The organism is Haloglomus salinum (assembly GCF_024298825.1).
In the GTDB taxonomy this organism is placed as follows: domain Archaea; phylum Halobacteriota; class Halobacteria; order Halobacteriales; family Haloarculaceae; genus Haloglomus; species Haloglomus salinum.
Genome location: NZ_CP101153.1, coordinates 3,036,798 through 3,144,663 on the forward strand (window position 1 = coordinate 3,036,798; position 107,866 = coordinate 3,144,663).

The window sequence follows — 107,866 nt, forward strand, 5'->3', positions numbered from 1 at the left end:
AGGTTCGCCATCGGCTTGCCGACGATGTCCGAGCGGCCGACCACGACCGCCTCGGCACCCTCCGTCTCCACGTCGTAGGCCTCGAGGAGCTTCTGGATACCGTGGGGTGTGCAGGGCTTGAACCGGGCGTTGCCCGCGACCATCCGGCCCACGTTCTCGGGGTGGAAGCCGTCCACATCCTTCGCGGGGTCGATGGCGCGGAGGACGCGGCGCTTGTCCACGTGGTCGGGGACGGGCATCTGGACGAGTATGCCGTTCACGCCGTCGTCGGCGTTGAGGTCAGCGATGGTGTCGAACAGCTCCTCGGCGGGTGCCTCGGGTTCGATTTCGACGTGGTGGCTGGTGATACCCACCTCCTCGCAGTCGCGCTGTTTCATGGAGACGTACGTCTCGCTGGCGGGGTCGTCGCTCATCAGGACCGTCGCGAGCCCAGGGCGCGCCTCCGCGTCCGCGAGCCGTTCGATGGCGCCCGTGAGCCCGTCCCGGATGTCGGCGGCGACGGCGTTCCCGTCGATGACCTCTGTCATGTCTCAACCGCAGCGGCGCCCGGTATTCAAAGTCGCGATGCACGAGTCACCGGGAGCGCGTCCGCCCTACGGACAGTCCTCGTCGGCCTGCGACATACGGTCGGGTCCCTGGTTGACGAATCGCACCTCGCCTGTCGACACCCGGACGAGCGCGGCCTGTCCGCCGTACTCGTGGACCTCGTCGTGACCCCGGACGACCACGCAGTCGTGGCTCTCGGGTACCTCGATGGTCTCGGACCGGGTGAACTCGCGGGTCCCGTGCGCGTGGAGGAGTTCACGCTGTCCGAGCCGCTCGCCGTCACGGGTCTCGATCTGCCACCAGTTCGCGTAGCCGTCCTCACCATCGTCATCGTGGTACAGCGTCACGTCGAAGCGGAACGCGCGGCCGGACTGCTGCTCGACGGTGACACCCGTGACGTTCGCCTCGCGGAGGTCGAGGCCGCCGTCGGTCGCCGACTGCGTCGGGGAGTCTCCCTGCGTGGGCGTCGGGTCGGCGCTGTCGGGCATCCCCTCGTCCTCGTCGCCACCACCACCGGGGCCATCCTCGCCCTCACCGTCATCCGTTCCGCCCGCGTCGCTTCCGTCCCCGCCACTTCCGCCGTCGGTCGAGCAGCCGGCCAGCGTGACCAGCCCGCCGGCCGTGCCGACCAGTAGTGCCCGCGAGAGGGCTTCACGTCGGTTCATGCTGGCCCCCACGATTGCGCCCGGCGAAAAGCCGTCGCCGTCCGTGCGAAGGGGACACACGGCCCGTCGACCGCGACCCGCAACCGTTTCAAGTCCCCCGCCGAACCGTGGCCCGATGACCGAGGCGGACCTCACCGACGAGGAGCGCGAACGACTGGGCGACGTGGTCGCGCTCCAGCCCACGAAGAACTCCGAACTCGCCGACCGCTGGGGACTGGAGGGTGGCAGCGAGGTGCACTCCTACCTCGAGGAGCACCTGAAAGAGTACTACTTCCGCGACGAGAACAGTCTCATCCGGGCGACCGAGGAGGCTGCCGAGGTTTCCGGAGTCGCCCCCGGCGTCGAGGAGGCCGAGGACGGCAGTCGCGTCGTCCGCGTCCCGGACCTCCAGTATCACGTCCTCCGGGTTCTGTCCGACCAGGACGAGGACCCGCAGAGCGTCGTCGGCGTCCTGCAGGCCGTCCGCGGCCTCGACGGGGGACTCGACCCCGACAACGACGCTATCCGCGAATCCCTCCGCTCGCTCGCCAACAAGGGCGTCGTCGAGAAGGTCCAGTTGACCGTGCCGACCTATCGACTCGCGATGTCCCGGGCGGACCTGCAGGTCGAGCGGCTGGACGACTGACTGTCTTCGGGCCGTCACTGCACCGGCCCGCGTTCCCGGTTGGCGAGAACCAGCCATACATCCACTACCTCCGGGGCCCTCTCTCCGGTATGGGACTCGAATCAGTGATGACGACGGACGTGGTGACGGTCGCCCTCGACGACACCGTGCTGGACGTGGCTGCGGTGTTCCGCGAGCGTGATGTGGGGAGCGCCGTGGTCCTGAACGCCGACGACGAAATCGCCGGCATCGTCACCGACCGCGACCTCGTCGTCTTCGGTCAGGAGTTCGTGGAGACGCTGGAGCAGACGCTCGTGAACCAGGTGCTCTCGCCCGTCGTGTTCACCGTCTCTCCGGACACGGACACGCACGAACTCGCCCGGATGATGCGCGAGGAAGGGGTCAGACGGGTCCCCGTCGTCGAGGACGGAGACCTGCGCGGCATCGTGACGCTCGACGACCTCGTCGTCGTGCTGGCGGAGGACCTGGAGAACCTCGCGGCCCTCATCAGAGCCGAATCGCCGTCACGGATGGTCGTGGACTGACGCTGCTCCCCGCCGTCGCGGAGGCGGTGTGCGCTCGCGACAATAGTCTTATCTGAATTTTAGAACGACTATATGTCCGATAATTGTTGAGTTCCTGTATCTGGGTGTGTATACTTCTGCTATCTCCGGAACCGCTCGCGCTGCCGCTCCAGCAGCCGCTTCGCACCATTCCCGGGACCACCGTCGATAGGCCAGCCATTCGCCCGCCACACCGGTGGCTCCGGCTCGAACTGGGGGCACGACCCCGAGCACTCGCGGGCGGTGACGCAGCGGCCCTTCGCGGCGCAGGCCGGGAGCGGTGCCTCGGCATCGGCCAGCCGGAAGTGCCGACAGTCCGTCCGGACCTGCCCCATGTAGCCCCGCCAGCCGCGCTCGTAGGCGCGCTCGGCGATCTCACGGCGCTTGCCGGCCTTCCACTCGGCGTCGGCATACTCGAACCGGGCGGCCGACTGGTCGTGTGCGCCCCCGTCGGGCCGTTCGAGGATTTGCGTGCCTGGCGCATCGACCGCGAGCGACCGCGGGTACCAGACCGGCTCCACGTCCAGCCCCGCGGGGCCGCCCCCCTCGCGCACGGCGAGGATGCCGGCCTCGACGGGGAGTCGCTCCAGCAGGGCCGGTTCGACGCCTCGGCCGTCCGTGTCCCTGTCGGCGGTCGCGCGCGTGGCGACCCACACCTCGTCGGCGAGGCCCAGCGCCACGTCGCGCTCGAGCTGGTCGCCGAGGGCTCGTGCCGCGCTGGCGTCGAGGTCCGGCTTGTTCTCGATGGCGACAACCCGCTCGACCCACTCCGGGTAGCGCCACCGCCGTCGGAGCTCGATGCGGTTGCCGCGCTTGCGACGCTCCACGAGGTCCCGGTCGGCGGCGGTGTGGACCGCCTCGCGGACGTACTGCCAGGGGTAGCCCGGATCGGGGAGCGCATCCCGGTACCACGCCCAGTCTGCCGGCGCGTTGCGGACGACGTGCAACAGGTCCGAGTCGAGCGCGCGCTCGCCGAATACCGCGCGCGCGCCGAGTTGCTCCCGGTCGCACTCCAGTACCAGCGTGTCCCACCGGCGGTTCCGGACCCCGAGCTGACGGGCGACCATGGCGACGCGATTCTCCGGCAGCTCACCGCCAGGAGGCCAGGACGCCTCGGTCCACCGACAGACCCGCAGCTCGAAGGGGAACTCGCGGTCCGGGAGCGGCCAGCCGCTGACGGCGCCGTCGGTCACGCCTGGCCCGAAGCGGGCGGACGGCTAAACGGTTCCGTCGGCCCGCGACGTGTCGGGGGGACCCGATGGCGACAGGCCTTTCGCCTCCCCGGGCACGAGCGCTGGCATGGACTGGGACGGTGACCGTCGTCGCTTCCTCCAGGCGGCCGGCGCGACGGGCCTCGCGGCCGGGCTCGCGGGCTGTGCCTCCCTCTCGGACTCCCCGGGTTCCGGGACGCTCACGGGTCGGCCACCGGCGGTGACGTACGATGTCGGAGCGTACCGGGTGCTGTGGGCGCCCCCGGACGAGACCGGGAACGACGTGTCCGCCCTTCGGGTCCGCCACCCCGAGAGCGGAGCGACCGTCCTCCGGTCGGTTCCGGGCGAGAACGTCCTCGCGGCGGCGCGTGCGACGCTGGACGTGACCGAGCGGCGTGGCACGTTCGACCTCGAGGAGACCACCGACACGGCGTTCGTCGACCAGCGCGTGCGGTCCGTGACGCCCGGCACGGCGACCCATGGCGACCCGTTCCCGTCCGGCGTCGAGACGGTGACGCTATCGGGACTGCTCGAGGCCGAGGACGGCGAACCTGTCGAGTACGACCTCGCGTTCGCCGCGCTCCCGGACGGCCACTGCGGCGTTCACGCGAGCGTCGGTGGCGAGGCCGAGCGCCTGCGCCTGCGCTACCGGACGCCCGCCGACGAGTGCGTCTACGGCTTCGGCGAGCAGTACAGCCACGTCGACCTGACTGGCCACGAGGTTCCCATCGTGACCCAGGAGCAGGGCATCGGCCGGGGGCGCCCGCTCGTCACGCAGGTCGTGAACGCCGCCGCACCTGGGGCCGGCGGTGGCCCCTTCTCGACGTACGCACCGATGCCGTACGCGCTCTCGGATGCCGGCTACGGCGTCTGCCTGGAGAACACCTCCTACAGCGTGTTCGACCTCCGCCGGCGCCGCGAGACATCCGTCCGGTGCTACACCGACGCCCTCGAAGCGCGCCTGTTCCCCGCCCCGACGCTCGCGGATGGCGTCGAACGGTTCACCGAGTACGCGGGTCGGATGCCCCCGCTCCCGTCGTGGCTGAACCGCGGTGCCGTCGTCGGGCTGCAGGGCGGCACCGAGAAGGTCCGAGAGGTGTGGGCCGAACTCCGGAAACGGGACACGCCGCTCGCCGGTGTCTGGCTCCAGGACTGGGTCGGCGCCCGCGAGACGAGTTTCGGCTCCCAGCTCTGGTGGAACTGGGAGCTCGACGAGGCCACCTACCCCGGCTGGGATGAGCTCGTCTCCGACCTCCACGACGCGGGCGTGGGCGTCCTCGGCTACGTCAATCCGTATCTCGCCGACGTGAGCGAGAAAGCGGGCGTGGACCGCAACCTGTTCCGCGAGGCACGTGAGGCCGGCTACCTCGTCACCGAGTCCGAGAGCGACGAGCCGTACATGCTCACCATCACCGACTTCGATGTCGGTATCGTCGACCTCTCGAACGACGCTGCGCGCGACTGGTTCCGCGTGGTCATGCGCGAGAACGTCCTCGGTAACGGGTTCGACGGCTGGATGGCCGACTTCGGCGAGGGACTCCCCTTCGAGGCCGACCTCGCGGACGCCGACGCCGCCAGCTACCACAACCAGTACCCCGTCGAGTGGGCCGCACTCAACCGGGAGGTCGTCGAGAACGCGAGCGAGGACGGCCCCGGCGGCGACCACCGGCTCGGCCGCCCGACGTTCTTCACCCGCGCCGGCTTCACCGGCTCGCCCGGCGAGAGCACACTGTTCTGGACCGGCGACCAGCTCGTCTCCTGGGACGACGACGATGGGCTCGGGACCGTCGTGCCGGCGCTGCTCTCCTCGGGACTGTCGGGCATCTCGCTCAACCACCCCGACGCCGGCGGATACACCAGCGTCGTCCGTTCGGGCGTCGGTATCAGTCGCTCGCGCGAGGAGTTGCTCCGGTGGCTGGAGCTGTCGGCGTTCACGCCCGTCTACCGCACCCACGAGGGGAACCAGCCCGGTGAGAACGCACAGATATACGACGACGCGGGCACGTACGACGCGTTCGCCCGGTTCGCGAAGGTGTACGCCGCGCTCGCGCCGTACCGGGAGCGGCTGATGCGGGTCGCGGCGGGCCGGGGCCTGCCGCTGGTGCGGCCGCTCGCGATGCACTACCCCGACGACGACATCGCGGCGGGCCGTGACGACCAGTTCCTGCTCGGCCGGGACGTGCTGGTCGCCCCCGTCACCGCGCGGAACGTGCGCGACCCGTTCGTCTACCTCCCCGAGGGCGAGTGGCGCCACCTCTGGTCGGGCGAGATACGGCGAGGCCCCGGCTGGCGGCGGGAGCTAGCGCGACTCGGCGAGCCGCCGGTCTTCCTGCGCGTCGGGAGCGACGTGGCCGCGTCGCTCCCCGACCGCCTGCGGTCGCTGGGCCTGCTCGACTGAAGGTCAGGCGCCGTCGCCACGCTCGCCGCCGTCGGCCTCTGCCGTCTCCTCCTCGGTTCCGGCGCTCGCGTCCGCTTCCTCCTCGTCCTCCTCCAGTACCTCGTCGAGGAAGTCGTGGGCCTCCCGGAGGATGTCGCGGGGGCCGTCCTGGGTGATGGTGTTGATGGCCTGCTCGTAGTCGCGCCACTGCAGGTCGCGGTGCTCCTTCGATAGTTCGGCGGACGCTTCGAACGACTTCGCGATGAACAGGTGGACCGTCTTGTGGATGGTGTTCCCGTTCGCCTCGAACACGTAGTCGTAGTCCTCGCGGAAGCCATCGATGAGCCGGAAATCCTCGATTCCGGCCTCCTCTTTCACCTCTCGGATTGCCGTCTGCTGTAACTCCTCCTCGCCCTCGACCCCACCCTTGGGGAACTCCCAGTCCCCCGGACGGGACTTGAGCAGGAGGTACTCACGACGGCCACGGGTATCACGGAAGAGGATGGCTCCCGAACTCGTGGCCTCTATCATTGTTGGCGAGTAGACGACCATCCGTTAAATCGGTGTCGGACATCAGACCTGTCCGATTCCGGATGGTGCTTCCCGCCGGATGCGCGGGCCGTCTCCGCGTGGTCCCTGGTCGTCCCCCAAGAACCGACGTGTTTAGTATCGATAGTCGACAAGCCCGTCCGTCATGGAGTTCTGTGACGAGTGTGGGTCGATGATGCACACGGAGGGTGAAACCTGGGTGTGCCGGTCCTGTGGCCACGAGCAGTCGCGTGACGAGTCGAGCGACGCGGCGGCGACGACCAGCGAGGCCCAGCAGGAGGACGGGGGGCCGGACGTGGTCGACGCGACCGGCGGGACCGGGGAGGCCGTGCGGGAACCCTGCCCGGCAGACGGATGCGACAGCGAGCGGGCCCGCTACGAGATGCTGCCGAAACCCGGCGGGTCCTACGAAGTCCGGCTGTTCACCTGCGCCGAGTGTGGTCACAAGTGGCGCGAATCCTGACCTCGCCCGAGGCTGTGCTCCCGGGACCGGTGCGTTTAGTACCGGGAGTCAACAAGGGCGCCCATCATGGAGTTCTGCGACGAGTGCGGTTCGATGATGCACACGGAGGGCGGCGAGTGGGTCTGCAAGTCCTGCGGCGCCACGAAGCCCCGCGACAGTGCCAGGGACGCGGCGATGACCACGACCGAGGGACAGGACACCGACAGTGGCCCCGTCGACATGTCGGAGGTCGACGACGAGGAGATCGGGCCGACGACGAAGGTGGTCTGTCCGGAGTGTGGCCACGACCGCGCTCGCTACGAGATGAAGCAGATCCGGGCCGCCGACGAGTCCGAGACGCGCTTCTTCACCTGCACCGAATGCGGGAAGAAGTGGCGCGAGGACGACCACTGACTCCCGGAACGCCCGATACCGACAACTGGGGGCGCCCTACCGCAGGGTGCGTTCGGGGGCGACACGTTTTAGCCGCTGGGCGGACCACAGTCGGCTAGCCATGGGCAGCACGCGCCTCCCGCGTCGACCCCGCAACGTCCGCCAGCCCGCGGTCCGCGCGGCGCCGTGCTGTTGTTGTTGTTGACTCTTCTGTCCGCCTCTCCCCGGTGCCGCCGCGTCGTACCACCCGCCGATTACGCCACTCCCACACTCACCACATGCTCGACCACGTTCGCGAGGACATCCGTACCGCCCGCGAGACCGACCCTGCAGCCACCAGCACCGTCGAGGTCCTGCTCTATCCCGGCCTGCATGCCGTCTGGTGTCACCGACTGGCCCACGCGCTCCATGCCCGGGGACACCCGTTCGCCGCTCGCCTGCTCTCACAGCTCGTCCGACTGTTCACCGGCGTCGAGATCCACCCTGCGGCCGACATCGGCCGTCGGTTCTTCATCGACCACGGCATGGGCGTCGTCGTCGGTGAGACGGCCGCTATCGGCGACGACGTGACCTGTTACCACGGCGTCACGCTGGGCGGTGACTCGCCGCGGCGCGAGAAGCGCCACCCCACCGTCGAGGACGGCGTCACGCTGGGCGCGAACGCGACGCTCATCGGCGATATCGCCATCGGACAGGGAGCCACCGTGGGTGCCGGCGCGGTCGTCTCGAAGGACGTGCCTGCCGGTGCAACCGTCGCAGGGAACCCCGCTCGCCGGATCGACGCTGGAGACAGCGTCGACGCCGACGAGTCCGCCGAGAGCGACGAACTGACGGTCTGTGGCCCCGACTGTCCCGCGGAGCCGGCCGACTGAGCGGGCGGCGCCGGGAAGCTGTCAGCAACAGAACATGAACGGGAACATCAGCGCGACGCGGTCCCCGTCGTCGAGTTCGGTATCGAACCCGTCCAGATGCTCGTTGAACGCCCCGTTGACGACGACACGGACGTAGGGACGGGTCTGCTCGCCCTCGGGGTTCTTCGCCCAGTCGCCCGGGAGGTCATCGACATCGACCCAGCCCTCCGTACTGGCCTCGGCCTCGGTTTCCGCGACGAGCATCTCCTGCAGTTCGGGATGCTCGGCGAACAGCGCGTCGAGGAACTCGCGGAGCGTCTCTCCCTCGAAGGTGTAGTCGAAGCGGTGCTCGCCGAGTTCACGCCGGACGTGGCCGGTCGCCTTCACGTCGACCGTGGTCGTCACCGCCTGTTCGCTCGATGCGTCGGTGGTCGTGCTCATGACGGACCGTTCCGGCGGCATCCGCCTGTAGATACCCCCGAATATGTTCGGGTGGTGGCGCTGGTAGCGATTCGCGGTGCTGGCGGCCGAGAACGGGCGCGAGAAACAGCGGAAGCAGCACGCCAGCGGCGTGCCTCAGTAGGTCAGCGGTTCGACCAGCTCGATGCGGTCGCCGTCGGACAGTTCGGCCTCGGCGCCGCCGCGGTACTCGTTGAACGTGCCGTTGACCATCACGCGGACGAACGGTCGTTTGCCCGCCCCGAGGTCGTCCCGGATGTCGGTCCAGCCGGCGTCGTCCTCATGGCGCGTCTCGCCGATGAGGAGGTCGGCCAGCTCCGGCCGTTCGCCGAGGAGCGCCCCGACGAACTCGCGGAGCGTGTCCCCCTCGAAGGTGAACTCGAAGCGGTTCTCATCGAACTGTCGCCGGAACCGGCCACACGCGCGGACATCGACGGTCGTCGTCTGCGCCGTGGTCGTCCCTTCGGCCGGTGCCTCCGCACCGGGCGGTGTGTCGGTGAGGCCTGTGGCGTTGGGGGTCATACATTATCGTTGTGAGGCCCGCATCATGAAGCTGCTCCCGGTTCTCGACGCCCGGGAATAAGTGGGTACAGCGGCGCTCGCGCCTCGATAGCGTTTCCCACACGGCGGCGACGGTCCCGGTCGGGAAGCGGACTCGACCGGGGGTCGCCGGTGTCGGGTCGGAGACGCGCTGTGCCGCGGCAGGTGGCTGGGCGTCCCCGCCCGCCGCCTTCGCATGGGTTTTCAACCGGGGCTCCGAGTAGTTGATATGGCGCGGAACCCGCGCTCGGAGTCGGACCCCCCTCTTGGCGATGTCCTCACGGCGCTCGATGACGCGGACTGTCGAGCGATCATCCGAGCGCTCGACGAACCGCTATCCGCTGGAGAGGTGTCCGACCGGTGCGACATCCCCTCCTCGACGGCCTACCGGAAGCTCGACCTCCTGACGGAGGCCGACCTGCTCCGGGAAGCGACCGAGGTGCGGCCGGACGGCCACCACACGACGCTGTACGAGGTCGATTTCGAGCGTGTGGTCATCGCACTCGACGAGGAACGCTCGCTCGAGGTCGGTATCGACCGGCCGACACGGTCGGCGGACGAACAGCTGGCGGCGATGTGGAAGGAGGTACGGAGGGAAACCTGACCATGGTACATCCGATAGGAATCACAGTAGCGAAGACGGTGACCCTGCTCCTGGGCGGGCTCATCACCTACATGACGGCGAAGGCGTATCGACGGACCGGTGCCCCGTCGCTCCGAGCGCTCGCGATCGGCTTCGGCATCATCACCATGGGCGGCGTCATCGCTGGGGTCGGCGACCTCGCGGGAATCGTCGACCTCCGCACCAGCGTGCTGGTCCAGAGCGTCATCACGGCAATCGGGTTCGGCGTCATCACGTACTCGCTGTACCAGGAGTGATCGCCGCGGCCCCGGCGCCCGTTCCCAGCGGCTGGGAGCCGGCAGCCCGTGCTATTATCTCACGTGGCATCTACTCTGATATGTTCCCTAGCGAACCCCTGCTGGTGGCCACCAAACTGGCGACGCTCGCGCTCGGCAGCGTCATCGCGGTGGTCGCCCATCGGGCATACCGTCGCACCGGCAACCAGTCGCTCCGTGCGCTCGCTCTCGGCTTCGGCCTGCTGGCTACCGGGGCGGTCGCCGCCGGACTCCTCCACATGTCCGGCGCCCTGTCGCTGGCCGAGAGTCAGACCATCCAGAGTCTCTGCACCGCTGCCGGCCTGGCCGTCATCGTCCACTCGCTCCTCATCGACGACGCCCCCCGGCCGGGCGTGGGACAGGACCAGTGCTCGACCGGCGGCCACAACTGACACGCGTCAGCCGTCGGTCGGCACGTTCGGGCTCCCGTCCTCGTGGTGGTGCCACAGGTAGAGCGCGGCGTACGACCGGAACGGCCGCCATGGCTCGGCGCGCTCGACCATCTCCGCGCGAGTGAGGTCCCCGTGCAGTGACTCCATCGCGCGCCGGATGCCGAGGTCCTCGACGGGGAACACGTCCTCACGGCCGAGGGCGAACATCGCGAACATCTTGCCGGTCCAGTCGCCGACGCCGCGGATGTCGGTCAGGTCGTCGACGACGGCCGTGTCGTCCATCGCGGCGAAGCGGTTGCGGTCGAGGCGACCCTCCCGTGCGGCCTCGGCGGCGCTCTGCACGTAGTCGACCTTCTGCCGGGAGAGTCCCACATCCCGGAGCGCGTCCTCGTCGGCCGCGAGCAGGCCCTCGGATGTCACCTCGAAGCGGTCGAACAGTCGCTCGCGGATCGCCGCCGCGGAGGCCGAGGAGAGCTGCTGATTGACCAGCGAGACGACGAGCCGCTCGAACGGGTCGCCGGTCGGGTCGAGTTCGAGGGGGCCGTACGACTCGACCAGCGGTGCCAGCGTCTCGTCGCCGGCGAGGTGAGCGTGCGGGTCCTGCGGCTCATCGGAGGTTCCGTGGGAGACCGCGTCGTCATCGTCGGCGTCGGGGGCCATCGACGCCGACTCGGTGGCCGGGGCGGATATGCCTCTCGCTCGTGGCGAACAGGCGGCACGACAGCGTCCCGAACCGTGTGCTGCGCTGGCGGAACCGAGCGGGGAGTGGCGTCCTTCCCGCTCGGGTCGGCGGTCCGGGAGCGACTCGTCAGGGCATGGGGGCGCTGGTCCCGGAATCTGCCTTCAAATATCGGACGGTGTGGGGCCGCGCCGGCGTGGCTGGTGGAGAATAATTCTGATAATCGTCGAACAATCGAGGTCAGGGCCAAATTTCTGCCGTAGGTCGGAATCTGGAACGCTGACTTCTACTCTTCTGAGAGCTCCTCTTCTTCGGCGTTCTCCCCGGGGCCGAGGTCGCTGTCCGCGCGCCGCCGGACGTCGACCCGGTAGTGTTCGAGGATGTCCCGGCCCAGCAGCATCGGGTAGTCCATGTGCGAGCGGTCCTCGACGGACGCGGCGACGGTGTGCTGGGTGCCCCCGACGCCGACGACCACGTCGACGACGGGACGGGACTTGCCGGACTTGAGGCTGCCCGATTTGATCTTCACGATGTCCTTGATGGGGCCGGTCCCGACATCGGCCGCGAGGCGGGCGTCGATGCTGGTCCTGGTGGCGCCCGTGTCGGATTTGGCCATGATGGACTTGCGCCCGCTGGTGCCGATGACGTCGACCTCCTCGATGTAGCCGATGACGGCGGGTTCGCTCGCCTCCTCTGTCTCGATGCGCGGCGCACAGGAGGGCCGGGAGTCGTCGAGCGTGGTCTCCAGCCGTCGGACGGCCTCCTCGTCGACGGTCGCGCCGGCGCAGTCGAGTGCCAGCCGGGCGATGTGCGGTGCCGGCGAGCGCCCGGTCGCCTCGAACAGCCCCTTGAAGCCGGCTGTGGGGTTCACCTCCAGGATGTACCAGCCGGCGTCACCCTCCACGAGGTCGACGCCGGCGTAGTCCAGCCCCACCACGTCCGTCGCACGGGTCGCGATGTCGACCACCTCGTCGGTGAGCGCGTCGCCGGCGTTCTCGACGTCGCCGCCGAGCGCGACGTTCGTCCGCCAGTCGTCCTCCGGGGCGTGTCGCCGCATCGCCCCGACCACCTCGCCACCGACCACGTACACCCGGAGGTCGGTGTGGCTCTCGGGGTCGCGTTCGAGGAACTGCTGGATGAACGCCTGCCGGGTCCCGACCTTCGGGTTGATACTGTCCTCCTCGCCGAGCTTCCATGTTCCGCCGCCGTGCGTGCCGATGGCGGTCTTGTAGACGAACTCCGGTTCGAACCGGTCCCGGCCCTCCTCCATCCGGTCCTTCGAGAGCGCCATCAGCGCGTCCGGGACGGGGAGGCCCGCGTCCGACAGCGCCGCAGCACTGGCGAACTTGTGGAGCGCCGTCAGTGTCGCCGGCGGCCGGTTGAGCATCGGCGCCAGCCGCTCGACGGTCGCGGCGAGTCCCAGCAGCTCGGCCGGGTGCCCCTCCTTCGACAGCAGCAGCCGGTTCACGACCACGTCCACGTCCGGCTCGAGCCGTGGTTCGCCGTCCTCGATCTCGACCGCGAGGTTCTCGGCCCGGAGCCACTCTGTCCCGTGGCCCAGATCATCGACCGCGTTCAGAATCGCCTTCGTCTCCTTCGAGTTGTGGAGACTCAGGACACCGACCGTCGTCTCGCCGGCATCGCCACCGGGCGGGGTTCCCGTACTCATACCTCTAGCCGTTCGGGGGTCGGACCCTAATCCTGACGGTGCGTACGGCCGCACTGTCGTGGGACAGCGCCATTCGTCCGTCAGTTCTCAGTCAGCGGGACGCCGACCGAGAGGTCTTCGAGCACGACCGTCCCGGGGGTGCGGATGGAGCCGTGTATCGGGAACATGTCCGAGACCGCGGTGACCGTGAGATAGAGCTGTTCACGTGGGCCGATATCGGCAGCGACGCCGGGCAGTTCGACGGTCCGCTCGACACCCATCACCGGGTCGGCCTCGTGCAGTGGCATCACGTTGTTCTGGAGGACCTGTGCTGTGGCCGGGCTCTCGCCGACCGAGAGCCCGAAGAACAGCCGCTGATCGACGCCGAGGGCGGTGACCGTCGCCGACAGCTCCGGGACGCCGGCGACCGTCAGCGGGCCGTCGTCGAGGGGCAGGTGGATCGGTGCCCCGGCTCCCGTGGTGGTGGCGACCGTGTCCGTGTTCGCGACGCCGAGCCCACCAGCGCCGTCACCGTACACCGAGAGGTCGGCCTCCCCGTACGGCGTCCGGTCGTCGACCCGGTCGACGGCGACCCTGCGTTCCCCGGAGGCGGTCTGGAGCAGGTACGGCGAGCCGACGACCGAACGGGCGTCGCCGCTGTCGCTGCTGTCGCCGCGTATCGCCTCGAAGAACGTCAGCCGGGCGTCCTCGTAGAACGTCGGCCCCGAGACGACGCCGCCGAAGCTCCCGTCGCCGGGCGGGAACGTGTTCGGCAGCGCGTGGCCCCCGTTGTAGCCGACGACCGCACTCTGCCCGCGTGCGCTGTCCGTGAGCCCTCGCTCGAAGTTCTTCCACGCCTGGTTGAAATTGAACAGGTTGTCGGACAGTCCCTGACCGAAGAGGACGGGCACGTCGAGCCGGATGTCGCGCTCGACGAACCCGACCGGCCCGTTGTCGAAGAACCGCGATTCGAGGTCCGGTTCGCCCAGTGGCTCGCCGTCGGGCCACTGGCCGGTCGTCGCACCGTAGGCGAGTCCTTCGTGGACGTGTTGCGGGACCATTCCCGCCCCGAGGGTGTAGAGTGCCAGGACCCAGGTCGAGCGGACCACCTTCTCGGGTGCGAGCGACTCCGTGAGGTCGAACCAGGTGATCTGTGGCGCGAGCGCGTCGAAGCGTGTGTAGCCCTTCACCGCGGTCTCGGTGAACGCCCCGACGAGCTGGTAGCCGCCCCCGTAGCTCCTGCCCATCGCGAAGACGGCCGGGTTGTCCTTCTTCGGGATGGGGAGCCCCTTCGGCTCGCTCCGGGCGACCCACGGCAGGTCGGCGACGTGGTCCAGCACCGCGATGACGTCCTGGCCCTCGCGCTCCGGGCTCTGGACGTACGCCTGTCCGCCGGACTCGCCGTGGCCGCGCTGGTCGAAACTCAGCACGCCGAAGCCGGCGTCGAGCTCCGTCCGGAACGCGCCCTCGCTCGAGGTCCGCGAGCCGCCCCACCCGTGTGAGTGGAGAATCATCGGGACCGGGTCGTCGGCCGACGCACCTCCCGGTCGGTACACCGTCGCCGCGATGTCGACCGGGTGTGGGGAGTTGTCGCTCGTGATCGTGACGTTCTCCCTGGTGTGGTCTCGCGCTGCCGCGCCGGCCCCCACTCCGAGGCCGAGTGCGGCCCCGCTCGCCGCGGTGAGTGTCAGGTAGCGCCGTCGCGTTACGCCGTCGGTCGTCCACTGGGGGTCGTCGGTCATGGCTGGTGTGGTCGTGTGTCCGTGCCGGCCCCGGTCGGGACGGCCGGTCGTACACGGAGTGCGGGCAGGGCCGACGTGGCGGTTGCGCCGGGCAACAGGGGTTGCTTAAGACGCTCCGGGGTCCGGGCACGTTGCCCCGGCCGTGAGTTGGGGGCTTTTGTAGTTGCGCGTCCCCGGTGTGGGCATGACCGACGACGCCGCCGCGGACGACGAGGGGCAGTCGCTCCTCCCGGGGCCCGAGGACGAACCCGAACCGTTCACCTACGACGGCGGGCGCGTCGACCCCGGCGAGACCCAGAACGTCCGGTACGGCGTCAGCGAGACCTACCTGGGCGAACCGGTCCGGTTGCCGGTCACCATCGTCAACGGCGAGCGAGCCGGGCCCACGATGTTCCTCTCGGCGGCCGCGCACGGCGACGAGCTGAACGGTATCGAGGTGGTCCGCGAGGTGGCCCACGAGTGGGACCACACCGACCTCGCGGGGACGCTGGTCTGCCTGCCCGTGTTGAACGTCCCGGGGTTCATCGCCCAGCAGCGCTACCTCCCCATCTACGACCGCGACCTCAACCGCTCGTTCCCGGGCGACCCCGAGGGCACGTCGGCCAAGCGCATCGCCAACCGTATCCACCGCAACTTCCTCGAGCCCTGCGACCTCGGCCTCGACTTCCACACCTCGACTCGGGGGCGGACCAACACCCTGCACGTCCGCGCGGACATGGAGCACCAGCGGGTCGCCCGCGTCGCCAACGCGTTCGCCTCCAACGTCATCATCGCGGGCGAGGGGCCGTCGGGGGCGCTCCGGCGCGAGGCGACCGAGGCCGGCGTTCCGACCATCACCGTGGAGATGGGCGAGGCCCACCGCTTCCAGCGCGACCTCATCGACCGAGCGCTGGCGGGGACGCTCTCGGTCATGGCGGAGTTCGGTCTGCGCGACGAGGAGGCGGTCGCCTGGCCCGGCTGGCGGACCGTGGTCGACGGCTCGGCCGAGAAGACGTGGCTCCGCGCGGACGCCGGCGGCCTCGTCGAGATGCACCACGAGCGCGGCTCGCTCGTCTACGAGGGCGACACGGTCTGCACCATCACGAACCCGTTCAAGACGGACTCTGCGGTCGTGAAGGCGCCGTTCACCGGACTCCTCGTCGGCGTGCTGGAGAACCCGCTCGTCTACCCGGGTAACCCGCTCTGTCACCTCGTCGAACTCGACGGGCGGACCCGGCGCGCGCTCGAACGGGAGGGTGAGCGTACGTCGGGCGGGTCTGCCTGAGACGACGTCCTGCCTGCGACGACCCCTCGCCGATACGACCGCCCGGAGTGGTCAGTCGTAGTCGTCGAACTCGAACTCCTCCTCTTCCTCGTCCTCGTCGCTCAGGAACCGTGTCTTCACCAGGTAGGCGACGACCGCGAGGAACATCAGTCCGACGAGCGCGCCCACGACCGCCTTCTTCGAGCTGCCGCCGCTCCCCGGCGGGATGTCCTCTCCCGCGGCCTCGAACGAGACGTCCTCGGCGTCGCGCCCGTCCTCCCCCTTCGTGAAGGAGGCGTCCTGTACGTGGACCTCCAGGAACGTGATGTCGACCATGGTCGGGATTCAGTCGGCGAGGGTTTAGCGGTTGTGGGGAATCCTGGTCGGCGTCTCTGCACTCCTACGTCCGGCGGTACGCCGACACGCCGGGCGGGCCCACCGGAGACCGGGTGTCGGTGCGTTTATCCGGTCGGCCCGCGCGTTCTGTGGTATGCCGGGGCGACCGCTCGACGTGCTCGAAGAGACGCTCGGAGAGGAAGTGACGGTTCACCTGAAGGGCGGCGAGGTGTACGACGGCGTCCTCGAGGGGTACGACCAGCACATGAACCTCGTCGTGGCCGACGGGGAGAACACAACGATTATCCGCGGCGATAACGTCGTCTCGATTCAACCAGAACCATGACTGGAGCCGGCACGCCCTCTCAGGGGAAGAAGAACAAGACGACCCACGTGAAGTGCCGCCGCTGCGGCGAGAAGTCCTACCACAAGCAGAAGAAGCAGTGCGCGTCCTGTGGCTTCGGGAAGTCCGCGAAGCGACGGGACTACGAGTGGCAGGGCAAGACCGGCGACAACTGAACGCGGGCCACACGACGACCGAACCGCGATCCTTCTGTTCGCGGCTACCATCGACAGCCGCGGCTCATCCGGCATGTATGAACCCGCCGGTGGTGCCCGGTGACGGCTGTGTCACCGGGAACGACCCAGTTGCGAATCTTTTTGCCGGTCCGGTCGCTCCCTCCGCACAATGACAGGCCGGGACCACCGGGACCTGGGCGGCCCGACGGAGAAGTGCGGCGTCGTCGGGGTGTCCCTGGACGAGCGGGCCGCTGCACGGCCCCTCTACTACGCGCTGTACGCGCTCCAGCATCGGGGGCAGGAGTCCGCCGGAATCGTCACCCACGACGGCTTCCAGCAGCACTCGCACGTGGAGATGGGCCTCGTCGGCGACGCCTTCGACGAGGACGATATCGACCAGTTGAACGGGCCCGTCGGCATCGGGCACGTCCGCTACCCGACCGCCGGGAGCGTCAACGCGTCCTGTGCGCAGCCGTTCTCCGTCTCGTTCAAGTCCGGCTCGCTGGGGCTCAGCCACAACGGCAACCTCGTCAACGCGGGCGAGATTCGCGACGAACTCGCGAATCTGGGTCACGCCTTCACCTCCGACGGCGACACGGAGGTCATCGCCCACGACCTCGCGCGCAACCTGCTGGAGGAGGACCTGGTCCGCGCGGTCAAGCGCACGATGAGCCGCATCCACGGCTCCTACTCGCTCACCATCATGCACGACGACACGGTGATGGGGGTGCGCGACCCGCAGGGGAACCGGCCGCTCTGCATCGGTGAGATCGACGACGGCTACGTCCTGGCCTCCGAGTCCGCGGCCATCGACGTGCTGGACGGGGAACTCGTCCGCGACGTGAAGCCGGGCGAACTCATCATCCTCCAGCCCGACGGCGAGGGATTCGACGCCTACCAGCTGTTCGAGCAGGAGAACACCGCGCACTGCTTCTTCGAGCACGTCTACTTCGCGCGGCCGGACTCGGTCATCGACGACCACCTCGTCTACGACGTCCGGCGTGACCTCGGGCGCGCGCTCTGGGACGAGAGCGGTGTCGACACGGACGTCGTCATGCCCGTCCCCGACTCCGGGCGCGCGTTCGCCTCGGGCTACGCCGAGGCCGCCCAGGAGGAGGACGCCAGCGTCGAGTTCGCGGAGGGGCTGATGAAGAACCGCTACGTCGGGCGGACGTTCATCATGCCCACGCAGGACGCTCGCGAGCGCGCCGTCCGCCTCAAGCTCAATCCCATAAAGGATGTCGTCGAGGACCGCACCGTCACCATCATCGACGACTCCATCGTCCGGGGCACCACCTCGACGCAACTGGTACAGCTGATGCGCGACGTGGGGGCCGCCGAGGTCCACGTCCGTATCGGTGCGCCGCCCATCATCGCGCCGTGCTACATGGGCATCGACATGGCCTCGCGCGAGGAGCTCATCGCCGCCGACAGGACCGTGCCCGAGATCGGCGACGAGATCAGCGCCGACTCGCTGGAGTACCTCTCGATCGACGCGGTGGCCGACGCGCTGGACCAGTCGCGTGCGGACCTCTGTCTCGGCTGTGTCACCGGCGAGTATCCCTACGATATCGAGGGCGAGACGACCGACCGCGACGTGGAGCGGCCCGTCATCGGCAGCGAGCCGGCGGCGGCCGACGACTGACCTCCGGTCCCGTTCTCAGTCACTCCTCCCCGCCCGTCAGCGTCCGGTACTCGTGTCGCAGCGGGTCCACCAGCGTCGGCAGCAGGACGAACGCCGCCCCCAGCGCCACCAGCGCTATCCAGAACGGGCGGGTCCCGTCCGTGACTCCCTGCGGCAGGAGGGCGAACGTCCCGAGGAGCAACACCGCGACGGTGGTCAGTTCGCCGAGGCCGCGGACCACCACCCGGGGGTGCTCGCGGAACTGCTCGCGGAGTTCCGCGAGTTCGGCACCAAGGTTCATGCGCGAGGATGTGGCGGCACGCCTCTTAGCTCCCGGGGACCGCGGCGCGTTCCACTCCTCGTCCGGTTCAGTACACCAGATACAGCATCGCGTAGACGCCGATGCCCAGCGAGAACGAGACCAGCCACAGCGACGCCGCGACGCGGCCGACGCGCGGATGGAGCGAGCCGAACACCTCGCTCGTCGGCCGCGTCGCGGCCACGAGTAGCACGTAGTACAGCAGCGGCACGCAGACGATGGCGAGCAGGATGTGGATGCCCAGCATCGGGAGGTAGACGAACTGCTCGACGGCCGCTGGCCCGGGGAACGGGGTCGGACCCAGCAGCGCGACCCGGTAGAGGTACAGCACCAGGAAGGCCGCGAACAGGCCGAAGCTCGCCACCATCAGGCGCGCGTGGCGCTGGACGTTGCCACGGCGGATGGCCCGCCACCCGGTCACGATGGTACCGATGGCGACGAGGCTGATACCGGCGTTCACGGGTGGGATGGCCCCCAGTACGCTGTCGGGTGCTCGAGGGAGCAGGCCACGTGGGACGACCCCGAGCGCGGCCGCGAAGACGAGTGCCAGCGAGACAACCGTCAACAGTGCCGTGGCTTCCGGCACGCGGTCCCGGGGGAGGAGCGATCCCTGTCCCGGCTCTGAGGTGGTCATGCGTGGCCGTACGGGCGGGGGGATTATCGGTGCCGTGAGACGTGTGCCAACATTTATCATGGCTGGGCAGCAACGATACCATACGAGGAATGACGTACTCAGACCCGCACCACGCCGACGACCCCATCTACGAGTGCATGGACTGCGGTGACCGTCCGTCGGACGTGGATGGCCGCCTCTGCCCCAAGTGTGGTGGCTACCTCACGAACCTCGGCGTCGCGCGTGACCGGTGAGGCGTCGAGCCGCCGAGATAGCCGACATGGTGGCCGCGCCCGGGATGAATCGATGCAGTTCTCCAGCTACGGTTCCGACTCCGGTGGTCTGGCACCCATCGTCTCGTAATCGATGAGCGAAACGAGAGCACTCCGCCTCAAGACGGACGGAGATTTCCACCGACTCGGTGACGAGATCACGGTCGAGGTACGGGACGAGCGCGGCGTCCCCGTCGCCGGCGCCGTGGTACGATTCCCCGATGGAGGCACGGTGGTCACGGACGCCGATGGGACGGCCACGGTCGTGGCCGATACGACCGGAATCCTGCGGCTTCGGGCCACCAGGGAGAACGAGGACGGGGTGTCGTACGCGCCCGACGAGCACCTGGTTCGTGTCGAGGAGGCCTGACCCTGCGTCGTAGCCACCGCTGTCGGGGTAGCGTTCGGAGAGAGTCTGCGTGGGTGCCGCCCCAAAGGGACGGCACCTGCACTGCCTGGGGCGACGCCCCAGGTTATGGCAGTGCGTGGGACCGGATTTGAACTTCCGTCGTTCCGCTCGCTTCGCTCGCTCCACGACGACCCTCGGCCCACGGGCCTCGGCGGAGGAAGACGTTCCGGGCGTGCGGCGCGCGAAGCGCGCCGTTCCGGGCTGCGACTTCCAGGGCTCGCGCCCTGGCGGGCGCTCACCGGCGGACCCCTACGGGACAATGCCCTCACTGCGCGTCGCGGTTCGGCTTGGAGCCGAGCGACGCGGCCGTCGCTGTCGGAGTAGCGTTCGGTAGGATTTGCGTGGGTGCCGTCCCAAAGGGATGGCACCTGCACTGTCGTTGCACCACGAGGGTGCGATGCAGTGCGTGGGACCGGATTTGAACCGGCGGACCCCTACGGGACAGCGCCCTCAACGCTGCGCCGTTGGCCTGGCTTGGCTACCCACGCACGCGTTGCGTGCCGAAGCCAATCGAACCGACGAGAGATTTGCTGATATGGTTTTCGTTCCGCGGACGGGGCGAGGTAGTGTGACACGGTGCCGGCGTGGGCGTGGAATCGCCCGGAGAATCGGGCCGAACGCGAATTTGAAGTGGCTGGGTCGGCTCAGTGGCGCCATGGCGAAGTATTCGACCGGGGGCCGAAGCGGTGGCGCCAGCGACAGTTGTGAGCTGTGTGGCGCCGAGGACCGCGACCTCCGGACGGCGACCGTGGCGGGCGCGAAACTGGAGGTCTGTGGCGAGTGCGCCCGGCACGCCGAGGACGGCGACGACCGCGAGCAGGACGACGGCGAGCAGGAACGTCGGCGAGAGGCCGCGCGTAACACCGCGAAGCTCAACGACGCCCGCAAGGGCAACCCCGAACACTGGGAGCAGGGTGGCACGGACTACGACGACGACCCGCTCCCGTACCTCGTGCGCGACTACGGTGACCGACTGGAGGCGGCCCGACAGGAGGCCGGCCTCCAGACCGACGAACTCGCGGGCGAACTCGGTGTCGACGAGGCCGACGTGCTGGCCGTCGAGCAGGGTCGTGCGACCCGCGCGGGCGTCGGTGGCTCGCTCATCACGGCGCTCGAAGAACGGCTCAACGTCCAGCTCGCCGAGGACACCTGAGACGCCCGCCCGTGCCGTGGCCCGCCGGCTCGTGACCACTTCCAGCTCGGGGTCCGAACGTTGAAACGGCTCGCTCGCATCCCTCGGCACGATGGAAGGAGGGTCGGCCCGGTTGCTCGCACTCCCGCCGGCGGTCGTCGCAGACCGTTCGCCCGATGCCGTCGCGGACGCCTGTGACTACTTCGACCCCGACGGCGTCTGGGTGCTCGCGACCGAGCGCGCCCCCCGCGCGCATGCGACCGTGCGCTCGGCCACGGGCGGAGCCGAAGCAGTCCCCGTCGTCCACACGCCGCTCGCGCGTGACGACGCGCCCCGACACGACCGACTCGGCAGTGCCGACGGTGGCGTCGACGTGGTGAGTGTCCGCGACCCGTCCGCGCTCCTCGAGGTCGGGCGACAGCTCCGGGACGGCGTCATCGACGCCGCGCCCGAGACCACGACGTTCGTCGCCTGCCCCGTCGCGGTCGAGGTGGACGCAACGCAGCTGTCCGCGACACTCCCGGTCGCTGCCGACCTCGCCGCGCTCGTCGCGACCGCCCCCGGGAACGTGGTGGTCCTGAGCGACCTGCTGCCAGCCGACTACGACCACGAGTGGACACTCGACGCGCCCGACGGTGCGGACGAGACGGATGGACCGCTCACGGTCCGTCTCCACGGGCTCGGCGCGGCGGAGGGGTACGGCAGCCGTGACGTGGCCTGTCTCACGCTCTCACCCTCGGGCGCGGTCGGGACCGAGCGCGTGGGTGCGGACCGGTTCGGCCTGCGCGCGCTGGAGGGGGTCGGTCCGCGGACCGCCGACCGGCTCCGCGAGGCGGGCGTCCGCTCGCGCGCGGACGTTCGGCGGACACCGCTGCGACAGTTGACCGACGTGACCGGTGTCGGGCGCGACACCGCCGAGCGCGCGACACGGCACGCGGAGGTGCTGGATTCGGGTGACCCACTCCGCCTGAGCACGAGCGCGCTCCCCGGCGAGCCGGCCGCTCGGCCCCCACTCTGTCTCGACATCGAGACGGACGGGCTCTCCCCGACGATCATCTGGCAGGTCGGCGTCTACGACCCCTCTGCCGACGAGCACCACGCGTTCACCGAGCGCGAGGACCCGGACGACCCCGGCCGCGTCGTCGAGCGATTCGTGACGTGGCTGCTCGCCGACCACCCGGAGCGCGACCTGCTCACGTGGAACGGCAATCGATTCGACTACCGGCACCTGACGAGCTTCGTCGAGCGGTACTGCCCCGAGTACGCCGCGGCGTGGGACGGCTACTGGAAGCACGACCTGTACGACTGGGCCGTCCGGCAGGACAACGCGCTGCTCCCGGGGCGCACGAACAAGCTCGACCACGTCGCGCGCAAGCTGGGGTACGCGGGTGCCGACACTGGCCTCGACGGGGCCGCGACCGCCGCCGCGTACGGCCGGCTCATGCGCACCGGCGAACCCCTGGACTGGGCCCGCCACGAGGCGTACTGCGAGGACGACTGCCGCGCGCTGTGGCACGTCTACGAGGCGCTCAAGGCGGCCGACCGCCGGGACAGTGTCGCTGGCGCGGCCGAGCGAACGACCGAGTCCGAACAGACGGGGCTGGGTGACTTCTGAGATGACGGGCGACGACCCATCGGCGGCAGCCACCGACGCGCTGCCCCTGACGGGTCGGGAACTGGTCGAGACGTTCCCCCGCTACGCCGACCTCGACGAGCACGTCTCCGTCCGCGAACTCGAGCCACGGGCGGCCCGCACGGTCCCGGTCGATGAGGTCCTGCGCCCGGAACTCGCCGCGAACTACCCGTACGACCCCTTCGTCCACCAGGCACGGGCGCTGGCGGCGCTCGACCGGGGCGAGAACGTCTGCGTCGCTACCAGCACGTCCTCCGGGAAGACGGACGTGTACGCCCTGCAAATCGCCCGGAACGTCCTCGACGCGCGGGCCCGGGACGCCGAGTCGACGGCGTACGTCGTCTACCCGATGAAGGCACTCGCGCAGGACCAGCAACGGGAGCTGTCGTCCCTGTACGACCGCCTCGGGCTGGACATCGAGGTGGCCGTCTACGACGGCGATACGGAACTGGGCGAGACGCGCCGGCGCATCCGCGAGGAGGCCGACGTGGTCATCTCGAACTTCATGGGCGTCAACACGTACCTCCACAACCACGATGTCTGGTCGCGGTTCTTCAACGCGTGCGACCTCGTCGTGGTCGACGAGTCCCATACCTACACCGGCGTTCAGGGGATGCACGTCGCGTGGATACTCCGCCGGCTGAAGCGCGTCCTCGACTACTACGGGAGCGACCCGTCGTTCGTCTGCTCCTCGGCGACCATCGGCAACCCGGGCGAGCACAGCGAGGCGCTGCTGGGTGAACCCGTCACCGTCGTCGACGAGGACGGGAGCCCACGCGGGCGCCGGGACCTCGTGCTGTGGAACCCGCCGCCGACGGAGCGGCGAGCCGACGCTGGCGGGGAAGATACGGGGGGTGAACGCGACGACGGAGAATCCTTCGAGCGCCAGCCCGCCTCCGTCGAGGCGCCGCGCGTCTTCTCGCACCTGACGTACCACGACGTGCGCACGCTCATGTTCACGCCGTCGCGGAAACTCGCAGAGCTGTCCGTCGGCCGCGCCCGCGAGCACCGCCGGGAGCATCCGCGCTCATACACCGCCAGCGAGCCGAGCCCCATCGAGCCGTACCACGCGGGCCAGGGCAAGCGCAAGCGCCACACGACCGAGCAGTCGCTCAAGTCAGGCGCGCTCGACGGGGTCGCGGCCACGTCGGCGCTCGAACTCGGCATCAACGTCGGCGAGATCGACGCGACGCTCCTGATGGGCTACCCCGGCCAGCGCCAGTCCTTCTGGCAGCGCGTCGGCCGCGCCGGGCGCGATGCCGCGGACGCCCTCTCGGTGCTCGTCGCTGACTACGCCACGCTCGACCAGTACATCGTCGACAACCCGGTGTACCTGCTGGAGGGCGACGTGGAGGACGCCGTGGTCGACACCACCAACGACCGCGTGTTCGCCCAGCACCTCCTCTGTGCGGCCGACGAGGTGGCCATCGACGAGACCGACGCGGGCGAGGGCCCCGACGACGCCTTCGCCGACCGGGACCGCCTCGAACGCGCGGTCGAGATGTGGCGCCGAGCCGGGAAGCTGACGGGCCACCTCGAGACGGGCGTCTCCTACGTCGGCCCGCCGCGCCCGCAGACGGACGTGAACCTCTACGCGACCGACGACGAGCAGTACCAGGTTCGCGTGACCGAGGACACGCCGCCCGAGCAGGAGCCGGACCTCGAACCGCTCGCGCGAGAGCGGGCCTTCCGGGACTACCACGAGGGCGCGGTCCGGGTCCACGGTGACCAGCAGTACGAGGTCGTCGATATCGAGCACGGGCGCGATGGCGGCACCAGCCAGCCGTACGTCCGCCTCCAGCCCGTCGACGTGGACTACTACACCCGTACCCGGTCCGAGGTGACCGTGCTCGACGCCGAGAGCGAGGAATCGCGCGAGGTGAACGGCTTCCGACTCCACTTCGGCACCGGGAGCGTCCTCGTCCACCACGCCGAGTACGACCGCGTCCGCATCAGCGACAACGAGCGCATCGGCACGCCCATCCCCACCGAGTTGCCGCCGCTGACGATGGACACGCAGCTCTGCTGGGTCGAAGTTCCCGAGCAGGTCGAGCGCGGGCTCGTCGAGCGGTACGCCGACTACCGGGTGCCCGACCTCCCCGAGGAGCAACAGTCACCGCATCTGGGCTACATGGGCGGGCTCCACGCGGCCGAGCACGGGATGATCGGCGCCGCGCCGCTCGAGTTGATGCTCGACCCCGGCGACCTCGGGGGCCTCTCGACGCTCCTGCTCGACGGGCATCTCGCCGAGGCCGAGCGCGCGGGAAGCGTCGACGAAGGCGGAGCCACAAGCGCAGACAGTGACGGCGACGCCCCCGGCAGCGTCGAGGCAGTCCGCACCGCGCTCGAGGCCCGCCAGCGCGAGGGGTCCCTGGAGCGCTCGGCGTCGGGCTGGTTCGTCTACGACGGTGTCGAGGGTGGGCTCGGCTTCTCCCGGGCCGTCTACGAGTCGTTCGAGGCGCTCGCGCGGCGCACCCGCGAGCGCATCGCGGCCTGTACCTGCGCCCGGACGGAGGGCTGCCCGGCCTGCGTGATGGACGAGAACTGCGGCAACGACAACCGGCCGCTCCACCGCGAGGCCGCCGTCGACGTGCTCGACCACCTGCTCGGCGACGCGGACGAGCGGGCGCTCGCCCCCGAGGAGACCGACGAGCGCCGGCCGCCGCTGTTCTACTCGTAGCTGGCTCGCCCGATGGCTTATGACCACGCCGTCGCTCGTGTCCGCCATGAGCGAGAATCCGGCGGCGTCACCGCTGGAGGCGGCGGTGGGGGGCGACATGGAGCGTGCGACGGATGCGTTCGCCGTGCTCAGCAACGAGACGCGGCTGGCGATCCTGCTGGCGCTCTGGGACGCCCACGACTCCGTGAACCCCGAAGACGGCATCTCGTTCTCGGACCTCCGCGAGCGGGTCGGCACCACCGACTCCGGCCAGTTCAACTACCACCTCGAACAGCTGGTCGGGCAGTTCGTCCGCAAGGTCGACGATGGCTACCTCCTCCGGCGAGCCGGCCAGAAGCTCGTCCGCACCGTCATCGCGGGCGCGGGCATCGAGGAGCCGACGCTGGAGCGCACGCCCATCGACGTGCCCTGTCCGTACTGCGGGGGTCAGACCGCGGTGCTGTACGACGACGAGTGGCTCTACCACGTCTGTACCGAGTGCGAGGGTGGTTTCGCGGGGACCAACGAGCAGCCGGACGGCTACCTCACCGGCGCGGCGCTCGACCCGGCGGGGTTCGGCGACCGGTCGCCGGAGGAGCTGTGGGCGGCGGCCCTGAGCCGCGGCTACCAGGACATGAAGACGATGCTCGAGGGCGTCTGCAACGAGTGCTCCGGGCCGGTGAATCTACGGCTCAAGGTGTGCGAGGACCACGACGAGGACGGCGTCTGCGAGACGTGTGGCCGCACGCCGGCCGCGCTCGTCATCCTGGGGTGTACGGTCTGCAAGAACTACCACGCATCGTCGCCACGGAGTCTCGTGCTGCACCACCCCGCGGTCGTCGCGTTCTACTACGAGCGGGGTGTCGAGGTCGGCTACAGCCACGGTGCGTTCGAGCAGATACGCCGGCGTGACCGACTCGCCACCCGGAACGAGCAGCGCGTCGTCTCGGCAGACCCACACCGGGTCGAGGTGACTGTCCGACACGAGGGCGACGAACTGCAGCTGACGATGGACGAGGACGCCGAGGTGGTGGCCGTCGAGGAGCATTGAGGGTCGCGCCCGCCACCGACGGAGATTTGTCGTCCGGCCCCGACCCGTCGCCCGACCATGACCGACGCACGCGGCTCCCTCCGGCGCGCGTTCATCGAATCGGACGCCTCGCCCGACGGCAAGTGGTGGGTGGATGTGCCCGCTGGCCTCTCGCTGGGCGAGGAGGGCGACCACTACACGGTCGACGCGGTCTGCCTCACCGACCGCGAACAGGAACTCCCGGAGGTGTACACGGCCCACGCCGGCACGGAGTACGTCAACCCGGAGGCGGACGAGGCGTTCGGCGTGACGAAGGCCGACCTGTTCGAGACGCTCCGCGGGACGGAGAGGTTCGCCGAGGAGACGGTGACGCTGGTGGCGTTCGACCCCGGCGCCGCCCGCGTCGGCACCGTCGGCGACCTGCTGGCCGCTCGTGAGCTGATTCGGGCCGACTGGCCCGGCTGGACCGTCGACGAACTCGTCTACGTCAGCGACACCGACCGAGCGCACGTCACCCGAGCGGCGAAGGAACTGGACGTACGGGTCGTGCGAGTGGCGTAGCGCCGGCTGCCGGTGGCGCCGGCCGCCCCGCACAATCCACACCCGTTTTCACCCCCACCCGCGAAGTCCCGGACAACATGAACGACGACCTTCGCGAGCGGGTCGAACGTGAGGCCGAGACGGCCGCGCTGTTCAACGCGCTCAAGCACGGCAGCGACGCGCAGGTGGGGGCCATCATGGGCCCCATGATGGGCGAGAACCCGGAGTTCCGCGAGCACGGCGACGAGATTCCGGGCATCGTCGCGCCCGTCTGCGAGCGCGTCAACGGGCTCTCGGACGAGGAGAAACGCGAGCGACTCGCCGAACTCGACCCCGACGCCGTCGCGGAACTGGAGGCCGAGGACGAGGAAGACGACCAGGTCCTCCCGGACCTCCCGAACGTCGAGGAGTACGACGAGGTGCGGATGCGCCTCGCGCCGAACCCGAACGGGCCGTGGCACCTCGGCAGCGCCCGGATGCCGGCCGTCATCGGCTCCTACAAGGAGCTGTACGGCGGCTGGATGCTCTGTCGGTTCGACGACACGGACCCCGAGACGAAGCGGCCCGACCTCGACGCGTACGACGGTATCCTCGACGCCATCGACTACCTCGGCTTCGAGCCCGACGAGGTCGTCCGCGCCAGCGACCGGGTGGAGACCTACTACGAGCACGCCCGCGACCTCATCGACGCGGGCGGCGCGTACGCCTGCTCCTGCCCGCAGGCGGAGTTCTCGGACCTGAAGAACAGCGGCGAGGCGTGCCCACACCGCGACCAGGACCCCGAGACCACCCACGAGGAGTTCGACCGGATGGTCGCCGGCGAGTACGAGTCCGGCGAGAAGGTCCTCCGGGTGCGGACCGACATCGAACACAAGAACCCCGCGCTGCGCGACTGGGTGGCGTTCCGGATGGTCGACACGCCCCACCCCCGCGAGGAAGCCGCCGAGTACCGCTGCTGGCCGATGCTGGACTTCCAGTCGGCCATCGACGACCACCTGTTCGGCGTCACGCACATCATCCGCGGCATCGACCTGCAGGACTCCGCGAAGCGGCAGGGCTTCCTGTACGACTACTTCGGCTGGGAGTATCCCGAGGTCACCCACTGGGGCCGTATCGAGGTCGACGAGTACGACGTGCCGCTCTCGACGTCGAGCATCAAGCAACTCATCGCCGACGGCGAACTGGACGGCTGGGACGACCCCCGCGCACCGACGCTCGCGTCGCTGGAGCGCCGGGGTATCCGGGGCGACGCTGTCGTCGAGGCGATGACCGACCTCGGCGTCTCCACCACGAACGCGGACCTCGCGATGTCGTCGGTCTACTCGGCCAACCGCGACCGCGTCGACGACGAGACCGACCGCGCGTTCCTGGTCCGGGACGGCGAGCGCCTGCCCGTCGAGGGCGGGCCGGACGCGGGGCATCCGCCGGTGCATCCGGAACACGAGGACCGGGGCGACCGTGATGTCCCGCTGGGGGACGCGGTGTTGCTGGAGAGCGATGACGTGCCTGCCGACGGCGAGCGCGTCTGGCTGAAGGGCTGGGGTCCGGTCCGGAACGACGGGGGGACGCTCGAGTTCACCGACGAGGGCATCGACCTGGTGCGGGAGGAGGGCGTGGACGTGGTCCACTGGGTCGACGCCGACGAGAACGTGCCCGTGACGATGCGCACGATGGACGGCGACGTCGAGGGACACGCCGAGCCCGGTGTGGAGGGGTACGCCGCGGACGACCTACTCCAGTTCGAGCGCGTCGGTTTCTGCCGGCTCGATGCGTTCGAGGATGGGGAACTCACTGCCTACTTCACGCATAAGTAGGAGGGTACCGGGATATTCCAGATATCTGGGGTTTTGGGCTGTTGCCCGTGCTCGCCTACTCCCACAGCGCCCGGGGAACCACGGAGGGAATCAGTTTCGCCTGGATCCGCCGCAGGTGTTCGCCGATGGTCGCCGTGGACACATCCAGCGCCTCGGCGATTTCCTCCTGGTTCGTCTCGCGAGGTGTCTCGAAGTAGCCCAGTTCGAGTGCGGTCAGGAGGATCTCCTGCTGGCGCTCCGTGAGCGAGGCGAACGGGTCCGAGCGGTCGGGGTCGTAGGCACCCATCGACTCCAGCGACAGCGCCAGCGACTCGGGCATGTCGTCGACGGCCTGGCTGATGGCAGCGTCGTTGCCGATGACGGTGACGCGGACACCGCCGTCCGGCAGGCACTCGATAGGGAGGTCGAGTGCGATGGCCTGGCTCCGGCCGACCGCCAGCAGGTCGCGGACGGTGTCGTTGGGCTCGAAATGCACGAGGGTGACGCCGTTGGTCTCACCGACGTAGTCGACGTCGTAGATGTCGTCGCGACCCTCCAGCAGTTGCTTCCCGCGTTCGAGGTCGCCACGCGACGCGTAGAGGACGATACCGGTACCGTCGTCGAGGATATCGATCTGCCGGATGGAGAGCCGCTGTATGTTCGGCTCGGCGGCGATGGCGGCGTCCGCAGGATGGAGTCCTCCCCGTCCGGCACTGATGACGAACGTCGCCTGGCGCATACCCCCACCTCACGCTGGGGTATAAAGGGACTTTCGCCGCAGCGATGAGGGCTGTCCGGGCCGCCGCCTCACTCCACGAGGTCGTCCGGGTCGTCGTCGGCGAGGACGAACGGCCCGGCCGAGAGGGTGCTGATCGCGATGGTCGAGACGCGGACGACGTACGCCGTGAGGACGGCGAACGGCGCGAGCGCGAGGGTGTACGCGCCGCCGGCCAGCAGGAGGAGCCGCGAGACGCCGATTGTCGTGCCGCCGACCATCTCCGCGTCGATGGCGAGGATGGCGTACGAGACCAGCACCAGAGCGGGAAGCGAGACGAACAGCAGGTCACGCGAGAGCGTGGCGAACTCCCGCTCGAAGTAGAGCGACTTGAAGTACTCGCGGGCGGTGACGAAGAACTCCAGCGCGGCCACCACGTCCTCGAGTCGGGCGTCGACCTCCTCGGTCAGTTCGGTCCCGTGGCGGGAGCGAAAGCGCCGCAGCGCGTACAGCTGACCGGCGTAGTCGTACTCCAGCCCCGCCAGCAGGATGCCGAAGGTGCCCGCGCCGTCGGACAGCCGCCGGTTGACCGCCTCGACATCCGCGGCGACGCGTTCGCGGAACGCGTCGATCTCCGCGGCGGGGTCACCCTCGGTCCCCTCGTCGAGCCCCGGGTGGCCCGGCGCCATCGCGTCGACGGCGTCCTGCAGGTCCTGGGTCCGCTCGAGGATGCCCTGCGTGACCGCCCGCAGGAACGCCGACGGCCGGGCCGGGGACACCTCGCGGTCGAGGATGTCCTCGGTCGACTCGCGGAACTCGCGGGCCCGCTCGACGCGCTCGCGCTGGCGCCCCACCGGACTGAGTTCCTGCGAGACGAACAGCGACGTGACGGAGACGACGATGGAGACCAGAAGGATGACGCCCGAGAGCAGCGTGTTCAGTAGACCGGCGATGGTCCCACGCGCGGCCAGCAGTTGCTCGGAGCCCAGGAAGACGAGGGCCATCGGTACCAGCGCCACGTACACCACCCCGAGCAACAGCAGCGTGACAGCCCGGCGGTTGCCGGTCAGCAGGAACCAGCGACCAGGGGCGCCTGCAGGGCTCATTGCCCGGCCAGAGGGCCGTTTCCGGTTAAAAACCCGTGGAACGCCCCCCTGGACGACCACACCGTGGGCCGGGCACGTATCGGTCGACCGGACGCGAACCGGTCGGGCGCCGACCCGGAACCGTTTAAGTTGTACGGGGGTGAACGGGCACCCATGACGAACGACACCGAGGAGGCGGGGGGTATCGGCGGCAAGAAACTGGCCATCGGCGCGGTGCTCGTGGTCGGGGTCGTGCTCCTGGTCCGCGCACTCCGTGGCGGTGACGGCGACGAGGACGACACGACGGTCGATACGGCATCGACCGACACCGGCACCGTGGCCGGGGAGTCGGGCGGCGACGCGACCGACGCGCTCCCGGTCGACACGGATGTGGAGGGACGCTTCGACGAGATCGACATCGTGGATGCGGTCTACATCCTCGTCGCAGGCCTGAAGGCCGCCCGCGAGGAGTACCAGCAACGGACGGACGACGGCGGCGCCTGAACGGCCGGATTTTTCTCCCTGCAGTACCTCGAAGCGGGCAGCATGCGTACCACCAGTCCCCGGTGGCGGCGGCTCGTGGAGTGCCTCATCCTCCTCGTCACCGCGGCCTACGTGTCTTCAGGTCGGCGCGCCCTTGACACCGGCGTCGGGGGCGACGGCCCCACCGACGGAACCGACGCCCCCGAGATGGAGGTCGAACTCGAGCGGGTGACCGTCGGCGACGACCTCTCGGTGACAGGGGCTGGTCTCGACCCGACACTCATCGCGGACGTGCTGGAGTTGAACGAGGGCGCCGCGGAGCTCGTGGACGCGGCCGAGGACGAGTTCATCCGGGAGCCTATCGAGACCGCGACGGGCGGCGCCGTCGAGGTGCCCGACGTAGAGGACGAACTCGCGCGCCGAGTTCGCGAATCGAACGTCTCAGAGACGGCCATCGACGAACTCGACGCGCTCGGTGGTCTCTTCGGTTTCGGGAGCCGTCGCCGGCGTCGTGACCGGGAGACGGCTGACGAGGACGAGTCGACCGACGATACGACCGGCGACGAGTAGGTCGCCCCTTCCGGTAGACACTTCCTCCCACCGGCCGCCGACCCGTCCATGTCACTCCACAGTGCGGAGTTCGGCGTCGAAGGGAAGCGGGCCATCGTCACCGGCGCGAGTCAGGGTATCGGCCGCACCGTCGCGGAGACGCTCGCGGCCGGCGGGGCCGACGTGGCCATCTGCTCGCGCTCGCAGGACCGGGTCGACCCGGTCGCCGAGGGCATCAACGAGGACCCGGACGCGGGCGACTGCCTGGCCGTCGAATGCAACGTCCGCGAGCGCGAGGAGGTCGAGGCGTTCGTCGAGGCGACCGTCGAGGAACTCGGCGGGGTCGACATCCTCGTCAACAATGCGGGCGGCGAGTTCGTCGCCGCGTTCGACGACATCTCCCCGAACGGCTGGGAGGCCATCGTCGACCTCAACCTGCACGGTACGTTCCACTGCACGCAGGTCGCAGGCCAGGCGATGCGCGAAGACGACAACCCCGGCGGCGTCGTCATCAACATGTCCAGCGTGAACGGCCAGCACGCCGCCCCCAACGAGAGCCACTACTCCGCCTCGAAGGCGGCCATCATCCGGCTCACGGAGACGCTGTCGGTCGAGTGGGCCGACCACTCGATCCGTGTCAACTGCGTCGCGCCCGGCCTCATCCAGACGCCCGGCGTCGCGGAGACGCTCGGCATCGACGAGTCAGACATGCCGCCGCGCGACCAGGTGGACCGCCGCATCGGGCACACGGAGGATATCGCGGACGTGGTCCAGTTCCTCGCCTCGCCCGCGGCGGCGTTCGTCAACGGCGAGACGTACACGGTGAAGGGGGTCCCGCGTGCCGGCAACTCGATGAGCGCCGACCTCGGCCTGCAGTAGTCGAGCGTTGCGCGGGTATCCGTCGAGAACCCTCTTCTCCGGCCGCATAAGCCGTATCGTCGGGTCTTGTTCCGATCTGCTTCCCGGTGGCGCTCGTTCGGAGTAGCTACTGCGTCGTCGTATCGCGCGAAAGAAGCGGGGAATCGGTCGGTCGTGCGGTTCTGTGTGGTCAGCCGAGCAGGCCGCCGTCACCACCGCTGTCGCCACCGTCACCGCCGCCCCCACCGATCATGCCACCACCGATCGGCGTCTGGGTCGGAGTCGGCGTGGGCTCGGGCGTCGGGGTTGCCGTCGGCGTCGGGGTTGCCGTCGGCGTCGGGGTTGCCGTCGGCGTGGGCGTGGGCGTCGGTGTCGCCGTGGGTGTCGGCGTCGCGGTCGGCGTCGGCGTCGGCGACGCAGTTGGCGTCGGCGAGTCCGTCGCGGTCGGCGTCGGCGAGTCCGTCGCGGTCGGCGTCGGCGAGTCCGTCGCTGTTGCCGTCGCGGTCGGCGTCGCAGTCGCGTTCGCAGCACCGCCACCACCGGCCGAGCCGGGGTTCGCCTGGACGCCGCCCTGGCCGGGGGCGACGACGCCACCGGCGCTCAGGACGGTGAACGCGACCGCCACCGCGCTCGCCGCGAACAGGGCGAACGCGGCCAGCTTGATGGGCGGCATCTCGTCGCCCGTTCCGGCAGTCGGCGAGGGCTCGCCGAAGCCGGGGTCGGACGCGGTCGGACCACTCGCGGTGGCGCTCTGCGCAGCACCGGCCGTTGTGCCGGCCGCAGCGCCTGTCGCTGCCGCACCGGCGGGCTCGGCCTCCGCCGCTGGCGCCGGTTCGGGTTCGGGATCGGGAGCGGTGAAATCGGTGTCGCCGGCCGCGAGCCAGCCGTCGAAGTCGAAGCCACCGTTCTCGAACTCGAAGGTCCCGGCGGCCGCCGCGGCCCCGGTCGTCGCGGTCTCGGTGGCGGCTCCGGCCGCCGCGACCGACTCCGTCTCCGAGACATCGAGCGACTCGGCGCCGAGCCAGCCGTCGAAGTCGAAGCCACCGTTCTCGAACTCGAACGCCCCCGCGGCGTCGGCGTGCTGTGTGGTCGTCGTGGTCGTCGCGCTTCCCGAACTAGTAGAGATGCCGGGAACGGCGCCGATGACGCGGCTCAGCGCCTCGACGATGATGGCCCCGATGAACCCGATGACGAGCAGGGGGATGGCCTTCGGACCGGACGGAAGCTCCGCCCGGTCGCGCCCGAAGGTGACGACACGCGGTCCCTCGCCGCCGAGCCCGACGCTCGATGGGAGCTCCGAGGGCCGGTAGACTGGGTCTGGGGCACCGTCTTCGCCCTCGCCGGTGCCCGTGTTCTCTCGCGGGTCGACGTTCTGCATCCACTGGTTGAAGTCGAACCCGCCTGCGCTGGTCCCACCACTCGGACCAGCCCCGACCGGCTCACCACCGTCGCCGGCCAGGCCATCGTGGTCGGTCGTCCCGCCTGTGCCTGGTGGTGGGTTCGACTCCGGCGCGTTACCGAACTCGAACTCACCCCCGTCTCCGTCGTCCCCGTTGTCGTCCCCACCGGGCGTCCCCGACGGGCTGTCGTTGTGTCCTGTCATGCGCTACGGTCGTCTCTACTGGCATCCAGTACAGGAGTCGCTTAAAGACACTGGTGGTTACTATCGGTGATTTATAACCTCTCCGGCCGTCCGGGCCGTCTACCCGACCTCCGGACCGTTCCGTTCGGTTACCCGAAGTTCTCCACCTTGGCGTCGTCGGGCGTGGCGCCGACAGCAGCCATCGCGTCGGTGGCGGCGTCGAGGAACGTCTCGAAGCCGTAGACGAACAGCTGCTCGCCCGGCTCGCCTGTGACGACGGCGCTGACGGCATCGGCCAGCGGTTCGTCGGCGCCGAGTACGTACACCGCCGCGCCAGCGGCCGCGAGGGCAGCGAGGCGCTCCTCGTGAACCGGTGCGTCGTCACGGTAGACGACGGCGGCCTCGTTGCCCTCGGCCAGCGCGCGCTCGGCGATTCCCACTGCGGGGCCGATACCAGGGCCGCCGGCGAGTACGACCGCACGCGGCTCGCTCTCGTAGAAGTCGCTCCCGAACGGCCCGGCCATCCGCACGCGGTCGTCAGCCGCCAGCGCGAGCAGGTACTCGCTGAATGGGCCCCCTTCGTCGGGGTCGTAGCCGACCGTAATCTCGAATGTCCCCTCCACGTCGGGCGAGGAGATGGTGTAGAAGCGGGAGACCGAGTCCCCCTCGACCTCGGCGGTGAGTTTCACGAACTGTCCCGGCTGGGCGTCCAGTTCGGGCGGCGTCTCGAACTCGATGGCGACCGTGTCCGGGCCGCACTCGCGAACGGCGACGACGCGGAGGTCGGATTCGTCCATGGGTCGTCTCCGGGAGCGACTGGCAACCACTTTTCGTTTCGCTGTTCGACCGACGGTGGCCCCGTGGCTCGCTCCCGACGCCCGGCGTCGCGGGGCTCCGGCCCGCTCCCGGTTGGACCCCGCGGAATCCGGAGGTTACGGCAATATTCAGAAGGCTTAACGTGCGTCCACCGGAACCCGCTCCTAGTTATGCCAGACGACCTGAACTGGGCCATCGGCGGCGAAGCCGGCGATGGGATCGACTCCACCGGGAAGATCTTCGCACAGGCACTCTCCCGGGCGGGTCGACACGTCTTCACGTCGAAGGACTTCGCGTCCCGGATTCGGGGCGGGTACACCGCGTACAAGGTCCGGACCGCTGTCGACCGTGTCGAGAGCGTCGTGGACCGACTCGATATCCTCATCGCGCTGACCGAGCGGACGGTCGATGAGAACATGGACGAACTCCACGACGACTCGGTCATCATCTTCGACGGCGAGCGGACGATGATGTCCGACTTCGAAGCGCCGGGCGAGATGACCGGCCTCGACGTGCCCCTGAAACGACTCGCGGAGGAGGCCGGTGGGGCCATCGTCCGCAACATCGTCGCGCTGGGGGCGGCCTGCGAGGTCGCGGGCTTCCCCATCGAGAACCTCGACGAGGCCCTCGAGAAGCGCTTCGGGGACAAGGGCTCGGCCATCGTCGACACCAACAAACAGGCCGCCCGGCTCGGCCAGGAGTACGTCCAGGACGAGTACGACCTGACCACCGACTACGAACTGGAGACGACCGATAACGACTACGTCCTGCTGAACGGCGACGAGGCCATCGGGATGGGCGCCATCGCCGCCGGCTGCCGGTTCTACTCGGGCTATCCCATCACGCCCGCGACGGACGTGATGGAGTATCTCACCGGACGGGTCGACCGCTACGGCGGGAAGGTGGTACAGGCCGAGGACGAACTCTCGGCGATCAACATGGCGCTGGGTGCGGCCCGTGCCGGGGCGCGCTCGATGACCGCCACGTCCGGCCCGGGTATCGACCTGATGACCGAGACGTTCGGCCTCATCGCGCAGACCGAGACGCCGCTGGTCATCTGTGACGTGATGCGCTCGGGTCCCTCGACCGGGATGCCGACGAAGCAGGAGCAGGGCGACCTCAATATGACCCTGTACGGCGGACACGGCGAGATTCCGCGGTTCGTCCTCGCGCCGACGAGCGTCGCGGAGTGTTTCCACAAGACCATCGAGGCGTTCAACCTCGCCGAGAAGTACCAGACGCCGGTCTTCCTGGTGAGCGACCTCGCGATGGCGGTCACCGAGCAGACCTACGAGCCCGAGCAGTTCGACATGGACGCCGTCGAAATCGAGCGCGGGCGCGTCGTCGACGAGGACGACGTCGAGGAGTGGACCAACGAGAAGGACCAGTTCACGCCTCATGCCGCGACGGACGACGGCGTCTCGCCCCGGACGTTCCCGGGTGTGGAGGGTGGTGCCCACATGACGACCGGGCTGGAGCACGACGAGCTCGGGCGCCGGACCGAGGAGGAGGAGATACGCGTCGAGCAGGTCGACAAGCGCCAGCGGAAGGTCGAGACAGCCCTCGAGCGCGAGGACTGGTCGCCCCGCGAGTTCGGCGACTCCGACTCGGACAACCTCGTCATCTCCTGGGGCTCGAACGAGGGCGCGATGCTCGAGGCCATCGACTTCCTCGAGGAGGAGGGCGTCGACGTGCGTTTCCTCTCCTGTCCCTACATCTTCCCGCGCGAGGCCCTCGCCGAGGAGATCCGCGAGGCTGACGAAGTCATCGTCGTGGAGTGTAACGCGACCGGCCAGTGGGCGGACGTGCTCGAACACGACGCCCTCGAGCGGGTCAAGCGCATCAACAAGTACACCGGCGTGCGGTTCAAGGCCGACGAACTCGCAGAGCGGGTGAAACAGGAACTGGCGGGCGAGACCGCCGAGGTGGAAGCAGAATGAGCTCCGATATCCGATTCACCGACTTCAAGTCCGACGCACAGCCCACCTGGTGTCCCGGTTGCGGTGACTTCGGCACCATGAACGGGATGATGAAGGCCCTCGCGAACACGGGCAACGACCCGGACAACACGTTCGTGGTCGCCGGCATCGGCTGTTCCGGCAAGATCGGGACGTACATGCACTCGTACGCGCTCCACGGCGTGCACGGGCGCGCGCTCCCGGTCGGCATCGGCGTGAAGATGGCCAACCCCAACCTGGAAGTGATGGTCGCCGGCGGCGACGGCGACGGGTACTCCATCGGGGCCGGCCACTTCGTCCACGCCGTCCGCCGGAACGTCGACATGTCCTACGTCGTGATGGACAACCGCATCTACGGCCTCACGAAGGGCCAGTTCTCGCCGACCTCGCGCGAGGACTTCGAGACCTCCACGTCGCCGGAGGGCACGAAGCAGCAGCCGGTCAACCCGCTCGCGCTGGCGCTCTCGGCCGGTGGGACGTTCATCGCGCAGTCGTTCTCCTCGGACGCCCAGCGCCACGCCGAGATCGTCCAGCAGGCCATCGAGCACGACGGCTTCGGCTTCGTCAACGTCTACAGCCCGTGCGTGACGTTCAACGACGTCGACACGTACGACTACTTCCGCGACACCATCGTGGACCTCGAGGACACGGACCACGACTCGACGGACTACGACGACGCCAAGGAGAAGATCCTCGACGCGGACAAGGAGTACCAGGGCGTCATCTACCAGGACGAGAACTCCGTCGGCTTCGAGGAGCGCGAGGGCATCACCGAGTCGATGGCCGACATCCCGGACGGGGCTCCCGACGACGCGATGGACCTCGTCCGCGAGTTCTACTGACGGCGACCGCCGATCGTTTCGGGGTTTCTCTCCTGTTGTCTCAAGAAACGACCAGAGGCCACAGTTCGAATCGAACGTCTGGATTTCGTGTGATGTGTTGCCAGTCCCCTCCGCCGTTATCACGACCTGAAAACGCTCGAAACGGCATTACCCTATGCCATCAAAGGGGCAGATGGGGTCAGAGGCTGACCCAGTGCCGGTGTCATGGTGGTGCCAGCGGGGTCTCCACGTGAGAGGGGCGGGGTGCACCCGCGCGACGGATTGTGGGTCCGTCGTTCGCGCGAGCCGGTGGTGGCTGGTGGGCCTGCCGAACCCGCCTTCACGACAGTACGCTTTTGATGGCAGAGATGCTCCCCACTCGTATGTTCGGAGGAGGCGGCGGACTCAACCCCCGCAAGATGAAGCAGATGATGGAGCAGATGGGTATCGACCTCGAGGACCTCGACGCCGAGGAGGTCATCATCCGGACCCCCGACGAGGACCTCGTCTTCACCGACGCCCAGGTGCAGAAGATGGACGCGCAGGGGCAGGCAACGTATCAGGTCGTCGGCTCGCCGGAGTCCCGCCCGCGTGGAGAGGGCGGTACTGCGGCCGCCGTCGAGGGCGACACCGGCGCCGAGACCGAGTCTGACGCCGACGCTGGCGGGGCGATTCCGGATTCCGACGTGGAGATCGTCGCCGCGCGGACGGGTGCGAGCGAGGCCGACGCACGCGAGGCGCTCGAAGCGACGGACGGTGACCTCGCGGCCGCCGTCGAGATGCTGGAGTGAACGACACCGACCCGACGGCGGACCCGTCGCCGACCGGAGCGGACGGCACCGGGGCGGACAGCGCCGACGCCGAGGCCACTGATGCTGCCGAGGCCGACCGGTCCCCGGTCCTGCTCGTCCGTGAGAACCGTGAGTACCTGCTCCAGCCCGGTGAGCGGCTGGAGACCGACCTCGGTATCCTCCGGGTCCCCGACGATGTCCAGCCGGGCGACACCGTCGCGACCCACCTCGACACCGAGTTCGTCGTCCGGCGGCTGCGCGGCCCGGACCTGTTCCACCACTTCGAGCGGACGGGCGCGCCGATGGTGCCACGCGACATCGGCCTCGTCCTCGGTGAGACGGGGGTCGGCGCGGGCGACCGCGTCCTCGACGCCGGTACCGGGACCGGGGTCCTCGCGGCCTATCTCGCCCGTGCCGGTGCCGAGGTACTCACCTACGAGCAGGACCCCGAGTTCGCCGACGTCGCGCGCGAGAACATGGCCATGGCCGGCGTCGCCGACGCCGTCACGGTCCGCACCGGCGACGTGACCGACGACCTCGACGCGCTCGCCGACGGGAGCGACGACGCGGCGGCGGCCGGGTTCGACGTCGTCACGCTGGATACGGCCGACGCACCGACGGTCGCGGCGCGGGCCGACGAGTTGCTCGTGCCGGGCGGCTACCTCGCCATGTACGTGCCGTTCGTCGAGGGCTCGCGCGAGGCAGCACTCGCCGCCGAGGATGCCGGCCTGGTCGACGTGACGACCCACGAGACCATCCAGCGTGAGTTCACGTTCGGCGAGCGCGGCTCCCGCCCGGACACCGCGCCCGTCGGGCACACCGGGTTCCTGACGGTCGCGCGGGCGCCCGACGCGCCGACGCTCGTGGACGAGGGCTGACTCTGGACCGCCGTCCGAGCGCCTCGCCCCTGCCACCGGGTATAAGGTCGGGACGACCCTACTCGGAGGCATGAGCGAGGCCGTCCCCGAGACCGAGGAGACCACGACGTGGCCCGAGCTGGCGATCACCATCTACGACCGGCTGACCGGGCGCGGCGCGGAGATCACCTACGAGTTCGACGACATGGAGGTCGCCGTCCCGAACCGGACGGGTCCGGATGCGGAGCACGCCCACTGGCGTATCGACGGGACCCTGCGGGTCTCGACGCGGGAACGTGAGTGACGCTGGTGACGCGGCGTCGCTGGTGCAGGCCATCAGACGCGTCGCGGAGATGCCGCTCGGCCTCGACGTGAGTGCGGACCTCACGGTCCGGGTCGACGGCCACGAACTGGCGGTCGAGGCGTACACGGACCGCGTGTTCGTCGATTTCCCGTCGCTCCCGGTCGCCATCGACGTGCTCCGCTCGGCTCCCGGAAGCGCTGGCGGGTCCGGTTCGGGTGCGAGTGGGTCGCTCCCCGCGACGCTCGCGGCAGCGGACCTGACCGCCGTCGCGCGCATCGACTCGCGCGAGGTCGCAACGATGGGGGCCGAGGCCGACAGCCCGCTGAAGCATCTCGGCTACGAGCACGTCTCGGTCGCACCGCGAGAACTCCTCTTCGCCGGCCTCGGGCTCTGAGACGCGGCCGCCATCGCGCCGTCTCCGACCCCCCCCTCAGGTGCCGACCGACCGGATGAGGTCCAGTAGCTGCTCCCGGTAGGCGCCGGCGTCCGCCTCGACGCCATGGACCTCGTCGAGCACGGCATCGAGGTCCGCGGGGTAGGCGCCGCCCGCGATGACGAAGCCGTCGTCGAACCAGACCGCGAGGAACCCCTCCATGTCCAGCATCCGGCCCGTGGGGAGTTCGAAGCGGGCCTTCAACGGCGTGAACTCCGCTCGGGCGCCGCTCCGGACCCGGGCTCGTCTCCGCTCGCCCTTCGCGACCTTCTCGAAGCCACGGTCCAGCAGGTCGTCGGCGAACGCGGCCCGCGCCTCGCTGGCCACACGCGACTTGATGAGCGGCGCGATGCCGGGAGCGAGCGCCGGCGTGAACGACACCCGTGTCGCGAAGAAGAACCGCCACATGTGGTCGACGCCGGTCGCTTCCCGGACTGCAGCCCGGAGGGCAGCGTCCTCGAACACCTGCGTGTGGCCCTCCACCCGTGCCGCCGACAGGCTGAACAGGGTCTCGACCTCGTCCTCGACGAGCGACCAGCCGTCGTCATCCAGGCGGTCGCGCGGGAGCGACGGCGGTCCCACGCGCGACTGTGCACTCATACCAGTACGCAGGAGGAGCGGACGTATATGACTGCGGCAACCGGACGGCGTCGGGGACGGTCCCCCGGACCCTGGTTCGGAGCATCGGGCTCTCCGGTCCCGTTTGGCCGCGCCTGCCCGCCGTCGAAACCCTCTTGCCCGGTCCCGGTGTCGTCCTGGCCATGACAGGCGGCTGGGGGTTGTTGCAGGCTGGCAACCAGGCCATCAACGACGGGCTGGCACTCCTCCCGTCGTGGTTCCACGAGGGGCTGGCGCGCTTCCTCGCCGCCATGGGCGTGCTGGTGGTCTTCTACTACGCCTCGACGGTCGTCCAGCAGCTGCTCGGTCGGCGAATCGCCCGCCGGTTCCGCCGGCCGTCGCTCACCCGGACGGTGCTGCGGGGCATCCAGGGCGCGGTCATCCTGCTCGGCATCCTCATCGCGCTGCGTATCCTGCAGGTCCCCATCGGCGACCTCGCGCTCTCGGTGACCGTCTTCTCCGCGGTGGCCGGGTTCGTCCTCGCGCCCATCATCGGAAGCGTCGTCAACGGGCTGTTCGTCCTGAGCGAGCAGCCCTACGAGATCGGCGACATGATCCACCTCCCCGAGACGGACGTGTACGCCTTCGTCGAGGATGTCACGCTGCGGTACACGAAGGTGTTCACGCTGGACAACACCTTCCTCATCATCCCGAACGGCAACATCCGCGAGCGGGACGTGGTGAACTTCTCGGCGGAGGACTCCCGGACCCGGCTCTCGCTGGATATCCTGGTCACCTACGAGTCCGACATCCAGGCGGCCCGTGACCTCATCGAGGAGTCGGCCCGTCAGGTCGACAAGGTCGTCGAGGGGGGACCGGACATCCGTATCGGGAGCGCCCGGTATCCGGCGGGCCCGACCTGCTATATCGAGAACTTCGCGGACCACGGCATCAACCTGCGCCTGCGCTACTGGGCGACGGAGCCGTACAAGCTGCTGGCGCTGCGCTCGAACGTGCAGACGCAGGTCTGGGAGCGGCTGGCGGACGCCGACGTGGAGATCGCTTACCCGCACTCACATCTGGTTTTCGACGACACGAGCGGCGAGATGCGGGTCGCGACACGGTCGGCCGACGCCGGTGGGAACGGTGCGCCGGGCGACCCTCGGGGGGCTCCCGTCGAGCACGATGTCGGGCGTGAGCAGTCGCCAGGTCGCACGCGGTTGCGGCCGGAGGAGCCCGGTCCCGTCGATGGAGACGGCGACGCGAGCCCGGAGGAGTAGGTCAGTTCGTCGCGGTCGCGGTGACGACGGTGCAGTCGAGCTTCTCGCGGAGGTAGGTCTCGATATCGGGGTCGTCGACGAGGCTGCGGAGCATCCGCCGCCAGCGCCCCGCCTGTTTCTGCCCGATGACGACGAAGTCAGCGCGCTCGGCGGCCACCTCCTCGAGGATGGTCTCCTCGACGAGGAACCCGGACCGGACGACGAAGCGGACATCCGGGAGGTCGCCGAATTCGCGGCGGACCGCCCGCTTCAACTCCGTCCGGCTCACCCGGCCGCTGTCCTGGTAGAGGTTGACATGGAGGACCGTCAGCTCGGCGTCGTGCTCCTCGGCCACCTCGATGGCGCGGGCGAGCGTCGCCTTCGAGTGGTCCGTCAGCGGATAGCGCACCGGCACCACGACCAGGGTCATCGTGCTGGACTGCGGTGGGGTATCGCCTGAACCTTTCCGTTCGGGAGCGCCGTCACAGTCCACGCCGTTCGACCCGGCCCTCGATGGTCGGGACGATGCCGCACGCCCGGGCGTAGTCGACGAGGAGCTGGTACTGTGTGTCCAGCGTCGCGACGCGCTCCAGTCCGGTCAGGGTCGGGAACTCGTCGGCGGTGTGGAGCAGGTAGGCCGCCGTCACGAGCCGGTACGTCCGGTCGTCGTCGATGGGATCGCCGCCGACGCGCGCGTCGACGAGGTCGTGGCCGGCGTAATCGTAGACGAGTTCGGCGCCCGCGACGTGGCCGTGCCACCAGTCGGGGGCGCCGAATCCCACGTCGGAGCCGCCGGATTCGGCCAGCACCGCCCGGAGCGCGGCGCCGTCGAGTTCGAGCACGACCGCCGGCTCCTCGAACGGGACGACACTGATGAGGTCACCGACCGTCACGTCGCCCGTCAGTGGCGGGCCCGACCGCACGCCACCGCTGTTCTGGAGCGCGAGGTCGACGCCGTCCTCGACGGCGCGGTTCCCGGCCCAGCGGTACGCGTCGGCGACGAAGTTGCCGATACGCGACTCGCCGTGGAAGCAGGCGGCCTCCGTCCGCTCGACGGGTGTGGCGACGTGCGCGACGACCTCGTCGAGGCCGGCCGCGGCCATCCGGTCGCGGAGGTGGTCGGCGAGGTCGGCGTGGAGCGGTCCGTCGTCGACGGCGTGGCGCCGGACCTCGCCCGTCGCGGGGAGCACCTCGAAGCAGACCGCGCCGTTGACGCCCGGGCGCGTGAGGACGGTATCGTCGAACCGCTCGACGGTCTCGGCGTGGAGGTGGCCCCCCAGGACCACGTCGGCGTCTGTCTCGGCCGCAAGGCGTTCGTCAGCCCGGCCGAGATGCGACAGCGCGACCACGTAGTCGGGGTCGCGCTCGGCCCGGAGGTCGGCGATGGCCTCGCGGGCGGCGCGGACGGGCTCGGTGAAGCCCAGATCCTTCGCCTCGGGGTTGATGGAGGCCGTCAGGGCGCTCGTGACGCCGACGAAGCCCACGGTCGCGCCACCGGCCGCCCGGACGGTCCACGGGAGGGTGTGCTCGGCGGCGAAGCGCGAGCCGGCCTCCTCGACGTTGGCGGTCACCCACTGCTGTGGCGATTCGGCGACGAGTTCGCGCGTGCGCTCGGGGCCGAAGTCGAAGTCGTGGTTGCCGAACGTCTCCACGTCGGTTCCGACCGCCCCGAAGAAGTCCAGCGCCTGGCCCCCCTTCGTGGTCAGCGCCAGCACGCCCGGCGCGACGTTGTCGCCGGTCCCACAGACCAGCGCGCTCTCTGGGTCGGCGGCGCGGCGCTCGCGCAGGGTGCCCGCCAGCCGCCCGATGCGCTCGGGCGTGTCGTAGGCGTTCTCGATGTCGGAGTAGTGGAGCAGCCGGGGGCCTGTCATCGTCGTCTCGTCGGACGAAGCGAGGCGCCCGGCGCGTTTGACGGCTTCGGCTCGCAGGGCACACGGCCCACACGCTCCCCGCGTGGGAAGGCTTTAGCCGCCGAGTCCGCTACCGGGGCGTATGACCGATGCCGACGCCGATGCCGACGCCGACGGTGATGCGGCCCCGGACCTCGAACCGGCACCCGACGACCGACTGGAGGAACACGAGGGGCCGGACGGGACGCTGTACGTCGCGCTCGACGAGGCCGAGCGCGGCCAGAAGGGTCCGTTCCTGGTCGCGTACGCCTCTCCGGCGCGGGAGGAACGGTGGGGCTACTACTGCACCAACTGTGGGACGTTCGATAACGCGATGGACTCGATGGGCCGAGTGCGGTGTAACGTGTGCTCGAACTACAAGAAACCGGACGAGTGGGACGCTGCGCACGAATAGACGGATCATAATCGTTCGAAAAGCGCACTGACCCTACAACGTCCAATATATCTGGCATCTATCGCGATGTTTCGGGGGTGATGCTCCGAAGCCCTCGCGTTCTCTGCCGGTGACTGCGACGATGGAGACACCTCCGAAGCCCTCGCGCTCTCGCCCTTCGAGTCCGCCAGGACCGCAGATTCGTCAGTCGGGGAGCGTGAGCCTCACACCTCCCCAGCCGCCTGCGGTGGTCGCGGCCGTGCCGCGACCTCGGGAGAGCTTCGCTCTCCCGGCGCTCGCCGTGCTCGCATTGCTGCGCGCGGCTGCGCATCTCGGCCCTCGCGCGCTTAGAATCGGCAGCCCCGCCACGTGAGCGAGCGACACGAGGTCGCTCGCGGGTTCCGGGGCTGCCGCCAGCGCACGCCGGTACGATTGACGGCCGGCACGAAACAGACATCGAGAGCGGTGCCGGCCGTCTCGCGGTGTCGTCTACCCCTCGACGGCGGCGTCCTCGTCGACGGCCGCGTCGGTGCCGTCCTCGTCCAGTACGGCCTCCTGCAGCCGGAGGCGACCCACGCACAGCAGCCCCAGCAGGACCGGGATAGCGACCGTCATCGCGGACTCGGCGACCGCGGGGACGCCGGGGATGAAGTCCGCGTGCTCCAGCACCTGCGCGCCGAGGACCGAGGCGACGGTGGCGCCGATCTGTCCGAGCGAGAGGATGACGCCGGCCATCGTCCCGACGTGGGCGTTGTCGATGTCCGCGAGCGCGCCGGGGAGGAGGTAGAACATGGCGTTGAGGCCGCCGCCGAACAGCCCCGCGACGACCATCCCGAGGACGAAGACGGGGAGCGACGGCGCGAAGCCGGTGAGCAGGATGCCCGTCGCGAGGCCGACGACACCGACCCGGAGAATCGGGCCGCGGCCGAAGCGGTCCGACAGGACCGGGAGCGTGAGCGCACCTAGCGTCGCGAGGAACAGCGGCGTCCCGAGGATGAGTTCGGGCACGTCGAACGCCATCGCGTCGGCGAACTCCGGGAGGACCGAGAGCGAGCCGATGATGGCCCAGAACGAGAGGATGGAGAGGAGGACGACCCACGGCGTCGAGGGGGAGCGAGCCACGGCACTCAGCGACTCGCGCAGGGGGACGCCGCTGTCGGTCTGGAACGGCAGCCCCGTCTCGGGGTTCGTGGGGCGCTCGGTGTCGCGCGGCGAGCGCACCGTGAGCAACCAGAGGAGGCCGGCGACGACCGTGAGGCCGCCGTAGAGGACGAAGACGTACTGCCACGACCCGACCGCGCCGAGGATGACGCCGGCCGACAGCGAGAACGCGAGGCCGGAGGCGAGCGTGTTGCCCGACATGAGGAGACCCTGCCCGAGCCCGAGCTGCTCCGGCGGGAACCACTCGGTCACGATTTTGATGAGGTTCGGGTTGACCAGGCCCATCCCGATGGTGGCGACGAGGCTGAGCACGACCTGCCCCGTCAGTGTCGGGGCGAGCGCGCGGATGGCCGTGGCGACGCCAGCGAAGACGGCTCCGGCCCCGACCACGTACCGGAGCGGGTACTTGTCACCCAGCGTGCCGCCGGGCAACTGGGTCAGCATCATCCCGAAACTGAAGGCGGCGTACACGACGACGACGGCCCCCCACTCCGTTCCGAGCGTGGGCGCCATCGCCTGCTTCAGCGGCGGGACGGCCTGCCAGATGAGTGCGATACAGGTCGCGTGGACGAGGAAGGCGACCCCGAGGACACCCCACCGGTACGATTCGGGACCCAGGCTCGGCCGCGTGGAGAATGCCATAGTCTCACAGACTAGCATGGGGACGTAACTCTTTCCCCGGCCAATGCTATCGATTTAAGTGTCTTTACCGGCCGGACGCCGGCAACCGCCGCCCCGTTCATATCCTGGGCGCTCCCGACAGTGAGGCCGGGCCCCGAAAACCCGCCCCCACCAGTACCTATTTGCCGGCGCGCGGGGTAGCTGTTCACACGAATCGGTGCAACTTTGAACTCGCGTATAGTTGCCCGAAGTATCCACCCATGGAGATAACCATCGAGGACGAGACGGACGAGGAGATCGCACAGGCCATCGCGACGGCCGTCTCCGAGCATCTCGGGGTCCCCGTCGAACTGCGGGACCGCGGCGGGGGCGACCTGGCAGCCGCGGGCGAGAACTGGGACGAGGAGGCGGCCGTCGTCACGGAGCGCGAGGAACGCATCCGCGAGGAGATCGAGAACATCATGTCCGGCGGCCCGGACCGCGGCTTCGACAAGATCGACGAACTGGGCAAGGTGTTCGTCCGGGACCGCCTGAACATGATCTTCGACCGCATCGAGTACGAGGACGGCACCTTCGCGCGCCACACCGACGACGACGACCTGCCCGGCGACGGCCTCCTCACGGGCATCGGCACCATCGACGGCCGGAAGGTCGCGTTCACGGCCAACGACTACACCGTCAAGGCCGGCTCGCTCGGGCAGATGGGCGTCGAGAAGGTCATCCGCATCCAGGAGCGCGCGATGGACCTGGACATCCCGATGCTTCGGCTGGTCGACTCGACGGGTGCCCGGCTCAACGCTGACGAGCGCGAACCCGGTGACACCCACATGGACCGCTACCGGGGCGGGAAGATGTTCTACAACCAGTGTATCATGTCCGGGCAGATTCCGCAGATCGGCGTCCTCTACGGCCCGGACGTTGCGGGCTCGGCCTACACCCCGGTCTTCTGTGACTACCTCATCATGGTCGAGGACATCTCCGGGATGGCCATCGCCTCGCCGCGCATCGTCCGCGCGATGACCGGCGAGAACGTCTCCGGGATGCAGGAACTCGGCGGTCCCCACCTCCACGCCCAGCACTCCGGGTCCTGCGACATCGTCGTCCCCGACGAGGAGACGGCGGCGGAGAAAGTCAAGGACGTGCTGGGGCTCATCCCGCAGAACTACGCCGAGCAGCCCCCGCAGGTGCCCGGTCAGCCGCCGAAGAAGAACCCGAAGGGCCTCGACCAGGTCATCCCGGACGAACCGAACAAGGCCTACGACGTCCACGATGTCATCGACCGGGTCGTCGACCGCGACTCCTTCCTCGAACTGAAGCCCGACTTCCGGCCGGAACTCGTCACCGGTCTCGGCCGCATCGACGGCCGCACCGTCGGTATCGTCGCCAACCAGCCCAACCACGTCTCCGGCGCCATCTTTCCGGACTCGGCGGACAAGGGTGCGGGCTTCGTCTGGACCTGTGACGCCTACAACATCCCCCTGGTCTACCTCTGTGACACGCCGGGCTACATGATCGGCTCGGCCGTCGAGAAGGAGGGCGTCCTCCGCAAGGGCCGGAAGTTCATCTACGCCACCTCCAACGCACAGGTCCCGAAGTTCTGTGTCATCACGCGGAAGGCGTACGGTGCCGGTATCTACGCGATGGCTGGCCCCTCGTTCGGCCCGGACGCGACGCTGGCGCTCCCCTCGGCCGAAATCAGTGTCATGGGACCCGACGCGGCCGTCAACGCCCTGTTCGCCGACACCATCGAGGACATGGAGGGCGATGCGAAGGACGCCTTCATCGAATCGGCCAAAGAGGAGTTCGACAAGTACATCGACATCCGCGCGCAGGCCAGTCAGATGGAGGTCGACGAACTCCTCCCGGCCGGTGACCTCCGCAAGCAGCTCGAACGACGACTCGACACCTACTGTGGCAACAAGCGCCGCGAGGAACGGCCGCGACACCACGGGACCGTCTTCTTCTAACGCACCTTTTTTGCGCTCGGGTTCCGCGCCTCCGGCGCGGAACCGCTCCCGCAAAAAATCTGCATCAAAAACCCCGGCACGAGGGCGCGCAGCGCCCGAGTGCCGGAGAACCGCGCTCGCTGCGCTCGCGTGGGTGCAAACGAATATTCTATGAACGTGTGTTTATTGGTGCATTATGATTACTATTCGAGGTTAATTCGGGGTTTTGAATTATTCTGCAAGGAATATCGCTCACGTACATTCAAGTATGAATACGCGACCAGCGCCCCCGTGACCTGACGAGCCACCGCCGGACCGCCGACCCGAGCAGCCAGCACGCCACTGACTGGTCGGTTCCGCCAGCGCGGTACCACGGTCCAGCGTCCGGGAGCGGTACCGCCTGTTCGCCACCCCCCGATACATCGCCGCCGTCGCACGTCTTTTCGCCCGCCCGTTCGTAGCCTGCTGCATGACCGACGAGTTCGCCGTTCTCGGGGACTGCGTGGCCCGCGAGCGCCGGAGCGACAGGCCCGCGCTCCGGCACCCGGCGTCCGGCCGCGCCTACGACTGGCGGCGCTGCTGCACGACGGCGTGGAAGGTCGGCAACTACCTGCGCAACGAGGGCGTCCGGGAGGAGGCTGCCGTTGGCGTGGCGGCGGACCCGGTTCCGGAGTCCGTGCTGACGCTGCTCGGAGCGTCGATGCTCGGCGCGACCGTCCAGTTCGACCCGCCAGCGACGGGTGAGCAGGGTGTTCTGAAGGCGCTGGTCGTGCCAACAGCACGCGTCGACGACTACGACTACCCGCCCGGCACTCGCTACGTCGCGTACGGTGACGAACCGACCGACCCCTCGTACGCCTACTTCGAGCGCGAGGTCTGGAGCGAGAATCCGACCGCGCCGCCCGATATCGTCCGTCCCGAAACGGCTCTGCTGGCCGCCCAGGAGTGGACCGTGAGCCACGGCGCCGTCATGAACGCGGCCCGCGAAGTAGTCGAGGCGCTGGGTCTCGACGCGGACGACACGGTCGCCGTCCGGGGACCGCTCACGCACCCTGGTGTCGTCGCGGCCGGTATCGCGGCACCGCTGCTGGCCGGCGGCGAGATACTGCTCCCCGACGACGAGGTACGGGGCGACTGTGCCGTCCTCGGGCCCGACCGGACCGCGGACGGTGTGGCCGAGGGTCGGACCCTGCCGGCCGACCGCGTGCTGTAGCTCGGCTCAGTGCTCGACGAACTCCACCAGCACGCCGCCCGTGTCCCGGGGATGGAGGAAGGCGACCTCGTGGCCCCACGCACCCTCTCTGGGCTCCTCGTCGATGCACTCGATGTCCAGCCCGCGCGCGCGGTCCAGCGCTGCGGCGGCGTCGTCGGTGGCGAACGCGAGGTGCTGGATGCCCGGCCCGTTGTTCTCCAGGTAGCGCGCGATGGCACCCTCCTCCTCGACCGGTTCCAGCAGTTCGAGGTAGCCGTTCCCGCAGTCGAGGAAGTGGACATCCATCCCGTCGAACGTCTCGCTGTGGACCGGCTCGCATCCGAGCAGGGCGACGTACAGGTCGGCGAGCCCGACAGCGTCGTTGGTCGCGATACCGGCGTGGTCGATATGCATACCGACCGTTCCGGGGGTAGCCACTAATCGCTACCGTCGTCGGCACTGACGGTCCGGGAACCGTCAGACCGTTGCGCCGCGGTACTCTCCGAACACGTCGCGCATGGCATCGCAGATCTCGCCCGTCGTCGCGTACGCCTTCACCGCCGTCACGATGTACGGCATCACGTTCTCATCGCCCTCGCAGGCCGTGCGAAGGTCGTTCAGTGCGTCCTCGACGGCTGCGTCGTCGCGCTCTTCGCGGAGCTGCTGGACGTTCCGACGCTGGCGCTCCTGGTCCTCTTCCGAGACCTGCTCGATGTCCTCGGATTTCTCCTCGTCCTCGACCCGGTACTCGTTGACGCCGACGATGGTCCGCTCGCCGGCCTCGATCTCGCGCTGGCGCTCGAAGGCGGTGTCCTGAATCTGCCGCTGGACCCAGCCGGCCTCGACGGCCTGGCGCATGCCGCCGCGCTCGTCGACCTCGTCGAGCAGGTCGAACGCCTCCTGCTCGAGTTCGTCCGTCAGCGACTCCACGTAGTACGACCCGGCGAGCGGGTCGATGGTGTCCGCGGCGCCCGATTCGTGGGCGAGAATCTGCTGGGTCCGTAGCGCCGTCCGGACGGACTTTTCGGTCGGGAGCGAGAGCGCCTCGTCCTTCCCGTTGGTGTGGAGGCTCTGGGTCCCACCGAGGACGGCCGCGAGCGCCTGGTACGCCACGCGGACGACGTTGTTCTCGATCTGCTGAGCGGTGAGCGTCGACCCGGCGGTCTGGGTGTGGAACTTGAGTTGCTTCGAGGCCTCCGTGTCGGCGTCGAACCGTTCCTCCATGATCTTGTACCACATCCGGCGGGCGGCCCGGAACTTCGCGACCTCCTCGAGGATGTTGTTGTAGGAGGCGAAGAAGAAGGAGAGCTGCGGGGCGAACTCGTCGACATCCTGCCCGGCCTCCACCGCGGCCTCGACGTACTCGATACCGTCGCCGAGCGTGAAGGCGATCTCCTGGGCGGCCGTGGAGCCGGCCTCGCGGATGTGGTACCCCGAGATGGAGATGGTGTTGAAGTTGGGGACCTCCTCGGCGCAGAACTCGAAGATATCCGTGATGAGTCGCATCGACGGCTCCGGCGGGTAGATGAAGGTGTTGCGCGCGATGTACTCCTTGAGCACGTCGTTCTGGATGGTCCCGCGGAGCTCCTCGCGCGGCACGCCCTGCTTGTCCCCGACGGCGATGTACATCGCGAGCAGGACCGACGCGGGCGCGTTGATGGTCATGCTCGTGGAGACCTCGTCGAGCGGGATGCCGTCGAAGACGGTCTCGAAGTCGTCGAGCGAGTCGATGGCGACGCCCGACTTCCCGACCTCGCCCTCCGCCATCGCCGCGTCCGAATCGTATCCCATCTGGGTCGGCAGGTCGAACGCCATCGAGAGGCCGGTCTGCCCCTCGTCCATGAGGTAGTGGAACCGCTCGTTGGTCTCCCGGGCTGTCCCCATCCCGGCGTACTGGCGCATGGTCCACAGGCGCCCGCGGTACATCGTCGAGTAGACGCCACGAGTGTACGGCGCCTCGGCCGGGTTGCCCAGGTCCTCCTCGTAGTCGAGGTCGGCAACATCGGCGGGCGTGTACAGCGGGTCCACCTCGGTCCCGCCGGTATCGGTGGTGAACGTCTCCTTGCGCTCCCCGAAGCGGTCGACCGTCGAGCCGTACGTCTCCTCCTTCCACTCCTCGTGGCCCTTCTGAATCGCTTCGAGGTCCTCCTCGTCGAACATGCATCCGGCTACCACGGCGGGCCGCTTGAATGGTCGGGACCGCCGCCGACCCCCATCGGCCACGGGAGTCATCGCGTCGGCGCGCCTACGGGGCCGTGAACTCGCCCAGCACGGCACCGCTGTTCCCGTCGCTGCTCTGCCAGACGACCCGGAGCGTCGCGCCCGAGGCGATGGGTCGGCTCGTGGTGAACGAGTCACCCGCGGTGACCCTGCCGTCGTCGTCCTGCCATCGTTCGACCGCCCTGCTCCCGTCGCTCTCGTAGACCACCTGCAGTTCGTTCGCATCGACGCTGTCGCCGCCGTCGTGGGTGATGGTCACGCGCTGGGTGTCGGCGCTGTACTCGAACGAGAACGCGACCTGTGGGACCTCTCTCGCGCTACCACCCCCGCTGCTGCTGCCACTCGTACTGCTGCCCAGCCCCAGCACGAACGTCCCGACGACGGCCGCGAGGACGACCAGTAACAGCGCGAGGACGAACGGTTGCTCGTCGTCCCGGTCCGCGACGCCGGCGTACAGCGCGAGGTCGTCGCCGTCCCGGACGGCGAACGGGTCCAGCGCGGCGACCGGGAGTCCGGCCGCCGCGAGCGCGTCCAGCGCCTCCGCCCGGGCGGGTGCGCCCTCGGAGCCTGTCACCCGCGCCCGAACGACGGGTCCGCGAGCGGTGAAGTCGACGCCGACGGCGAGCGCGGCGACGCCGCCGATGGCTGGGGCGACTGTCTCCACGTGCAGGGGCGCGTCCGCGAGCGAACCGAGTGCGCCGTCACGCGCCGCGAGCGTGTCGGCGGTCGATGGAAGTCGCCCGGCGACGTTGTCGGCCACCGCTGGTGCCTCGGCCGCGACGCGGTCGGCGGCTGCACCGATTCGCGGGAGCGAACGGGGCGCGATGCGACCACTGACGGCACCGGAACCGAACGCGTTCAGGGCGGCGTCCACGTCGGCGGTCGGGCGACTGGGGCTGGCGGCGGCGGCGGTGCCTGGGAGGGTCGCCGCGCCGAGTGCTGCGCTACTCAGCAGGAACTGCCGTCGAGAGGGCATGTTCCCACACTCTGACCGGGGTAACTAAACCGTACCGACGAGTCCCCGGTCGCGCTACGAGCCGGTGTCGTACTTGTAGGTGGCCTCGTCCGGGTCGATGCCGAAGTCCTCGGCGGTCTCCTCCGGTTCCTCCGGTTCGTCGACGGCTTCGGCGGCCTGCTTGAACCGCTCGCGCAGTTCGTCGGGCATCCGGAACCGGTCGGGGTCGATGGCCATCGGGATGGCCTCGGGGTCGAGTTCCTCGCGCTTGGCCTCGAGTCGGTCCCGGAGCAGGTCGGGCAGGTCCTCGGTCTCGACGGGGCGGAAGCCGAACTGCGAGAGGTACTCGTGCTGGGAGGTCAGCGAGTACACCCGGTCGAACCCCTCCATCTCCGCGGTGTCGACGAGGCGCTCGATGACGTGGGCACCGACACCCTGGTTCCGCCAGCCGTCCATCACGCCGATACTGGTCAGTTCGGCTACCTCCGGGTCGCTCGGGGTCGGGTGGTAGCGCAGGCGCCCGAACCCGGCTCGCGTGTCGGACTCGTCGTCGACCGCGATGACGTAGTCCCGTGACCGGAACGCGGTCTCGTCGAGCCCCATAGCCTCGATTCCGTCCAGCAGCCACGCCTCGTCCCGGTTGCGCGCGTCCCGAACGTACATGCCCGACCCTTGACGCCTGCATGGTTAAAGTGTGCAGGCCGTGGGGCCCGTGTCGACACGGCCACCCACGGCACGGCGCTGCCGACGCCGGGTACACGCTAAACTCGTTGTCTATTGTACGATTCGGAAGGTTTCTTGTCGGGGCCGGTCCCACCACGGGACACGATGGCGCCCGACACCACACTGGAGGAAACCGACCGGGTGGTCTACGAACCACCCGAGGGGTACGTCGAGGAGACGAACGCCTACGAGTTCGCACAGCAACACGGCTACGATTCGCTCGACGACCTCATCGCGGCCTCGGCCGACGACGTGGAGTGGTTCTGGGACGCGCTCCCGGAGCATCTCGGCGTCGAGTGGTACGAGGAGTACGACACCGTGCGCGACGACAGCGACGGCCCACAGTTCACGGAGTGGTACCCCGGTGGGTCCATCAACGTCGCGCACAACACCGTGGACCGCTGGGCCGAACTCGACGCGCCCGAGCGCAACCGTGTCGCCATCACCTGGGAGGGCGAGGACGGCGAGGTCCGCGAGACGACCTACCACGAACTCGCGCGCCAGTCCAACCAGGTGGCCAACTGCCTCCGCGAGCGTGGCATCGAGAAAGGCGATACGGTGGGTCTGTACATGCCGATGGTGCCGGAGGTGGCCAGCATCATGTACGGCATCTTCATGGCCGGCGCCATCGCGGTGCCCATCTTCTCGGGCTTCGGCGTCGACGCCACCGCTACCCGTATCGAGGACCCCGAGGTCGACCTCCTGTTCACGGCTGACGGGTTCTACCGGCGCGGGAGCGAGGTCGGCCTGAAGGACCCGGCCGACGAGGCCATCGAGGCGGCCGACACCGACGTGGGCAGCGTCGTCGTCTACCGGCGCTTCGACGAGTCGGACCCACCGATGACCGACGGCCGCGACGAGTTCTGGAGCGACGCCGTCGAGAGCCAGGACGACCAGTTCGACACCGTCGAGACCGACGCCCAGGACGAGTGCATGCTCCTGTACTCGTCGGGAACCACGGGCAAGCCGAAGGGCATCGTCCACACGCACGCCGGCGCGCAGATGCAGGCGGCGAAGGAGATTTACTTCGGCTTCGACCACCAGGACTCGGACCGCTTCTTCTGGGTCAGCGACATCGGCTGGATGATGGGCCCGTGGACCCTCATCGGGAACCACACGTTCGCCGGGAACATCTTCATGTACGAGGGCGCGCCGGACCATCCCGAACCCGACCGCTTCTGGGAGATGATAGACCGGCACGACCTCACCGTCTTCGGCATCTCGCCGACGGCCATCCGCGCGCTCCGCAAGAAGGGCGACGAGTGGGTCGAGGACCACGACCTCTCCTCGCTCCGTCTGCTCGGCTCGACCGGCGAACCCTGGGACCCCGAGTCCTGGCTCTGGTTCCACGAGCACGTCGGCGGCGGGGAGTGCCCCATCATCAACATCTCCGGCGGCACGGAGATATTCGGCTGCTTCCTGATGCCGTTGCCCGGTCAGTCGCTCAAGCCCTGTACGCTGGGCTCGCCGGGGCTGGGGATGGATATCGACATCGTGAACGCGAAAGGCGAGTCCATCCGCGACAGCCACGAACGGGGCTACCTCGTCGCGCGCGATTCGTGCCCCTCGATGACCAAATCGCTCTGGTCGGGCGACGAGCGCTACCTCGAGGAGTACTGGAGTCGATTCGACGATATGTGGGACCACGGCGACTGGGCCCAGGAGGACGAGGACGGCTTCTGGTTCCTCCACGGCCGTGCGGACGACGCGCTCAACGTGGCCGGCCGGAAGGTCGGCCCCGCCGAGGTGGAGGGCGCGCTCATCGACCACGACGCCGTCAACGCCGCCGCCGCCATCGGCGTCCCCGACGACACGACCGGCACCGCGGTCGTGACGTTCGCCCAGCTCGAAGCCGGCTACGAGGAGTCCGACGACCTTCGCGAGGAGCTGCGCGACCACGTCGGCGAGGAGCTGGGCAAGCCGTTCCGCCCCCGCGAACTCCTGTTCGTCGACGACTTCCCGATGACCCAGTCCGGGAAGATCGTCCGTCGCGTCATCCAGGCCACCCACGTCGGTGAGGACCTCGGTGACCTCTCCTCCATCGAGAACCCCGGGGCTATCGAGGAGATAGAGGACGCGCGGTAGCGCGTCGGCTCCGGTACCGTCGCTGTATCTTGGCTGTGGGAGATATATGGCTGGTAACTAGCGAACTATTGTATTATGCGCGTGTTCTGAACTATCTCTGCCAGGTTACCGGCTGGGCTCGGACTCCGCCGACACCACCCACAGTCCCCACCCGAGCAGCGCGTAGCCAGTGCCCATCAGGGGTGCGACGACCGGGTAGGTGCAGCCGGTTCCACTCCGGAGGACGAGCGAGAGCCCCCGGAAGTCCACCTGCGGGAGCAGCGAGAGCAGACCGCTCCCGCCGCTCGCCACCTCACAGCCGCCACCGAACGGGATGGAGGCCGCGAGTACGACGGCCAGCCCGAAGGCGAGCGGGAGCGCCCGGGCGCCGTGGTAGTGGAACCCGGCGGCGGCGACCAGCCCCAGCGCCGCGAGGTAGCCCAGCAGCAGGACCCACGGGACGAAGCCGGGGACGATACCGGCGTTCGCGCCGTCGAACAGCCGCATGAAGGCTCCGAACACGACCAGCTGCGTCAGCACCGTCGCACCCATCGCTCCCCCGATGGCTGTCGCCCGGCGCGCACGCGTGGTCAAGGACACGGGTCGGTGTACGGCTGCGACCCCCGTCGCTCCACCGGGTTTGCACGTGTGCAACCGCAGCGTGGCACCGCGTGTCGTGAAACGAATATCACCGTGGAGATAAGACCGAGAGCGTCCAACCCCGGTCCATGAGTCAGCAGCCACACGTCGTCGGCATCGCCGGGAGCCTCCGGGACGCGAGTTACACCCGTCTGTCGGTCGAGCGCGCCCTCCGCGCGGCCGACCGGTCGGGCGCGACCACGGAACTCCTCGACCTCCGCGAGTTCGACCTGCCGGTGTACGACGGGGACGCGGACGAACCGGGCGACGCCGCGGTGTTCACCGCCGAGGTCCGGCGGGCCGACGCGGTCGTCCTCGGGACCCCCGCCTACCACGGGTCGTACTCCGGCGTCCTGAAGAACGCACTCGACTACTGCGGGTTCGACGAGTTCGAGGACACGACCGTCGGCCTGCTCTGTGTCGCGGGTGGCTCGTTCCCCACCTCGCCGCTGGAGCACCTCCGGTCGGTCTGCCGGGCGCTCAACGCGTGGGTCGTCCCCCACCAGGCGGCGCTCCCCCGCGTCTCCAGCAAGTACGAGGACGGTGAACTGGTCGACGAGGGACTCGCCGAGCGCGTGGACGTCCTCGGGAAGCGGGTGGTCCAGTACGCCACCATCGAGCCGGACCCACGGACGGTCGAGGCAGTCGAGAACGTCGGCGCGGGTGACTGACCAGCGTCAGTCGGCGCCGTTCGCGGCACGCTCCTCGCGGAACTCCTCGAAGGCGGCCTCGCGCTCGGCGCGGACACTGGCCATCTCGCCCGGATTGTCGTGGGCGTACGCGAGCGCCCGGTGGACCGTCGCCGGTTCGATGTCGAACTGCGCGGCCACAGCCGACGGCGACGCGCCCGACTCCTCGACCGCCGTGTACAGCGCCCGGACCGGGACCCGACGGCCGGCTACGTGTGGTTCGTCCAGCAGTTCACGCTCGATGACGCCGTCGGTCGTCTCGGCCATGGAGGAACGCACGGCCCTACCGCCGGTAGTTGTTGGCACGGCATAACACGCACACTTATCAGCCACGACGCTGCCCGCTGCCGGTTCTCGTGATGACGCCCCGCCCTCCGCCCCCGTCCCCCGCGTCCGCGCGCCGGACCCCGGAACCCTCAAACGGCGGTCGCGCCTACCCTCGGACGTGACAACCTGGGTCGAGAACCCGGAGGGTGGGCGCGCACGCGGGCCTGTCGGCCTCGCGCGGGCGTGGGGCGAGGTGCTGGTGCGGCCGCGCCGGTTCTTCGAGAACGGCGTCGCACCCGGTGACCAGGCTCCCGGCCTCGTCTTCGCCATCGTGGTCACGCTGGTCCACGTCGCGCTCCGAGGGGTGTTCACGCCCGGCTTCTTCCCCGTCTACGGTGGCCGGCCGGTTCTCTCGGCGGTGTTCACCTTCGTCGTCGCGGGACTGTTCGTCGCGCCGGTGCTGCTGCATCTCACCGCGGCCATCCAGACCGTCCTGCTCCGGCCGTTCGTCCCCGACCGCGCGGGCGTCTCCGAGACCGTGCAGGTGGTCGCCTACGCCGCAGCGCCGGGCGTGTTCGCTGCGGTCCCGGTCCCCGGCGTCCGACTCGTGGCCGCGCTGTACGGCGCGACGCTCCTCGTTATCGGGCTGGTCGTCGTCCACGACACCACCGTCGCGCGGGCCGCGGCCGCGGGTGCCGTCCCGGCGCTGCTGGTGTTCGGCTACGCCTTCGGTGGTCTCCCGGCGTTCGAGACGCTGGCCGGTGTCGACCTCGTGCCGGACCCGCGGGTGGGCGCCGGGAACACCGCCGACCTGTCCCGGCCCTGAGCGCGCGGGCAGTGGCGCTCCGCCCCAGACGGGCGCGGCCACGCCGGGCTACATTTTTGCCGTCGCCCCGAGTCCCCCCGCCATGGAGTACACCACCCTCGGCGATACCGGCGTGACCGTCTCGCGACTCTGTCTCGGTTGCATGAGTTTCGGCGACTCGGACTGGCGCGAGTGGGTCCGGGGTGAGGAGTTCGGCCACGAGCTCGTCGAGCGGGCCCGCGACCTCGGCATCAACTTCTTCGACACCGCCAACATGTACTCTCGGGGCGACTCCGAGCGTATCCTGGGTGACGCACTCGGCGAGGACGCCACCGAGCAGGTCATCGCGACGAAGGGCTTCTTCCAGATGGACGACGACGACCCGAATTCGGGCGGCCTCTCGCGGAAGGCCATCGAACAGGAACTCGACGCCTCCCGCGAGCGCCTCGGTGTCGACACCATCGACCTCTACCAGACGCATCGTTACGACTACAAGACGCCCGTCGAGGAGACGATGCGGGCTCTCTCGGATGCCGTCCGGCGCGAGAAGGTCCGCTACCTCGGCGGCTCCTCGATGTGGACCCACCAGTTCGCCGATATGCTCCACACGAGCGACCGGCTCGGGCTGGAGCGGTTCGCCACGATGCAGAACCACTACAACCTCGCGTACCGCGAGGAGGAGCGCGAGATGCTCCCGCTCTGCGAGCGCGAGGGCATCGGCGTCATGCCGTGGTCGCCGCTGGCCCGTGGGTTCCTCGCACGCCCCCACGAGGAGTATCTCACCACGACCCGCGCCGAGACGGACGACTACGCCCAGGCCCACCCCTACGCCGACAACGGGGGCAAAGAGGTCAACGAGCGCGTGCAGGAACTGGCCGACGAGAAGGACGCCTCCATGGCACAGATCGCGCTGGCGTGGCTGCTCCACAAGGACCGGGTCGACGCGCCCATCATCGGCACGTCGAGCATCGAACACCTCGAGGAGGCCGTCGCCGCACTGGACATCTCGCTCTCGGACTCCGACATCGAGCATCTCGAGGAACCGTACGAGCCGGTCCCCGTCTCCGGCCACGAGTGACCGCGGGGACGGCCGGTCACGGCCGCCGGGTAGCGGCCAGCAGTCCGCCCCAGAGAAGGGCCAGCACAGCACCGACCGCGCCGAAGCCGGGTCCCTGGGCCGTTGTCGGCGTCCGCTCGACCACGGATGACCAGCTGTCGGCCGCCGTCGGCGTCCGTACGGGGGTTGACGAGGCCGTCGACGCCGCTCGTGCCCGCTCGGAGCGCCCTGCGTTCGTCTGCGTGCTGGCCGCCTCCGGTGCGGTGGTACTCGGAGTCTCCCTCCCCATCGGCGAACTGGTGGTGACGGTCGCGGTCGGTGGCGACGGCGTCGTCGGTGTCGTCGGTGTCGTGTCCGTCGTGGCCGACCCGACCGTCATATCCGGTGCTGCGGTCGGCGTCGTGGTCGGTGCCGCGGTCGGCGTCGGACCTGTGGCCGTGCTCGGTGTCGTGGTCGGTTCCGGTGTGGCCGGCACTGGTGTAGCGGTGGTGGGCGATGCTTCGGAGGGCGGTGGACCGAGCTGCCGTCGGGCCTCGGCCTCGTCGGCGCAGTCACAGACCCAGAAGTAGTCCGACACTGCGCTGAACTCCGCATCCGACCCATCGACGGTCGAACGGAGCCGGTACCAGCCGGGCTGGTCCGGTGTATCGATGCAGTCGGTCACCTGAGCGACGAACTGGTCCCCCTCGTCGAGTCGGAGCGTGTCTCCGACGAAATCGTCCTCCCCGTAGAAGGTGGCTTCGAGGCGGTTGTCGGTGATATCGACCGACTTGATGCTGGTGAAGAGACTCTCGTCGACCGCGGTCCCGGCGTCGTCGCCTCCGCGGTCGACCCCGAACACCTTGGCGTTGGCGGGGCCACAGCCCGACGACCCACCGACCGGCCAGCTCACCGTGATGGAGTTGACGGTCCCGACAACCTTCGGGGACGCGCCGCGGACGACCACGGCGCCGCGCGTCAGTCCCGGCTCGTGGCTGGGGTCGAGCGTGAGGTTCTCGTCGGTGTCGTCGGGCCCTGTCGCGGCGGCGCTGGCTGAAGGTACCAGCGCGAGTACTGTCACCGCTAGCAGCAGTGTCATCACGCACAGTGCCTGCCGGCTCGTGCGTTCGCGTTCCGACTCCATCCTCTGGTCGTACGTTCGTGGCGGACTGCCGCGTATGAATCTGTCCCTCAGGGGAGTCCGGGAGGGGAATCGCCATGGCTCCGGGGCGGGCCTACTCCCGCCGGCGAGCGAGCAGCCCCGCGACGAGCGTGGCCGCGACAGCCATGCCGGCGCCGAAGCCGGGGCCCTCGGCAGCCGTCGGCGACCGCCTGACCACGTCCGACCAGTTCCCCCCCTCCGTCGCCGTCGGCGAGGGCGTTGCGACGCTCGCGGCCTCGTTCTCGTCGGCGTCGCTCCCCTCGTCGGCGGCCACGGTGGCTGTCGGGGCTGGCGTCGGCGTCGACTCGGGCGTTGCCCCGGGCGTCGGTGATGGTGTCGCCGTGGCGGTGGGGGTCGGGGACGGGAACGGCGTGCCGTCGTCCGGCGGCGTCCGGGTCGGGGTCGGCTCCGGCGTGGGTGTGGGCGTGGCCGTCGGGGTGGGCGTCGGGGTCGCCGTCGGCGTCGGGGTGGGCTCGGACGGCGGCGGCCCCAGTTGCTCCCGGGCCTCCTGCTCGCTCGCGCAGTCGCAGATGTAGAAGTAGTGTGACTTCACTTTGGCCTGGTCGTCGGTGCCGGCGATAGTGGAGGTGAGCTGGTACCAGCCGGGTTCGTCGGGCGTGTCGATACAGCCGGTGACGTAGTTGACGAACTCGTCGCCCTCGTTGAACGTCGGGGGCGAGCCGCCGAAGTCCCCCTCGTCGTAGAAGTCCGCCTTGAACACGTCCTCGTTGATCGTCGTCGCCTTGACGCTCGCCGTCAGGCTCTCGTCGATCTCCGTGCCGGGGTCGTCGTTGCCACGGTCGATGCCGAACGCCTCGGCGTTTCCGGGGCCGCAGCCTGTGAAACCGCCTTCCTTCCAGGTGGCCCTGAGGAAGTCGACCTGCGGGATGTTCCGGTTCGGGATACCGAAGCTCTTCATCTCTGCGTCGTCGAGCCCAGGTTGCGGGCTCGGCCGGACGGTGAAGTTCCCCCTCTCGATGCCGTGGTCGGCCGCGGCGACGCCACCGGTCCCGTCGAGCGACGGGCCGACGAGCGTCGGTCCCACGAGCCCCGCCGCCACGACGGTCACCAGCACCAGTACCGCGAGTGGTTGCATCCTGTCCATGTTCGTCTCGCTTGGACTGACAGTCGGGCTATCCCCGGGTATGGGTTGTCCCCCGTATCGGGGGGGAGTTGAAAGTGCGGACGATTCCGGCCCGGTGACCGCGTGGCGCTCCCCGTCACCGTGGTCGCCCCCGCCCGTTTTCAGGGAGCCGGTATTCGCCCCCGGCATGGACCTCGCTGCCGACCGGAAGCGCGACCGGCTGGCCTGGTGGCTGGCCGTTGGTGCGCTGGCCGCCCTCCTGGCCTTCGTCGCACTCAACGTCCTCGGAACGCTCGTCCTCGGGCTGTTCATCTACTACGTCGTCCGTCCGCTCAACGAGCGGGTCGACCGGCACCTGCCCTCACACACCGCCGCGACGGTGACCTTCCTGGGTGTCATCCTCCCGCTGGTCGCGGTCGTGGCCTACATCGTTGTCGTGGCGTCGCGCGAACTGCTCGCGACCTTCGCGGGCCGGTCGCTCACCGTGAGTGCGCTGCTGGCCCCGTATCTGGACCGGTCGGTCGCAGAGTCCCGCGAGACGACCGTTCAGGCCGTCCTGAACCAGCCGATGTCCTTCTTGACCAGCAACGCCGGGACAGCACGCGAGGTCGCCGACGCCGCCCTCGCGCTGGTCGGAGCCGCGAGCGGCATCCTGTTCATCCTGCTGGTGGCGGCGGCGGTCGCGTACTTCCTCCTGCAGGACGGCGACCGGCTCTACCGCTGGTCGCGGGCGAACCTGTTCGCCGAGGAATCGACGCTCGATGCCTTCCTCCAGGCCGTCGACCACGACCTCGAGACGGTCTATCTCGGCAACGTCTTCACCGTCGGGCTGGTCGCCGTCGGCGCCGCCGTCGTCTACAACGGCTACAACCTCCTCGTGCCCACGCCCGTCGAGATACCGATTCCGACGGCGCTCGCGCTCGCGACCGGACTCGCGAGTTTCGTCCCCATCGTCGTCGGCAAACTCGTCTACGTTCCGCTGACGGGAGCGCTGGCGATCTCGGCGCTCGGGAACGACACCGGGCTCCTCGTCTACCCGGTCGCGCTGTTCCTCGTGGCGCTCGTCTTCCTCGACATCCTCCCGCAGACCGTCGTCCGGCCGTACCTCTCCGGACGAGAGCTCCACACGGGCGCGACGATGCTCTCGTACGTCCTCGGCGCCACCGTCTTCGGCTGGTACGGCATCTTCCTCGGCCCGCTGGTGCTCGTGCTGGTGGTGCATACGTCTCGCATCGTCCTCCCGGAACTCGTCGCCGGCGAGGAGCTGACACCGGGCGTCAGTGCGCCGTCCAGCCTCGGCACCGAGGAAGGTGGGACCGAATAGCACGCGCACATGTCGCCGCCTCACTGTTCGCGCCGCGCGAGCATCCCGGTGGCGAGAACCCCCGCGGCCGCAGCGGTCGCTCCGAATCCGGGGCCACTGGAGGCAGTCGGCGAACGCTCGACGACGGCCGACCAGTTCCCCGGGTGGGTGGGGGTCGGGGTCGCGCCGGCTGCGCCGTCACCGGCGTCCCCCCCGCTGCTGCCTGCACCTGCACCCCCAGCGCCGCCCTCGCCTGGGGTGCCTGTCCCGGCCGCGGTCGCTGCGTCGGCCGCCACGGCGGTCGGCGTGGGAACGTGTTCGGGCGTGGGTGTGGGGGTCGGTGTGGGCGTTGGCGAGGGGAACGACGTACCCTCGGCCGGTGGCGTCCGGGTCGGTGACGGCTCCGGCGTGGGAGTGGCCGTGGCCGTCGGTGTCGGGCTCGCCGTCGGGGTGGGCGTGGATTCGGAGGGCGGTGGGCCCAGTTGCTCCCGGGCTGTCTGCTCGTTCGCGCAGTCACAGACCCAGAAGTAGTGCGATTTCCCCTCGAAGTTGCCGTTCTTCGAGGCGATGGTCGACTTGACCTGATACCAGCCAGGGGCGCCGGGCGTGTCGATACAGCTGGTCGTCTTCCCCACCAGCTGGTCTCCCTCGTTGAAGGTGGGCGGAGAGCCGCCGAAGTCGCCTTCGTCGTAGAAATCCGCCTCGAACTCGTCCTCGTTCACCCTCGTGGATTTGATGCTGGAGAAGAGGCTCTGGTCCACCTCCGTGCCGGGGTCGTCGTTCCCCCGGTCGATGCCGAACACCTCTGCGTTACTGGCGCCACACCCGGCGAACCCGCCGTCGACCCAGGTGACGCTGACGTAGTCGACCGTCCGGAAGCCCCGCGGCGGGACGCCGTAGTTCTCCATGTCCCCGTCATCAAGCCCCGGCTGTGGCGTCAGCATCACCCACGTCAGGTTGCCGTCGCCCCCGTGCCCCGTCGTCGCGGCTGGTCCCTCTGCCGCCCCGGACGCAGGTCCTCCCGCCACCGCGGCCAGTGCGACCGCCACGACCGCGAGGGAGACAGCACGACGTGTGTGCGTGCCAGTCACGGCCACTCTTCCCGGTGACCTACGTAAAACGGTTGTCCCGGGTGTCTCCCCGGATTCAAATGCCAGCACCGGAATCGCCCTGGCCCGGTCGTTCGCCGACTCCCTGTCGCCGTCACCGAGCTGTCTGCCACCCATCCGCCGGCCGTCGGGCGATATGTGGACGATTACACACTCGACCCCATTTAATAGAGTATAAAACACACCACCATTTCACACGGTAGTTATTTGTGACGCGCACCGTACCTCTCGGCCATGCGGTACGTCAAAATCGTCCTCATCCCGGAGTCCGGCGGGCTCCACCCGGCAGAAGAGCGGCTCAGGAACGACCCGGATATCCAGGAGGAGGCCATCCTCCACCTGAACCTGCTCGACGACGGCACGGCCGTGTCGCTCGCGACCCACCGCGGGGACTCCGAGCGACTCCGGGAGATCCTCGGCGGGAGCGGGGACGTGCTCGACTTCGAGGTACTGGACACCGACGACGGTATCCAGACCTACATCCACTTCACCCCAAACGAGACGACCGAGGCCCTGCTCCGGCTCACCCGCGAGTACGAGTTCGTCATCGACACACCCATCCGATGGGATGCCGACGACAGCGGCGCCGTCCGTGTGGGGCTCATCGGCGACGACGACACGGTCCAGCGAGCCATCGAGAGCGTTCCGGAGAACATCCGCCTCGAGCTGGAGCAGCTCTCGGAGTACAGCCCGGAGTCACAGGAGCTCTCGGCGATGCTCACCGAGCGTCAGAAGGAGATCCTCGATACGGCCGTCGACGTCGGCTACTACGAGGTCCCGCGCCGGGCGACCCACGAGGACATCGCCGAGGCACTGGACCTCTCGACGACGACCGTCGGTGAGCATCTCCGGAAGATCGAGGCCCGGATGCTCTCCGAGATCGCCAAGTCCCACTGAACGGCCCCGGACGTACCGCACGCGGTTCGGTCTCCCGTCTCTGCCTCAGGCCGGCTCGGCCCACAGCGGCCCGACCCATGCCATCCCGCCGTCCCGCTGGACGACCCGGAGATGGTAGGCGTCGGCGTCGGTGCCCCGTTCGGCGTCGTACCGCATCCCGGCGACAGGTGTCTCGTCGACGAGTGTCGTCTCGACGACCCAGTTCTCGTACCCGTCCGGCCCGTCTCCCGGCGTGACCGTGCGCCACGTCTCTGTGTTCTTCACAACCTCCACGCAGTCGATGGGGGCGTCCCCGGCGACCCGGAGCCACACCTCGCGGGTGCCGTCCGGGTCGACGCTGACGGTGTGGTCCGGGTCGTCGAGCCGGCGGCCATCCAGCGAGAACGCGACCTGGATGCGGTTGGGCTGGGTCGTCCCGTACACCCGTCTGGTTCGCAGGGCGTCGAAGACGGCGTCGCGCGTGAGTTCGGACGCCCGGAACGCCGTGAGGCCGCCCCGATAGGAGTCCTCGTTCATCAGCCGCCACACGTCTGCGATGAGTGCGGGACGGTGGCGAACGCAGACGTGAACGGTGCTGAGAACATTCGGCAGAAAGTATCTCCGAGTCTCGCCTGTGATGGGGGAGATAGGAGTAACGGCTGGTTGGCACAGCCATCGACGTTCTTGTTTGACAAGGAAACTGGTGCGTTCGCACCTCAAGAACACGTAACGTCGTAAACCACAATATCCCAAAGCGGTCGGGAATCCTCGCCCTTCAGCGCGGGGAGGATGTCAAAGGAAGTCCTCGATGTGGTCCGCGACCTCCTCGGGCGTGTCCCCGACCGGGACGCCGGCGTCGTTGAGCGCGTTGATCTTCGACTCGGCTGTTCCGGCGCCGGAACTGCCGACGATGGCGCCGGCGTGGCCCATCCGCTTGCCCGGCGGCGCCGTGCGCCCGGCGATGAAGCCGGCGACGGGCGTGTCCATGTACTGCGAGATGTAGCGGGCGGCCTCCTCCTCGTCCTCGCCGCCGATCTCGCCGCACATCACCACGGCCTCGGTGTCGGTGTCGGCCTCGAACCGCTCGAGAGCGTCGACGAAGTCCGTCCCGATGATGGGGTCGCCACCGATGCCGACGGCGGTGGTCTGCCCGATGCCGCGTTGCGTGAGGCTGTCGACGACCTGGTAGGTCAAGGTGCCCGAGCGCGAGACGAGGCCCACGTCGCCCTCGGAGAAGATGTTGCCCGGAAGGATACCGAGTTTGGCCTCCCCGGGCGTGATGACGCCGGGGCAGTTCGGGCCCACCAGGGCGGTGTCCGTCTCGCCGAGTCGCTTGTAGACGGAGGCCATGTCCTGCTGCGGGATGCCCTCCGTGATGGCCACGACGAGGTCGACCGGGGAGTCCAGCGCCTCGAACAGCGCGTCCGCGGCGAACGCCGGCGGGACGAAGACGACGGCCGCGTCGGCGTCCTCCTCGCGGGCCGCGCCCGCCACGGTGTCGTACACCGGAACGCCGGCGACCTCCTGGCCGCCCTTGCCCGGCACCGCGCCGGCGACGACGTTGGTCCCGTACTCGATCATCTGCTCGGCGTGGAACTTGCCCTCCCCGCCGGTGATGCCCTGTACCACCACGCGCGTCTCGTCGTCGACTAGGATACTCATTGGTCCACCTCCTCGGCCCGCGCCACGGCACGCTGCACCGCGTCCTCGAGCGTGCCCTGTACCTCGACCAGATCCGTGTTCAGGATCTCCATCCCCTCCTCGGCGTTCGTCCCCGCGAGGCGGACGACGACGGGCTTGGGGATCTCGTCGAACTGTTCGAGTGCCGCGTTGATGCCCTTCGCGACCTCGTCACCACGGGTGATACCGCCGAAGATGTTGAACACGACCGAGTCGACGTTCTCGTCGGAGAACACCATGTCGAGCGCGTTCGCGACGCGTTCGGCCTTCGCGCCGCCCCCGATGTCGAGGAAGTTGGCGGGTTCGCCGCCGTAGTAGTCTACGAGGTCCAGCGTGGTCATCACCAGGCCTGCACCGTTGCCGATGATACCGACGTTGCCCGAGAGCCGGACGTAGTCGAAGCCGTACTCGTTGGCCTTCGCCTCCAGTTCGTCGCCGGCGGTCTCGTCCTCCATCTCCGCCAGGTCCGGATGCCGGAACAGGGCGTCCTCGTCGATGTTCATGACCGCGTCCGCGGCGATGACCTCGTCGTCGCTGGTCACCATCAGCGGGTTAATCTCCGTCTCCGTCGCGTCCTGGTCGTCCCAGAGGTCGTACAGGGTCGTCAGAACGCTGGCCACGTCGCCGGCCACGTCGTGGTCGACGCCGGCGTCGTAGACGGCGCGGCGGGCCTGGTACGGGTGGAGCCCGAACGCGGGGTCGACGTGCTCGCGGGCGATGGCGTCGGGGTTCTCGGCGGCGACCTCCTCGATGTCGACGCCACCCTTCGTCGAGACCATCGCAACGGGCCTGCCCTCGTTACGGTCCATCGTGACGCCGATGTACAGCTCGTTGACGAAGTCGACGGCCTCCTCGACGAGGACGCTGTCGACGTGGAGCCCCTTGAGGTCCATCCCGATGATGCGCTCGGCCGCCTCGCGGGCCTCGTCGGCGTTCTCGACCAGTTCGATGCCGCCGGCCTTGCCGCGGCCGCCGACCTGCACCTGTGCCTTGATGGCGACCGGGTAGCCGATGTCGTCGGCTGCAGCGACCGCCTCGTCGGCGGTCTCGGCGAGCTGCGAGGCCGGCGTCGGAATCCCGGCGTCGGCGAAGACACCCTTCGCCTGGTACTCGTGGAGTTTCATCTGACGCACGGGCCTTCCCGTGACGGCGAGTTAGTTGTACCGGAACCGGGCATAGCCGGGTGCCGGGTGGACGCGTGTCCAGTCGGTCCGAGGAACACGCGCCGGCGTAAGTGTTACCCCGACGGCCGCGAATAGGATGGATATGAGCAGCACCGCCGACGAGGGAGGCGCCGACCCCGGCGAGACGGCCGAGCAGCGCCCCGAGATCCGCGTCACGGAGGAGGCCGCCGAACAGGCGCTCGACCTCCTGACCGGCGAGGACATGGACACGGACGTGGCCGGACTTCGGCTGTTCGTCCAGCAGGGAGGGTGTGCGGGCCTCTCGTACGGGATGCGCTTCGACGATGCGCCCGAGGACGACGACACCGTCTACGAGCACCACGACCTGCGCGTGTTCGTCGACCCCGCGAGCATGAACTACATCGAGGGGTCCGTGCTGGACTTCGAGGGCGGCCTGCAGGGCGCGGGTTTCACCGTCGAGAACCCGAACGTCGTCTCCGAATGTGGGTGCGGCGAGTCGTTCCGGACCTGAGGCTACCGGGTGCGAGGCAAAGAACGAAGGTTGCAACCGCTCGATTACTCCAGCTCGAAGGCGACCTCGACCTCGACCTGGTACTCGCGGCCGCTGACGCTGGCCATCTCGACGCCCATGTCCTGCACCTCGGCCCAGTGGATGTTGTCGATGGTGTAGTCCGCGCGGTCCAGCGCGTTGTCGACGGCGGCTTCGAAGCTCTTCTCACTGGTCCCGATGAGGACGATCTTCTTGTATACGCTCATGTCCGAGCGACTGGTTCCGGCGGCTCATAATTAAAGGTGTGTGCCGGCGCGGATGGAAGGTGCCCGCTCGGGCGAGCCGCCACGGGCACCAGATTCAGCTCCCCGACCGGCCGTCCGGCGGCTGCCCACCGAGCCGCCGGGCGATGGCGCCGGCGACATCCGACAGGTAGGCGGTCCCCCAGACGGCGACGACGACGGCGCCGACCGTGTCGAAGACGAGGTCGAGCATCGAGTCGTCGAGGCCGTACTGGGTGAGGACGGCTTCACCACCGGTCAGCGCGGCGACCTCGGCGATGGTGAACTCGATGACCTCCCAGAACACGCCGAACGCGAGCGTGATGAGCAGGATGAACACGAACATGAACCGCGGGGGAAGCCGTATCTCGGCGGAGTGGAGGTCGATGGCGCGCGCGGTCGCGTACCCGGCCGCGGCCACGACCGACGCGGAGAGCGCGTGCGTGACGTGGTCGTACCACCAGACGCTGGCGTAGAGGTTCTGTGGCGAACCTGGGAAGCCGACGACCCCGACGGCGTGGAGGAAGACGGCACCGGTGATCCACAGCGTCAGCGCGGGGTCCATCGGGATGCCGTAGTCCCGCTCAAGCAGCGGGACGAGCTGTGTCACCGCGAGGCCGACCGCGGTGTTGACGATGATGCCGGTGTCCCGGTCCCAGATGCCGACCAGCAGGATCCCCACGAGGACGAGTTCCATCGCCCAGGCGAGGCGTGCCTGTGTCTCGGTGTCGATACCGAGGTGGTCGCGGAGTCTCACTGGTCCCCTCCCCGGCGTCCGTCACGATCTCGCGCGTGGGTGATGGGCGAGTTGACCGGTTGCTCGGCGGCGGCCTCCTCGAAGGATTCCCGGTCGGCCCGCAGTTCGGCCTCCACGTCGGCTGGCAGCCGCTCGTGGCGGGCCCGGCGGCGCCGGAAGTACAGGTCGAAGATGACGCCGGCCCCCACGCCAGCAATCGTCGAGTAGACGAACTCCAGCATCACGTTCCGTTCGACCACGTGCTCGTCGAGTCCCGGCTTCAGGAGGAACGTCGTTCCGAGCAGCGTGTCGACGGCGAACCGGACGACCGCCCAGACGCCCGCTGCGGCCATCGTCGCGATGGCGACGAAGACGACGGCGAACGCAGCGTTCATCTCGACCGGCGTGAAGACGTGGAGGTTGACGGCGACGATGAGCGCGACCGCCGCGACCGCGAGGTACGTCGCCAGCGCGCCCGTCCCGATACCCGCGAGGATGGTGAACGGTCTGGCGAGCAGCGGCAGCGCCGCCAGCGCCAGGACCTCCCACGGCAGCATCGCCAGCGGGTTCTTGAACCGGACGGGTGGCTGCAGCGCGAGTATCGCAACCGATGCGGCGAAGGCTGCCCACGCCAACTCACCGATAACGGCGTTCCCGACTGCGACCAGCAGGACGAATCCGACGAGCGCCCACGCGAACAACGCGTTCAGGCGTTCGTCCTCGACGAACCGGTCCAGCTCTGTAGCCATCAGCGGTACTCCGCCCCGAGCGCACAAAGCGTTCGGGGGAACCGGCCGGGCGGCGTTCGGATGGTCGACTGGAACGGATCGAGGACGATTCACCGTCCGGAGTCACGGAGTGGCGTCTCTCTCGGAACCCTCTGTGAAGCCCTAGAGCCGCCTGCGTGCATCCCCTGCGCCCCCCGTGAACCCCGTATCGGGTGATGTCGATGCGAAGAACGCGCCTCCCGTCACGACTGGCAGTACGCGCCGTCGATCAGCGCACCGTTACAGTTGATCGAGACCTCGGCGCGAGCAACGTCGGCTACATCGCCCTCGACGGAGTGGCTGACGTTGATAGTGCCCGAGTCCCCCGGCGCGACCTCGTCGCCCTTGGCGTACCCCCTGCTGCCCTGAATCGCGTCCCCTTCGCTGTCGTACAACGACATCTCGTAGTTGTACTCCGAGAGGTCCGTGGTCTGATCTCCGGCGTTGCGGACCGTGGTGAACATGAGGATCTTGTTGCTGTTCCCTCCCTGTCGTTCGAGGTCGACGATCTCGAGTCCCTCGACCGCACTTTCCCCGGTCGCGGTTATCCCACCGGTTCCCTGGCCGGTGGTGTCGGATGGGGACGTCCCCGTCTGGCTATCTGTCGTCTCGTCGCTACCGTCCCCGGAGTCGTCGGCACCGCCATCGTCGGCCGTCCCGTCTCCGCCACTCGAACAGCCGGCGAGTCCGACCGCGAGACCGGTCCCGAGACACGCCAGCACCCGGCGCCTCGGACTCTCCCCGGTCACACTGCACCACCTACGATGCCGGCTGTCGGCTGCTGTCGCGTCGGTGCTACCCTCACAGACCGGTTCCACGCCTTCGGTCGCATCTCTGTCACCTAACGCCGGGACAGGCGAGATATTACTACTGGCTGGAAACCTGCTCACGACATGAGCAAATAAAAGACCGACCCATCGTGTAGGCACGAGTATGTCGTCGGATTCGGACGTCGAAGCGGTACTCGACCTCGTCGCGAAGCGGATCGACGTTCTCAGGCTCCTGGACGGTGAGCGAGTACGGAAGCGGACGATAGCGGAGGAACTCGACTACTCCCGATCGACGGTCAACCGGACCATCACGGCGCTCACGGATGCGGGACTGGTCGACGACGCTCCGGACGGCTGTCAGGCGACCGTCGTCGGTTCGCTCCTGGCCGAGCAGTACGATACGTACGTACGAGGGGTTGCGGACATCCTGACGCATCGGCAGTTGCTCGCCTCGTTCCCGCTGGATGCGGAGTTCTCCCCGAAGGTACTGGCGGACGCAGAGGTGAGTGTGCCCAGGGGTTCGAGCCCGTACGAGCCCTACCATGCCATCGAGGCACTGCTGGAGCGCGCCAGCGGGCAGGTGCGAGTGTACGTGCCGACGTTCACGAACCCGCGTGGTATCGAACTGGCGACGCGGCTCTCGGCGGAATTCGACGTCGAGATCATCTTCGACCGGGAACTGGTCAGGGAACTGCGCTCCGATGTCCCCGACGAGGTCGAGACGCTGTCACAACTGGAGAAGTTCACGGGCTACGAGACGACGGACGGGCCCGACTACTCACTCGTCGTCGTCGACACCGAATCGGGAGCGGAAGGTGCTGTCATCGTTCACTCCACGGAGCGGGAACTCCTCGGATGTATCGTGACTGGAGACCCAGACGCCACCCGCTGGCTGGAACAACGGTACTCGGACATCCGAGCCGAAAGCGAGCGTCTGGATACGCTTCCCTGAACTCGCCTCTGCTCGTCGGCCACCGGCTGCCCGAGGACTGCCCGTCCCCGACGCTGCATCGTTGGCAGTCGGGGTGTCCATCCAGTTGCCTCAACCCAGCAGCAGGTAGCCAACCGTGTACGCGACGGCTGCGAGCGTGACGGCCGCGAGCCCCGAGAGCGCCGCCCGCTCGGCCCCGTGCCAGCGGTCCGGAGCGGTACGGACCTCTCGGATGGCCGAGGCGGCCGTCACGAGGAGGCCGACCCCGAGCAGCGGGAAGACGAAGTGGTAGGAGACATCGAGCGTCGGTGCCGGAACGAGGGCGGCCGCGCCGGCGTACCCCAGCCCGAGGCCGGCCCGGCGGTCGATACGCGCGGCGAGCGCCCCTGGTGCGGGCCATGTCGGGAGCGCGTCGTCGCGGAGCCACACCAGCACGAGCGCCGCAAGCCAGGCGGTCCCGAGTTCGACGAACAGTGCTCCGAGGAGGTGGAGCGTCGGGTCCGGCGAGAGCGCAACGCGCTCGGTGAGGAGCGTCACGTCGAACGGGTAGGTCAGCGCGGGCGGCTCGCCGGTGAACAGGTCGCCGAACGGGTGCGTGAGCGTTCCGGCCGCCGCCGCGGCCGCGACGGCGACGGGTGCGTGACGGAGGCGGACCCGCCCGACCCGTGCGAGGCCGAGCATGGCCACGCCGAACGCGGCCAGCACGACCGCCCCCAGCACCCCAGAGACGAGGAACGCGACGGTGACGAGTCCGGCGACCACCAGGGTCGCCCCCAGGCGCCCCCGTCGGGTGCCGGTCGCCCAGGCGCCGGCGGCGAGACTCGCGACGGCGGCGACGACCAGCGAGTGGGTCACCGCGCGGTGGACCTCGTTGCCGGCCATCCAGAAGCCCGCCGCGGCGTCGAGCGGACTACTCGCCCCGAGGAGCCCGACGGGTGCGTAGAGGATGTCGACGTCGGGTGCGAGGCCGAACGCACCCGCGAGCAGGCCAAGCGAGAGCGCACGCTCGGTCGACCAGCCGCGTGCGCGTGCGAGCGCCGCGACCAGCGCGAACGCCAGCAGTCCGTGGCCCACGAACATCGACCCGCGCTACGACGCGTGGCGAAATAAGCAACGCGGCCGCCGTGGCTCGCCTCCGCGTTCGCCGTCGGGCACTCAGACGTCCAGCACGACGTACGCCTCGTAGCCGGCGGCGGTCCGCTCGACCCGCATATCCGAGTAGGTGACCGCTTTCACCTCGCGGGCACTCACGCGGTCGAGCGGCACGCCGCGGAACGCCCCACGCAATACCCACTTGCCGCGCTTGAAGAACACCTCGCAGGAGTTGTCGACGGGGAGGACGTGCTCGATGTCGCGCTGGTAGATGAGGTCGTCCAGGTAGTCGAACAGGAGCGACTCCTTGCCCTCACTGTGGACGCCGACAGGGTACTGCTCGCCGCCGGACGGCACCTCGTCGCACATCGCGGCGGCGAGCCCGTCGGCGACCGCGGCGAACGTCTCGCCCAGGCTCTCGCCCTCGGCCGCCACCGCCACGTCGGCGGTGTGGTCGCGGAGTTCGAAGCTCACGGGTCCTCCTCGACGGTCCACTCGTCGCTGTCGGTCGGGAACACCTCGTCGCTCTCGCTTTCGCTCTCACCACCGTCGGCGTCCCCGTCGGTGCCACCTTCGGTCGCCTCCTCTCCCCCGGTGTCTCCTTCGGTCGTCTTCCCCTCGCCGGCGCCACCTCCGTTCCGGTCGTCGCTCCCGCCGGGGTCGTCGCCGGCGTCCCTGTCGTCGGCGATATCGTCGGGCACGTCGGCGGCCCCCGTGGTATCCCGCCGGCGGTGCCCGGTCCGCTCGGCCGGCGGCTCGGGGGTCGTCCCGCGGGTCCGCTCGTCGGCACGGCTGGCCTCCGCCGGGGTCCCGGCGGTGTCGCCGATGGAGCCCTCGCCGCGCTCCAGGTCGTCGGGGGTGCTCTCGTCGCCGGAGGCTCCCTCGGTGCGTCGTTCGATCTTGCCCGGCGTGTCGGAGAACTCCGGGGCCACGTCGCGCTCGTACTGGGCCTGTTTGCTCGGGCTGGTGTCGACGGAGCCGGTGGATTCGGGCTGGCTGCCGTCCTCGACGCGGCGCAGGCGGCCCAGCTCCTCGAGTTGCTCCTCGCTCAGGCCCCGCATCGTCGGGCTGGTCTCGCCGATGGCGACCCCGCTGGTGACGATGCTGCGGATGCCCTCCTCGACGGTCATGTCCGTGTCCACGACCCGGTCGGTGGAGACGTGGATGACGAACCCGCCCATGACGGGGTTCGGGGCCATCGGCATGAACAGGGTTATCATCTCGTCGTGGCCGGTGTCGGATTCGAGCGTGGCCGGGGTGTCGGCGGTCTTGAACGCGACCGTGTACGACCCCTCGACGGGGTACTGGACCAGCTTCACGTCCTGGAACGACTCCGTGTCCGAGTCGAGCAGGAGCTCGGACATCTCGTTGAAGCTGGTGTAGACCGAGCCGATGCCCGGGATGGACTCCATGAAGTGGTCGAACCGGTCGCCGACCGAGGAGCCGCCTTCGGTGAACTCCGCGAGGAACCCGACCACCAGCATCACGGCCAGCAGCACCAGCACCGTGATGGCCCGGACGATGTTCTCGTTGTTGAAGGGGAGTTGCGAGACGGCCGTCTGCGAGATGGGGCTCAGGGCGTTCGAGAGGAAGTTGACGACGAAGCTGAGGACCAGCAGCGTGACGGCCAGCGGGAGGATGATGGCCGCGCCGGTGACGAGTGACTTCCGGAGCAGCTCCCTGGGTGACTGCCGCCGCCCGACGATCTCTGCGTCGTCGGGGTCGAGCGCGCTCATTGCTGCCGACTGCGGGGCCACGCACCTAAGGGGTTGTGGCCCTGGGTCGCTCCCTCACCGCCCGGCGTGGCCGTCTGGCGGTGGCCCGACCGACCGTCCGCCCGCGGGACCCCACTGGACCGCCCCGGGCAGTGTCCCCGAGTGGCCTCTCGGGACAGCCCGTGCTGGCGGTGGAATTATATCCGGTCAGGAACGTATGTCGGTGGTAGTGAGCGTCAATATCGAGCTCCGTGTCGTCGGCCCTGGCAAGGACGACCTCTCGGGGGACGCGTGGGAGCTGAAAGAGCGCATCCGCGCTCGACACGGCGTGCTCAAGCAGCGCCGTGGGTTCTTCACCGACGCCTACCGCCGGTCGACGGTGTACGCCCTCATCGCGTCCGGGCCGGACGAGGAACTCGTCGGGTTCGCCGCCACCCGCCGCGATGGGTACGTGCTCTTCCTCGCGGTCGACCCGGACTGGCAGGGCGAGGGCTTCGGCGAACAGCTCGTCGCGGCAGTCGCCGACGACCACTCCTCGGTGACCTGCCACGCCCGGGCCACCAACCAGGAGGCCATCGACTTCTACCAGCACGTCGGCTTCGAGATAGAGCGCCGCGTCGACAACTACTACGAGGACCGCGGCGACGCCTACTACCTCCGACTCGGGGATGGGGGGCTGACCGAGCGGCTGTCGAACCTAGTTCGGCGGTAGCAAAAATCTGATTGACTCGAATATAGTTCGAGTTTCACACAAATTTAAAATATAAGGTTTTTATATGCGGTATTACACGATTATCCTCGGTGCCAGCGGATAATCCTGTCGGGAGCTCCCGCCCGCTCTCCCAGTGACAGCGGCGACAGCCGCGACGGAACCGTGTAGAAAGCCCCCGCCCGGCTGGTCGGCGAGGCCGGCCAGCCGGACGGTCCCTTTCAGTCCCGCCCTGTTGCTGGTTGGGCCGAGCGTCTGCGCGTGGTGGTTCCAGCGGAGTGTTCGTGTCCCCACACCTCCCCGCGCTCGCGCCGGGTCGGCTCACCACGCTCCCTTCGGTCGCGGGTTCACCGGTGTGGCGCGAGCGCGCTTCCTGGACCCGGAACCGGCCCGCCGGGCAACCACTCTCTGGCCGGGAGCGCGTGGCTGAGGCCTCGCGCCGAAGCCCGCGCGACCTGGGGACGGGCAGGGCCACAGCGCCCGTGACACGGACGATGTCCCTGGCGGACTCGAAGGGCGAGCGGTCTCGACGAAGGCGGACGACGCAAGCACCACAGCGCGAGCGAAGCGAGCGCGAGGAGCGCAGCGAGGCCCCCGAGTCGAGAGCGCGAGGGCTTCGTAGAGGTTGTCGTCGTGACAGAGCGCGAGAGCTTCGTAGAGGTTGTCGTCGTGACAGAGCGCGAGGGCTTCGTTACCATCGCTGCCGTCGGAAGGCCACAAATCGCCACCCAGTTCCTACCCCTCGTAGCGCGTGATGTGTTCGACCTCCTCGCTGACCACGTCGTCGGGGTCGAGCGCGCGTCGCGCGATGGAGCGCTTGTGGACCTCGTCGGCGCCGTCGATGATGCGGAAGCAGCGGACGTTCTCGTAGAAGTCCGCAAGCGGGAGGTCCTTCCCGATGCCGTTGCCGCCACAGACCTGCACGCAGTCGTCGATGACATCCTGGACGACGCCGGCGGCGAAGGTCTTGGTCATCGCGACTTCCGTCCGGGCCTGCTCGCCTGCAGCTATCTGCCGGGCGGCGTGGCGGACCATCGTCCGTACCGCGTGGAGGCGCGTCTCGGCCTCGGCGATGTCGAACCGGAGCGCCTGCTTCTCCGCGAGCGGTTCGCCGAACGCCTCGCGCTCGTGCATGTACGCCGTCGCGATGTCGAGCGAGCGGTCGGCCATCCCGACGAAGCGCATGCAGTGGGTGAGCCGCGCGGGGCCCAGCCGCTGCTGGGCGATGGCGAAGCCGGCGTCCTTCGTCCCGAGGAGGTTCTCCTCGGGCACGCGCACGCCATCGTACTTGATTTCCGAGTGTGCCATCCCCGCCTCGCCCATGTGGGGCACGTCCCGGACGAGTTCGACGCCGTCGGCGTCCGCGTCGACGATGAACAGCGAGACGCCCATGTACGGGTGCGCATCCTGGTTCGTGCGGGCGACGACGATGAGGAAGTCCGCGTCGCTCCCCTGCGTGGTCCACCACTTGTGGCCGTCGATGACCCACTCGTCGCCGTCCTTCTCGGCGGTCGTGCGGATGGATTTGGGGTCGCTTCCCGAGCCGTCCAGCGGCTCGGTCATCGAGAAGCCCGAGGTTATCTCGGCGTTGGCGAGCGGCCGGAGGTACTCCTCCTTCTGGGCCTCGGTGCCGGCCTCGTCGAGGATGTGGATGTTGCCCTCGTCGGGCGCGGCGACGTGCATCGCGCGCATCGCGAGGATGGAGCGGCCCGCCTCCTCGAACACGGGCAGGAGGTCGTCGAACTCCATCCCGAGGCCGCCGTACGCCTCGGGAATCTGCGGGCCGTACACGTCGTGCTCGCGGGCGGCCTCGCGCAGGTCGTCGATGAGCGATTCGGCCTCCTCCTGTCGGTCGGCGGCGCTGCGCTCGTCGCGCTGGCCCAGGAGCGCCCGTTCCTCGGGGAGTACGACCTCGTCCACGAACTCGCGGGTGCGTGCGGCGACCTCGCGACCCCGCTCGGAATCGTCGTAGCTGACGTCCATGCACCCCGGAGCAGCCCCACCTCGTTAACGATGGTGTCGCTAAAGAGCGGGGCTTTTACCGTCGGAAAGCCGGTTGGTGTGTATGGTAGCGACAGGCGACCTCGTCGAGCCGGCCCGTCTCCGCGAGTTCCTCGCGGGCCACCTCGACACCGAGCCCGACGCCTTCGACGTGGAGCGACACGACCAGGGGTTCTCGAACGAGACGCTGTTCGTCGAGTACGGCGACACAGACCTCGTGGTCCGGCGGCCGCCGCCGGGCGAGACCGCCGACACCGCCCACGATGTCCTCCGGGAGTTCGAGGTCGTCGACGCCCTGCAGGACACCGACGTGCCGGTCCCGCGGACGGTCGCAGCCTCCGAGGACACGGACATCATGGGCTGTCCGTTCTACGTGATGGAGCGACTGCCCGGCGACGTGCTCCGGTTCAGCGAGCCCGACCGCTTCGCGAACCCGGACGCGCGCCGGCGCATCGGCGAGGAGATGGTCGACACGCTCGCGGCCATCCACACCGTCGACCACGAGGCCGTCGGCCTCGGCGACTTCGGCCGGCCCAAGGGGTTCACCGAGCGCCAGGTCGAGCGCTGGACCGACCAGATCGAGTGGGCGTTCGAGGAGACCGAGGCAGAACGCGAGGTGCCCGAACTGCGGCGTATCGGCGACTGGCTCGACGACAACGCGCCCGAGACCCACGAGCACACGCTGGTCCACGGCGACTACAAGCTCGACAACGTCATCTTCGGGCCCGCCGACGAGCCCGAGCTGACGGGCGTGCTGGACTGGGAGATGAGCACGCTGGGCGACCCGCTCTGTGACCTCGGGTGGCTGCTGTTCTTCTGGCTCGAGTCCTCCGACTCGCTCCCGACCATCATGCAGACAGTCGCGCCGGTTTTCCTCACGAACGACGACTACCCGAGCCGGCGCGACCTCGTGGACCGCTACGAACAGCAGACCGGCATCGAGGTCACGAACCAGCGCTTCTACCGCGTGCTGGCGGTCTACAAGATGGCGGCGCTGGGCGAGATGTTCTACGCCCGGTACCTGATGGGCAACAGCGACAGCACGTTCTACGCGATGATGGAGGACGGCGTCCCGGCGCTGGCCGAGCAGGGCGTCGCCATCATCGAGGGGGACCAGCCGCTGTGACCACGTCGATGGAGCCGACCGTCCGGCGCGTCGACCGGCAGGAGGACCTCCCGGACCCGGCACCGGATTCGGCCTTCGTCGTGGTCGACGTCATCATCTCCTCGACCACGGTGGTCCGCCTGCTGGAGGCGGGTGCCGACTACGTCCGGCCGTTCGCCGACGCCGACGCTGCGCGCGAGTTCAAAGCCGAGACGGACGCCTTCCTCGTCGGCGAGCAGGGCGGGGACTCCGTCGAGGGGTTCGACGGCTCACCACTCCCGTCGCTGGTGGCGGACTACCCCGTGGAGGGCCGGCCGGTGGGCCTACTCTCCTCGAACGGGACCCGCGCGATGGACCGCATCGGCCACGACCGCGACATCTACGTCGGGACGACGGTGAACGCGGCGGCCGTCGCCGAGGCCGTCGCCGACCACGAGGAGACCTGGCTCGTCGCGGCGGGTCGGCAGGGTGAGGTGGTCGGGGAGGACGTGGCCGGCGTCGACCGCATCGCGGGCCACCTCGACGGCTCGCCGCCCGATGCCGACGACCTCGCCGAGCGCATCCGCGAGACGGGGACGGCACAGTGGCTCTGCGAGATGGGCTTCGAGCACGAGGTCGACGCGCTCTGTGCGTTCGACTCGACGGGCGTGGTGCCGCGGCTGCGAGACGGGGTGTTCGTGTCGGCCGGTCAGTAGGACCCGGAGCGTCCGCCCCCCGCCAGGGGCCGCCAGTCGACGGCCGGTGGCCGACCCGGATTACGGGGGGGCGGTCGACATCCGACCTGGGGCTCCCGGAGAAATCGTTATCACGATTACACGTATCATGCCGGCGTGTGCCCCGAGTCCACGAGTATCACTGCGATCAGTGTGACTTCGAGATGCCGTCCGGATGGGGTGGGATGATGTACGTGGAAGCCGAGGTCTGTCCGTCCTGTGGAGCGGAGGTCCACCGCTCGAAGGACCACTGTTTCGCCTGTGGCAAGCCCACCGAAGAGATAGACGCCGACACGTACACGCGTGTCACGTGTCGTCACCCGATGGAAGCAGAGACCGTTCGGCGCGTTCTCGGACGGGCCCCCCCGAGCGAGGAGAAGGAGGACAGAACCGGGTTCAACTCGAACTGCGTCTGCACGGAGTGCCTGGCACAGTTCGGACTCGATGTCGAATCCGACGAGCGCGAGTGCCGAGACTGTGGGAGCGATGCAGTCTACGCGGCGGAGGAACTCGTCGACGAGGCGTGTCCGAACTGTGGGACGGGGACCTTCCGGAAGGAATGGACCGGGGAGATGTCCTGACGCGCCGGTCGAAGCGCTACCGGCCGAGCATCTCTCGCCAGAACGTCGCCGCATCCATCGACCCCTCGAACACCCGCTGCATGGTCTGGAGGCTCTCTCGGGCCATGTCCGGTGGGCTCCCTTTGTAGATGAACACGGCCCGCTCGCCGCGGTCCTCGTCTTTGAACACGAGCTTGAGCTCGCCAAGCTTCTGGTTGAACGTCCGCTCGACGGCGTACTCCTGGTCCGCGAAGTACGAGAAGGTCAGTCGGGTGAACGACTCCCACCGGTCGGTCTCGACACGGGTATCGAAGTGTCCTTCATCTGCCATGTGGTCACGTTCCACAGGCGGCGGCAAAAGCGTTGGTAGCCGATTCGGACCCGACACCGCCGGCTCCGCAGGGCGATGTCACTCGAACCGGCCGTCGTCCCGGAGTCCAGTCATCAGATCCGCGACCAGCGCCTCGGCGCTCTCGTACGGGTACTCCTGGTACTCCGCGTAGCCCATCCCGAGGTCCATCGCGCTGATGGTGACACCGCCGGCCTCGAACGTCGTGGCCGGGCCGTCCGGCAGCAGCGGGATGAGTTCGAACGGCTCCGTCACGGGGTACTCTGCCCGACCGAACACCTCGGTCAACTGCTGTCGCATCTCCGCCGCGGGTTGCTGGGTGGCCATGGCGGTACGCGTGGCGACACGTCAAAAAGGCACAGCGGGGTTTCGAGAGTCGAGGGAGTCCCGGCGGCTACTCGCGCGGCGTCCGGTCCACGAAGTCCACGATCTCCTCGGCGATGGTGGGGCCGGCGTCCTCCTGGAGGAAGTGCATCGCGCCCTCGACCCAGGTGTCGGGTTGCTCGTCGGCGGTGGGAATCAGCTCCCGGAGCGGGTCGCGGGCGCCCCGCGTGATGGGGTCCGAATCCGCGAACAGGACGAACGCGGGTTTCTCCCACTCGCCGAGTTTCTCGCGGGCGTCGCTCGTGATGTCGCCGCCGTCGCCGCCGTCGGCGCGCGGCACCATGTCCGGCCACTCGCGCGCGCCGGCCTTCATGTCCTCCTCGGGGTAGGGGGCCTCGTACGCCGCCAGTTCCGGGTCGCTCAACTCGGTCGCGGTGGCGTTCTGGATGAGCATCCCGATGGGGAGCTCGTCGACGCGCTCGACGAAGTTCCGGAATTCGTACCACTCGTCGGCCATCTCCGCTTCGCCCGTGGGACAGTCCGTGTTCATCGGGACGATGCGCGCGAACCGCTCCTGGTTGTTCATGGCCACGGGGAGCCCGACGATGCCGCCCCAGTCCTGGCACACGAGGGTCACGTCGGTCAGGTCGAGCGTCTCGAGGAACTCCTCGAGCGCGTCGTAGTGGAGTCGGTAGTCGTAGTCCTCGCGCTCGGTGTACTTGTCGGAGCGACCGAAGCCGAGCGCGTCGGGGACGACCACACGGCCCCGCTCGGCGAGCGTGGGAATCATCTGCCGGTAGAGGAAGCCCCAGGTCGGCTCACCGTGGAGACAGAGGAACGTCTCCTCCGCGTCGCCGTCGGGGTCCGTGTCCACGTACGCCATCTCGGGCTCGCCCGGTGCGCCCTCGATGGTGGTGTAGTGTGGGTCGTAGTCGTAGTCCGGGATGTCCGCGAACGCGTCCTCGGGAGTGCTGACTGGTTCGGTTGCCATGTCCGGCCGCGTGCCCGCCACCGACAAAGGTGTTCGGTTCTGGGCGCCCATAGCTTAACGTTGTTCGACTCTCGCGCACGACCGCGTCACGGTCACTACGCGCCCACCCGTACGCTCCAGCCATGAGCGAGTCGACCGACACGGCCGAGGCGACGGGTATCGCAACGTGCGTCCGCCTCACCTACGACGAACGCGAGTACCCCGCTGACGTGCGCGACTGGGTCCTCGAGGGCGTGACCGACGAGACCTTCCTCGCGTCGTTCCGGCGGCGCCACGACACCGTGACCGGGGGCGAGACCTTCGACGAGTTCGTCTCCTGTGGCTGTGGGTCCCCCCGGGACGTGACTCTGCGAGTCGCGGCCATCGACGGCGGGTCGCGGGTCGAGGAGTCGACCGACCTCGTGGTCGAGCCGACCGGGTGACACCGGGCCGCCGGTGACCCGTCCGGCAACGGCACGCCTTTCTCCCGGCCGCCCACAGTTCGGGTATGGACCTCGTCGAGGCGCTGGCCGTCGACGGCCTCGTCTGCGTCGTCGGGGCGGGCGGCAAGAAGACCACCCTCTACACGCTCGCCGACCGGCTGGACCGCGCGGTCGTCACCGCGACCACCCGCATCCCCGCGTTCCCCGAGGCTGTGGGCCGGCTGGTCGAGACCGACGACCCAGTCGCGGCTGTGCGCGGCGCCGGCGACACGCCGGACGAGTGGCCGCTCGGCCTCGCTCCCGGGTGGGCCGACGACGTGCGCTACGAGGGGTACGACGCCCGGACGGTCGCCGATGTCGCGCGCGTCGCGGCCGACCGGGGCGTCGACGCGACCCTCGTCAAGGCCGACGGTGCGCGCTCGCGCTGGCTGAAGGCCCCGGCCGACCACGAACCCGTCGTCCCGACGACGGTGGATACGGTCGTCCCCATCGCGAGCGCCCGCGTCGTCGGCGAACCGCTGGACGAGGAGCACGTCCACCGGCCCGAGCGGGTGGCTGCGGTCACTGGTCGCGAGGTTGGGGCGACACTGACGACGGACGACGTGGCTGCGGTCCTCGCGAGCCCCGACGGCGGCCTCCGGAACGTGCCCGACGATGCGATGGTCGTCGCCCTGGTCAACATGGTCGACGACGACGCGCTCCGGGCGACCGCAGAGGAGATTGCGGCGGGCGTCCTCGCGCGCAGCGACCGCGTCGACCGCGTCGTCTCCGCCCGGATGGACGAGGCGCGGGTCGTCGCGACGTTCGAGTGAGCCCGCGACGGAGCCGTTCGGCGAGAACGCTTATCCGGCTGCTCCGTCTCCGGTGGGACAACTGATGGGCTTCTTCAACAAGGTCGGTCGACAGGTCGAACAGTTCTCCCAGACCGCGAAGGATGTCGCCGAGCAGCAGGCCGACTACCGATGTCGGACCTGTGAGGAGCAGTTCCACACCGACCACGACACGTGCCCGGAGTGCGGTGCCGAGACGGTCGTGGCGGTCGAGCCGGAGTGAGGCCCGAGCGTCGCTCGCGCCATCACTCCCCGTGGAACCGCGCCTCGGCGGCGGTCAGCTCCTCGCGCGTGTTGACGTTCTCGAAGCTGTCGCGCCAGCCGTTCGTACGGAGCATCGACTCCTCGACCACGGTCCAGTCCAGGTCCTCGAGCGGTGCGAGGATCTTCGACGCACCCCGGTCGAGTGCGCGGTCGCAGGCGTCGGCCATCGCCTCGGCGCGGTAGACTGCCTGCGTCGTCTGGAACCACTCCCCGATGCGTGGGACGGCGGCGTCGTGTCCGGCCGCCCGGTCGAACAGGTACCGGACGAGCGAGCCGTCGACGAACGGCATGTCCCCGGCGACGACGACGGCGAACTCGGTCGGGACCGCGCGAAGGCCCGTCCGGATACCGGCCATCGGCCCGGCATCGGGGTCGGGGTCGACGGCGAACGCGATGTCGGCGTCGAGGCCGTCGAGTGCGGCCGCGAACGCGTCGCGCTGGTCGGCCCGGCAGTTGACGACGACCGTCTCCACGGCGGGGACGAGCCGGGCGACGGTCCGACGGAGTAGCGGCTCGCCCGCGAGGTCCGCGAGCAGTTTGTCGCCGCCCTCGAAGCGGGTGGCGCGGCCGCCGCCGAGAACCACGGCCGTCCGGTCCGTTGTCCCGTCACCGGCGGTCTCTGTCGCCATGCGGCGAGATACGGGCGCCCGCGGCAAAACCGCAGCGTCCCGGGACGGACAAGACACTTGCCGGACGCCTCGTAGCCCCAATCATGTCCCCGAGCGGAGACGCTACCGGTCGGTGGGGGTCACGGCGACGTCTGCTGCTCGGCGGTGTCGTCCTCCTCCTGGCGCTCGCAGGGTGTGGCAGCCCACAGCCCGCTCCCGAGGTCTGCTACGGCTGCAGCGACAACGGCGCGGTACGCGGCCTCCCATCGAACGCGACGACCGGTGACAGCGTCACACACCTCTATCTCGTGCCGGCGTCCGGCGACGAGCCGCGCGTGGAGGCCCGGACGCGGGTCGGCCTCGACGCGGCCGAGGCGTTCCGAACGAACGCCTCCCGCCGCGAGGCAGTTCGCCGGGCCGTCCTGGCGGCGAGGGATGCCGATTCCGGTGGACCGGATGGTCCGTCACCGACCCCGACACCCCGGTACCAGGGGCCCGATGGCCGCCCGACCTACCCCGTGGCAGCGTTCGAGGCGCGCGACCTCTCCGTCGGGACGGAGACAGACAGCCTCGTCGTCGACTTCCGGGTAGCGGGCATCCCCGGCGTCGACGCCGCGGAGACGCCGCCGCTCGTGGGGCGTGGACCCGGTGGCACCGTGCTGGTCGACCGCTTCAACGTCCGGGACGGGCGGAACCCTCACCCAGGCAACGACGGGTTCACGTACACGCTCGCGACCGACCGGCTCGTCGTCCACGCGCCGCCCGGGACACGCCCCGTCGTCGCCCCGGACGACGCCACCGTCTACGACGACCGGGTCGTCCTCCGGTCGCTTCCGGCGGATACGAACCTGGTGTTCGCGCCGGAGGGGAGCACGGGCACGCTCGCCGCCCACGCGACGCTGACGGCGGACCGACTCGGCTGGGTCGTCCCGGACTCGTTCTGGGTCGCGCTCCTCCCGACGCTCCAGCTCGGCCTCCTCCTGAGTGGCATCCGGGCCGGGGAGGCCAGCGGCACCCGGTACGCCATCGGCGCGTTGCTGCTGGCGCTCCTGCTGACGCTGGGGCCGTTCGCCCTCTTCCTCGGCCCGCTCGGGCTCGTGGGTGTCGGCCTCGTGCTGCTGGTCGCGCTCGCACTGCTGTGGCGTGCCGGCGGTGCCGGGAGCGGCACGGACGAGAGCGGTCCCGCCCCCGATGGGTCTGCCGATGCCACCGGGAGCGGTCGACGGCTCCCGACGCTAGCGGGCCTCCGCGCCGGCATCGAGCCGTGGCTGGCGCCGGTCGCCGGCGTGGTCGTCGCCGTGTCGCTCCTCACCGTCGTCGCCGCGGCGGCTGGCGGCGGGCCGGTAGCTGGACTGCTGTTCGTCACTGGGGGGGTCCTCCCCATCGCGGGGACGCTCGGCCTCGGGTGGCTGGCGCGGCGCGCGGCCGAGAGCGAGCGTCCCAGCCGGCTGCTGGTGTCGCTGATACTCGTGGCGCCGTGGCTGCTCGCCGTCGGGTACGTCGCCGGGCGCGGTATCCCGGATAGCATCGAAGCGGTGACCCTGGTGCTCGTCTGGGGGACCGGCGTCACGCTGGTCGGGTACGTGGCCTACCGGGTCTCGGCCCGGTTCGCGCCCGACCCGGATGCCGATGACGACGCTGGCGACACCGACTGAGCGCGCTATCGCTCGGCGACCGCGACGAGTTCCTGCGACGTGGTCTCGAGCGGGCCGCCGTCGAAGCCGCCGTAGAACGTCCAGTCCGAGAAGCCGGCGTCGGCGAACAGGAGTTCGAACTCGCGTTTCGTCACGAGCGCGAGAGGCGTCTCCGTCTCGAACACCACGTCACCGTCGGCGTCGACCACCTCGCGGTGCTGGGTCCCGACCCGCTCGATGGCATCGTCCAGTTCCATCACGTCTCGGAGGGTGTAGGTCGCGCCGTCGACCGCCACCTCGATTTCGCTGGGCTCGCCGTAGGTCTCGGCGACGAAGTGGGGGTCCGGGGCGAACGTGTTCAGCGCGAACCGGCTGCCGGGTGCGAGCGCATCGTGGATGTTCTGCAGTGCGGCGCGCTGGTCGGCCAGCGAGGTGACGAGGTTGAACACGCGCGCCGGGCAGTAGACGAGGCCGTACTCGCGGTCGGGGTCGAACGTGGTCACGTCGGCCTGCCGGACCGAGACGTCGATTCCCTCCGCGTCGGCCGTTTCGCGCAGGTGTGCGAGCCGCGCTGCCGAGAGGTCGATGCCGTCGATGTCGATGCCGTCACGTCGGAGTTCGAGGTAGACGCGGCCGGTGCCGACGCCGACCTCCAGTGCGGGGCCGTCGGCCTCCCGGGCGAGCCGGCGGTAGAACGCCACGTCCTCGGTCCAGGGCAGGTCGCTCGCGTCGGTCCAGGCGTCGTAGACCGCTGCCTCGAAGGCGTCCGTATCGTCCATGCCGGGGACGTGGGCGCGCCCGACAAGTACCTTCCCGGTGGGTGTGAGCGGTTCCCGGGCCCCCCGTGCCCTCGGTCGTCGCTCGCTATCAGTCGTCGCCAGCCGCCTCGTCGGGGGCCTCCTCGGGCCGGTCTGGCGCGAGGTCGTCGACGCCCGTCGGGTCCTCGATGGCCTCGACACGGACGCTCGCGACCTTGTACTCGGGGATGCCGCTGGTCGGGTCGTACGTCTCGTCGGTGAGGACGTTGGCCGCGCCCTCGGCGAAATGCATCGGGACGAAGACGACGCCCTCGCCGACGCGGTCGGTGACCTGCGCGCGGACCGTGATGTCACCGCGCCGCGAGGCCACGCGGACCGCGTCCCCGTCGGCGATGCCCAGCGTCTCGGCCGTCGCGGGGTTCACCTCGACGAACGACTCGCCGACGTGGCGCATGATGCCCTCGACACGCCGGGTGAGGGTACCGGTGTGGAAGTGGTACATCACGCGCCCGGTCGTGAGCGTGAGCGGGTAGTCCTCGTCCGGGAGTTCGCCGGGCCGGCCCATGTCTGCCGGGACGAACCGCGCTTCCCCATCCTGGAAGTTGAACCCGTCCTCGTAGAGGAAGCGCGTGCCGGGGTCGGTGGCGTCGGTGCAGGGCCACTGCAACCCGCCCTCGGCGTCGAGGCGGTCGTGCGAGATACCACCGTAGATGGGCGCGACCTCGGCAACCTCGTCCATAATCTCGGCCGTTGACTGGTAATTCCAGTCGTGCCCGAGCTCTCTCGCGAGTTGCTGCAGTATCTCCCAGTCCGGCTTCGCGTCGCCGGGCGGCGAGACGGCTTCGCCGACCAGCTGGACCCGTCGCTCCGTGTTGGTGAAGGTACCGTCCTTCTCGGCGAACGATGCGGCGGGCAGGACCACGTCCGCGTGCTCGGCAGTCTCGGTCAGGAACACGTCCTGCACGACGAGGAAGTCGAGTTCCGAGAGCCCCTCCTCGGCGTGCTGGAGGTCGGGTTCGGAGAGGGCCGGGTTCTCGCCCATCACGTAGAGGCCCCTGACATCACCCTCGTGGATGGCCTGGAAGGTCTCGGTCACCTTCAGCCCCACCGCCTCGGGCGGGCGGGTGCCCCACGCCCGCTCGAACGCGTCGGCCACCTCGGGGTCCGTGGGGTCCTGATAGCCCGGCAGCTTGTTCGGGAGCGTCCCCATGTCGCCACCCCCGCCCTGGACGTTGTTGTGGCCGCGGAACGGGCTGAGGCCGGCGTTGGGCTTGCCGACGTGCCCCGTGACGAGGGCGAGGTTCGCGACCGCGAGGACGTTCCGGGTGCCGTGGCCGTGCTGGGTGAGGCCCATCGCCCAGCCGAAGACGCAGGTGTCGGCCGCCGCGATGGCGGTGGCCGTCTCGGCCAGGTCCTCGGGTGCGACCCCCGCGAGGCGCTCGACCTCCGCGGGCGTGAAGGGGTCGACCTTCTCGCGCAGCGCCTCGAAGTTCCGGACGTGCTCGTCGACGAACGCATCGTCGTACAGGTCGTGCTCGATGACGTACCGGGTCAGGCCGTTGAGCCAGGCGATGTCGTAGCCCGGTCGGGTCCGGGTGTACTGGTCGGCGTGCTCGGCGATGCCGGTCTTCCGGGGGTCGTAGACGTGCAGCGTCGCGCCGTCGCGGACGTTGCGCTTGATGTGGGTCGCCAGCACCGGGTGTGACTCCGTGGTGTTCGAGCCCGTGATGAGGTAGCAGTCCGTGTTCGCCACGTCGTCGATACTGTTGGACATGGCGCCGTAGCCGACGGTCTGGAGCAGCGCCGCGACCGTCGAGGAGTGACAGAGCCGCGCGCAGTTGTCGACGTTCGGCGTCTCCAGCACCGCGCGCGCGAACTTCTGGAGCAGGTAGTCCTCCTCGTTGGTACATTTCGAGGAGGCGAAGGCCGATAGCGCCTCGGGGCCGTGCTCGCGCTTGATGTCGCGCAGGCCGTCGGCGACGCGCTCGATGGCCGTCTCCCACGAGACCTCGCGGAAGCCGTCCGGCCCGGGCGTGTTCGGCCCCGCCGACGCGTCGCGCACGAGCGGGCTGGTGAGGCGGTCGTCGCTCCCGACGAACTCGTAGCCGAACTTCCCCTTCACGCAGGTCGAGAAGTCGTTCGCGGGCGCGTGGTCCGGGTCGGTCGGCCGGACGGCCTTGATGTCATCGTCCTTGCTGTGGACCTCGAACCGGCAGCCGACGGCGCAGTAGCCACAGGTGGTCTCTGTCGTCTCGATGTCCCGCGAGCGGAACCCCGCGACGCCACTCGCGATGTCGAACAGCCGCCCCTCGGAGAGCGTCCTCGCGGCCACGGCCTCGGCCGCGTGCTCACCCTCCAGGAACGCGCGCTTGCCGGCGTCGCGGGCGGCCTGCCGGGCCTTCCGTTTGGCCTTCGCCATGAACCGCGCCACGCCCGACAGGTCGTCGTCGATGGCTCCGGCCCCCCCGGCCTCGTTGCCCAGTCCACCGCCCGCGTCGGGCCGGTCGGCGGTTGCGACGGGTTCGGCCTCGTGGACCGTTCCCACGCTGTTCTTCTGTGTGAACCCCGGGATGGGGAGCGTCGTCGAATCGGCGTAGTCGCTCTCGACGAGCGAGCCGGTCGGGCAGACGGTGGCGCAGTGGCCACACGAGACGCAGGTCGAGTCGGCCATCGTGTCGGCCTCGCTCATGAATCCGATGCGGGGCTCGCCGTCCTCGTCCGTCTCGATTCGCAGGACGCCCTCCACCTGCACGTCGTTGCAGGCCTCGACACAGCGGTTACAGAGGATGCACTTGTTGCGGTCGATCTGGATGACGCCGGAGGTGTCGTCGATGGGCTCGTACGCGCTCCGGTCGTCCAGCACCCCGTAGCGCGGGTGCTCCACGTCGGCCTCGATGGCGGCGTCCTGGAGTTCACAGCGGCCGTTCTTCCCGCAGGTGGTACAGCGGAGGTTGTGGTTCGAGAGGACGAGGTCGAGGTTGACAGAGCGTGCCTCGGCCGCGTCCGGGGCGTCCGTGCTGACCGTCGCGCCGTCCTCGACCGGGTGGCTGCACGAGGGGACCAGCCCCTCGTCGGTCTCGACGACGCAGGTCCGGCAGGTGGATCGAGGACCGATCTCCTCGGCCGCCTCCGTGTCGCGGTCGTAGTGACACAGCGCGGGCACGTCTGTACCCGCGTCCGCGGCCTCCACCGCGTCGAGGAGGGTCGCACCCGCCGGGACGGCGACGGCCTCCCCGTCGACGGTGACGGTCACCATCTCGTCGTCCGGGTCCGCGCCGCGTGCCGAGTATCGCGGCGGGTCGTTCGCCGTGCCGGTGCGGAAGTCCTCCGTCAGCGGCGTCGAGGGCCGCGGGTCCTCGATATCGGGGACGCGTGGGCGCTCCCCGGATTCGTCGTCGGCGCTCACGCCCAGACACCTCCGGGGCCCTCGGCGCCCTCGTCGGGCGCGTCGTCGAAGCACTCGCCGGCGGGGCAGTCGCCGTCCGCGTGCGCTCGCACAGTACCGGCGAAGCGGTCGAGCGCCGTCCGGGTCGGGCGCCCGGCCTCGCGCCCGAACGCACAGAGGCTCGTCTCACCCATCGTGCGCAGGAGCTCGCGCAGCCCGGCCTCGTCGTGGTCGCCGTCGTAGACTTCCCGAAGGCCATCGTGGAGCTGTTTCGACCCCTCGCGGCAGGGCACACAGCGCCCGCAGTTGGCCTCGCGGGCGAACGCGGCCCGGCGGCCGACCGCGGCGAGGAGGCAGGCGTCGGTGAACGGCTCGACCGCTCCTGCCGTGCCGCAGTCGGCGGCACGGAGCGCGGGTGCCCCGGCGGGCACGTCGAGGTCGCGCGTCAGGCCGCCGAAGCGACCCCCGACGACGGCCCAGTCCGGCTCCCGGGTCCCGTCGAGTGCGGCCAGTGCCCGCCCGACCGGTGCGTCCGTCGGGAGTTCGACGGTCGCTGGCGGCCCCACGGCGTCGCCGCCGGGGCCGCGCGGCGTGGCCGTGACGAGTCGCGTCCCCGGGTCCCCCGCGTCGGGGTCGAAGGCGTCGGGCTCACGCAGGAGCGCCACGAACTGGGTCAGCGTTCGCGGCGTGTGGACCACGGTCGGGCGGCCGTAGAGGCCCCACGTCGCGGGACCGGGTGGCCGGCGACGCGCCTCGATACGGTCCGCCCCCTCCAGCGCCTCCAGCGCCATCGTCGGCTCGCCGGCGGTGAACGTCCCCGGGCCGGAAGCGACCTGCACGGTCACGTCTGCGGGTGCCAGGGCGCCGGCCGCGCGCGCGGTCCGGTCGGCCGCGAGGGCGTCGTTCTCGCCGACGTAGACAACCACGTCCTCGGCGTCGACGACGCCGGCGACGGCGAACGCGCCCGCGAGCACCTCCGCCGGGGCCGAGGTGAGCAGCAACTCGTCACCCGCCACGGCCGCGTCTGCCTCGTTCGCGTTCACGACGACGACCGGGTCACCGGACGCGTCGCGAGCGGTCTCCCAGACGCCGGCGACGGGCCGGTCGCGCGCGATGTCGCCGCGTCCACGGCCCAGCAACCCGACGCGCGCGGCGTGGTCGAGCGTCACCTCGGGATCGCCCGGAAGTGACGGTCGCAACTCGGGGTCGAACTCGTCGACGCGCGTCCAGCCACAGGAATCGAGCACGCGCCGACGGCCGACGGCGAGCGGTCCGTCGTCGGGCGTCGGGAACTGGCCCGTCCTGGGCTGGTGTTCGACGACGGCGTACGCGTGGAGCATCGGTCGGCCGTCGTGGAACTCCCTCGCGAGTCGCTCGCAGGTCTCGGCGTCCGCGTTGGTGTGGATGGCGGTCCGGCTGTCGCGGGTGACGAGCGCCAGCGGCTCCAGCGCCGGCACGCCCGTGGACCCGACGGGGACCACCGGCACGTCGTCGGGAGCCGTCTCGCGGGTCGCGCGCAGTCGGTCGGTCGCCTCCGGTCCGCCGGTCAGGGCGAGCCGAACGGAGGAGTCGGTCATTCCCCGAGGGCACGGCCGTCGGCGTGATAAGGATTGGCGACCCGCCCCCGCGGCGGGTTCGGCCGCGGCCGCCGGGACCCGGGCCCCGTCGCCGGAATGGATACGATTACGGGCTGGGCTGCCCTCGGCCCGGACATGTCCGACAACCGCGTCGTGGAGGGGCGGATGGTGACGCCGGCGAAGCTGGCCGAACTCATCGAGGGCGAGTCGCCGATGGACACCGAGGGCATCGAGGACGCCGACCGCGACTGCCCGGAGTGTGGCGGGAACGTCATCAGCGTCGGCTACATGCCCAGCGTCACGGAGTTCGTCACTGGCTACAAGTGCCAGGACTGTTCGTGGAGCGAGACGGACCGGGACTGACTCACTCCGACTCGCCGGGCCACAGCTGCCCCCACACCACCTTCTCCGGGACCCGTACCGTCAGCGGCTCCTCGACCGGAATCTGACAGGAGAGCCGCGGGTACCCGAAGCGCGCGGCGGCGCGGTCGTGCCAGTGCTCGGGCGCGGGCGCGTCCCCGTCGGCGTTCGCGCCGCGCTCGCCGTCCGCGTCCTCGAAGCGGACGCCACAGGTCCCACAGAGCCCGCGCCCGCCGCAGTTGGCGACGCGCGAGACCGACCCGTACACGTCGAAGCCCGCATCCAGCAGGGCGTCCCGCAGTCGGGTGCCACGTTCGACGCGGAGCGTCGTCTCGTAGTCGCCGGTCCGGACCGTCACCGGCACGTCCTCGCCGTCGGGGGCTCCCTCGTCGGTCACGTCCAGCCCTTCGCACGCCGACGGCGAAAACCTCCCGACCGACTCCCACGGAACCGAAATCCCTTTAGACGGAACCGGGGTACGTGATGGCGAGGGGCTGTGGCCAAGCCAGGCATGGCGACTGACTCCAGAGGCCACGCGCCCGGGACGAGACTCCAGACTGATATACCGAGCGACCGGCTGATCACCGCGTCGCGATGACGACCCTCTGGAGAACCGAGGCGCAACCGGAGATATCAGTCGATCGGGGGTTCAAATCCCTCCGGCCCCATACTCAGCTTAAGCGAACTGCGACGAATCGAAGACCTGCGGGACTATCTCATCTGCTGCTTCTGCGGCGGTGAGATAGACCAGCATCCGAAGGAGTGCCCCGCGAAGGACCCCCCGACGACAACCCCGAACGGGGGTGGTGCCGGCCGTGACGCTCCGATGCGAGTGCGGTGGGGCCGTGGAGATTGTCGACGGTAGCGAGCCCGACCCCGACGCGACCAGCTTCTTCGAGGTGTACGAGTGCGCTTCCTGCGGACGCACCGGGACCTATACCCACCACACAAACCCGTCGCGATCGGACGAGTACGGAGGCTGCCTCACGTCGACCCTACCTGAAGGTGGTCGCCGTGCCTGACCCGTTCGAGTTCCGAGAGGAGGCCGACGAGCGGTCGACGAGCTGGGAACGCGCCGACCCTGACCGGGCCCTCATCGAGCGGCGTGCCTGGAATGAGTGGGCGCTACTGCTCCCGGATGGCGAGGAGGCCCACCGCTGCCGCCTGGAACGCGACCACGGCGCGTACGTGGGCGAGTGCGACTGTCCGGGCTACGAGTACCACGACGGTCCGTGTGCCCACACGTGCACGCTTCTGCAAAAACACGAAATAACATATTGGCTAGAAATATTTCATTGCGGAGGGAATGGTGGTTGAGTATGAGCCGACTTCGAGAGTTTATACATATCAACGACGAGAGCCTGAACAGTAGTCTATCATCTCTCGGCAGAGGTGTACCATCCGAGGTTACACATTCTGTAGAAGGCGAATCGGAGAGATCCGGACAAGCAGGAGGTACGATTTGGGGGATTGGAGCGAAAGGAGAGTATTCAGGACTTAATCGAGATGCAATCGAAACACGCCTAGAAGTCTCGGCACCTTACCGATTCCAAGACCTACTGAATCAACTTGAAGAAGATAATATAGATATTTACGATAACCCTGACCCTCGAAGCGTCGCAAGAGGAGATGTAGTTCGGATATCTGGTGAAGCCAACCCGATGTCGATGTTTAAATTTGAAGTTGTTATCAAGACGTTCCGAGAGCTCCTCAATACTCAGATGAGGGATAATCTTATTGAGCTTGATGAGGCACCGCAGGAACCAATGGGCGATGATGTGAACTTAGGCCAATTACAGGTCCTGCAAGATTTGATAGAGCAATTCACCGGAGATAAACTGCCTCTAAGAATGGAGGGGGAGAATTATCGATACGGTGTAGCGCTTGACCGAGAGGATATGAGAGTACCAGCCCCAGGAGCATTTCTGAATGAACCTGAGTATACGCTATTTGGTCGAGTAGAGGAGAGAATAGTCGGAGAAGATTCTTGGGACCCAATTTTAGCTATGAATATTATGGACAAATACCTGCCACAGGAAACTGCGGGAGAGGAGATGAGGGAGGCGCTGGAGGAGGCTGCTGAAGAAATGAATATTCCAATGGAGCCTGAGGATTGGGAAATTCCTTCTCAAACCGCTATAATCCACCCGATTGCCATGTTCTGGTAGTCGGAACACCGTCAGCAAGTCTAATTTTATCAGTTTCCTGACTGAGTCCCGGTGAAGGATTCACTTCACATAGGTGTAAACACATAATGTGGAGGATTCTCGCACAGCCTGTCCGATATAGTTGCCGCGCAGGGGTATCCGGGTCTCCAGATATCCGGATATCCGCATCTTGTATTGAAGCTCTAAATTTGCAGGACAGAATCCGTATTGCATTCTACTACGGCCCCTATCTATAAGATATACAGCACGTTTGAACGTTATATGTGTGCAGCAACCAGCCTCGGTCAGTTATCATATGCCTCGTTCTACCTCCCGTCTCTGGGCTTTGGAGTTCTGGCAACAACATCAGACAATCCAATCTATGAGTACATTCATCCAGATATTGCGAATACGATTCTTTTCGGTCCTTCAGCCGTATTCTATGCACTGACAGCACTCACCTTCCTCGGCGCTATGCAAGCACATGGGATCTCCAGGCTAATTTTTGGGCCCGATGGTCCATCAGCCCGCCCTAAGAATACGACAGCCCACCTCCGTCACACGCTGGCGATTGTTCTGGATAAAGAAGCAAATCAATTCCCGATAATTCCTTGTAGAATTGCCCAGCAGGGCTTCACACGACATTTGCTAGACTATCTTCGATACAAAATGGTTCTTTGGTTATACTCTGCGGCCGATAACCCGGAGACTCATACTAGTTTCAAAGAACTATTCGGAGAAGTACCAAAACGACATCGACTTGAAATCGGATATGAGCAGTTGGAATCTGAAGCGAAATCATGGAGTTGGAGGACCTATTTCAGGATCGCGTTCTTCCTCCCTATGGGGCTACTAAAGCATCTTAGTTGGCTTTCCCTGGCTCTATTGGTTGCGTTGGGCGCTCTCTCCACAGTTTCATATGCGATTCTTCTGTTGATATTTGCTCATTCTGTCCTGTTATTCAGGGGTTGGGTGTGGTCCTTTCTTCCGGACTATGTCAACTACGAAGCCGTCGACGACCAATTTATAGCAGAGTATGAATTCTATGAGGGTTCCGGGGCTCAAAATACACAAAAAAGAATTGAGACAGAAAGGGGATAATCGTTTGATTTTCCGGCCCTATACCAAAACCCGGACACCACCATAGTGATTGATTTCCGTCCACAGATGTGAATATGGTAGGTATAGACACCTTCCGAATCGGATTCTCCATTGCTACCGGATTGTTCATAATTGGAGCGATGGCCACGATTTGGGGGCTGTTTTTGGGCGAAATGACGCCCCAGGAATCCCTGGCATATTCCACATCGTTGCTGGTTCTGGTCACCAGCATCTACGCCTGGGTGTCTGTACAGAGGTTACTACTCCCAGAAATAGCAGATTAGACGGTTCGGTTGATGAGCTGTGTTCCGCCTCTCCACCAAACCCTGGCCACCACCACAGCTACCCCGAACCTGACGCTTTACCCCCTGGCCCACCAACCTGCACCCGATAACCGTGTCCGACAGCGACCGAGAGTTCGACATCGTCGTATGGGGAGCGACCGGCGTCGCGGGACGTCTCCTCGCGGAGTATCTCGCCGGGCAGTACCCGCCGGAGGAGCTCTCGCTGGCCATCGGCGGCCGTAACGAGGGGAAACTCGAGTCGGTCGAAGCCGACATCGTCGCCGAGGCCGACGCGTGGGAGGAGATTCCCATCGTCCTCGGCGACGCGACGGAGCCCGAGAGCCTCCGCGAGATGGCGTCCCGCACCCACGTCGTCGCCACCACCGTCGGCCCGTACACGAAGTACGGGACGCCGCTGGTCGAGGCGTGCATCGAGACGGAGACCGACTACTGCGACCTGACGGGCGAGGTGAACTGGATTCGGGAGGTCGTCGACGAGTTCCACGACGACGCGGTCGCCGCCGAGACGCGCATCGTCAACAGCTGCGGGTACGACTCCGTCCCCACCGACATCGGGACGCTGATGGTCCAGACGTTCGCGAACGAGGAGTTCGGGGCGCCGTGCGACGAGGTCGGGGTCTACGTCGAGGACGTCAGCGGCGGGGTCAGCGGGGGGACACTGGCGAGCTTCGCCGAGCTGTTCGAGGCCGCATCGAACGACCCGGTCGCGCGGGAGGCGCTCCGGAACCCGTACTCGCTGGCGCCGCCCGGAGAGCGGGAGGGCCCCGACCGGGGCGAGCAGCGGCTCGCGCGGAAGGACTCGCTGCGTTCGTCGTGGACGGCCCCGTCGCCGATGGCGGCCGTCAACGAGCGCGTGGTCCGGCGGAGCAACGCGCTGCTGGACTATCCCTACAGCCGCGAGTTCACCTGCAAGGAGGTCATCCCGACCGGGCGCTCGGTGGTCGGCGCGGCCAGTTCGAGCGTCATCGCGGGTGGCATCGGACTGTTCGGGGCCGCCATGACCGTCTCCCCGGTCCGTCGGGGCCTCAGTCAGTACGTCTTCCCCGATCCGGGCGAGGGGCCGTCGGAGCGCCAGATGGAGAACGGCCACTTCACCATCCGCGTGCTGGGCCGCGGGACGGGCGAGGACGGGCCGTTCACCGTCGAGGCAGAGTTCGGTGTGGACCTGGACCCGGGCTACGGCGGGACCGCCCGCATGCTCGGGGAGTCCGCGATGTGTCTCCTGCGCGACGAGGTCGACTCGCCGCTGGAGGGGGGCGTGCTGACCCCGGCCTCGGGCATCGGGATGCCGCTCGTCGACCGGCTCCGCGATGTCGGCTTCACCGCGACCGTGGGCGAGGCGAGCGAGTAGCGGGAGCGGCGAGCACGGCGACGGCCATCGGCTCGATGCCCTCGCCGTCGTCCACTTCGCCACGGGCGATGCATACAGGCGCGTGGCACTCCAACGACGAGTATGGCCGAGGAGGACGACCCCGAGCAGTCCCCGCGGGAACGCGCCAAGCAACTGCAGGCCGAGATCGCGATGCTCCGTATCCGCGAGGGAACCGCCAACTTCGAGGACAAGGAGGCGTTCCGGCGGGCGATTCGCGAACGGGAGGCGGAACTCGAGGCCCTCGGTGTCGACCCGGACGACGAGAGCGCGTGACGAGCAGCGGCAGAAGACGGATATGTGGCGTGGACTCCGGATATTCACTCTATCATGGGCGAATGAGATATCTACACATTTCTGGTTCTATATCGGCCAGAATATGTAGGATTAGTGTATATTAGATAAATGCGGCACAGAACCGGCCGATGTCGACTTCCGACCGGGGACATCCACCCTGTATAATTATCACCCATGTTGTCGACTGGTAGCATGGACTATGCCTCAGAACGACCGAGCGGGGGGGTCGGTTTCCAGGCGTCGGCTGCTCGCTGCGGCGGCGGGGGCAGCGGCCACCACCGGGCTGGCGGGCTGTAGCCAGGGGAACGACGCCGACTCACCCACCAGTACACCGACCGCGACCGGAACGGGAACGGACACGTCGACGGCCACCGATACGCCGTCGCCGACGGCAACGCTGCCGTCGTGTGACGACCCGGAGCCGCTCACGCCGGCCGATGTCGAGAGCGGGGGGACCGTCTCGGAGGGGTGCTACCGTGCGGAGAAGACGCTGACCGTCGAGAGCGGAACGCTGACGCTGGAGGCGGGCGTCGTCATCCAGTTCACGAGCAACACGGGGCTGGTGGTCGAGAGCGACGGGGTCGTACGCGCGCAGGGGTCCGGCTCGAAGCCCGTCGTGCTGACGGCGACCGACGAGACCCGGGGCTTCTGGAAGGGGCTCTACCTCGACAACAGCACGTCGAGCGACAACGCCCTCGAGCACACGGTCGTCGAGTACGCCGGGGGCGAGTCGTGGAACGTGAACTGGGAGAGCGGGGCCATCACCACGCGGAAGGCGCGACTCGCGCTGGACGGGTGTGTCCTCCGCGAGAACGCAGCCGCGGGCCTGCGGGTCCGGAAGCTGGCGGACCAGCTCTCGCTGTCGAACACGCGGTTCGAGGCCAACGCCCTGCCGGCGTGGGTCCACTCCTCCGTCGCGGGCGCGTTCTCCCCGGACAACGCCTTCGTCGACAACGACACGAGCGCCATCAGGCTCGGGTCCGACGGGGCCGACCCGGTCCGCTCGGAGCAGACCTGGCAGCACCCGGGCGTCCCCTACCACGTGATAAAGCACGTCGAACTGGAGGCCCCGGTCACGGTGACCGAGGGTGCGACGTTCCGGTTCAGCCAGGGGAAGGGACTGAGCGTCATCCGGGAGGGCCGCCTCACGGTGACGGGCAGCGAGGACGCGCCGGTACGGTTCACCGGCCGGGAGGCGGTCAGGGGCGCGTGGAAGGGACTCCGGTACGAGACCTCGAAGTCGACCGACAACGTCCTCGACCGCGCCATCGTCGAGTACGCCGGCGACTCCGCCTGGAACCCGAACCACGAGCCAGCGGGCATCTTCGCCAGGGGGAACGCCATCGCCCTGACGGTACGGAACACGACCATCCGCGAGAACGCCACGATGGGGCTCGCCGCGACCGGGCCGAAGGCGAACCTGACGGTCGAGCGGACCGCGTTCGAGGCGAACGACGCGCCGCTGCTGGTGCAGGCGAACCTCGTGGACGGTATCGCGCCGAGCAACGCGATCGGAGGGAACGACGAGCCGTTCGTCTTCGTCAGCGATCTCGGGTTCGGCGGCGCCGGGTCCACCGTCGTCGACCCGGCGACCTGGGCAGCGCTGGACGTTCCCTACCGCCCGAAAGTCAACGTATTCATCGAGGCGCCCGTGGAGATTGCCCCCGGGACCGCGTTCCAGTTCGAGCAGGACCGGGGTATCCGGGTACGCGGTGACGGTCGCCTGCGAGCGGCGGGAGCGCAGACCGACCCCATCACGTTCGCCGGCGTCGAGGGAATCAGTGGCTTCTGGAAGGGCCTCTCGTTCGTCAACTCGCTCAGTACCGACAACGTCCTGCAGAACGTCGTCATCGAGAACGGGGGCAGCTCCGAGTGGGTGGGCGGCGCCGCCCCCGACCGTGCGAATCTGATGGTCGAAGGGGGTGGCGACGCCGCCGCGGTCACGGTCAGCGATTCGACCATCGCGGGGAGCGGGAAGTACGGCATCGCCATCGGGGACGACGAGGCACGGGTGATGAGCTGTGACAACGTGGCCTTCGAGAACAACTCGGACGCCGACACGTACAACCTCGATACGAAAGCACCGATCTCGAACTGTCAGTAGCGTTGGCTGGCTCGGTCGGCCTGCCGATGGATCGCCCGGCCCTGGCCGGACGGTGCCGCCCATCCCTGTCGGGGGTCGCGCACCCCCGGTTTGAATACATCGTCAGCCGACATCCGGTCCATGCCGGACGAGCCGCACCCACAGGCGAAGGCACTCCTCGAACAGCTCGACGCCCAGAACGCACCACCCACGTACGGCGTCACCCCGGAGGTCGCGCGCGAGCAGTTCCGCCGACTGACCGCGGAGATGGAGCCGACCGAGGTCGGCGACGTGGCCGACTTCGCCATCGAGGGACCCGAGGGTCCGATTCCCATCCGGGCGTACGTCCCCGAGGGCGAGGGCACGTTCCCCGTGCTCGTCTACTACCACGGTGGCGGCTGGGTCATCGGCGGGCTGGACGAGTACGAGAACGTCACGTCCGCCATCTGCGACCGTGCGGGCGTCGTCGTCCTCTCGGTGGACTACCGCCTCGCGCCCGAGCACCCCTTCCCGGCACAGCTCGAGGACGCGTACGCGGCGCTCGTGTGGGCCAGCGAGTTCGCCGGGGACATCTCCGGTGACCCCGAGCGTGTGGCCGTCGGGGGGGACAGTGCCGGCGGCAACCTGGCGGCGGCCGTGTCGCTGCTGGCGCGGGACCGCGGCGGGCCCGACATCGACCACCAGTCGCTCATCTACCCGGCGGTGGCGTCGCCCATCATCCACGATTTCGACTCCTACGAGGAGAACGCCGAGGGGTACTTCCTTGAGCGCCGGAGCATCGAGTGGTTCTACGAGCGCTGGCTCCCGAGCGAACTCCACGCGCGCAACGAGTACGCCGCGCCGTTGCTGGCACGGGACCTGTCGGACCTCCCCTCCGCGACTGTCGTGACGGCGGGGTTCGACCCGCTTCGCGACGAGGGCAGCTCGTACGCAGACCGCCTCTCGGAGGCCGGCGTCCCCGTCCACCACGAGCACTACGACGACATGATACACGGATTCGCGAGCATGACGGAGTTACTCGATACGGCCCACGCCGCCGTGGACGTGGTAGCCGACGAGGTGGCGCAGGCGCTCGACGCCTAGCGCAGGTACCTGTCGGTGTCGGGCCGGCGTCACGGGTCGCCGCGTCGAGAGACCGATGGCTCCCAGCGCGCGGGTCGGCGAAAGAAATCAGGATGTCGGGCGGGCGGTTACGCGGTGAGGCGGCGGCCGAACTGTCTGACCTGCCGGCCGAGCCGCCGGACCTCGCCGTCGACGCGCTCCGTGAGGGTGCGCACGTCGTGCCGGGGCTTCGCCCGACCCACGAGTCGCTGCATCCAGCTGGCGTGTCGGAGCGGCGATTCCGTCTCTGCCGCGGCGCGTTCGGCGACCTTCGGCGGCAGATCCCGGTTCTCGACCGCGGTTCGGTTGGGTTTCATCGTATGACACCAGCCACCCCTAACCGATGGACGAGTACGGACCTGATGCCCGAATTGCTTGGGTGACTTATGTACGATTCCGCCGATACTTGAACAACCCGCGTTTGGCCGTGTTCGAACGGGACGGCCTTTCTACGGCCGGTTGTGTCGGGGCGCACGAGGCCACGGTCATCACGGGGCCGCGCGAGTCACCCGCGGCTCGACTCCGAATTCGTTCCCGACTCCGAGTCCGAGCCCCGCGGGGACCGCCCCAGGATTCTGTCCGCGAGGCTCCCGAGCGATTTCAGCGCGACGTTCACGTAGAGGCCCACGAGGAAGGCGACGCCGGCGACGAACTGCGCGCTGCCGGTTCCGCTCCCCCCATTCGTCCCGCCCGACCCCGGGGCGCCGCCGAGCAGGAGGAACACACCGGCGGCGAGGATGAGGGCCGCCGGCACCCGCATCAGCATCGATGCCAGTGCTTCGGCGTCGCTCCACTCGTCGTAGCGGTCGAACTCCACCATCAGCTTCGTGAAGACGTAGCCCAGTGACCCGAGGCCGGCGTAGAGATAGACGTACCCCGGGACGGTCACCGTCTTCGGCGAGCCGTTCTGCCCGACCTCGACGATGGACTCGATGAACCCCAGCGAGAGCATGATTCCGAGGACCGTCAGGAGCACGAACAGGGTGATGACCGCCGCGTTGATGGCCGACCACGTGCCTTCAGGTTCCGTCTCTGCTGTGATTCCCCGCCCCTCTCCCCCGGTGGCCTCCTCGACCGTATCGCTCGCCATGTTCCATGTTGTCGTGCCACGCAGTAAAAAACCACCTCACACCCCCGCAGCCTCCCGTGACGGGAGGAACGCGTACAGAGCGGCGGCGATGGCGGTGACGAGTGCGAGCAGGAGGAACGCCTCGTCGAACAGTTGCCTGTCGGCCATCGCGCCGACGACGGTCGAACCCGTCGCACCCAGCAGGAAGAAGGCCGTCCGGAGCGTGCCCCACGCGGTCCCGGTCACGGCGTCCGGCAGGACCGCGATGATGTACGCGTTGGAGACGGGCGCGATGGCGAGCCGGGTCCCGAGGACGACCGAGAGCGCGGCCAGCGGGACCAATCCGTCGACGAACGGGACCGCACCCACCGCGACGGCACCCACCGCAGCAGTCACCGTGAGGACGGCGCGCTCGCCGAAGCGGTCGGCCGCCGCACCGCCCGCGAGTTGGGCGACCGCCCCACCGACGAACAGCAGGGCGAACAGCCCCGCGGCGACCCGCTGGTCCAGCTCCCGAGCCAGGTAGGTGACGTAGAACGCCGAGAGCCCCTGGAAGGCGAACAGCATCAGCGTCACGGCGGCGACGGCGACCGCGACACCGCGGCGACGGACCGCCCGGAGGACGTCACTGACCAGTTCGTCCGCGGGCGGCGCGCTGGCCACGCTCCCCCGGTCGCGCTCCGGGACCGTCCGCCACGCGAACGCGGCCGCCACCAGCAGGGGCGGCGCCAGCCCCGCGACGACGTACCGCCAGCTCACGCTCCCGACGAGCGCGCCCGCCAGGAACGGCAGCACCGCCGACCCGACGGAGCCAGCGGCGAGCGTGATGCCGATGGCCGTGCCGTCGTCGTCCGGGAACGTCCGCGCGAGCGCGGTGCCGCGTGCGGGGCCGTACAGTCCGGTCGCGAAGCCGAAGGCCGCACAGCCGCCGAGGAAGGCGAGGTACGCGGGCGCGACGCCCAGCACGCCGACGCTGCCCGCCGACAGCAGGAGGCTGCCTGCCAGTAGCCGGCGCTCGCCCACCCGGTCGACGAGCGCCCCTGCGGGCGACTGCATCAGCGCGTACGTCGCCCAGATGACGGTGACGGCGATGCCACCGCCCGTGTTGCCCACGTCGAAGGCCGCCGTCACCTGCGGGAGGACGGCGGGCACGAGGAAGCGTCCGCCGAGAACGAACACCCATCCGGCGGCGATGGCGACCAGAACCCACCCCCGGCCGCCACCACGCAGTCGGCCAGTCGCTCTCCGGAGTCCCATCTACGTCGGTCGAGACGGGGACGCCACTACCCGGTTGCGGTTCCATGTGAGCCGTGCTCACCCCTGGCCAGGCGATTGGAGACGGCCAGCGGAGCTAAATCCGCCCCCGGCCTCGGTCCGGTATGGCCCCCAACATCCTCCTCCGGGCGGCGTGGTTCCTGCTGGTCGGCTGGTGGCTCACGCCCGTCGTCCTGTTCGTGGCGTGGCTCCTCCACGTCCCCATCGTCACGATTCCGCTGGGCATCAAACTCGTCAACCAGACCCCGCGGATACTGACGCTCAAACCGCCCAGCGAGGTGAGCGGCCTCCGGGACCCGGACGCCGCGGACCCGTCCAGTCAGTACCCGCTCCTCGTCCGGGCGGTGTGGTTCATCTTCGTCGGCTCGTGGCTCTCGCTGACCTGGGTCACCGTGGCATCACTGCTCGCCATCACCATCCTCGGCCTGCCGGTGGCCATCTGGATGCTGAACCGACTCCCGTTCGTCCTGTCGCTGTACCGGTACTGAATGTCTACGCGGTCTCCTGTCTGCCCGCGACCCACTCGAGCCGGTTGACGCGGGCCTCGGTCGTCGGGTGGGTCCGGACCGTCCAGACGAACGTGCTGAGTGTCCTGAGGTTCGGCGAGACGTTCAGCGCCGCGACAGCGGTCGGCCACGCCGTCCGGAGGTCCTCGTCGGGGAGTTCCTGCCCGTCGATTTTCCGGAGGGCACTCGCCAGCGCCATCGGGGAGCCTGACAGTTCGGCCGCGGCCGCGTCCGCGGCCCACTCGCGTCCTCGGGAGAAGAGGCCGACAGCGCGCTGCCCGTACCACACGAGGAAGCGGTTGAACACACCCGGCCCGTTCTCGAGGTCCGAGTTCTCGTCCACGTGGACGACCGGCGCCAGCGCGTACGCCATCAGCCGCGAGTCACCGTTGGCCAGGTGCGCGACCTCGTGGGCGAGGATGGCCTCGAGCTCCCGCTCGGTCAGCAGGTCGACCAGTCCGGTCGATATCACGACGCTGGCCGAGGCGCCGCTCCCGACGGTGAACGCCTCCGGTGTCGGGTCCTCGACCAGCCGGAGGGTCGGCCGTTCGATGTCCGCCTGCATGCAGAGCCGTTCTAGGTGGCGGGCGGCGGGAGAGTCGGCGGCGTTCCGGGTCCGGCCCCGGACGCTTCGTTCGGCCTGTGCCTGGAGCTTCGCCGCCTGTTTCGACATGGACGGAACGACGACCAGGACCACCAGCGCCGTCGAGATGGCGAGCACCTGCGGCATCGTGGACGACCCGAGGAACCGCTCCAGGCTCCCCCAGACGAACCAGACCACCAGCAGCAGGATTCCACCGACCAGCAGTACCATCGAAACGAGGAACCGGAGCGCGACCGAGACCCGCAGGAACACCGTGCTGGCCATGGCGATAGCACCGGGGACCCCGTGAAAAATCCTCGGCGTCCTACTCGAACTCGGGGTCGCGGTCTTCGAGGAAGGCCTCCATCCCCTCGCGCTGGTCGGGGGTCCCGAACAGGCCGCTCCAGACGCGTTTCTCGTACTCCAGGCCCGCCGACTGCGGGCTCTCGTGGACCTGATTCAGCGCCTCCTTCGCGCCCTGCAGGGCGAAGCGCGGCTTCTCGGCGATGCGCTCGGCGAGCCCCTGCGCGTGGTCGTCGATGTCGTCCTGCGGGACGACCTCGCCGACGAGGCCCGCCTCACGGCAGGCCTCGGCGTCCAGGCGCTCGCCGAGGAACACCATCCGGCGCGCGGTCTCGTCGTCGACGAGGCGGGCGAGCCGCTGGGTGCCGCCCCAGCCAGGGACGATACCGAGGTCGATCTCGGTCTGCCCGACGAGCGCGTTCTCGCTGGCGACCCGGATGTCGGCGGCCAGCGCGAGTTCACAGCCGCCGCCGAACGCGTAGCCGTTGACCGCCGCCACCACCGGGACCGGGAACGACTCGACGGCGTCCATTACGGCGTGGCCGAGCTGACAGTAGTCGTACGCGTCGGCCACGCCGAGCTGGGACATGTGGGCGATGTCGGCACCAGCGACGAACGCCTGCTCGCCGGCGCCCGTCACGACCAGCGCGCGGGCGTCGTCGCGTGCGGCGTCGAGCGCCTCGGGAATTGCGGTGAGGGTCGCCTCGTCGAGCGCGTTCAGCTTGTCCGGGCGATTGACGGTCAGCGTCGCGACGGTGCCGGCGTCGTTCCAGTCGAGCGAGACGGTCTCCGCGTCGAAGTCGGGTGCGGGCATGGTTCGGCCGTCGGGTGGGCCCGTGATAACTCTCTGCCCCGAACGCCCGTTCAGTCTGATGTCCGACTTCGAGACTCTGTTGACAACATGAATCTATTTTTGGTTGATTACCTAAGGAATAACATATTAAAAGCCCAATTTCGATAGAAATGCTGATTTTGAATAGCTTGCGCACTGGTTCCAGATATTCTGGCTCAGCCCCCGGAAGCTATCTCCCGTCCCCTGTATCGGCCTCCATGGATGCCGACGACGCCTGGGTCCCCTACTACGACCTGCTGGGTATCGATATCACGACCGTCGACGACGGGTACGCCGCCGCACGGATGGACCTGACCGACGAGCACAGCGCGGCTCCAGGGACACGTGTCGCGCACGGCGGCGCGGTCGCGTCGCTCGCCGACTCGACGGGGTACTGGGCTATCAGCAGCGCGAACGACCTCGCGCTCACCCCGACGGTCGACCTGCGACTGGACTATCTCGCGCCGGGTACCGACGACCTCCGGGCCGAGGCCGAAGTGATCCGCAACGGGACGAGCGTCGGCTCCGTCGACGTACTTGTCGAGCGGGAGGGTGACGGCGAGACAGTCGCCCTGGGTCGTGGAACGTTCAAGACCGGCGGCAGCGACACGCGGGGGGCATGGGGCGGGGAGTAGACCGACTCAGCCGGAGTATCGCTGGATATCCCGGTTCCCGGAGGTGTCGCCGAAGAGCACCGACCGGACGGTGAGACCGAACAGCACGACCGCCGCGACGGTCATGCCGAGCGCGACCATCGAAAGGGTCTCGCCGGTGCGTGGTGTGAACCGGGCGAAACCGGAGGCGGCGAACCAGAAGCCTGCTGCCATCAACAACAGTGCGAACGTGACTGCAGAACCGAGAACACCTGACGGCTGACTGGGATTCATCGGATGGACGGACGGGTTGCGAGGACCTAACCGGAAGCACTACTTATCTAGAATAGACTTCGGCGCAGTTCGAAATGGAGCGCGCTGGCGCCTCGAATCCGGTGTTCCGTCGGGTCCGCACAGCCGCCACCCGGAGTGGGGCTGGTCGGATTGCGGGGTATCCCCGGGGATATACAAACTGGGCACGGGGTCGCTCCGCGCCAGCCGTTCGGGGACCGGAGGGCGGAGATGGGTGCGCCAGGACGTGTCACGCCACGGAGCGACAGCGCTGCCGTCTCGATTGCGAACCGTACCCACTAAGCGACCGCCGTGCCAGCGACCGCCATGGCACGCGTCCCCTATCTCGACGGCGACGACATCCCCGACGAGTACGGTGCGGCCTTCGAGCGGAGTCGGAGCGGTGCGACCCACCTGTTCGGTGCGCTGGCGAACAACCCGCCCGTGCTGGACGCGTTCGTGACGTTCGCACGGACGCTCTGGGACGAGTGCGGCCTCGACGTGGCCGACCGCGAACTCGTGGTCCTCACCGTCGCCCGACAGACCCACGCCGACTACGAGTGGCACCAGCACGTTCCGCTGGCACTGGACGCCGACCTCCCGGAGGCGGCGATTCGGGCGGTCCGCGAGGGCCGCTACGGCGACCTGGACCCGCGTCGGGAGGCACTCGTGAGTTACGCCGCCGCCGTGGCCACCGCCACGGTCGACGACGCCCTCTATCGCGCGCTGGCCGAGCGCGTCGACGACCGCACTGTCGTCGGCGTGACGATGGTCGCCGGCGTCTACACGGGGCTGGCACGGGTCCTCGACGCACTCGCGGTCGGGCCCGAGGAGTCGTTCGTCGGGTGGGGCCTGGACGGCCTCGGGGGCGAGTCCTGACTACGGCAATCGTTTTCACCCGACGCTCCGACCCGGACCCATGAGCACCGAGACGACCGGGGAGGGTGACGACAGGCGGCAGTCGTTCTGGGCCTGGGGCTGGGCCGACCGTCTGCCGACCGACGAGGAGCGCCGCGAACTCAAGTCCCGCATCGAGGGGATGCTCGGCTTCCCCGAGCGGCCGCTGCTGGATCTCCCGACACTCGACGACGTGACGCTGGCGCCGCCGCGGGTCGAGCCGCCGGCCGACCTCTCGTGTGCGGCCACGACCGACAAGCGCGACCGCGTCACCCACACCTACGGGAGCGCCTATCGCGACCTCGTGCGTGGCTTCCACGGCCAGTTCGACGACGCGCCCGACGTCGTGGCCTACCCGGAGTGCGAGTCCGACGTACAGGCCGTCCTCGACTGGGCGGCCGGGGCGAACGTGGCGGTCGTTCCGTACGGCGGCGGCACCAGCGTGGTCGGCGGCGTCGAGTGTGACGGGACGGGGTACGCGGGCGTCTGCTCGCTCGACATGCGCCGGATGGACGACGTGCCGGAGGTCGACGAACACTCACGGGCCGCCCGCATCGAGGGGGGCGCGACCGGCCCGGAGATACAGGACCAGCTCGCCGACCACGGCCTGCAGCTCCGGCACTACCCACAGAGCTACGAGTTCTCGACGTTCGGGGGCTGGGTCGCTACCCGCGCCGGCGGCCACTTCGCCACGCGCTACACCCACATCGACGACTTCGTCGAGAGCGTGCGAGCCGTGACACCCGCGGGGACGCTGGAGACGCGCCGCCTGCCCGCATCCGGCGCGGGTCCGGACCCCAACCGGTTCCTCCTCGGTAGCGAAGGCGCCTTCGGCGTCATCACCGAGGGCTGGGCCCGGGTCCAGCCTCGTCCCCCCTATCGGGCGAAAGCAACGGTGCGGTTCGACGACTACTGGGACGCCGTCGCAGCCTGCCGGGAGGTCGTGCAGGCCCGCCTGACGCCCGCGAACTGCCGGCTACTCGATTCGAACGAGGCGATGCTGAACGAGGTGGCGTTCGACGGCTCGTCGGTCCTCCTGCTCGGCTTCGAATCCACGGACAGCCTCCCACCCATCGAGGCGGACCTCGACCGCGCGGTCGATATCGCCGAGAGCCACGGCGGCCGCGTCTCAGAGGGGCCCACCACGGAAGACCGGACGACCGACGCTGACGAGAGCGGGACGGGGGACGACGGCGCGAGTGGGACGGGGGACGATGATGAGGATGTCGACGGTGAGGACGGCGATTCGGGCGAGTGGCGCGACTCGTTCGTCGAGGCACCGTACATGTTCAACTCGCTCGTCAGCATGGGCGTCCTCGTCGACACGTTCGAGACGGCGGTGACGTGGGACCAGTTCCCTGCGCTCCACGACGCCATCCAGGAGACCGTCACCGACGCGATGGAGGAGGAGTGCGGCGCCGGCTTCCTCTCCTGTCGGTTCACCCACTCATACGAGGACGGCCCGGCGCCGTACTACACGCTGCTTGCGCCCGCCGACGTGGGCCGGGAACTCGAGCAGTGGCGCACTATCAAGCAGGCCGCCTCGGACACGCTGATGGACTACGGCGCGACCATCACCCACCACCACGCCGTCGGACGGGTCCACCGCGACCACTACCACGAGGAGGTGCCCGAGCACTACCTCGACGCGCTCCGGTCGATGAAGCGGACGCTGGACCCGGAGGACATCATGAACCCCGGCGCGTTGCTGTAGGCGCCTGGCGACGGCCGGCCGCTTCGTACACGCTCCGTCAGGCGGCGAGGGCCGCACCGATAGCGGCGGAGTGGAGGACGGCACTCACCAGGGCGAACGTCGCGTAGGCGAGCGTGGGGGCGACCATCGATTCCGTCCGGTCGTAGGCGTAGGCCGCGATGCCGACGACGGCGATCCGGGGGGCGACCGCGACGGCCCCCATCGGCGACTCGACCGCCGTCGCGAGGACGAGCGCGGTCAGCGCGACCGCGGCCACCACGGGTAGCATCGCCAGTGCGCGTATCCGACCGTCTCCGGTCCGTCCCTTCGCGTAGACGGTGACGCCGAGTGCGAGCACGAACACCGCCGCCACCACGGCTCTGGTCCCCCAGATGTAGAGCCATGGCGCGTCGCCGAAGGTCCCGTACGACGGGAACTGCGGGGTCACCAGATAGCCGCCCACCAGCGTCGTCACGGCGACCGTCAGGTTTCGGTCACGGTCGAGTATCCGCTGGAGACCCGCCTGGACGAGGCCGTGGTAGAGCAGCACCATCCCCAGGACGAACACCGTCAGCCGGACCAGCGTGCGGTCGAGGAGGAGGTCCGGGAGCCCGAGCACCGCCGAGACGATGTCGGTGATTCCGACCCCGGCCTGGCCCCCGAGCGGGACGAACGCGGCCACGGCGAGTGTCACCGTAGCGACCACCACACCCCCTAGCAGGCGGCCGTCGGGCCGGTCGGGGAGCGACACGGGGAGCGAGTCGCCACGGTAGACCGCGTACCCTGCGACGAGTGCGCCCATCCCAGCCAGGGAGAGCATCCCGCGCACGAGTGACAGGGTGATGTCGCTGTCAAGGAAGTACGGGTCCAGCACGTTGTTCAGGCCGACGAGGTACGCCTGGAACCCGACCAGCAACGTGGCTACCACCCCGAGCTCGACGACGAACGCAGGCTGGAGGACATCCCCGAGGGCGCCACGCTCCAGGGACGTTCGACTGCGGACCATGTTGGTGAGTACCACCCGCGGCTCAAAAACGTGTGGCCCACCCGGCGAGCACATGGCCTCGGTGGCCAGATTCGGTTTCACTCTCCGGGACGCCCCCGGCTTCGACTGGTCCTCGCGTGTTCCTCCGCCGCTCAGTCCCGTCCTCGCGTACGGCCCCGATTCCATCCGGAGGGGGCATTCGTGCCACCACCCGACACTGGTGCCCGCGAACCGTTAACACCCCGACGCGAGAACTCCCGGTATGACCTGCCCGCATCTGGAGTACCGCGACGGCGACCACGCCGACACCGAGCGCGCGTACTGCACGGTCGTCGACGGGTTCGTCGAGCCGATG

Annotated in this window: 118 protein-coding genes, 2 tRNA genes and 1 pseudogene (2 of these 121 only partly in view); 65 read left to right on the forward strand and 56 right to left on the reverse strand. The window is 68.9% G+C overall.

The genetic code is table 11. The annotated features are described in order from the left end of the window. A protein-coding gene (gene folD / locus NL115_RS14645; RefSeq protein WP_254830086.1) for a bifunctional methylenetetrahydrofolate dehydrogenase/methenyltetrahydrofolate cyclohydrolase FolD crosses the window boundary here: on the reverse strand, positions 1–527 show its 5' portion. It extends 367 nt beyond the left edge of the window; the window shows 527 of its 894 coding nt (coding positions 1–527); its start codon is at positions 525–527; its stop codon lies beyond the left edge, outside the window. Between the two features lie 66 nt (positions 528–593). Further along, positions 594–1,211, reverse strand: a complete 618-nt coding sequence (locus NL115_RS14650; protein WP_254830087.1) for a hypothetical protein — start codon at positions 1,209–1,211, stop codon at positions 594–596. Between the two features lie 115 nt (positions 1,212–1,326). On the opposite strand from NL115_RS14650, the gene NL115_RS14655 reads away from it, so the two are divergent. Next, entirely contained in the window at positions 1,327–1,836 is a 510-nt protein-coding gene (locus NL115_RS14655; RefSeq protein ID WP_254830088.1) for a DUF5797 family protein, read from the forward strand. A gap of 89 nt (positions 1,837–1,925) precedes the next feature. Then, positions 1,926–2,360, forward strand: coding sequence for a CBS domain-containing protein (locus tag NL115_RS14660; RefSeq protein ID WP_254830089.1), 435 nt, complete (start codon positions 1,926–1,928; stop codon positions 2,358–2,360). Positions 2,361–2,479: 119 nt separating this feature from the next. On the opposite strand, the gene NL115_RS14665 is transcribed toward NL115_RS14660, so the two are convergent. Then, on the reverse strand, positions 2,480–3,571 hold the full coding sequence (locus tag NL115_RS14665; RefSeq protein ID WP_254830090.1) for a DUF5787 family protein: 1,092 nt from the start codon (positions 3,569–3,571) through the stop codon (positions 2,480–2,482). A gap of 106 nt (positions 3,572–3,677) precedes the next feature. On the opposite strand from NL115_RS14665, the gene NL115_RS14670 reads away from it, so the two are divergent. Next, entirely contained in the window at positions 3,678–5,987 is a 2,310-nt protein-coding gene (locus NL115_RS14670) for an alpha-glucosidase (protein ID WP_254830091.1), read from the forward strand. A 3-nt stretch (positions 5,988–5,990) separates the two neighbouring features. Here the strand turns inward: NL115_RS14670 and NL115_RS14675 are convergent, their stop codons facing one another. Further along, on the reverse strand, positions 5,991–6,497 hold the full coding sequence (locus NL115_RS14675) for a bis(5'-nucleosyl)-tetraphosphatase (RefSeq protein ID WP_254830092.1): 507 nt from the start codon (positions 6,495–6,497) through the stop codon (positions 5,991–5,993). A 163-nt stretch (positions 6,498–6,660) separates the two neighbouring features. On the opposite strand from NL115_RS14675, the gene NL115_RS14680 reads away from it, so the two are divergent. From NL115_RS14680 to cysE, 3 genes are all read left to right on the forward strand, one after another. Then, a complete protein-coding gene (locus NL115_RS14680; protein ID WP_254830093.1) occupies positions 6,661–6,978 on the forward strand; it encodes an RPA12/RPB9/RPC11 RNA polymerase family protein in 318 nt (105 codons plus the stop codon). 66 nt (positions 6,979–7,044) lie between these two features. Next, a complete protein-coding gene (locus NL115_RS14685; protein ID WP_254830094.1) occupies positions 7,045–7,371 on the forward strand; it encodes a transcription factor S in 327 nt (108 codons plus the stop codon). Positions 7,372–7,628: 257 nt separating this feature from the next. Beyond that, entirely contained in the window at positions 7,629–8,222 is a 594-nt protein-coding gene (cysE, locus tag NL115_RS14690; protein ID WP_254830095.1) for a serine O-acetyltransferase, read from the forward strand. Positions 8,223–8,243: 21 nt separating this feature from the next. On the opposite strand, the gene NL115_RS14695 is transcribed toward cysE, so the two are convergent. Beyond that, entirely contained in the window at positions 8,244–8,642 is a 399-nt protein-coding gene (locus NL115_RS14695; protein ID WP_254830096.1) for a MoaD/ThiS family protein, read from the reverse strand. Positions 8,643–8,777: 135 nt separating this feature from the next. After that, positions 8,778–9,182, reverse strand: a complete 405-nt coding sequence (locus NL115_RS14700; RefSeq protein WP_254830097.1) for a MoaD/ThiS family protein — start codon at positions 9,180–9,182, stop codon at positions 8,778–8,780. Positions 9,183–9,429: 247 nt separating this feature from the next. Between NL115_RS14700 and NL115_RS14705 the strand changes: the two genes are divergently transcribed. The 3 genes from NL115_RS14705 to NL115_RS14715 all read left to right on the forward strand — a co-directional run bounded on the left by NL115_RS14705 (position 9,430) and on the right by NL115_RS14715 (position 10,489). After that, complete coding sequence (locus NL115_RS14705; RefSeq protein WP_254830098.1) at positions 9,430–9,804, forward strand: winged helix-turn-helix domain-containing protein; 375 nt, start codon at positions 9,430–9,432, stop codon at positions 9,802–9,804. A 2-nt stretch (positions 9,805–9,806) separates the two neighbouring features. Beyond that, complete coding sequence (locus tag NL115_RS14710) at positions 9,807–10,079, forward strand: DUF7521 family protein (protein ID WP_254821665.1); 273 nt, start codon at positions 9,807–9,809, stop codon at positions 10,077–10,079. 80 nt (positions 10,080–10,159) lie between these two features. Further along, on the forward strand, positions 10,160–10,489 hold the full coding sequence (locus NL115_RS14715; protein WP_254830099.1) for a DUF7521 family protein: 330 nt from the start codon (positions 10,160–10,162) through the stop codon (positions 10,487–10,489). A gap of 6 nt (positions 10,490–10,495) precedes the next feature. Here the strand turns inward: NL115_RS14715 and NL115_RS14720 are convergent, their stop codons facing one another. The 3 genes from NL115_RS14720 to NL115_RS14730 all read right to left on the reverse strand — a co-directional run bounded on the left by NL115_RS14720 (position 10,496) and on the right by NL115_RS14730 (position 14,558). Further along, on the reverse strand, positions 10,496–11,149 hold the full coding sequence (locus NL115_RS14720; RefSeq protein WP_254830100.1) for a DNA-3-methyladenine glycosylase family protein: 654 nt from the start codon (positions 11,147–11,149) through the stop codon (positions 10,496–10,498). A gap of 305 nt (positions 11,150–11,454) precedes the next feature. Continuing rightward, positions 11,455–12,837 carry a RimK family alpha-L-glutamate ligase gene (locus NL115_RS14725; protein WP_254830101.1) on the reverse strand — a complete coding sequence of 461 codons (1,383 nt, stop codon included), beginning with the start codon at positions 12,835–12,837 and terminating at the stop codon, positions 11,455–11,457. An 80-nt stretch (positions 12,838–12,917) separates the two neighbouring features. Beyond that, a complete protein-coding gene (locus NL115_RS14730; protein WP_254830102.1) occupies positions 12,918–14,558 on the reverse strand; it encodes an alpha/beta hydrolase in 1,641 nt (546 codons plus the stop codon). A gap of 184 nt (positions 14,559–14,742) precedes the next feature. On the opposite strand from NL115_RS14730, the gene NL115_RS14735 reads away from it, so the two are divergent. Then, positions 14,743–15,822, forward strand: a complete 1,080-nt coding sequence (locus tag NL115_RS14735) for a succinylglutamate desuccinylase/aspartoacylase family protein (RefSeq protein WP_254830103.1) — start codon at positions 14,743–14,745, stop codon at positions 15,820–15,822. A 51-nt stretch (positions 15,823–15,873) separates the two neighbouring features. Here NL115_RS14735 and NL115_RS14740 read toward each other — a convergent pair whose 3' ends face one another. Then, entirely contained in the window at positions 15,874–16,137 is a 264-nt protein-coding gene (locus tag NL115_RS14740; RefSeq protein ID WP_254830104.1) for a hypothetical protein, read from the reverse strand. A 154-nt stretch (positions 16,138–16,291) separates the two neighbouring features. Between NL115_RS14740 and NL115_RS14745 the strand changes: the two genes are divergently transcribed. The 3 genes from NL115_RS14745 to purF all read left to right on the forward strand — a co-directional run bounded on the left by NL115_RS14745 (position 16,292) and on the right by purF (position 18,301). Beyond that, positions 16,292–16,483, forward strand: a complete 192-nt coding sequence (locus NL115_RS14745) for an LSM domain-containing protein (protein ID WP_254830105.1) — start codon at positions 16,292–16,294, stop codon at positions 16,481–16,483. Continuing rightward, positions 16,480–16,656: a 50S ribosomal protein L37e gene (locus tag NL115_RS14750; RefSeq protein WP_254830106.1), complete on the forward strand. Its 177-nt coding sequence runs from the start codon at positions 16,480–16,482 to the stop codon at positions 16,654–16,656. The genes NL115_RS14745 and NL115_RS14750 overlap by 4 nt, the downstream gene beginning before the upstream one ends. 169 nt (positions 16,657–16,825) lie before the next feature. Continuing rightward, positions 16,826–18,301 carry an amidophosphoribosyltransferase gene (gene purF / locus NL115_RS14755; protein WP_254830107.1) on the forward strand — a complete coding sequence of 492 codons (1,476 nt, stop codon included), beginning with the start codon at positions 16,826–16,828 and terminating at the stop codon, positions 18,299–18,301. A gap of 19 nt (positions 18,302–18,320) precedes the next feature. Here the strand turns inward: purF and NL115_RS14760 are convergent, their stop codons facing one another. Both NL115_RS14760 and NL115_RS14765 read right to left on the reverse strand, forming a co-directional pair. After that, on the reverse strand, positions 18,321–18,581 hold the full coding sequence (locus tag NL115_RS14760; RefSeq protein ID WP_254830108.1) for a hypothetical protein: 261 nt from the start codon (positions 18,579–18,581) through the stop codon (positions 18,321–18,323). A 67-nt stretch (positions 18,582–18,648) separates the two neighbouring features. Beyond that, positions 18,649–19,233, reverse strand: a complete 585-nt coding sequence (locus NL115_RS14765; RefSeq protein WP_254830109.1) for a DUF420 domain-containing protein — start codon at positions 19,231–19,233, stop codon at positions 18,649–18,651. Between the two features lie 89 nt (positions 19,234–19,322). Here NL115_RS14765 and NL115_RS14770 point away from each other — a divergent pair, with 89 nt between their 5' ends. Continuing rightward, positions 19,323–19,466, forward strand: coding sequence for a rubrerythrin-like domain-containing protein (locus NL115_RS14770; RefSeq protein WP_254830110.1), 144 nt, complete (start codon positions 19,323–19,325; stop codon positions 19,464–19,466). A gap of 112 nt (positions 19,467–19,578) precedes the next feature. Further along, a complete protein-coding gene (locus tag NL115_RS14775) occupies positions 19,579–19,854 on the forward strand; it encodes an Ig-like domain-containing protein (RefSeq protein ID WP_254830111.1) in 276 nt (91 codons plus the stop codon). A gap of 442 nt (positions 19,855–20,296) precedes the next feature. Here NL115_RS14775 and NL115_RS14780 read toward each other — a convergent pair. Then, a tRNA-Leu gene (locus NL115_RS14780) sits at positions 20,297–20,381 on the reverse strand. A gap of 167 nt (positions 20,382–20,548) precedes the next feature. Here NL115_RS14780 and NL115_RS14785 point away from each other — a divergent pair. The 6 genes from NL115_RS14785 (at position 20,549) to NL115_RS14810 (ending at position 28,701) form a co-directional block, all read left to right on the forward strand. After that, positions 20,549–21,046 carry a helix-turn-helix domain-containing protein gene (locus tag NL115_RS14785; protein ID WP_254830112.1) on the forward strand — a complete coding sequence of 166 codons (498 nt, stop codon included), beginning with the start codon at positions 20,549–20,551 and terminating at the stop codon, positions 21,044–21,046. Between the two features lie 91 nt (positions 21,047–21,137). Then, complete coding sequence (locus tag NL115_RS14790; protein ID WP_254830113.1) at positions 21,138–22,640, forward strand: ribonuclease H-like domain-containing protein; 1,503 nt, start codon at positions 21,138–21,140, stop codon at positions 22,638–22,640. Between the two features lies 1 nt (position 22,641). After that, positions 22,642–25,338 (forward strand): DEAD/DEAH box helicase, encoded by a 2,697-nt coding sequence (locus NL115_RS14795; protein ID WP_254830114.1) that lies wholly within the window; start codon positions 22,642–22,644, stop codon positions 25,336–25,338. A gap of 46 nt (positions 25,339–25,384) precedes the next feature. Beyond that, the gene (locus NL115_RS14800) at positions 25,385–26,368 is read left to right on the forward strand and encodes a DUF7351 domain-containing protein (protein ID WP_254830115.1); all 984 of its coding nucleotides are present in this window, start codon (positions 25,385–25,387) and stop codon (positions 26,366–26,368) included. 57 nt (positions 26,369–26,425) lie between these two features. Continuing rightward, the gene (locus NL115_RS14805) at positions 26,426–26,908 is read left to right on the forward strand and encodes a hypothetical protein (protein WP_254830116.1); all 483 of its coding nucleotides are present in this window, start codon (positions 26,426–26,428) and stop codon (positions 26,906–26,908) included. Between the two features lie 77 nt (positions 26,909–26,985). Next, the gene (locus tag NL115_RS14810; RefSeq protein WP_254830117.1) at positions 26,986–28,701 is read left to right on the forward strand and encodes a glutamate--tRNA ligase; all 1,716 of its coding nucleotides are present in this window, start codon (positions 26,986–26,988) and stop codon (positions 28,699–28,701) included. A 55-nt stretch (positions 28,702–28,756) separates the two neighbouring features. Here NL115_RS14810 and NL115_RS14815 read toward each other — a convergent pair whose 3' ends face one another. Next, the gene (locus NL115_RS14815; RefSeq protein ID WP_254830118.1) at positions 28,757–29,419 is read right to left on the reverse strand and encodes a helix-turn-helix domain-containing protein; all 663 of its coding nucleotides are present in this window, start codon (positions 29,417–29,419) and stop codon (positions 28,757–28,759) included. A gap of 68 nt (positions 29,420–29,487) precedes the next feature. Next, positions 29,488–30,501 carry a DUF7972 family membrane protein gene (locus tag NL115_RS14820; protein ID WP_254830119.1) on the reverse strand — a complete coding sequence of 338 codons (1,014 nt, stop codon included), beginning with the start codon at positions 30,499–30,501 and terminating at the stop codon, positions 29,488–29,490. A 153-nt stretch (positions 30,502–30,654) separates the two neighbouring features. On the opposite strand from NL115_RS14820, the gene NL115_RS14825 reads away from it, so the two are divergent. The 3 genes from NL115_RS14825 to NL115_RS14835 are packed head-to-tail and all read left to right on the forward strand — an operon-like array spanning position 30,655 to position 32,391. After that, positions 30,655–30,984: a hypothetical protein gene (locus tag NL115_RS14825; RefSeq protein WP_254830120.1), complete on the forward strand. Its 330-nt coding sequence runs from the start codon at positions 30,655–30,657 to the stop codon at positions 30,982–30,984. Between the two features lie 42 nt (positions 30,985–31,026). Next, on the forward strand, positions 31,027–31,533 hold the full coding sequence (locus NL115_RS14830) for a hypothetical protein (RefSeq protein WP_254830121.1): 507 nt from the start codon (positions 31,027–31,029) through the stop codon (positions 31,531–31,533). Between the two features lie 48 nt (positions 31,534–31,581). Further along, the gene (locus NL115_RS14835) at positions 31,582–32,391 is read left to right on the forward strand and encodes an SDR family NAD(P)-dependent oxidoreductase (protein WP_254830122.1); all 810 of its coding nucleotides are present in this window, start codon (positions 31,582–31,584) and stop codon (positions 32,389–32,391) included. Between the two features lie 169 nt (positions 32,392–32,560). On the opposite strand, the gene NL115_RS14840 is transcribed toward NL115_RS14835, so the two are convergent. Both NL115_RS14840 and NL115_RS14845 read right to left on the reverse strand, forming a co-directional pair. After that, positions 32,561–33,973 carry a hypothetical protein gene (locus NL115_RS14840; RefSeq protein ID WP_254830123.1) on the reverse strand — a complete coding sequence of 471 codons (1,413 nt, stop codon included), beginning with the start codon at positions 33,971–33,973 and terminating at the stop codon, positions 32,561–32,563. 128 nt (positions 33,974–34,101) lie between these two features. Further along, positions 34,102–34,749, reverse strand: coding sequence for an FAD-dependent oxidoreductase (locus NL115_RS14845; protein ID WP_254830124.1), 648 nt, complete (start codon positions 34,747–34,749; stop codon positions 34,102–34,104). A gap of 189 nt (positions 34,750–34,938) precedes the next feature. Here NL115_RS14845 and NL115_RS14850 point away from each other — a divergent pair, with 189 nt between their 5' ends. The 6 genes from NL115_RS14850 to NL115_RS14875 all read left to right on the forward strand — a co-directional run bounded on the left by NL115_RS14850 (position 34,939) and on the right by NL115_RS14875 (position 39,893). Further along, a complete protein-coding gene (locus NL115_RS14850; RefSeq protein WP_254830125.1) occupies positions 34,939–36,708 on the forward strand; it encodes a 2-oxoacid:acceptor oxidoreductase subunit alpha in 1,770 nt (589 codons plus the stop codon). Next, entirely contained in the window at positions 36,705–37,568 is an 864-nt protein-coding gene (locus NL115_RS14855) for a 2-oxoacid:ferredoxin oxidoreductase subunit beta (protein ID WP_254830126.1), read from the forward strand. The genes NL115_RS14850 and NL115_RS14855 overlap by 4 nt, the downstream gene beginning before the upstream one ends. 362 nt (positions 37,569–37,930) lie before the next feature. After that, positions 37,931–38,338 carry a nascent polypeptide-associated complex protein gene (locus tag NL115_RS14860; RefSeq protein ID WP_254830127.1) on the forward strand — a complete coding sequence of 136 codons (408 nt, stop codon included), beginning with the start codon at positions 37,931–37,933 and terminating at the stop codon, positions 38,336–38,338. Then, the gene (locus tag NL115_RS14865) at positions 38,335–39,216 is read left to right on the forward strand and encodes a methyltransferase domain-containing protein (protein WP_434083999.1); all 882 of its coding nucleotides are present in this window, start codon (positions 38,335–38,337) and stop codon (positions 39,214–39,216) included. Before NL115_RS14860 ends, NL115_RS14865 begins: the two co-directional genes overlap by 4 nt. A 70-nt stretch (positions 39,217–39,286) precedes the next feature. Beyond that, positions 39,287–39,499: a hypothetical protein gene (locus NL115_RS14870; protein WP_254830128.1), complete on the forward strand. Its 213-nt coding sequence runs from the start codon at positions 39,287–39,289 to the stop codon at positions 39,497–39,499. Further along, positions 39,492–39,893, forward strand: coding sequence for a hypothetical protein (locus NL115_RS14875; RefSeq protein ID WP_254830129.1), 402 nt, complete (start codon positions 39,492–39,494; stop codon positions 39,891–39,893). The genes NL115_RS14870 and NL115_RS14875 overlap by 8 nt, the downstream gene beginning before the upstream one ends. Before the next feature lie 36 nt (positions 39,894–39,929). On the opposite strand, the gene NL115_RS14880 is transcribed toward NL115_RS14875, so the two are convergent. Then, positions 39,930–40,532: a DUF6517 family protein gene (locus NL115_RS14880; RefSeq protein ID WP_254830130.1), complete on the reverse strand. Its 603-nt coding sequence runs from the start codon at positions 40,530–40,532 to the stop codon at positions 39,930–39,932. A gap of 161 nt (positions 40,533–40,693) precedes the next feature. On the opposite strand from NL115_RS14880, the gene NL115_RS14885 reads away from it, so the two are divergent. Then, positions 40,694–41,770, forward strand: coding sequence for a mechanosensitive ion channel family protein (locus NL115_RS14885; RefSeq protein WP_254830131.1), 1,077 nt, complete (start codon positions 40,694–40,696; stop codon positions 41,768–41,770). A 1-nt stretch (position 41,771) separates the two neighbouring features. Here NL115_RS14885 and NL115_RS14890 read toward each other — a convergent pair whose 3' ends face one another. Both NL115_RS14890 and NL115_RS14895 read right to left on the reverse strand, forming a co-directional pair. After that, entirely contained in the window at positions 41,772–42,179 is a 408-nt protein-coding gene (locus NL115_RS14890; protein ID WP_254830132.1) for a universal stress protein, read from the reverse strand. 52 nt (positions 42,180–42,231) lie between these two features. After that, positions 42,232–43,620: a bifunctional metallophosphatase/5'-nucleotidase gene (locus tag NL115_RS14895; protein ID WP_254830133.1), complete on the reverse strand. Its 1,389-nt coding sequence runs from the start codon at positions 43,618–43,620 to the stop codon at positions 42,232–42,234. A 196-nt stretch (positions 43,621–43,816) separates the two neighbouring features. Here NL115_RS14895 and NL115_RS14900 point away from each other — a divergent pair, with 196 nt between their 5' ends. Further along, positions 43,817–44,053 (forward strand): DUF5816 domain-containing protein, encoded by a 237-nt coding sequence (locus NL115_RS14900; RefSeq protein ID WP_254833100.1) that lies wholly within the window; start codon positions 43,817–43,819, stop codon positions 44,051–44,053. 468 nt (positions 44,054–44,521) lie between these two features. Here NL115_RS14900 and NL115_RS14905 read toward each other — a convergent pair whose 3' ends face one another. Beyond that, positions 44,522–45,835 (reverse strand): MFS transporter, encoded by a 1,314-nt coding sequence (locus tag NL115_RS14905; RefSeq protein WP_254830134.1) that lies wholly within the window; start codon positions 45,833–45,835, stop codon positions 44,522–44,524. Between the two features lie 239 nt (positions 45,836–46,074). On the opposite strand from NL115_RS14905, the gene NL115_RS14910 reads away from it, so the two are divergent. Together NL115_RS14910 and NL115_RS14915 are read left to right on the forward strand one after the other, a co-directional pair. Beyond that, entirely contained in the window at positions 46,075–47,781 is a 1,707-nt protein-coding gene (locus NL115_RS14910; protein ID WP_254830135.1) for an acyl-CoA carboxylase subunit beta, read from the forward strand. Between the two features lie 448 nt (positions 47,782–48,229). Continuing rightward, on the forward strand, positions 48,230–48,973 hold the full coding sequence (locus NL115_RS14915) for an acyl-CoA synthetase family protein (protein ID WP_254830136.1): 744 nt from the start codon (positions 48,230–48,232) through the stop codon (positions 48,971–48,973). A 6-nt stretch (positions 48,974–48,979) separates the two neighbouring features. On the opposite strand, the gene mce is transcribed toward NL115_RS14915, so the two are convergent. From mce to NL115_RS14935, 4 genes are all read right to left on the reverse strand, one after another. Then, positions 48,980–49,366, reverse strand: a complete 387-nt coding sequence (mce, locus tag NL115_RS14920) for a methylmalonyl-CoA epimerase (protein WP_254830137.1) — start codon at positions 49,364–49,366, stop codon at positions 48,980–48,982. Between the two features lie 63 nt (positions 49,367–49,429). Further along, a complete protein-coding gene (locus NL115_RS14925; RefSeq protein ID WP_254830138.1) occupies positions 49,430–51,112 on the reverse strand; it encodes an acyl-CoA mutase large subunit family protein in 1,683 nt (560 codons plus the stop codon). A gap of 85 nt (positions 51,113–51,197) precedes the next feature. Then, on the reverse strand, positions 51,198–52,148 hold the full coding sequence (locus NL115_RS14930; RefSeq protein WP_254830139.1) for a type IV pilin domain-containing protein: 951 nt from the start codon (positions 52,146–52,148) through the stop codon (positions 51,198–51,200). Positions 52,149–52,202: 54 nt separating this feature from the next. Next, positions 52,203–52,790, reverse strand: coding sequence for a GNAT family N-acetyltransferase (locus NL115_RS14935; protein WP_254830140.1), 588 nt, complete (start codon positions 52,788–52,790; stop codon positions 52,203–52,205). A gap of 165 nt (positions 52,791–52,955) precedes the next feature. On the opposite strand from NL115_RS14935, the gene NL115_RS14940 reads away from it, so the two are divergent. Next, a complete protein-coding gene (locus tag NL115_RS14940) occupies positions 52,956–54,935 on the forward strand; it encodes an AMP-binding protein (protein WP_254830141.1) in 1,980 nt (659 codons plus the stop codon). Positions 54,936–55,040: 105 nt separating this feature from the next. Here the strand turns inward: NL115_RS14940 and NL115_RS14945 are convergent, their stop codons facing one another. Further along, the gene (locus tag NL115_RS14945; RefSeq protein WP_254830142.1) at positions 55,041–55,508 is read right to left on the reverse strand and encodes a hypothetical protein; all 468 of its coding nucleotides are present in this window, start codon (positions 55,506–55,508) and stop codon (positions 55,041–55,043) included. A 134-nt stretch (positions 55,509–55,642) separates the two neighbouring features. On the opposite strand from NL115_RS14945, the gene NL115_RS14950 reads away from it, so the two are divergent. Further along, positions 55,643–56,224 (forward strand): NADPH-dependent FMN reductase, encoded by a 582-nt coding sequence (locus NL115_RS14950; RefSeq protein WP_254830143.1) that lies wholly within the window; start codon positions 55,643–55,645, stop codon positions 56,222–56,224. Between the two features lie 6 nt (positions 56,225–56,230). On the opposite strand, the gene NL115_RS14955 is transcribed toward NL115_RS14950, so the two are convergent. Then, a complete protein-coding gene (locus NL115_RS14955) occupies positions 56,231–56,509 on the reverse strand; it encodes a DUF433 domain-containing protein (RefSeq protein ID WP_254830144.1) in 279 nt (92 codons plus the stop codon). A 178-nt stretch (positions 56,510–56,687) separates the two neighbouring features. Here NL115_RS14955 and NL115_RS14960 point away from each other — a divergent pair, with 178 nt between their 5' ends. Continuing rightward, positions 56,688–57,335: a YIP1 family protein gene (locus NL115_RS14960; protein ID WP_254830145.1), complete on the forward strand. Its 648-nt coding sequence runs from the start codon at positions 56,688–56,690 to the stop codon at positions 57,333–57,335. Positions 57,336–57,417: 82 nt separating this feature from the next. Beyond that, entirely contained in the window at positions 57,418–58,392 is a 975-nt protein-coding gene (locus tag NL115_RS14965) for an aldo/keto reductase (RefSeq protein ID WP_254830146.1), read from the forward strand. 16 nt (positions 58,393–58,408) lie between these two features. On the opposite strand, the gene NL115_RS14970 is transcribed toward NL115_RS14965, so the two are convergent. Together NL115_RS14970 and NL115_RS14975 are read right to left on the reverse strand one after the other, a co-directional pair. Further along, the gene (locus NL115_RS14970) at positions 58,409–59,449 is read right to left on the reverse strand and encodes a hypothetical protein (protein WP_254830147.1); all 1,041 of its coding nucleotides are present in this window, start codon (positions 59,447–59,449) and stop codon (positions 58,409–58,411) included. A 136-nt stretch (positions 59,450–59,585) separates the two neighbouring features. Beyond that, positions 59,586–60,617 (reverse strand): PGF-CTERM sorting domain-containing protein, encoded by a 1,032-nt coding sequence (locus NL115_RS14975; protein WP_254830148.1) that lies wholly within the window; start codon positions 60,615–60,617, stop codon positions 59,586–59,588. Between the two features lie 166 nt (positions 60,618–60,783). On the opposite strand from NL115_RS14975, the gene NL115_RS14980 reads away from it, so the two are divergent. Beyond that, positions 60,784–61,920, forward strand: coding sequence for an AI-2E family transporter (locus tag NL115_RS14980; RefSeq protein WP_254830149.1), 1,137 nt, complete (start codon positions 60,784–60,786; stop codon positions 61,918–61,920). 20 nt (positions 61,921–61,940) lie between these two features. Here NL115_RS14980 and NL115_RS20635 read toward each other — a convergent pair whose 3' ends face one another. Further along, positions 61,941–62,990, reverse strand: a complete 1,050-nt coding sequence (locus tag NL115_RS20635) for a PGF-CTERM sorting domain-containing protein (protein ID WP_286666873.1) — start codon at positions 62,988–62,990, stop codon at positions 61,941–61,943. A gap of 252 nt (positions 62,991–63,242) precedes the next feature. Here NL115_RS20635 and NL115_RS14990 point away from each other — a divergent pair, with 252 nt between their 5' ends. Beyond that, complete coding sequence (locus tag NL115_RS14990; RefSeq protein ID WP_254821717.1) at positions 63,243–63,905, forward strand: helix-turn-helix domain-containing protein; 663 nt, start codon at positions 63,243–63,245, stop codon at positions 63,903–63,905. Between the two features lie 45 nt (positions 63,906–63,950). Here the strand turns inward: NL115_RS14990 and NL115_RS14995 are convergent, their stop codons facing one another. Continuing rightward, complete coding sequence (locus NL115_RS14995) at positions 63,951–64,421, reverse strand: DUF3604 domain-containing protein (protein WP_254830150.1); 471 nt, start codon at positions 64,419–64,421, stop codon at positions 63,951–63,953. Positions 64,422–64,430: 9 nt separating this feature from the next. Here NL115_RS14995 and NL115_RS15000 point away from each other — a divergent pair. Beyond that, positions 64,431–64,622, forward strand: a pseudogene (locus NL115_RS15000) (RNA-guided endonuclease TnpB family protein); the annotation flags it as partial. Positions 64,623–64,676: 54 nt separating this feature from the next. Here the strand turns inward: NL115_RS15000 and sucD are convergent. Further along, entirely contained in the window at positions 64,677–65,546 is an 870-nt protein-coding gene (gene sucD, locus NL115_RS15005) for a succinate--CoA ligase subunit alpha (RefSeq protein ID WP_254830151.1), read from the reverse strand. Continuing rightward, positions 65,543–66,688 carry an ADP-forming succinate--CoA ligase subunit beta gene (sucC, locus tag NL115_RS15010; RefSeq protein ID WP_254830152.1) on the reverse strand — a complete coding sequence of 382 codons (1,146 nt, stop codon included), beginning with the start codon at positions 66,686–66,688 and terminating at the stop codon, positions 65,543–65,545. The genes sucD and sucC overlap by 4 nt, the downstream gene beginning before the upstream one ends. A gap of 142 nt (positions 66,689–66,830) precedes the next feature. Between sucC and NL115_RS15015 the strand changes: the two genes are divergently transcribed. Next, positions 66,831–67,220 (forward strand): HesB/IscA family protein, encoded by a 390-nt coding sequence (locus tag NL115_RS15015; protein ID WP_254830153.1) that lies wholly within the window; start codon positions 66,831–66,833, stop codon positions 67,218–67,220. Between the two features lie 44 nt (positions 67,221–67,264). Here the strand turns inward: NL115_RS15015 and NL115_RS15020 are convergent, their stop codons facing one another. From NL115_RS15020 to NL115_RS15035, 4 genes are all read right to left on the reverse strand, one after another. Further along, complete coding sequence (locus tag NL115_RS15020) at positions 67,265–67,465, reverse strand: dodecin (RefSeq protein WP_254830154.1); 201 nt, start codon at positions 67,463–67,465, stop codon at positions 67,265–67,267. 94 nt (positions 67,466–67,559) lie between these two features. Continuing rightward, positions 67,560–68,237, reverse strand: a complete 678-nt coding sequence (locus NL115_RS15025; RefSeq protein ID WP_254830155.1) for a DUF2238 domain-containing protein — start codon at positions 68,235–68,237, stop codon at positions 67,560–67,562. Then, positions 68,234–68,965 (reverse strand): hypothetical protein, encoded by a 732-nt coding sequence (locus NL115_RS15030; RefSeq protein ID WP_350355252.1) that lies wholly within the window; start codon positions 68,963–68,965, stop codon positions 68,234–68,236. The genes NL115_RS15025 and NL115_RS15030 overlap by 4 nt, the downstream gene beginning before the upstream one ends. Positions 68,966–69,186: 221 nt before the next feature. Beyond that, positions 69,187–69,732: a hypothetical protein gene (locus NL115_RS15035; RefSeq protein ID WP_254830156.1), complete on the reverse strand. Its 546-nt coding sequence runs from the start codon at positions 69,730–69,732 to the stop codon at positions 69,187–69,189. A gap of 184 nt (positions 69,733–69,916) precedes the next feature. On the opposite strand from NL115_RS15035, the gene NL115_RS15040 reads away from it, so the two are divergent. After that, complete coding sequence (locus tag NL115_RS15040; RefSeq protein WP_254830157.1) at positions 69,917–70,705, forward strand: helix-turn-helix transcriptional regulator; 789 nt, start codon at positions 69,917–69,919, stop codon at positions 70,703–70,705. 90 nt (positions 70,706–70,795) lie between these two features. Here NL115_RS15040 and NL115_RS15045 read toward each other — a convergent pair whose 3' ends face one another. From NL115_RS15045 to NL115_RS15055, 3 genes are all read right to left on the reverse strand, one after another. Continuing rightward, positions 70,796–71,764, reverse strand: a complete 969-nt coding sequence (locus NL115_RS15045) for a metal-dependent hydrolase (RefSeq protein WP_254830158.1) — start codon at positions 71,762–71,764, stop codon at positions 70,796–70,798. A 75-nt stretch (positions 71,765–71,839) separates the two neighbouring features. Beyond that, a complete protein-coding gene (locus NL115_RS15050) occupies positions 71,840–72,250 on the reverse strand; it encodes an archease (RefSeq protein ID WP_254830159.1) in 411 nt (136 codons plus the stop codon). Beyond that, positions 72,247–73,512 carry a DUF502 domain-containing protein gene (locus NL115_RS15055; protein WP_254830160.1) on the reverse strand — a complete coding sequence of 422 codons (1,266 nt, stop codon included), beginning with the start codon at positions 73,510–73,512 and terminating at the stop codon, positions 72,247–72,249. The genes NL115_RS15050 and NL115_RS15055 overlap by 4 nt, the downstream gene beginning before the upstream one ends. Positions 73,513–73,720: 208 nt before the next feature. Between NL115_RS15055 and NL115_RS15060 the strand changes: the two genes are divergently transcribed. Further along, complete coding sequence (locus tag NL115_RS15060; RefSeq protein ID WP_254830161.1) at positions 73,721–74,203, forward strand: GNAT family N-acetyltransferase; 483 nt, start codon at positions 73,721–73,723, stop codon at positions 74,201–74,203. 732 nt (positions 74,204–74,935) lie between these two features. On the opposite strand, the gene NL115_RS15065 is transcribed toward NL115_RS15060, so the two are convergent. Continuing rightward, entirely contained in the window at positions 74,936–76,183 is a 1,248-nt protein-coding gene (locus NL115_RS15065; protein ID WP_254830162.1) for an acyl-CoA dehydrogenase family protein, read from the reverse strand. Positions 76,184–76,265: 82 nt separating this feature from the next. Between NL115_RS15065 and NL115_RS15070 the strand changes: the two genes are divergently transcribed. The 3 genes from NL115_RS15070 to NL115_RS15080 all read left to right on the forward strand — a co-directional run bounded on the left by NL115_RS15070 (position 76,266) and on the right by NL115_RS15080 (position 78,600). Further along, positions 76,266–77,327 carry a phosphotransferase family protein gene (locus NL115_RS15070; RefSeq protein WP_254830163.1) on the forward strand — a complete coding sequence of 354 codons (1,062 nt, stop codon included), beginning with the start codon at positions 76,266–76,268 and terminating at the stop codon, positions 77,325–77,327. Next, positions 77,324–78,001: a 2-phosphosulfolactate phosphatase gene (locus NL115_RS15075; RefSeq protein WP_254830164.1), complete on the forward strand. Its 678-nt coding sequence runs from the start codon at positions 77,324–77,326 to the stop codon at positions 77,999–78,001. Before NL115_RS15070 ends, NL115_RS15075 begins: the two co-directional genes overlap by 4 nt. Positions 78,002–78,138: 137 nt before the next feature. Next, positions 78,139–78,600, forward strand: coding sequence for a hypothetical protein (locus NL115_RS15080; protein WP_254830165.1), 462 nt, complete (start codon positions 78,139–78,141; stop codon positions 78,598–78,600). 16 nt (positions 78,601–78,616) lie between these two features. Here NL115_RS15080 and NL115_RS15085 read toward each other — a convergent pair whose 3' ends face one another. The 3 genes from NL115_RS15085 to NL115_RS15095 all read right to left on the reverse strand — a co-directional run bounded on the left by NL115_RS15085 (position 78,617) and on the right by NL115_RS15095 (position 80,243). Continuing rightward, positions 78,617–78,910: a hypothetical protein gene (locus tag NL115_RS15085; protein ID WP_254830166.1), complete on the reverse strand. Its 294-nt coding sequence runs from the start codon at positions 78,908–78,910 to the stop codon at positions 78,617–78,619. Positions 78,911–78,988: 78 nt separating this feature from the next. Then, positions 78,989–79,255 carry an MTH865 family protein gene (locus NL115_RS15090; protein ID WP_254830167.1) on the reverse strand — a complete coding sequence of 89 codons (267 nt, stop codon included), beginning with the start codon at positions 79,253–79,255 and terminating at the stop codon, positions 78,989–78,991. A 67-nt stretch (positions 79,256–79,322) separates the two neighbouring features. After that, positions 79,323–80,243, reverse strand: a complete 921-nt coding sequence (locus NL115_RS15095; RefSeq protein ID WP_254830168.1) for a haloalkane dehalogenase — start codon at positions 80,241–80,243, stop codon at positions 79,323–79,325. A gap of 122 nt (positions 80,244–80,365) precedes the next feature. Between NL115_RS15095 and NL115_RS15100 the strand changes: the two genes are divergently transcribed. The 3 genes from NL115_RS15100 (at position 80,366) to NL115_RS15110 (ending at position 81,718) form a co-directional block, all read left to right on the forward strand. Next, positions 80,366–80,665, forward strand: coding sequence for a DUF7968 family protein (locus NL115_RS15100; RefSeq protein WP_254830169.1), 300 nt, complete (start codon positions 80,366–80,368; stop codon positions 80,663–80,665). Between the two features lie 65 nt (positions 80,666–80,730). Next, the gene (gene yqeC, locus NL115_RS15105) at positions 80,731–81,477 is read left to right on the forward strand and encodes a selenium cofactor biosynthesis protein YqeC (protein WP_254830170.1); all 747 of its coding nucleotides are present in this window, start codon (positions 80,731–80,733) and stop codon (positions 81,475–81,477) included. Positions 81,478–81,541: 64 nt separating this feature from the next. Continuing rightward, positions 81,542–81,718, forward strand: coding sequence for a hypothetical protein (locus NL115_RS15110; RefSeq protein ID WP_254830171.1), 177 nt, complete (start codon positions 81,542–81,544; stop codon positions 81,716–81,718). Positions 81,719–81,740: 22 nt separating this feature from the next. On the opposite strand, the gene mobA is transcribed toward NL115_RS15110, so the two are convergent. Then, on the reverse strand, positions 81,741–82,388 hold the full coding sequence (mobA, locus tag NL115_RS15115) for a molybdenum cofactor guanylyltransferase (protein ID WP_254830172.1): 648 nt from the start codon (positions 82,386–82,388) through the stop codon (positions 81,741–81,743). Between the two features lie 83 nt (positions 82,389–82,471). On the opposite strand from mobA, the gene NL115_RS15120 reads away from it, so the two are divergent. After that, on the forward strand, positions 82,472–84,022 hold the full coding sequence (locus tag NL115_RS15120) for a hypothetical protein (protein WP_254830173.1): 1,551 nt from the start codon (positions 82,472–82,474) through the stop codon (positions 84,020–84,022). Positions 84,023–84,027: 5 nt separating this feature from the next. Here NL115_RS15120 and NL115_RS15125 read toward each other — a convergent pair whose 3' ends face one another. The 3 genes from NL115_RS15125 to NL115_RS15135 form a co-directional block, all read right to left on the reverse strand. Next, complete coding sequence (locus tag NL115_RS15125) at positions 84,028–84,780, reverse strand: class I SAM-dependent methyltransferase (protein WP_254830174.1); 753 nt, start codon at positions 84,778–84,780, stop codon at positions 84,028–84,030. Between the two features lie 88 nt (positions 84,781–84,868). Continuing rightward, complete coding sequence (gene fdhF, locus NL115_RS15130; RefSeq protein ID WP_254830175.1) at positions 84,869–88,165, reverse strand: formate dehydrogenase subunit alpha; 3,297 nt, start codon at positions 88,163–88,165, stop codon at positions 84,869–84,871. Beyond that, complete coding sequence (locus NL115_RS15135; RefSeq protein WP_254830176.1) at positions 88,162–89,721, reverse strand: NADH-ubiquinone oxidoreductase-F iron-sulfur binding region domain-containing protein; 1,560 nt, start codon at positions 89,719–89,721, stop codon at positions 88,162–88,164. Before NL115_RS15135 ends, fdhF begins: the two co-directional genes overlap by 4 nt. 135 nt (positions 89,722–89,856) lie before the next feature. Between NL115_RS15135 and NL115_RS15140 the strand changes: the two genes are divergently transcribed. Further along, positions 89,857–90,084 carry a DUF5795 family protein gene (locus tag NL115_RS15140; RefSeq protein WP_254830177.1) on the forward strand — a complete coding sequence of 76 codons (228 nt, stop codon included), beginning with the start codon at positions 89,857–89,859 and terminating at the stop codon, positions 90,082–90,084. 1 nt (position 90,085) lies between these two features. Here the strand turns inward: NL115_RS15140 and NL115_RS15145 are convergent, their stop codons facing one another. Next, complete coding sequence (locus NL115_RS15145) at positions 90,086–90,478, reverse strand: 2Fe-2S iron-sulfur cluster-binding protein (protein WP_254830178.1); 393 nt, start codon at positions 90,476–90,478, stop codon at positions 90,086–90,088. A 93-nt stretch (positions 90,479–90,571) separates the two neighbouring features. Between NL115_RS15145 and NL115_RS15150 the strand changes: the two genes are divergently transcribed. From NL115_RS15150 to lipP1, 8 genes are all read left to right on the forward strand, one after another. Further along, positions 90,572–90,749: transfer RNA gene (locus NL115_RS15150), tRNA-Trp, on the forward strand. Between the two features lie 346 nt (positions 90,750–91,095). After that, positions 91,096–91,398 (forward strand): SWIM zinc finger family protein, encoded by a 303-nt coding sequence (locus tag NL115_RS15155; RefSeq protein ID WP_254830179.1) that lies wholly within the window; start codon positions 91,096–91,098, stop codon positions 91,396–91,398. 2 nt (positions 91,399–91,400) lie between these two features. Continuing rightward, entirely contained in the window at positions 91,401–92,249 is an 849-nt protein-coding gene (locus NL115_RS15160; protein WP_254830180.1) for a DUF6414 family protein, read from the forward strand. A 261-nt stretch (positions 92,250–92,510) separates the two neighbouring features. Next, complete coding sequence (locus tag NL115_RS15165) at positions 92,511–93,329, forward strand: hypothetical protein (RefSeq protein WP_254830181.1); 819 nt, start codon at positions 92,511–92,513, stop codon at positions 93,327–93,329. 396 nt (positions 93,330–93,725) lie between these two features. Continuing rightward, a complete protein-coding gene (locus NL115_RS15170) occupies positions 93,726–94,985 on the forward strand; it encodes a saccharopine dehydrogenase family protein (protein ID WP_254830182.1) in 1,260 nt (419 codons plus the stop codon). A 102-nt stretch (positions 94,986–95,087) separates the two neighbouring features. Then, entirely contained in the window at positions 95,088–95,279 is a 192-nt protein-coding gene (locus NL115_RS15175; protein WP_254830183.1) for a hypothetical protein, read from the forward strand. Between the two features lie 220 nt (positions 95,280–95,499). After that, positions 95,500–97,404 carry a translocation/assembly module TamB gene (locus NL115_RS15180; protein WP_254830184.1) on the forward strand — a complete coding sequence of 635 codons (1,905 nt, stop codon included), beginning with the start codon at positions 95,500–95,502 and terminating at the stop codon, positions 97,402–97,404. Positions 97,405–97,524: 120 nt separating this feature from the next. After that, positions 97,525–98,466 (forward strand): LipP1 family hormone-sensitive lipase, encoded by a 942-nt coding sequence (gene lipP1 / locus NL115_RS15185; RefSeq protein WP_254830185.1) that lies wholly within the window; start codon positions 97,525–97,527, stop codon positions 98,464–98,466. Between the two features lie 107 nt (positions 98,467–98,573). Here the strand turns inward: lipP1 and NL115_RS15190 are convergent, their stop codons facing one another. From NL115_RS15190 to NL115_RS15200, 3 genes are all read right to left on the reverse strand, one after another. After that, positions 98,574–98,801, reverse strand: a complete 228-nt coding sequence (locus NL115_RS15190; RefSeq protein ID WP_254830186.1) for a hypothetical protein — start codon at positions 98,799–98,801, stop codon at positions 98,574–98,576. Positions 98,802–98,989: 188 nt separating this feature from the next. After that, positions 98,990–99,574: a hypothetical protein gene (locus NL115_RS15195; RefSeq protein WP_254830187.1), complete on the reverse strand. Its 585-nt coding sequence runs from the start codon at positions 99,572–99,574 to the stop codon at positions 98,990–98,992. Positions 99,575–99,610: 36 nt separating this feature from the next. Next, on the reverse strand, positions 99,611–100,810 hold the full coding sequence (locus NL115_RS15200; RefSeq protein ID WP_254830188.1) for an MFS transporter: 1,200 nt from the start codon (positions 100,808–100,810) through the stop codon (positions 99,611–99,613). Positions 100,811–100,932: 122 nt separating this feature from the next. On the opposite strand from NL115_RS15200, the gene NL115_RS15205 reads away from it, so the two are divergent. Next, positions 100,933–101,316, forward strand: a complete 384-nt coding sequence (locus NL115_RS15205) for a YccF domain-containing protein (RefSeq protein WP_254830189.1) — start codon at positions 100,933–100,935, stop codon at positions 101,314–101,316. A 4-nt stretch (positions 101,317–101,320) separates the two neighbouring features. Here NL115_RS15205 and NL115_RS15210 read toward each other — a convergent pair whose 3' ends face one another. Together NL115_RS15210 and NL115_RS15215 are read right to left on the reverse strand one after the other, a co-directional pair. Further along, entirely contained in the window at positions 101,321–102,202 is an 882-nt protein-coding gene (locus NL115_RS15210; RefSeq protein ID WP_254830190.1) for a M48 family metallopeptidase, read from the reverse strand. A gap of 40 nt (positions 102,203–102,242) precedes the next feature. Beyond that, entirely contained in the window at positions 102,243–103,034 is a 792-nt protein-coding gene (locus NL115_RS15215; protein WP_254830191.1) for an enoyl-CoA hydratase/isomerase family protein, read from the reverse strand. Positions 103,035–103,270: 236 nt separating this feature from the next. Here NL115_RS15215 and NL115_RS15220 point away from each other — a divergent pair, with 236 nt between their 5' ends. Beyond that, positions 103,271–103,687 carry a PaaI family thioesterase gene (locus NL115_RS15220; RefSeq protein WP_254830192.1) on the forward strand — a complete coding sequence of 139 codons (417 nt, stop codon included), beginning with the start codon at positions 103,271–103,273 and terminating at the stop codon, positions 103,685–103,687. A gap of 6 nt (positions 103,688–103,693) precedes the next feature. On the opposite strand, the gene NL115_RS15225 is transcribed toward NL115_RS15220, so the two are convergent. Continuing rightward, positions 103,694–103,879, reverse strand: a complete 186-nt coding sequence (locus tag NL115_RS15225) for a hypothetical protein (RefSeq protein WP_254830193.1) — start codon at positions 103,877–103,879, stop codon at positions 103,694–103,696. 384 nt (positions 103,880–104,263) lie between these two features. On the opposite strand from NL115_RS15225, the gene NL115_RS15230 reads away from it, so the two are divergent. Then, the gene (locus NL115_RS15230) at positions 104,264–104,815 is read left to right on the forward strand and encodes a carboxymuconolactone decarboxylase family protein (protein WP_254830194.1); all 552 of its coding nucleotides are present in this window, start codon (positions 104,264–104,266) and stop codon (positions 104,813–104,815) included. A gap of 40 nt (positions 104,816–104,855) precedes the next feature. Further along, positions 104,856–106,547 (forward strand): FAD-binding oxidoreductase, encoded by a 1,692-nt coding sequence (locus NL115_RS15235; RefSeq protein ID WP_254830195.1) that lies wholly within the window; start codon positions 104,856–104,858, stop codon positions 106,545–106,547. Positions 106,548–106,584: 37 nt separating this feature from the next. Here the strand turns inward: NL115_RS15235 and NL115_RS15240 are convergent, their stop codons facing one another. Further along, positions 106,585–107,532 carry a hypothetical protein gene (locus NL115_RS15240; RefSeq protein WP_254830196.1) on the reverse strand — a complete coding sequence of 316 codons (948 nt, stop codon included), beginning with the start codon at positions 107,530–107,532 and terminating at the stop codon, positions 106,585–106,587. 241 nt (positions 107,533–107,773) lie between these two features. On the opposite strand from NL115_RS15240, the gene NL115_RS15245 reads away from it, so the two are divergent. Beyond that, positions 107,774–107,866 carry the 5' portion of a hypothetical protein gene (locus NL115_RS15245; protein WP_254830197.1) on the forward strand. It continues 102 nt past the right edge of the window, so 93 of the gene's 195 nt are visible here — the first part of the coding sequence; the start codon lies at positions 107,774–107,776; its stop codon lies off the right edge, out of view.

What these genes read in the sequence shown, in the direction of transcription:
- NL115_RS14650 (WP_254830087.1), bottom strand. Translation starts at nt 1,211, where the DNA reads ATGAACCGACGTGAAGCCCTCTCGCGGGCACTACTGGTCGGCACGGCC.
- NL115_RS14655 (WP_254830088.1), top strand. Translation starts at nt 1,327, where the DNA reads ATGACCGAGGCGGACCTCACCGACGAGGAGCGCGAACGACTGGGCGAC.
- NL115_RS14660 (WP_254830089.1), top strand. Translation starts at nt 1,926, where the DNA reads ATGGGACTCGAATCAGTGATGACGACGGACGTGGTGACGGTCGCCCTC.
- NL115_RS14670 (WP_254830091.1), top strand. Translation starts at nt 3,678, where the DNA reads ATGGACTGGGACGGTGACCGTCGTCGCTTCCTCCAGGCGGCCGGCGCG.
- NL115_RS14675 (WP_254830092.1), bottom strand. Translation starts at nt 6,497, where the DNA reads ATGATAGAGGCCACGAGTTCGGGAGCCATCCTCTTCCGTGATACCCGT.
- NL115_RS14680 (WP_254830093.1), top strand. Translation starts at nt 6,661, where the DNA reads ATGGAGTTCTGTGACGAGTGTGGGTCGATGATGCACACGGAGGGTGAA.
- NL115_RS14685 (WP_254830094.1), top strand. Translation starts at nt 7,045, where the DNA reads ATGGAGTTCTGCGACGAGTGCGGTTCGATGATGCACACGGAGGGCGGC.
- cysE (WP_254830095.1), top strand. Translation starts at nt 7,629, where the DNA reads ATGCTCGACCACGTTCGCGAGGACATCCGTACCGCCCGCGAGACCGAC.
- NL115_RS14695 (WP_254830096.1), bottom strand. Translation starts at nt 8,642, where the DNA reads ATGAGCACGACCACCGACGCATCGAGCGAACAGGCGGTGACGACCACG.
- NL115_RS14700 (WP_254830097.1), bottom strand. Translation starts at nt 9,182, where the DNA reads ATGACCCCCAACGCCACAGGCCTCACCGACACACCGCCCGGTGCGGAG.
- NL115_RS14705 (WP_254830098.1), top strand. Translation starts at nt 9,430, where the DNA reads ATGGCGCGGAACCCGCGCTCGGAGTCGGACCCCCCTCTTGGCGATGTC.
- NL115_RS14710 (WP_254821665.1), top strand. Translation starts at nt 9,807, where the DNA reads ATGGTACATCCGATAGGAATCACAGTAGCGAAGACGGTGACCCTGCTC.
- NL115_RS14715 (WP_254830099.1), top strand. Translation starts at nt 10,160, where the DNA reads ATGTTCCCTAGCGAACCCCTGCTGGTGGCCACCAAACTGGCGACGCTC.
- NL115_RS14720 (WP_254830100.1), bottom strand. Translation starts at nt 11,149, where the DNA reads ATGGCCCCCGACGCCGACGATGACGACGCGGTCTCCCACGGAACCTCC.
- NL115_RS14725 (WP_254830101.1), bottom strand. Translation starts at nt 12,837, where the DNA reads ATGAGTACGGGAACCCCGCCCGGTGGCGATGCCGGCGAGACGACGGTC.
- NL115_RS14730 (WP_254830102.1), bottom strand. Translation starts at nt 14,558, where the DNA reads ATGACCGACGACCCCCAGTGGACGACCGACGGCGTAACGCGACGGCGC.
- NL115_RS14735 (WP_254830103.1), top strand. Translation starts at nt 14,743, where the DNA reads ATGACCGACGACGCCGCCGCGGACGACGAGGGGCAGTCGCTCCTCCCG.
- NL115_RS14740 (WP_254830104.1), bottom strand. Translation starts at nt 16,137, where the DNA reads ATGGTCGACATCACGTTCCTGGAGGTCCACGTACAGGACGCCTCCTTC.
- NL115_RS14745 (WP_254830105.1), top strand. Translation starts at nt 16,292, where the DNA reads ATGCCGGGGCGACCGCTCGACGTGCTCGAAGAGACGCTCGGAGAGGAA.
- NL115_RS14750 (WP_254830106.1), top strand. Translation starts at nt 16,480, where the DNA reads ATGACTGGAGCCGGCACGCCCTCTCAGGGGAAGAAGAACAAGACGACC.
- purF (WP_254830107.1), top strand. Translation starts at nt 16,826, where the DNA reads ATGACAGGCCGGGACCACCGGGACCTGGGCGGCCCGACGGAGAAGTGC.
- NL115_RS14760 (WP_254830108.1), bottom strand. Translation starts at nt 18,581, where the DNA reads ATGAACCTTGGTGCCGAACTCGCGGAACTCCGCGAGCAGTTCCGCGAG.
- NL115_RS14765 (WP_254830109.1), bottom strand. Translation starts at nt 19,233, where the DNA reads ATGACCACCTCAGAGCCGGGACAGGGATCGCTCCTCCCCCGGGACCGC.
- NL115_RS14770 (WP_254830110.1), top strand. Translation starts at nt 19,323, where the DNA reads ATGACGTACTCAGACCCGCACCACGCCGACGACCCCATCTACGAGTGC.
- NL115_RS14775 (WP_254830111.1), top strand. Translation starts at nt 19,579, where the DNA reads ATGAGCGAAACGAGAGCACTCCGCCTCAAGACGGACGGAGATTTCCAC.
- NL115_RS14785 (WP_254830112.1), top strand. Translation starts at nt 20,549, where the DNA reads ATGGCGAAGTATTCGACCGGGGGCCGAAGCGGTGGCGCCAGCGACAGT.
- NL115_RS14790 (WP_254830113.1), top strand. Translation starts at nt 21,138, where the DNA reads ATGGAAGGAGGGTCGGCCCGGTTGCTCGCACTCCCGCCGGCGGTCGTC.
- NL115_RS14795 (WP_254830114.1), top strand. Translation starts at nt 22,642, where the DNA reads ATGACGGGCGACGACCCATCGGCGGCAGCCACCGACGCGCTGCCCCTG.
- NL115_RS14800 (WP_254830115.1), top strand. Translation starts at nt 25,385, where the DNA reads ATGAGCGAGAATCCGGCGGCGTCACCGCTGGAGGCGGCGGTGGGGGGC.
- NL115_RS14805 (WP_254830116.1), top strand. Translation starts at nt 26,426, where the DNA reads ATGACCGACGCACGCGGCTCCCTCCGGCGCGCGTTCATCGAATCGGAC.
- NL115_RS14810 (WP_254830117.1), top strand. Translation starts at nt 26,986, where the DNA reads ATGAACGACGACCTTCGCGAGCGGGTCGAACGTGAGGCCGAGACGGCC.
- NL115_RS14815 (WP_254830118.1), bottom strand. Translation starts at nt 29,419, where the DNA reads ATGCGCCAGGCGACGTTCGTCATCAGTGCCGGACGGGGAGGACTCCAT.
- NL115_RS14820 (WP_254830119.1), bottom strand. Translation starts at nt 30,501, where the DNA reads ATGAGCCCTGCAGGCGCCCCTGGTCGCTGGTTCCTGCTGACCGGCAAC.
- NL115_RS14825 (WP_254830120.1), top strand. Translation starts at nt 30,655, where the DNA reads ATGACGAACGACACCGAGGAGGCGGGGGGTATCGGCGGCAAGAAACTG.
- NL115_RS14830 (WP_254830121.1), top strand. Translation starts at nt 31,027, where the DNA reads ATGCGTACCACCAGTCCCCGGTGGCGGCGGCTCGTGGAGTGCCTCATC.
- NL115_RS14835 (WP_254830122.1), top strand. Translation starts at nt 31,582, where the DNA reads ATGTCACTCCACAGTGCGGAGTTCGGCGTCGAAGGGAAGCGGGCCATC.
- NL115_RS14840 (WP_254830123.1), bottom strand. Translation starts at nt 33,973, where the DNA reads ATGACAGGACACAACGACAGCCCGTCGGGGACGCCCGGTGGGGACGAC.
- NL115_RS14845 (WP_254830124.1), bottom strand. Translation starts at nt 34,749, where the DNA reads ATGGACGAATCCGACCTCCGCGTCGTCGCCGTTCGCGAGTGCGGCCCG.
- NL115_RS14850 (WP_254830125.1), top strand. Translation starts at nt 34,939, where the DNA reads ATGCCAGACGACCTGAACTGGGCCATCGGCGGCGAAGCCGGCGATGGG.
- NL115_RS14855 (WP_254830126.1), top strand. Translation starts at nt 36,705, where the DNA reads ATGAGCTCCGATATCCGATTCACCGACTTCAAGTCCGACGCACAGCCC.
- NL115_RS14860 (WP_254830127.1), top strand. Translation starts at nt 37,931, where the DNA reads ATGTTCGGAGGAGGCGGCGGACTCAACCCCCGCAAGATGAAGCAGATG.
- NL115_RS14870 (WP_254830128.1), top strand. Translation starts at nt 39,287, where the DNA reads ATGAGCGAGGCCGTCCCCGAGACCGAGGAGACCACGACGTGGCCCGAG.
- NL115_RS14880 (WP_254830130.1), bottom strand. Translation starts at nt 40,532, where the DNA reads ATGAGTGCACAGTCGCGCGTGGGACCGCCGTCGCTCCCGCGCGACCGC.
- NL115_RS14885 (WP_254830131.1), top strand. Translation starts at nt 40,694, where the DNA reads ATGACAGGCGGCTGGGGGTTGTTGCAGGCTGGCAACCAGGCCATCAAC.
- NL115_RS14890 (WP_254830132.1), bottom strand. Translation starts at nt 42,179, where the DNA reads ATGACCCTGGTCGTGGTGCCGGTGCGCTATCCGCTGACGGACCACTCG.
- NL115_RS14895 (WP_254830133.1), bottom strand. Translation starts at nt 43,620, where the DNA reads ATGACAGGCCCCCGGCTGCTCCACTACTCCGACATCGAGAACGCCTAC.
- NL115_RS14905 (WP_254830134.1), bottom strand. Translation starts at nt 45,835, where the DNA reads ATGGCATTCTCCACGCGGCCGAGCCTGGGTCCCGAATCGTACCGGTGG.
- NL115_RS14910 (WP_254830135.1), top strand. Translation starts at nt 46,075, where the DNA reads ATGGAGATAACCATCGAGGACGAGACGGACGAGGAGATCGCACAGGCC.
- NL115_RS14915 (WP_254830136.1), top strand. Translation starts at nt 48,230, where the DNA reads ATGACCGACGAGTTCGCCGTTCTCGGGGACTGCGTGGCCCGCGAGCGC.
- mce (WP_254830137.1), bottom strand. Translation starts at nt 49,366, where the DNA reads ATGCATATCGACCACGCCGGTATCGCGACCAACGACGCTGTCGGGCTC.
- NL115_RS14925 (WP_254830138.1), bottom strand. Translation starts at nt 51,112, where the DNA reads ATGTTCGACGAGGAGGACCTCGAAGCGATTCAGAAGGGCCACGAGGAG.
- NL115_RS14930 (WP_254830139.1), bottom strand. Translation starts at nt 52,148, where the DNA reads ATGCCCTCTCGACGGCAGTTCCTGCTGAGTAGCGCAGCACTCGGCGCG.
- NL115_RS14935 (WP_254830140.1), bottom strand. Translation starts at nt 52,790, where the DNA reads ATGTACGTTCGGGACGCGCGCAACCGGGACGAGGCGTGGCTGCTGGAC.
- NL115_RS14940 (WP_254830141.1), top strand. Translation starts at nt 52,956, where the DNA reads ATGGCGCCCGACACCACACTGGAGGAAACCGACCGGGTGGTCTACGAA.
- NL115_RS14950 (WP_254830143.1), top strand. Translation starts at nt 55,643, where the DNA reads ATGAGTCAGCAGCCACACGTCGTCGGCATCGCCGGGAGCCTCCGGGAC.
- NL115_RS14955 (WP_254830144.1), bottom strand. Translation starts at nt 56,509, where the DNA reads ATGGCCGAGACGACCGACGGCGTCATCGAGCGTGAACTGCTGGACGAA.
- NL115_RS14965 (WP_254830146.1), top strand. Translation starts at nt 57,418, where the DNA reads ATGGAGTACACCACCCTCGGCGATACCGGCGTGACCGTCTCGCGACTC.
- NL115_RS14970 (WP_254830147.1), bottom strand. Translation starts at nt 59,449, where the DNA reads ATGACACTGCTGCTAGCGGTGACAGTACTCGCGCTGGTACCTTCAGCC.
- NL115_RS14975 (WP_254830148.1), bottom strand. Translation starts at nt 60,617, where the DNA reads ATGGACAGGATGCAACCACTCGCGGTACTGGTGCTGGTGACCGTCGTG.
- NL115_RS14980 (WP_254830149.1), top strand. Translation starts at nt 60,784, where the DNA reads ATGGACCTCGCTGCCGACCGGAAGCGCGACCGGCTGGCCTGGTGGCTG.
- NL115_RS14990 (WP_254821717.1), top strand. Translation starts at nt 63,243, where the DNA reads ATGCGGTACGTCAAAATCGTCCTCATCCCGGAGTCCGGCGGGCTCCAC.
- NL115_RS14995 (WP_254830150.1), bottom strand. Translation starts at nt 64,421, where the DNA reads ATGAACGAGGACTCCTATCGGGGCGGCCTCACGGCGTTCCGGGCGTCC.
- sucD (WP_254830151.1), bottom strand. Translation starts at nt 65,546, where the DNA reads ATGAGTATCCTAGTCGACGACGAGACGCGCGTGGTGGTACAGGGCATC.
- sucC (WP_254830152.1), bottom strand. Translation starts at nt 66,688, where the DNA reads ATGAAACTCCACGAGTACCAGGCGAAGGGTGTCTTCGCCGACGCCGGG.
- NL115_RS15015 (WP_254830153.1), top strand. Translation starts at nt 66,831, where the DNA reads ATGAGCAGCACCGCCGACGAGGGAGGCGCCGACCCCGGCGAGACGGCC.
- NL115_RS15020 (WP_254830154.1), bottom strand. Translation starts at nt 67,465, where the DNA reads ATGAGCGTATACAAGAAGATCGTCCTCATCGGGACCAGTGAGAAGAGC.
- NL115_RS15030 (WP_350355252.1), bottom strand. Translation starts at nt 68,965, where the DNA reads ATGGCTACAGAGCTGGACCGGTTCGTCGAGGACGAACGCCTGAACGCG.
- NL115_RS15040 (WP_254830157.1), top strand. Translation starts at nt 69,917, where the DNA reads ATGTCGTCGGATTCGGACGTCGAAGCGGTACTCGACCTCGTCGCGAAG.
- NL115_RS15045 (WP_254830158.1), bottom strand. Translation starts at nt 71,764, where the DNA reads ATGTTCGTGGGCCACGGACTGCTGGCGTTCGCGCTGGTCGCGGCGCTC.
- NL115_RS15055 (WP_254830160.1), bottom strand. Translation starts at nt 73,512, where the DNA reads ATGAGCGCGCTCGACCCCGACGACGCAGAGATCGTCGGGCGGCGGCAG.
- NL115_RS15065 (WP_254830162.1), bottom strand. Translation starts at nt 76,183, where the DNA reads ATGGACGTCAGCTACGACGATTCCGAGCGGGGTCGCGAGGTCGCCGCA.
- NL115_RS15070 (WP_254830163.1), top strand. Translation starts at nt 76,266, where the DNA reads ATGGTAGCGACAGGCGACCTCGTCGAGCCGGCCCGTCTCCGCGAGTTC.
- NL115_RS15085 (WP_254830166.1), bottom strand. Translation starts at nt 78,910, where the DNA reads ATGGCAGATGAAGGACACTTCGATACCCGTGTCGAGACCGACCGGTGG.
- NL115_RS15090 (WP_254830167.1), bottom strand. Translation starts at nt 79,255, where the DNA reads ATGGCCACCCAGCAACCCGCGGCGGAGATGCGACAGCAGTTGACCGAG.
- NL115_RS15095 (WP_254830168.1), bottom strand. Translation starts at nt 80,243, where the DNA reads ATGGCAACCGAACCAGTCAGCACTCCCGAGGACGCGTTCGCGGACATC.
- NL115_RS15100 (WP_254830169.1), top strand. Translation starts at nt 80,366, where the DNA reads ATGAGCGAGTCGACCGACACGGCCGAGGCGACGGGTATCGCAACGTGC.
- yqeC (WP_254830170.1), top strand. Translation starts at nt 80,731, where the DNA reads ATGGACCTCGTCGAGGCGCTGGCCGTCGACGGCCTCGTCTGCGTCGTC.
- NL115_RS15110 (WP_254830171.1), top strand. Translation starts at nt 81,542, where the DNA reads ATGGGCTTCTTCAACAAGGTCGGTCGACAGGTCGAACAGTTCTCCCAG.
- mobA (WP_254830172.1), bottom strand. Translation starts at nt 82,388, where the DNA reads ATGGCGACAGAGACCGCCGGTGACGGGACAACGGACCGGACGGCCGTG.
- NL115_RS15120 (WP_254830173.1), top strand. Translation starts at nt 82,472, where the DNA reads ATGTCCCCGAGCGGAGACGCTACCGGTCGGTGGGGGTCACGGCGACGT.
- NL115_RS15125 (WP_254830174.1), bottom strand. Translation starts at nt 84,780, where the DNA reads ATGGACGATACGGACGCCTTCGAGGCAGCGGTCTACGACGCCTGGACC.
- NL115_RS15135 (WP_254830176.1), bottom strand. Translation starts at nt 89,721, where the DNA reads ATGACCGACTCCTCCGTTCGGCTCGCCCTGACCGGCGGACCGGAGGCG.
- NL115_RS15140 (WP_254830177.1), top strand. Translation starts at nt 89,857, where the DNA reads ATGTCCGACAACCGCGTCGTGGAGGGGCGGATGGTGACGCCGGCGAAG.
- NL115_RS15160 (WP_254830180.1), top strand. Translation starts at nt 91,401, where the DNA reads ATGAGCCGACTTCGAGAGTTTATACATATCAACGACGAGAGCCTGAAC.
- NL115_RS15165 (WP_254830181.1), top strand. Translation starts at nt 92,511, where the DNA reads ATGTGTGCAGCAACCAGCCTCGGTCAGTTATCATATGCCTCGTTCTAC.
- NL115_RS15175 (WP_254830183.1), top strand. Translation starts at nt 95,088, where the DNA reads ATGGCCGAGGAGGACGACCCCGAGCAGTCCCCGCGGGAACGCGCCAAG.
- NL115_RS15180 (WP_254830184.1), top strand. Translation starts at nt 95,500, where the DNA reads ATGCCTCAGAACGACCGAGCGGGGGGGTCGGTTTCCAGGCGTCGGCTG.
- lipP1 (WP_254830185.1), top strand. Translation starts at nt 97,525, where the DNA reads ATGCCGGACGAGCCGCACCCACAGGCGAAGGCACTCCTCGAACAGCTC.
- NL115_RS15190 (WP_254830186.1), bottom strand. Translation starts at nt 98,801, where the DNA reads ATGAAACCCAACCGAACCGCGGTCGAGAACCGGGATCTGCCGCCGAAG.
- NL115_RS15195 (WP_254830187.1), bottom strand. Translation starts at nt 99,574, where the DNA reads ATGGCGAGCGATACGGTCGAGGAGGCCACCGGGGGAGAGGGGCGGGGA.
- NL115_RS15200 (WP_254830188.1), bottom strand. Translation starts at nt 100,810, where the DNA reads ATGGGACTCCGGAGAGCGACTGGCCGACTGCGTGGTGGCGGCCGGGGG.
- NL115_RS15205 (WP_254830189.1), top strand. Translation starts at nt 100,933, where the DNA reads ATGGCCCCCAACATCCTCCTCCGGGCGGCGTGGTTCCTGCTGGTCGGC.
- NL115_RS15210 (WP_254830190.1), bottom strand. Translation starts at nt 102,202, where the DNA reads ATGGCCAGCACGGTGTTCCTGCGGGTCTCGGTCGCGCTCCGGTTCCTC.
- NL115_RS15215 (WP_254830191.1), bottom strand. Translation starts at nt 103,034, where the DNA reads ATGCCCGCACCCGACTTCGACGCGGAGACCGTCTCGCTCGACTGGAAC.
- NL115_RS15220 (WP_254830192.1), top strand. Translation starts at nt 103,271, where the DNA reads ATGGATGCCGACGACGCCTGGGTCCCCTACTACGACCTGCTGGGTATC.
- NL115_RS15225 (WP_254830193.1), bottom strand. Translation starts at nt 103,879, where the DNA reads ATGGCAGCAGGCTTCTGGTTCGCCGCCTCCGGTTTCGCCCGGTTCACA.
- NL115_RS15230 (WP_254830194.1), top strand. Translation starts at nt 104,264, where the DNA reads ATGGCACGCGTCCCCTATCTCGACGGCGACGACATCCCCGACGAGTAC.
- NL115_RS15235 (WP_254830195.1), top strand. Translation starts at nt 104,856, where the DNA reads ATGAGCACCGAGACGACCGGGGAGGGTGACGACAGGCGGCAGTCGTTC.
- NL115_RS15240 (WP_254830196.1), bottom strand. Translation starts at nt 107,532, where the DNA reads ATGGTCCGCAGTCGAACGTCCCTGGAGCGTGGCGCCCTCGGGGATGTC.